The organism is Treponema sp., assembly GCF_051883275.1.
Lineage (GTDB): Bacteria > Spirochaetota > Spirochaetia > Treponematales > Treponemataceae > Treponema_D.
Map to the genome: position 1 here is coordinate 11,269 of NZ_JBJETK010000037.1, position 115,343 is coordinate 126,611.

Annotated in this window: 99 protein-coding genes and 3 tRNA genes (1 of these 102 running past the window's edge); 61 read left to right on the forward strand and 41 right to left on the reverse strand. The window is 43.8% G+C overall.

Features of this window, described 5'->3' with window-relative positions; genetic code table 11:
* The first annotated feature begins 298 nt into the window (after positions 1-298).
* Genes rfbA through rfbB form a run of 3 tightly spaced genes read left to right on the forward strand, consistent with a single transcriptional unit; the run spans position 299 to position 2,897 of the window.
* Positions 299-1,174, forward strand: coding sequence for a glucose-1-phosphate thymidylyltransferase RfbA (gene rfbA / locus ACI4L0_RS05565; RefSeq protein ID WP_439799177.1), 876 nt, complete (start codon positions 299-301; stop codon positions 1,172-1,174).
* Positions 1,174-1,776 carry a dTDP-4-dehydrorhamnose 3,5-epimerase gene (gene rfbC / locus ACI4L0_RS05570; protein ID WP_439799178.1) on the forward strand — a complete coding sequence of 201 codons (603 nt, stop codon included), beginning with the start codon at positions 1,174-1,176 and terminating at the stop codon, positions 1,774-1,776. The genes rfbA and rfbC overlap by 1 nt, the downstream gene beginning before the upstream one ends.
* Entirely contained in the window at positions 1,773-2,897 is a 1,125-nt protein-coding gene (rfbB, locus tag ACI4L0_RS05575) for a dTDP-glucose 4,6-dehydratase (protein WP_439799179.1), read from the forward strand. Before rfbC ends, rfbB begins: the two co-directional genes overlap by 4 nt.
* Positions 2,898-3,065: 168 nt before the next feature.
* On the opposite strand, the gene secA is transcribed toward rfbB, so the two are convergent.
* Positions 3,066-5,807 (reverse strand): preprotein translocase subunit SecA, encoded by a 2,742-nt coding sequence (gene secA, locus ACI4L0_RS05580; RefSeq protein ID WP_439799180.1) that lies wholly within the window; start codon positions 5,805-5,807, stop codon positions 3,066-3,068.
* Between the two features lie 209 nt (positions 5,808-6,016).
* On the opposite strand from secA, the gene ACI4L0_RS05585 reads away from it, so the two are divergent.
* On the forward strand, positions 6,017-7,711 hold the full coding sequence (locus ACI4L0_RS05585; protein WP_439799181.1) for an AMP-binding protein: 1,695 nt from the start codon (positions 6,017-6,019) through the stop codon (positions 7,709-7,711).
* 108 nt (positions 7,712-7,819) lie between these two features.
* Here the strand turns inward: ACI4L0_RS05585 and priA are convergent, their stop codons facing one another.
* From priA to ACI4L0_RS05600, 3 genes are read right to left on the reverse strand one after another with little or no spacing between them, the layout of a single operon-like run.
* Complete coding sequence (priA, locus tag ACI4L0_RS05590) at positions 7,820-9,814, reverse strand: replication restart helicase PriA (protein ID WP_439799182.1); 1,995 nt, start codon at positions 9,812-9,814, stop codon at positions 7,820-7,822.
* Positions 9,789-10,601 (reverse strand): uracil-DNA glycosylase, encoded by an 813-nt coding sequence (locus ACI4L0_RS05595; RefSeq protein WP_439799183.1) that lies wholly within the window; start codon positions 10,599-10,601, stop codon positions 9,789-9,791. The genes priA and ACI4L0_RS05595 overlap by 26 nt, the downstream gene beginning before the upstream one ends.
* Positions 10,591-11,835: a glycosyltransferase gene (locus tag ACI4L0_RS05600; RefSeq protein WP_439799184.1), complete on the reverse strand. Its 1,245-nt coding sequence runs from the start codon at positions 11,833-11,835 to the stop codon at positions 10,591-10,593. Before ACI4L0_RS05600 ends, ACI4L0_RS05595 begins: the two co-directional genes overlap by 11 nt.
* A 60-nt stretch (positions 11,836-11,895) precedes the next feature.
* Between ACI4L0_RS05600 and ACI4L0_RS05605 the strand changes: the two genes are divergently transcribed.
* The 4 genes from ACI4L0_RS05605 to ACI4L0_RS05620 are packed head-to-tail and all read left to right on the forward strand — an operon-like array spanning position 11,896 to position 17,787.
* Positions 11,896-13,590, forward strand: coding sequence for a hypothetical protein (locus ACI4L0_RS05605; RefSeq protein ID WP_439799185.1), 1,695 nt, complete (start codon positions 11,896-11,898; stop codon positions 13,588-13,590).
* A 55-nt stretch (positions 13,591-13,645) separates the two neighbouring features.
* On the forward strand, positions 13,646-15,511 hold the full coding sequence (locus ACI4L0_RS05610; RefSeq protein ID WP_439799186.1) for a hypothetical protein: 1,866 nt from the start codon (positions 13,646-13,648) through the stop codon (positions 15,509-15,511).
* A gap of 18 nt (positions 15,512-15,529) precedes the next feature.
* A complete protein-coding gene (gene thiI, locus ACI4L0_RS05615) occupies positions 15,530-16,759 on the forward strand; it encodes a tRNA uracil 4-sulfurtransferase ThiI (protein WP_439799187.1) in 1,230 nt (409 codons plus the stop codon).
* The gene (locus tag ACI4L0_RS05620) at positions 16,735-17,787 is read left to right on the forward strand and encodes a hypothetical protein (RefSeq protein WP_439799188.1); all 1,053 of its coding nucleotides are present in this window, start codon (positions 16,735-16,737) and stop codon (positions 17,785-17,787) included. Before thiI ends, ACI4L0_RS05620 begins: the two co-directional genes overlap by 25 nt.
* A 39-nt stretch (positions 17,788-17,826) precedes the next feature.
* Here ACI4L0_RS05620 and ACI4L0_RS05625 read toward each other — a convergent pair whose 3' ends face one another.
* From ACI4L0_RS05625 to ACI4L0_RS05640, 4 genes are all read right to left on the reverse strand, one after another.
* Positions 17,827-18,432: a helix-turn-helix domain-containing protein gene (locus ACI4L0_RS05625; protein ID WP_439799189.1), complete on the reverse strand. Its 606-nt coding sequence runs from the start codon at positions 18,430-18,432 to the stop codon at positions 17,827-17,829.
* 219 nt (positions 18,433-18,651) lie between these two features.
* Complete coding sequence (locus tag ACI4L0_RS05630) at positions 18,652-19,221, reverse strand: hypothetical protein (protein ID WP_439799190.1); 570 nt, start codon at positions 19,219-19,221, stop codon at positions 18,652-18,654.
* Between the two features lie 177 nt (positions 19,222-19,398).
* Positions 19,399-21,426, reverse strand: a complete 2,028-nt coding sequence (locus ACI4L0_RS05635) for an ATP-dependent helicase (RefSeq protein ID WP_439799191.1) — start codon at positions 21,424-21,426, stop codon at positions 19,399-19,401.
* A gap of 34 nt (positions 21,427-21,460) precedes the next feature.
* On the reverse strand, positions 21,461-23,281 hold the full coding sequence (locus ACI4L0_RS05640) for a methyl-accepting chemotaxis protein (RefSeq protein WP_439799192.1): 1,821 nt from the start codon (positions 23,279-23,281) through the stop codon (positions 21,461-21,463).
* A gap of 302 nt (positions 23,282-23,583) precedes the next feature.
* Here ACI4L0_RS05640 and ACI4L0_RS05645 point away from each other — a divergent pair, with 302 nt between their 5' ends.
* The 5 genes from ACI4L0_RS05645 to flgE all read left to right on the forward strand — a co-directional run bounded on the left by ACI4L0_RS05645 (position 23,584) and on the right by flgE (position 29,047).
* A complete protein-coding gene (locus ACI4L0_RS05645) occupies positions 23,584-24,873 on the forward strand; it encodes a hexokinase (RefSeq protein ID WP_439799193.1) in 1,290 nt (429 codons plus the stop codon).
* Positions 24,874-25,002: 129 nt separating this feature from the next.
* Positions 25,003-25,629: a periplasmic-type flagellar collar protein FlbB gene (locus ACI4L0_RS05650; RefSeq protein ID WP_439799194.1), complete on the forward strand. Its 627-nt coding sequence runs from the start codon at positions 25,003-25,005 to the stop codon at positions 25,627-25,629.
* Positions 25,630-25,685: 56 nt separating this feature from the next.
* Positions 25,686-27,038 carry a flagellar hook-length control protein FliK gene (locus ACI4L0_RS05655; protein WP_439799195.1) on the forward strand — a complete coding sequence of 451 codons (1,353 nt, stop codon included), beginning with the start codon at positions 25,686-25,688 and terminating at the stop codon, positions 27,036-27,038.
* 86 nt (positions 27,039-27,124) lie between these two features.
* A complete protein-coding gene (flgD, locus tag ACI4L0_RS05660) occupies positions 27,125-27,577 on the forward strand; it encodes a flagellar hook assembly protein FlgD (protein WP_439799196.1) in 453 nt (150 codons plus the stop codon).
* Positions 27,578-27,655: 78 nt separating this feature from the next.
* Positions 27,656-29,047, forward strand: a complete 1,392-nt coding sequence (gene flgE, locus ACI4L0_RS05665; RefSeq protein WP_439799197.1) for a flagellar hook protein FlgE — start codon at positions 27,656-27,658, stop codon at positions 29,045-29,047.
* 309 nt (positions 29,048-29,356) lie between these two features.
* On the opposite strand, the gene ACI4L0_RS05670 is transcribed toward flgE, so the two are convergent.
* On the reverse strand, positions 29,357-30,457 hold the full coding sequence (locus ACI4L0_RS05670) for a cation diffusion facilitator family transporter (RefSeq protein ID WP_439799198.1): 1,101 nt from the start codon (positions 30,455-30,457) through the stop codon (positions 29,357-29,359).
* A 170-nt stretch (positions 30,458-30,627) separates the two neighbouring features.
* Entirely contained in the window at positions 30,628-31,203 is a 576-nt protein-coding gene (locus tag ACI4L0_RS05675) for a TetR/AcrR family transcriptional regulator (protein ID WP_439799199.1), read from the reverse strand.
* Positions 31,204-31,612: 409 nt separating this feature from the next.
* On the opposite strand from ACI4L0_RS05675, the gene ACI4L0_RS05680 reads away from it, so the two are divergent.
* Entirely contained in the window at positions 31,613-31,834 is a 222-nt protein-coding gene (locus ACI4L0_RS05680; protein ID WP_439799200.1) for a DNA-directed RNA polymerase subunit omega, read from the forward strand.
* Positions 31,835-31,857: 23 nt separating this feature from the next.
* Positions 31,858-32,790: a tRNA (adenosine(37)-N6)-dimethylallyltransferase MiaA gene (gene miaA, locus ACI4L0_RS05685; protein WP_439799201.1), complete on the forward strand. Its 933-nt coding sequence runs from the start codon at positions 31,858-31,860 to the stop codon at positions 32,788-32,790.
* On the opposite strand, the gene ACI4L0_RS05690 is transcribed toward miaA, so the two are convergent.
* Both ACI4L0_RS05690 and ACI4L0_RS05695 read right to left on the reverse strand, forming a co-directional pair.
* The gene (locus ACI4L0_RS05690; protein ID WP_439799202.1) at positions 32,771-34,147 is read right to left on the reverse strand and encodes a HAMP domain-containing sensor histidine kinase; all 1,377 of its coding nucleotides are present in this window, start codon (positions 34,145-34,147) and stop codon (positions 32,771-32,773) included. The genes miaA and ACI4L0_RS05690 overlap by 20 nt on opposite strands.
* Positions 34,147-34,845, reverse strand: coding sequence for a response regulator transcription factor (locus ACI4L0_RS05695; RefSeq protein WP_439799203.1), 699 nt, complete (start codon positions 34,843-34,845; stop codon positions 34,147-34,149). The genes ACI4L0_RS05690 and ACI4L0_RS05695 overlap by 1 nt, the downstream gene beginning before the upstream one ends.
* A 149-nt stretch (positions 34,846-34,994) precedes the next feature.
* Here ACI4L0_RS05695 and ACI4L0_RS05700 point away from each other — a divergent pair, with 149 nt between their 5' ends.
* The 18 genes from ACI4L0_RS05700 to ACI4L0_RS05785 all read left to right on the forward strand — a co-directional run bounded on the left by ACI4L0_RS05700 (position 34,995) and on the right by ACI4L0_RS05785 (position 52,786).
* Positions 34,995-35,651: an HD domain-containing protein gene (locus ACI4L0_RS05700; protein WP_439799204.1), complete on the forward strand. Its 657-nt coding sequence runs from the start codon at positions 34,995-34,997 to the stop codon at positions 35,649-35,651.
* A gap of 169 nt (positions 35,652-35,820) precedes the next feature.
* Complete coding sequence (locus tag ACI4L0_RS05705; RefSeq protein ID WP_439799205.1) at positions 35,821-36,012, forward strand: flagellar FlbD family protein; 192 nt, start codon at positions 35,821-35,823, stop codon at positions 36,010-36,012.
* Positions 36,013-36,037: 25 nt separating this feature from the next.
* Positions 36,038-36,820 carry a motility protein A gene (locus ACI4L0_RS05710; protein ID WP_439799206.1) on the forward strand — a complete coding sequence of 261 codons (783 nt, stop codon included), beginning with the start codon at positions 36,038-36,040 and terminating at the stop codon, positions 36,818-36,820.
* A 15-nt stretch (positions 36,821-36,835) separates the two neighbouring features.
* Complete coding sequence (gene motB / locus ACI4L0_RS05715) at positions 36,836-37,558, forward strand: flagellar motor protein MotB (RefSeq protein WP_439799207.1); 723 nt, start codon at positions 36,836-36,838, stop codon at positions 37,556-37,558.
* 184 nt (positions 37,559-37,742) lie between these two features.
* Positions 37,743-38,297, forward strand: a complete 555-nt coding sequence (locus tag ACI4L0_RS05720) for a flagellar basal body-associated FliL family protein (protein ID WP_439799208.1) — start codon at positions 37,743-37,745, stop codon at positions 38,295-38,297.
* A 22-nt stretch (positions 38,298-38,319) separates the two neighbouring features.
* Positions 38,320-39,354 carry a flagellar motor switch protein FliM gene (gene fliM / locus ACI4L0_RS05725; RefSeq protein ID WP_439799209.1) on the forward strand — a complete coding sequence of 345 codons (1,035 nt, stop codon included), beginning with the start codon at positions 38,320-38,322 and terminating at the stop codon, positions 39,352-39,354.
* On the forward strand, positions 39,351-40,571 hold the full coding sequence (gene fliN / locus ACI4L0_RS05730; RefSeq protein WP_439799210.1) for a flagellar motor switch protein FliN: 1,221 nt from the start codon (positions 39,351-39,353) through the stop codon (positions 40,569-40,571). Before fliM ends, fliN begins: the two co-directional genes overlap by 4 nt.
* Before the next feature lie 127 nt (positions 40,572-40,698).
* Positions 40,699-41,361, forward strand: coding sequence for a FliO/MopB family protein (locus ACI4L0_RS05735; RefSeq protein WP_439799211.1), 663 nt, complete (start codon positions 40,699-40,701; stop codon positions 41,359-41,361).
* On the forward strand, positions 41,358-42,206 hold the full coding sequence (gene fliP / locus ACI4L0_RS05740) for a flagellar type III secretion system pore protein FliP (RefSeq protein WP_439799212.1): 849 nt from the start codon (positions 41,358-41,360) through the stop codon (positions 42,204-42,206). The genes ACI4L0_RS05735 and fliP overlap by 4 nt, the downstream gene beginning before the upstream one ends.
* A gap of 182 nt (positions 42,207-42,388) precedes the next feature.
* Positions 42,389-42,658, forward strand: coding sequence for a flagellar biosynthesis protein FliQ (gene fliQ, locus ACI4L0_RS05745; RefSeq protein ID WP_439799213.1), 270 nt, complete (start codon positions 42,389-42,391; stop codon positions 42,656-42,658).
* Between the two features lies 1 nt (position 42,659).
* Positions 42,660-43,481, forward strand: coding sequence for a flagellar biosynthetic protein FliR (gene fliR / locus ACI4L0_RS05750; RefSeq protein ID WP_439799214.1), 822 nt, complete (start codon positions 42,660-42,662; stop codon positions 43,479-43,481).
* Positions 43,481-44,566: an EscU/YscU/HrcU family type III secretion system export apparatus switch protein gene (locus ACI4L0_RS05755; RefSeq protein ID WP_439799292.1), complete on the forward strand. Its 1,086-nt coding sequence runs from the start codon at positions 43,481-43,483 to the stop codon at positions 44,564-44,566. Before fliR ends, ACI4L0_RS05755 begins: the two co-directional genes overlap by 1 nt.
* Positions 44,567-44,830: 264 nt before the next feature.
* Positions 44,831-46,954, forward strand: coding sequence for a flagellar biosynthesis protein FlhA (locus ACI4L0_RS05760; RefSeq protein WP_439799215.1), 2,124 nt, complete (start codon positions 44,831-44,833; stop codon positions 46,952-46,954).
* Positions 46,947-48,284 carry a hypothetical protein gene (locus tag ACI4L0_RS05765; protein WP_439799216.1) on the forward strand — a complete coding sequence of 446 codons (1,338 nt, stop codon included), beginning with the start codon at positions 46,947-46,949 and terminating at the stop codon, positions 48,282-48,284. Before ACI4L0_RS05760 ends, ACI4L0_RS05765 begins: the two co-directional genes overlap by 8 nt.
* A gap of 38 nt (positions 48,285-48,322) precedes the next feature.
* Complete coding sequence (locus ACI4L0_RS05770; protein ID WP_439799217.1) at positions 48,323-49,204, forward strand: MinD/ParA family protein; 882 nt, start codon at positions 48,323-48,325, stop codon at positions 49,202-49,204.
* A 55-nt stretch (positions 49,205-49,259) separates the two neighbouring features.
* Positions 49,260-49,994 (forward strand): hypothetical protein, encoded by a 735-nt coding sequence (locus ACI4L0_RS05775; RefSeq protein ID WP_439799218.1) that lies wholly within the window; start codon positions 49,260-49,262, stop codon positions 49,992-49,994.
* Positions 49,995-50,021: 27 nt separating this feature from the next.
* Positions 50,022-50,810 (forward strand): RNA polymerase sigma factor WhiG, encoded by a 789-nt coding sequence (gene whiG / locus ACI4L0_RS05780; RefSeq protein ID WP_439799219.1) that lies wholly within the window; start codon positions 50,022-50,024, stop codon positions 50,808-50,810.
* Positions 50,811-50,818: 8 nt separating this feature from the next.
* Positions 50,819-52,786 carry a FapA family protein gene (locus tag ACI4L0_RS05785; protein WP_439799220.1) on the forward strand — a complete coding sequence of 656 codons (1,968 nt, stop codon included), beginning with the start codon at positions 50,819-50,821 and terminating at the stop codon, positions 52,784-52,786.
* Between the two features lie 115 nt (positions 52,787-52,901).
* On the opposite strand, the gene ACI4L0_RS05790 is transcribed toward ACI4L0_RS05785, so the two are convergent.
* A complete protein-coding gene (locus ACI4L0_RS05790) occupies positions 52,902-53,918 on the reverse strand; it encodes a glycosyltransferase (protein WP_439799221.1) in 1,017 nt (338 codons plus the stop codon).
* Positions 53,919-54,147: 229 nt separating this feature from the next.
* On the opposite strand from ACI4L0_RS05790, the gene ACI4L0_RS05795 reads away from it, so the two are divergent.
* The gene (locus ACI4L0_RS05795) at positions 54,148-55,176 is read left to right on the forward strand and encodes an NAD-dependent epimerase/dehydratase family protein (protein WP_439799222.1); all 1,029 of its coding nucleotides are present in this window, start codon (positions 54,148-54,150) and stop codon (positions 55,174-55,176) included.
* Positions 55,177-55,580: 404 nt separating this feature from the next.
* On the opposite strand, the gene ACI4L0_RS05800 is transcribed toward ACI4L0_RS05795, so the two are convergent.
* From ACI4L0_RS05800 to ACI4L0_RS05835, 8 genes are all read right to left on the reverse strand, one after another.
* Positions 55,581-56,420, reverse strand: a complete 840-nt coding sequence (locus ACI4L0_RS05800; protein WP_439799223.1) for a TIGR02452 family protein — start codon at positions 56,418-56,420, stop codon at positions 55,581-55,583.
* Between the two features lie 108 nt (positions 56,421-56,528).
* Entirely contained in the window at positions 56,529-57,746 is a 1,218-nt protein-coding gene (locus tag ACI4L0_RS05805) for an acyltransferase family protein (RefSeq protein WP_439799224.1), read from the reverse strand.
* A 124-nt stretch (positions 57,747-57,870) separates the two neighbouring features.
* The gene (gene gap, locus ACI4L0_RS05810; protein ID WP_439799225.1) at positions 57,871-58,899 is read right to left on the reverse strand and encodes a type I glyceraldehyde-3-phosphate dehydrogenase; all 1,029 of its coding nucleotides are present in this window, start codon (positions 58,897-58,899) and stop codon (positions 57,871-57,873) included.
* Positions 58,900-58,949: 50 nt separating this feature from the next.
* On the reverse strand, positions 58,950-59,876 hold the full coding sequence (locus ACI4L0_RS05815) for a TIGR01212 family radical SAM protein (protein ID WP_439799226.1): 927 nt from the start codon (positions 59,874-59,876) through the stop codon (positions 58,950-58,952).
* Positions 59,866-60,618 carry a tRNA1(Val) (adenine(37)-N6)-methyltransferase gene (locus ACI4L0_RS05820; RefSeq protein ID WP_439799227.1) on the reverse strand — a complete coding sequence of 251 codons (753 nt, stop codon included), beginning with the start codon at positions 60,616-60,618 and terminating at the stop codon, positions 59,866-59,868. The genes ACI4L0_RS05815 and ACI4L0_RS05820 overlap by 11 nt, the downstream gene beginning before the upstream one ends.
* A gap of 72 nt (positions 60,619-60,690) precedes the next feature.
* Entirely contained in the window at positions 60,691-63,126 is a 2,436-nt protein-coding gene (locus ACI4L0_RS05825; protein WP_439799228.1) for an AAA family ATPase, read from the reverse strand.
* Between the two features lie 8 nt (positions 63,127-63,134).
* Entirely contained in the window at positions 63,135-64,334 is a 1,200-nt protein-coding gene (locus ACI4L0_RS05830; protein WP_439799229.1) for a hypothetical protein, read from the reverse strand.
* Positions 64,335-64,350: 16 nt separating this feature from the next.
* On the reverse strand, positions 64,351-65,025 hold the full coding sequence (locus ACI4L0_RS05835; RefSeq protein WP_439799230.1) for a TP0733 family outer membrane beta-barrel protein: 675 nt from the start codon (positions 65,023-65,025) through the stop codon (positions 64,351-64,353).
* A gap of 377 nt (positions 65,026-65,402) precedes the next feature.
* Here ACI4L0_RS05835 and folD point away from each other — a divergent pair, with 377 nt between their 5' ends.
* The 6 genes from folD to ACI4L0_RS05865 all read left to right on the forward strand — a co-directional run bounded on the left by folD (position 65,403) and on the right by ACI4L0_RS05865 (position 72,574).
* A complete protein-coding gene (gene folD, locus ACI4L0_RS05840; RefSeq protein WP_439799231.1) occupies positions 65,403-66,284 on the forward strand; it encodes a bifunctional methylenetetrahydrofolate dehydrogenase/methenyltetrahydrofolate cyclohydrolase FolD in 882 nt (293 codons plus the stop codon).
* On the forward strand, positions 66,281-67,066 hold the full coding sequence (gene folE2 / locus ACI4L0_RS05845) for a GTP cyclohydrolase FolE2 (RefSeq protein ID WP_439799232.1): 786 nt from the start codon (positions 66,281-66,283) through the stop codon (positions 67,064-67,066). The genes folD and folE2 overlap by 4 nt, the downstream gene beginning before the upstream one ends.
* Positions 67,067-67,117: 51 nt before the next feature.
* On the forward strand, positions 67,118-68,500 hold the full coding sequence (gene miaB, locus ACI4L0_RS05850) for a tRNA (N6-isopentenyl adenosine(37)-C2)-methylthiotransferase MiaB (RefSeq protein ID WP_439799233.1): 1,383 nt from the start codon (positions 67,118-67,120) through the stop codon (positions 68,498-68,500).
* A 101-nt stretch (positions 68,501-68,601) separates the two neighbouring features.
* Positions 68,602-68,676 (forward strand) — tRNA-Arg (locus ACI4L0_RS05855).
* A 568-nt stretch (positions 68,677-69,244) separates the two neighbouring features.
* Complete coding sequence (locus tag ACI4L0_RS05860; protein WP_439799234.1) at positions 69,245-71,341, forward strand: methyl-accepting chemotaxis protein; 2,097 nt, start codon at positions 69,245-69,247, stop codon at positions 71,339-71,341.
* A 21-nt stretch (positions 71,342-71,362) separates the two neighbouring features.
* Positions 71,363-72,574, forward strand: coding sequence for a sugar ABC transporter substrate-binding protein (locus ACI4L0_RS05865; protein WP_439799235.1), 1,212 nt, complete (start codon positions 71,363-71,365; stop codon positions 72,572-72,574).
* A gap of 55 nt (positions 72,575-72,629) precedes the next feature.
* Here ACI4L0_RS05865 and ACI4L0_RS05870 read toward each other — a convergent pair whose 3' ends face one another.
* Both ACI4L0_RS05870 and recO read right to left on the reverse strand, forming a co-directional pair.
* Positions 72,630-72,779, reverse strand: a complete 150-nt coding sequence (locus ACI4L0_RS05870; protein WP_439799236.1) for a YqaE/Pmp3 family membrane protein — start codon at positions 72,777-72,779, stop codon at positions 72,630-72,632.
* A gap of 143 nt (positions 72,780-72,922) precedes the next feature.
* Positions 72,923-73,696, reverse strand: coding sequence for a DNA repair protein RecO (recO, locus tag ACI4L0_RS05875; RefSeq protein ID WP_439799237.1), 774 nt, complete (start codon positions 73,694-73,696; stop codon positions 72,923-72,925).
* Between the two features lie 83 nt (positions 73,697-73,779).
* On the opposite strand from recO, the gene flgB reads away from it, so the two are divergent.
* The 8 genes from flgB to fliJ all read left to right on the forward strand — a co-directional run bounded on the left by flgB (position 73,780) and on the right by fliJ (position 81,181).
* Positions 73,780-74,199, forward strand: a complete 420-nt coding sequence (gene flgB / locus ACI4L0_RS05880) for a flagellar basal body rod protein FlgB (protein ID WP_439799238.1) — start codon at positions 73,780-73,782, stop codon at positions 74,197-74,199.
* 96 nt (positions 74,200-74,295) lie between these two features.
* A complete protein-coding gene (flgC, locus tag ACI4L0_RS05885; RefSeq protein WP_439799239.1) occupies positions 74,296-74,757 on the forward strand; it encodes a flagellar basal body rod protein FlgC in 462 nt (153 codons plus the stop codon).
* A 78-nt stretch (positions 74,758-74,835) separates the two neighbouring features.
* Complete coding sequence (gene fliE, locus ACI4L0_RS05890) at positions 74,836-75,186, forward strand: flagellar hook-basal body complex protein FliE (RefSeq protein ID WP_439799240.1); 351 nt, start codon at positions 74,836-74,838, stop codon at positions 75,184-75,186.
* Positions 75,187-75,533: 347 nt separating this feature from the next.
* Positions 75,534-77,246 carry a flagellar basal-body MS-ring/collar protein FliF gene (gene fliF / locus ACI4L0_RS05895; protein WP_439799241.1) on the forward strand — a complete coding sequence of 571 codons (1,713 nt, stop codon included), beginning with the start codon at positions 75,534-75,536 and terminating at the stop codon, positions 77,244-77,246.
* A gap of 3 nt (positions 77,247-77,249) precedes the next feature.
* Positions 77,250-78,308: a flagellar motor switch protein FliG gene (gene fliG / locus ACI4L0_RS05900; RefSeq protein WP_439799242.1), complete on the forward strand. Its 1,059-nt coding sequence runs from the start codon at positions 77,250-77,252 to the stop codon at positions 78,306-78,308.
* A 21-nt stretch (positions 78,309-78,329) separates the two neighbouring features.
* The gene (gene fliH / locus ACI4L0_RS05905) at positions 78,330-79,262 is read left to right on the forward strand and encodes a flagellar assembly protein FliH (RefSeq protein ID WP_439799243.1); all 933 of its coding nucleotides are present in this window, start codon (positions 78,330-78,332) and stop codon (positions 79,260-79,262) included.
* Positions 79,263-79,385: 123 nt separating this feature from the next.
* Positions 79,386-80,735 (forward strand): FliI/YscN family ATPase, encoded by a 1,350-nt coding sequence (locus ACI4L0_RS05910; RefSeq protein ID WP_439799244.1) that lies wholly within the window; start codon positions 79,386-79,388, stop codon positions 80,733-80,735.
* A gap of 11 nt (positions 80,736-80,746) precedes the next feature.
* On the forward strand, positions 80,747-81,181 hold the full coding sequence (fliJ, locus tag ACI4L0_RS05915) for a flagellar export protein FliJ (RefSeq protein ID WP_439799245.1): 435 nt from the start codon (positions 80,747-80,749) through the stop codon (positions 81,179-81,181).
* On the opposite strand, the gene ACI4L0_RS05920 is transcribed toward fliJ, so the two are convergent.
* From ACI4L0_RS05920 to ACI4L0_RS05930, 3 genes are all read right to left on the reverse strand, one after another.
* Positions 81,171-82,823, reverse strand: coding sequence for a nucleoside kinase (locus tag ACI4L0_RS05920; protein ID WP_439799246.1), 1,653 nt, complete (start codon positions 82,821-82,823; stop codon positions 81,171-81,173). The genes fliJ and ACI4L0_RS05920 overlap by 11 nt on opposite strands.
* 126 nt (positions 82,824-82,949) lie before the next feature.
* Positions 82,950-83,360: a ParB N-terminal domain-containing protein gene (locus ACI4L0_RS05925; RefSeq protein WP_439799247.1), complete on the reverse strand. Its 411-nt coding sequence runs from the start codon at positions 83,358-83,360 to the stop codon at positions 82,950-82,952.
* Positions 83,361-83,387: 27 nt separating this feature from the next.
* Positions 83,388-85,988: a penicillin-binding protein 1A gene (locus tag ACI4L0_RS05930; protein WP_439799248.1), complete on the reverse strand. Its 2,601-nt coding sequence runs from the start codon at positions 85,986-85,988 to the stop codon at positions 83,388-83,390.
* Between the two features lie 119 nt (positions 85,989-86,107).
* On the opposite strand from ACI4L0_RS05930, the gene ribD reads away from it, so the two are divergent.
* The 5 genes from ribD to ACI4L0_RS05955 all read left to right on the forward strand — a co-directional run bounded on the left by ribD (position 86,108) and on the right by ACI4L0_RS05955 (position 90,230).
* Positions 86,108-87,280 carry a bifunctional diaminohydroxyphosphoribosylaminopyrimidine deaminase/5-amino-6-(5-phosphoribosylamino)uracil reductase RibD gene (gene ribD / locus ACI4L0_RS05935; RefSeq protein ID WP_439799249.1) on the forward strand — a complete coding sequence of 391 codons (1,173 nt, stop codon included), beginning with the start codon at positions 86,108-86,110 and terminating at the stop codon, positions 87,278-87,280.
* On the forward strand, positions 87,265-87,876 hold the full coding sequence (locus ACI4L0_RS05940; RefSeq protein ID WP_439799250.1) for a riboflavin synthase: 612 nt from the start codon (positions 87,265-87,267) through the stop codon (positions 87,874-87,876). Before ribD ends, ACI4L0_RS05940 begins: the two co-directional genes overlap by 16 nt.
* Positions 87,866-89,080: a GTP cyclohydrolase II gene (gene ribA, locus ACI4L0_RS05945; protein ID WP_439799251.1), complete on the forward strand. Its 1,215-nt coding sequence runs from the start codon at positions 87,866-87,868 to the stop codon at positions 89,078-89,080. Before ACI4L0_RS05940 ends, ribA begins: the two co-directional genes overlap by 11 nt.
* Before the next feature lie 94 nt (positions 89,081-89,174).
* Entirely contained in the window at positions 89,175-89,645 is a 471-nt protein-coding gene (gene ribH / locus ACI4L0_RS05950; RefSeq protein WP_439799252.1) for a 6,7-dimethyl-8-ribityllumazine synthase, read from the forward strand.
* 93 nt (positions 89,646-89,738) lie between these two features.
* Complete coding sequence (locus ACI4L0_RS05955; protein WP_439799253.1) at positions 89,739-90,230, forward strand: deoxycytidylate deaminase; 492 nt, start codon at positions 89,739-89,741, stop codon at positions 90,228-90,230.
* A 149-nt stretch (positions 90,231-90,379) separates the two neighbouring features.
* Here the strand turns inward: ACI4L0_RS05955 and ACI4L0_RS05960 are convergent, their stop codons facing one another.
* Genes ACI4L0_RS05960 through ACI4L0_RS05970 form a run of 3 tightly spaced genes read right to left on the reverse strand, consistent with a single transcriptional unit; the run spans position 90,380 to position 94,042 of the window.
* Positions 90,380-91,780 (reverse strand): alpha-amylase family glycosyl hydrolase, encoded by a 1,401-nt coding sequence (locus tag ACI4L0_RS05960; RefSeq protein ID WP_439799254.1) that lies wholly within the window; start codon positions 91,778-91,780, stop codon positions 90,380-90,382.
* 1 nt (position 91,781) lies between these two features.
* Positions 91,782-93,155: an MATE family efflux transporter gene (locus ACI4L0_RS05965; protein WP_439799255.1), complete on the reverse strand. Its 1,374-nt coding sequence runs from the start codon at positions 93,153-93,155 to the stop codon at positions 91,782-91,784.
* Positions 93,156-93,202: 47 nt separating this feature from the next.
* Positions 93,203-94,042, reverse strand: a complete 840-nt coding sequence (locus tag ACI4L0_RS05970; protein ID WP_439799256.1) for a TrmB family transcriptional regulator — start codon at positions 94,040-94,042, stop codon at positions 93,203-93,205.
* A gap of 403 nt (positions 94,043-94,445) precedes the next feature.
* Between ACI4L0_RS05970 and ACI4L0_RS05975 the strand changes: the two genes are divergently transcribed.
* Positions 94,446-95,027, forward strand: coding sequence for a hypothetical protein (locus ACI4L0_RS05975; protein WP_439799257.1), 582 nt, complete (start codon positions 94,446-94,448; stop codon positions 95,025-95,027).
* Here ACI4L0_RS05975 and ACI4L0_RS05980 read toward each other — a convergent pair.
* The 6 genes from ACI4L0_RS05980 to ACI4L0_RS06005 form a co-directional block, all read right to left on the reverse strand.
* Complete coding sequence (locus ACI4L0_RS05980) at positions 94,998-95,162, reverse strand: transposase (protein ID WP_439799293.1); 165 nt, start codon at positions 95,160-95,162, stop codon at positions 94,998-95,000. The genes ACI4L0_RS05975 and ACI4L0_RS05980 overlap by 30 nt on opposite strands.
* A gap of 102 nt (positions 95,163-95,264) precedes the next feature.
* Entirely contained in the window at positions 95,265-95,561 is a 297-nt protein-coding gene (locus ACI4L0_RS05985; RefSeq protein WP_439799258.1) for a hypothetical protein, read from the reverse strand.
* A gap of 159 nt (positions 95,562-95,720) precedes the next feature.
* Entirely contained in the window at positions 95,721-98,012 is a 2,292-nt protein-coding gene (pbpC, locus tag ACI4L0_RS05990) for a penicillin-binding protein 1C (protein WP_439799259.1), read from the reverse strand.
* Positions 97,993-103,548, reverse strand: a complete 5,556-nt coding sequence (locus ACI4L0_RS05995) for an alpha-2-macroglobulin family protein (protein ID WP_439799260.1) — start codon at positions 103,546-103,548, stop codon at positions 97,993-97,995. The genes pbpC and ACI4L0_RS05995 overlap by 20 nt, the downstream gene beginning before the upstream one ends.
* Positions 103,549-103,704: 156 nt before the next feature.
* Positions 103,705-103,777 (reverse strand) — tRNA-Pro (locus ACI4L0_RS06000).
* 29 nt (positions 103,778-103,806) lie between these two features.
* Positions 103,807-103,880, reverse strand: a tRNA-Asp gene (locus ACI4L0_RS06005).
* A 146-nt stretch (positions 103,881-104,026) separates the two neighbouring features.
* On the opposite strand from ACI4L0_RS06005, the gene ACI4L0_RS06010 reads away from it, so the two are divergent.
* From ACI4L0_RS06010 to ACI4L0_RS06025, 4 genes are all read left to right on the forward strand, one after another.
* On the forward strand, positions 104,027-104,371 hold the full coding sequence (locus tag ACI4L0_RS06010; RefSeq protein ID WP_439799261.1) for an FHA domain-containing protein: 345 nt from the start codon (positions 104,027-104,029) through the stop codon (positions 104,369-104,371).
* Between the two features lies 1 nt (position 104,372).
* A complete protein-coding gene (locus ACI4L0_RS06015; protein ID WP_439799262.1) occupies positions 104,373-105,389 on the forward strand; it encodes a metallophosphoesterase in 1,017 nt (338 codons plus the stop codon).
* Between the two features lie 125 nt (positions 105,390-105,514).
* Positions 105,515-107,146, forward strand: a complete 1,632-nt coding sequence (locus tag ACI4L0_RS06020; RefSeq protein WP_439799263.1) for a serine/threonine protein kinase — start codon at positions 105,515-105,517, stop codon at positions 107,144-107,146.
* A 144-nt stretch (positions 107,147-107,290) separates the two neighbouring features.
* Positions 107,291-108,058: a hypothetical protein gene (locus tag ACI4L0_RS06025; protein WP_439799264.1), complete on the forward strand. Its 768-nt coding sequence runs from the start codon at positions 107,291-107,293 to the stop codon at positions 108,056-108,058.
* Here the strand turns inward: ACI4L0_RS06025 and ACI4L0_RS06030 are convergent.
* Both ACI4L0_RS06030 and ACI4L0_RS06035 read right to left on the reverse strand, forming a co-directional pair.
* A complete protein-coding gene (locus tag ACI4L0_RS06030; protein WP_439799265.1) occupies positions 108,032-109,477 on the reverse strand; it encodes a nicotinate phosphoribosyltransferase in 1,446 nt (481 codons plus the stop codon). The two genes, ACI4L0_RS06025 and ACI4L0_RS06030, sit on opposite strands and share 27 nt — an antisense overlap.
* A gap of 116 nt (positions 109,478-109,593) precedes the next feature.
* Positions 109,594-110,418 (reverse strand): SDR family NAD(P)-dependent oxidoreductase, encoded by an 825-nt coding sequence (locus ACI4L0_RS06035; protein ID WP_439799266.1) that lies wholly within the window; start codon positions 110,416-110,418, stop codon positions 109,594-109,596.
* A gap of 200 nt (positions 110,419-110,618) precedes the next feature.
* On the opposite strand from ACI4L0_RS06035, the gene ACI4L0_RS06040 reads away from it, so the two are divergent.
* The 3 genes from ACI4L0_RS06040 (at position 110,619) to ACI4L0_RS06050 (ending at position 113,920) form a co-directional block, all read left to right on the forward strand.
* Positions 110,619-111,710 (forward strand): glycoside hydrolase family 3 N-terminal domain-containing protein, encoded by a 1,092-nt coding sequence (locus tag ACI4L0_RS06040; RefSeq protein ID WP_439799267.1) that lies wholly within the window; start codon positions 110,619-110,621, stop codon positions 111,708-111,710.
* Positions 111,697-112,578, forward strand: a complete 882-nt coding sequence (locus tag ACI4L0_RS06045) for an RsmB/NOP family class I SAM-dependent RNA methyltransferase (RefSeq protein WP_439799268.1) — start codon at positions 111,697-111,699, stop codon at positions 112,576-112,578. Before ACI4L0_RS06040 ends, ACI4L0_RS06045 begins: the two co-directional genes overlap by 14 nt.
* Before the next feature lie 85 nt (positions 112,579-112,663).
* Positions 112,664-113,920, forward strand: a complete 1,257-nt coding sequence (locus ACI4L0_RS06050; RefSeq protein WP_439799269.1) for an HD domain-containing phosphohydrolase — start codon at positions 112,664-112,666, stop codon at positions 113,918-113,920.
* Here ACI4L0_RS06050 and ACI4L0_RS06055 read toward each other — a convergent pair.
* The 4 genes in view from ACI4L0_RS06055 to rplT are tightly spaced (at most 19 nt apart) and all read right to left on the reverse strand, a layout consistent with a single transcriptional unit that may run on beyond the window.
* On the reverse strand, positions 113,913-114,371 hold the full coding sequence (locus ACI4L0_RS06055; protein WP_439799270.1) for a DUF188 domain-containing protein: 459 nt from the start codon (positions 114,369-114,371) through the stop codon (positions 113,913-113,915). The two genes, ACI4L0_RS06050 and ACI4L0_RS06055, sit on opposite strands and share 8 nt — an antisense overlap.
* On the reverse strand, positions 114,368-114,664 hold the full coding sequence (gene zapA, locus ACI4L0_RS06060) for a cell division protein ZapA (protein WP_439799271.1): 297 nt from the start codon (positions 114,662-114,664) through the stop codon (positions 114,368-114,370). The genes ACI4L0_RS06055 and zapA overlap by 4 nt, the downstream gene beginning before the upstream one ends.
* Before the next feature lie 19 nt (positions 114,665-114,683).
* The gene (locus tag ACI4L0_RS06065) at positions 114,684-115,145 is read right to left on the reverse strand and encodes a hypothetical protein (RefSeq protein ID WP_439799272.1); all 462 of its coding nucleotides are present in this window, start codon (positions 115,143-115,145) and stop codon (positions 114,684-114,686) included.
* A gap of 4 nt (positions 115,146-115,149) precedes the next feature.
* Positions 115,150-115,343 carry the 3' portion of a 50S ribosomal protein L20 gene (gene rplT, locus ACI4L0_RS06070; protein WP_439799273.1) on the reverse strand. 166 nt of this gene lie beyond the right edge of the window, so 194 of the gene's 360 nt are visible here — the last part of the coding sequence; its start codon lies beyond the right edge, outside the window; the stop codon is at positions 115,150-115,152.

Below are 115,343 nucleotides of genomic sequence, written 5' to 3' on the forward strand. Positions count from 1 at the left end.
ACACCGCGATTAAGCACACCGCGATTAAGCACACCGCGATTGTTGTATTTGCTGTATTCTTCCTTTTGGTTTTTATTGCCTTCCTGCGTAACGCTATTGCAAACATTGAAAATGACAGCGATGCTATGTCCGTGCTGAAAAAAGCATGGAATGAAGGAAAATAATCCTGCTGTTTTTTTGACAGCAAACTCATACGGGGCTGCCTAAAAAGTATTGTCATGCTAAATTTAGTTCAGCATCTATGCTAAAAATTTTTAGGCAGCCCCGTAAAAAAATTTCACTTTCAGGGAGAAAATGGATGAAGGGAATTATTTTGGCTGGAGGCAGCGGAACAAGGCTGTATCCTATAACAAAGGCTGTTTCAAAGCAGATTCTTCCGCTTTATGATAAACCTATGGTTTATTATCCTCTCAGCTGTCTTATGCTTGCTGGAATCCGTGAAATTCTTGTTATTTCAACTCCGCGCGACCTGCCTTTGTTCAGGGAGCTTTTTGGTGACGGAAGCTGGCTCGGAATGAAATTTGACTACTGTGTCCAGGAGCAGCCCAGGGGTCTTGCGGATGCCTTTATTGTCGGGCGTGATTTTATCGGCGATGATGATGTTGCGCTTGTCCTTGGCGACAATATTTTTTACGGACAGTCGTTTACTGCCACATTGAAGCGCGCCCGGGAAACTGTCGAGTCAGGGAAGGGCAGTGTGATTTTTGGGTACTATGTAAAAGACCCTTCCGCTTATGGTGTTGTTGAATTTGATAGCAGCGGAAAAGTTCTGGGAATTGAGGAAAAGCCTTTGCATCCTAAGTCTAACTATGCGGTTCCGGGACTTTATTTTTATTCGAATGATGTTGTCGATATTGCCGCCAATGTAAAGCCTTCTGCTCGCGGAGAAATTGAAATAACTTCTGTAAACAATGAATTTCTTTCACGGGGAAAACTTAATGTTGAGCTTCTTGGCCGTGGAATGGCATGGCTTGACACAGGTACTTATGACGGGCTTCTTGAAGCTAGCAATTTTATTTCCACAATTCAAAAGCGGCAGGGACTGTATGTCAGCTGTATAGAGGAAATTGCTTTTTGCAACGGCTGGATTTCAAAGGATAATCTGCTGAAACTTGCTTCAGGCTACAAGACTGATTACGGCCGTTATCTTGAATATATTGCCAGAGGAAACTGATGTTTGAGTTTAAAAAGTGTTTTTCCGCTGACGGTGCGGAATTTCCGGGGCTTTACGAAATTCTGCCCAAAGTGTTCGGAGATAGCCGAGGCTATTTTTTAGAAACATACAGTGAACGGGATTTTTTTGATGCCGGACTTAAAATGAAATTTGTGCAGGATAATCAGTCGGCTTCCAGCAGGGGAGTTTTGCGCGGCCTTCATTTTCAGAAAAAACATCCACAGGGAAAACTTGTGCGCGCACTGCATGGAAAAGTTTATGATGTTGCCGTTGACCTGAGAAAAGAATCGCCAGCATTTGGAAAATACTACGGTATTCTCCTTGATTCTGAAAAGCATAACCAGTTTTATATTCCGGAAGGCTTTGCCCACGGTTTTTATGTTGTTTCGGATGCGGCGGTCTTTGCCTACAAATGCACGGATTTTTACCATCCTGAGGACGAAGGCGGTCTGATGTGGAATGATTCTTCCATTGGAATTGACTGGAATGCAGCAGGGGCAGTGGATTGTCCTATTCTGAGCGAAAAGGATAAAAATCATCCTGCTTTTTCCTTTGCCTCGGATTATTTTAATATAGACGGAAAATGGACGGGAATAATATGAGAAAACTTAAAAATATCCTTATAACCGGCGGCGCTGGCTTTATAGGTTCTAATTTTATTCATTATTTGTTCGGGCTTTCCTCTGCGAAGCCTGGTCTTTTTGACGATGCGGATTTTGACGGAACTGTTGTGAATGTTGACTGCTTGACTTATGCAGGAAATCTTGAATCTCTGCGCGATGTTGAAGAAAAGTTCGGTGGCAGCCGCTATTTTTTTGAAAAGGCCGATATATGCAACCGCCAGGAAATTGAGCGGATTCTGCGGCAGTATGACATAGACACTGTTGTTCACTTTGCTGCAGAAAGCCATGTTGACCGCTCCATTTTGGGGCCGGAAGCTTTTGTCCGCACGAATGTTTTGGGAACTTTTACGCTTTTGGATGCCGCCAGGAATTTTTGGATGAATTCCGACGGAACATTCCGTGACGGGGTTCTTTTTCATCATATTTCAACTGATGAAGTTTATGGATCTTTGGGCGAAACTGGTTATTTTACGGAAACAACTCCCTATGATCCGCGCTCTCCCTATTCATCCAGCAAGGCAGGCTCTGACCATATTGCAATGGCATACTTCCATACCTACGGGCTTCCGGTTACACTGAGCAACTGCACAAATAACTATGGTCCGTATCAGTTTCCCGAGAAATTTCTGCCTCTCATGATTAGCAATATCCAGAATGGAAAGCAGCTTCCTGTATATGGAGCCGGTGACAATATCCGCGACTGGATTTATGTTGAGGATCATAACAGGGCTGTCTGGCTGATTCTAAACAAGGGAATTGCAGGACAGAAGTATAATATCGGCGGAGAAAATGAGTGGCAGAATATAAAGTTGCTTCATGAGGTTATTGCTCTGACAGCTGAAAAACTCGGAAAGTCTGTTTCTGATGTTGAAAAAACTATTGTCTATGTAAAAGACCGTCCCGGACACGACAAGCGTTATGCCATTGACTGCTCTAAGATAAAAAAAGAGCTTGGATGGCAGCGGAAGATGTCATTTGAGGAAGGTCTTGATGCCACTATAAGCTGGTATCTGGAAAATAAAGAGTGGGTTGGCCATATTCTGAGCGGCGAATACACAAAGTGGATAGATGCCAATTACGGCTTGAGGCAGCATTTGTAGGCAGATATGCCTTGAATTTCAGGCTGTTCTGGAAAAAAGATTTTCTCCAGAGCAGTTTTTTTTGTCTGAAAGATTTTTAGAGTTGCCCCGAAATTTAAAAGTTCAATTTCGGGGATGCTGGATGCGCCATCTGAAAATACTGGTTTTCAAAAAGCGCAACTGAATGGGCTATGAATTTCTTCCGCAGCAGTTCTTGAATTTCTTTCCGCTTCCACAGGGGCAGGGGTCGTTGCGGCCTACTTTTGGAGTTGACCGTGTTACAGTTACGCTTTGTCCCTGTCTTCCGCTTTTCATTGCGGAATTCTGAGCTGCCTGCTGTGCGCTTCTTGCCATTGACTGCGCTTCCTGATGCTGTGCATTCATCTGGCGGGTATGCTGCTGCTGGGGAACCTGTGTGCCTACTTGGACTTTCACTTTGAAAACTCTGCTTGCAACTGAATCGCGTATGTCATCAAGCGTTTCATCAAAATGATTGAATCCGTCAAGCTTATATTCTGTGAGCGGATTTTTGCTTCCATAAGAGCGCAGGTGAACAGCTTCACGCAGACCGTCAAGATATTCAAGCTGGTCAATCCATTTTTTGTCTATCATCTGGATATACTGATAGCGGATAAACATATTCAGATTCTGCTTGCCTGCCAGCATTTCTTTTTGTGTCAGGTCATTCTGCAGTGCCGCATTTATACCTTCCTCAGTGAGCTGATCATAGGACAGCTGCTGACCGAATAGGCTGTATACTTTGTCTGCAAGCGCGCTTTGTGATGAAGAACGCTCATGCTTGAAATTCTCAATCAGATTTGAAACAGTTTCCCTGGCATTGTTCATAACACGGCTGGAAAGCTCTTCGTCCACAAGAATCGCATCGCGCTGGTCATAAATAAATTTTCTCTGCTGATTAAGGACATCATCGTAATCAAGGAGATTTTTTCTTATTTCAAAGTTTCTTTCCTCAACTTTTTTCTGCGCTTTTTCAATAGAGCGGTTGAGCATAGGATGATTTATAGGCTCTCCAGGCTGCATTCCGATTCTGCTCATGATTGCCTTCATCTTTTCGCCGCCGAACAGTCTCATGAGATCATCATCCATTGAAATATAGAATTTACTTCTTCCCGGATCTCCCTGGCGGCCTGAGCGTCCTCGCAGCTGGTTGTCAATGCGGCGGCTTTCATGGCGCTCTGAGCCTATCACATAAAGACCTCCGAGTTTTTTTACTTCATCGTAGTCTTTCTGCCATTTTTCCTTTTCTATTTTGAGCGCTTCTTCAAACTGCTCTTGTGTGGCTTCTGTGCCGACTTTTTTTCTTGCCCTTGATTCCGGACTTCCGCCGAGCTTTATATCTGTTCCGCGGCCAGCCATGTTTGTTGCGACTGTTACTGCGCCCTTTGCTCCTGCTTCAGCTATGATGAGGGCTTCGCGCGCATGGTTTTTTGCATTCAGAACTTCATGGCGAATTCCCTTCTTGCTGAGAATAGAAGAAAGGTATTCTGATTTTTCCACGGAAATAGTTCCGATCAAAACTGGCTGTCCCTTGCTGTGCGCTTCTTCAACTTCTTTTGCGATTGCAAGCCATTTTTCGCTTTCGTTGAGATAAACTTCGTCATCCTCGTCAATTCTGGCAACCGGCTTGTTTGTTGGAATCACAACAACTTCAAGATTATAAATTTTGTCGAATTCCACGGCTTCTGTTGCTGCGGTTCCCGTCATGCCCGAAAGCTTTTCGTACATTCTGAAGAAATTCTGGAATGTAATTGTTGCAAGCGTTCTGTTGCGCTGGGCGATTTTAAGATGCTCCTTTGCCTCTATGGCCTGGTGCAGTCCGTCGCCGTATCTTCTGCCTTCAAGTATGCGGCCTGTAAATTCATCAACAATCTGAACCTGTCCGTCCTTTACAACGTAGTCAACATCGGGCTGATAAAGTGTATGCGCCCGCAGTGCCTGTGTAAAATAATGGACATACTCGAAATTCTGGTTGTCGAAAACAGTTGTTCCCTCTTCAATAAGCTTGTGGGAAAGAAGAATGTCGTTGATTTTATTCATTCCCTTGTCGGTGAATGACACGCGCTTGCTTTTTTCGTCCAGCTTGTAGTCGCCTTCCATTGCGGCGCGCTGCTCCGGGGTCATTTCAACTTCATCCGGGTAGTCGTTGGTTCTGGGGTCTTTTTTTACTTCCGTGAACATTCCGATGTATTTGTCCACTTCATGGAATTTGAATGTGTCGTCTTCGGCCTGTCCGGAAATGATAAGCGGAGTGCGGGCTTCATCGATGAGGATTGAGTCTATTTCGTCAACAATGCAAAAGTTGAAACCGCGCTGCACTTTGCGGCTGGCATCAATCTGCATATTGTCGCGGAGATAGTCAAATCCGAATTCGTTGTTTGTTCCGTAAGTCAGGTCACAGCTGTATGCGGCCTTTCTTGCGTCATTGTCCATGTTGCTCAGAATACAGCCCACGCTCTGTCCGAGGAATCTGTATATGCGGCCCATCCACTGGCTGTCGCGCTCTGCAAGGTAGTCGTTTACGGTGACAATGTGAACGCCTTTTCCGCTGAGCGAATTCAGGTAGGCGGCGCAGACACACATGAGTGTTTTTCCTTCGCCGGTTTTCATTTCAGTTATTCTGCCTGAATGCAGAACAAGGGAGCCCATGATCTGGCATGGATATGCGCGTTCTCCAAGAACTCTTTTTGCGGCTTCACGGGCCAGGGCAAACGCATCAACAAGAATATCATCGAGGGTTTCGCCCTTTGCAAGGCGTTCCTTTAGAATTTTTGTCTGTTCTGGAAACTGCTCGTCAGAAAAGGCCTGCGCCCAGCTTTCTCTCGCTTCAATTTGCGCAACAACAGGCTTCAATGCCTTTACAGCCCTGTCATTTGCTGAACCAAATATAAATGTCAGTAATTTATCAAACATAATAGGATAATATACAAAATTTTCTATATGTTTGCAACTTTTATAGAGGCTGGGTGTCTATAATAGTATGCATGGAGTTTGTTTTCAGTTGCGGCGGGAAAACGGATGAAGCTTGAATTTTCGTCAGGTGTATTTTCCGCTTGAATTGAATGACATTTTGTAATAAAATGTCATAAAAACTTCTGCGATACTTTTTTATAGAGGGGTATATGGCACTTTATCACGATTTTTTAGTTGAAGACAGGGAATTTTCTTCGTACGAAGATTTGAAGAAAAACTGCCGCTTGAAGGCTCCTGAGAATTTCAATTTTGCCTATGACATTGTTGACCGCTATACAGTTACTGAGCCGGGAAAAAGAGCGCTTGTATGGTGCGATGACAGCGGCGAGGAACATTCGTGGACTTTTGAGCAGATTTCAGCGGATTCAAAGCGCACCGCATATTTTCTTGCTTCCCAGGGAATCAAGAAGGGCGATGCTGTCATGATGATTCTGCGCCGCCGCTATGAATGGTGGTGGGTTATGATGGCTCTTCATAGAATCGGTGCGATTGCGGTTCCTGCCACAGACCAGCTTCTTCAGAAGGACATTGAGTACCGCACAAATGCCGCGGAAATCAAGATGATTATTTCTTACGACAATCCGGCGGTTCAGGCTGAAATTGAAAAGGCTCTTCCAAAGTCCCCGACTGTGAAAAAGCTTGTTACGGTTGGACCGTCGCGCGAGGGTTGGATTGACTTCCATAAAGGTGTCGATGCCTGTGTTCCTGAATTTCCGCGTCCGGTTGGAGATGCTGCGGTTCACAGCGAAGATCCTATGCTTCTTTACTTTACATCAGGAACTTCCGGCTACCCAAAAATGGTTCTGCACAATTTCCTTTATCCTATCGGACATCTTATAACTGCAAAATACTGGCATGGTGTTCAGGACAACGGGCTTCATCTTGCTGTTTCTGAAACCGGCTGGGGAAAGGCTGTGTGGGGCAAGCTTTACGGACAGTGGATATGCGGAAGCGCGGTGTTTGTCTATGATATGCACAGCTTCAAGCCTGATAAGATGCTTCAGAAAATTGCAAAGTACGGAGTGACAACTTTCTGTGCGCCTCCTACAGTCTACCGCTATCTTATAAGGCAGGATCTTTCAAAGTATGATATAAGCACTGTTGTCCGCTTTGCCACAGCAGGAGAAGCTCTGAACGGTGAGGTGTATAACAAATTCATTGAGCAGACTGGAAAAAAGATTTACGAAGGCTATGGACAGACTGAGTCCACGATTATCTGCGGAAACTTTCTTGATGCTGTTGTGCGCCCGGGTTCAATGGGCCGTCCTTCCCCGGTGTATGATGTGTCTGTTGTAAATGCGAGCGGAAAGCCTGTTCCGGCAGGAGAAGTGGGAGAGCTTGTTATTCATCTGGACAATGGCCATCCGTTCGGTCTGCTTTCAGGATACTACCGCGATGTTGCCCTTACCGCGAATGCCTTTGACGGAGGTGTTTACCATACAGGCGACACAGTTTATATGGACGAAGACGGCTATGTCTGGTTTGTGGGAAGAAAAGATGACATCATAAAATCGTCAGGCTTCAGAATCAGTCCGTTTGAAGTTGAGTCTGTGCTTCAGCAGCATCCGGCGGTAATGGAATGTGCTGTTACAGGCGTTCCTGATGAAAAACGCGGACAGGCTGTAAAGGCAACGATTGTCTTGTCCCCGGGTTATACTGCCAGCCCGGAGCTTGAGCATGAGCTTTTTGACTTTGTTAAGCACGAAACTGCGCTTTTCAAGTGTCCGCGCATTATTGAATTTGTCCATGAGCTTCCGAAGACAATCAGCGGAAAAATCCGGCGTGTTGAAATCCGTGAAAAGGATGCCGGTGTTGATGTGGACAAGGTAAAGCAGGAATTCTGACAGAATGGCGCTCTGGAAAATTCACTTTTGTCGGATTTTTAGGAGCGCCGCTGTTAAGCTGTTTTTTGAACTTTTGTCATCTGGGCTGGGAATCTTCCGCGCGGAATTCTACAGCATGCTCACAGGATCTGTGTCTGTTTCAATGTAGACATCCCGCGGAGGCTTGAATCCCCATACCAGTTTTTTTGCCATTTCCTGAAGCGGCCGGATTTGCGTTGAGCGCAGAATAATCTGAAATCGGTGGCTTCCGTTTACCATTTCAAGCGGACATTCCGCAGGCCCGAGTATATCCACATTTTCGCTGCGGCATTTTACAAGTATTGCAAATGCGCTTTCGGCTGCATGCTGTGATGCTTTCTGGTTCTGAGAGCGGAACACAAGCCTTAAAAGCCTTGAGTACGGCGGAAAGTGCAGAATCTTTCTTGAATCAAGCTCGTTTTTATAGAATTCCTCCGGCTGTCCGTTTACAGCGCATCGGATTGCTTCATTTTCAGGACAGTAGCTTTGTACAATAACTTTTCCTCCGGGGAAAAAACGTCCCGCCCGTCCTGCAACCTGGGTTATAAGCGAAAATGTTTTTTCAGCGGCGCGGAAGTCAGGGAGATGCATTGTTGTGTCCGCAAGAATAACGCCGGCAACTTTGAGATTCGGGAAGTTAAGCCCCTTGGCAACCATTTGCGTTCCAAGGAGAATGTCGTAGCTTCCGTTCCTGAACAAGTCTAGTTTTTCCTGAAGCTCTCCCTTGTGGTGAAGTGAATCCGTGTCTATGCGCATGACTTTCGCGTTTGGAAATTTCGCCTTTACTTCGGCCTCTATGTATTCTGTTCCAAATCCTGAGTAGCCTGTGTCAAGCGATCCGCATTTTGGGCATTGCTGTGGCGGCGGAAGGGAATATCCGCAGTAATGGCAGCGCAGACGGTTTTCAGACTTGTGGTATGTCATGGGAACAGAGCAGTTGCGGCATTTCAGCTCATAGCCGCAGCTTGTGCATCTGAAAAAATGAGTAAAGCCCCTTCTGTTCAGAAATAGAATCGCCTGCTTTTTTTCTGAAAGCGCGGTTTTTATTTCCTGCTGAAGCTGCCGTGAAATGCATTTTTCCCTGTCCGGCTCAAGCGCGAGGTTTACGCACTTTATTTCCGGGGCTTCTCCGCCTGCGAGCCTGCGTGTGAGAGAGTGCTTTTCGATTGTTCCGCTCTGCATTGCCAGCCATGATTCAGCGGACGGAGTTGCGGAGCCCATTACAAGCGGAATGGAATTTCTTTTGCACCTGAGCATCGCAATCTGCCTGGCATGGTAGCGCGGTGAAGAGCCTGACTTGTATGAAGAATCGTGCTCCTCATCAATTATTATGAGCCCCAGTTCAGGCATAGGGGCAAAGACTGCGCTTCTTGCACCCACCGCAATCCGGGCTTCCCTGTCAAGTATGCGCTTCCATTCTCTGAGCCGCTGGCTGGGAGTAAGTGCGGAGTGAAGAACCGCGACAGTGCTTCCGAATCTTTTTTGAACCGCCTTTACAACCTGCGGCGTGAGTCCGATTTCCGGCACAAGATAGATAACGCCCTTTCCCTGGCTGATGACTTTTTCCGCCGCGCTTAAAAACACCTCTGTCTTTCCGCTTCCTGTTGTTCCGTAAAGATAATGAAATTTTCCGGCTGAAGAAATGATTCCGTCCGCCGCGCTTTTTTGCTCCGGGCTGAGCTGCTTTTTTTCGAATTCAGTTTCGTCCTCTGAAAATGAAAGGCCTGGAACTTCGGTTTCGCGTTTTCCGGAGGGAATCATGGAAAATACACATTCCCCGATCGGCGAAATATAGTAGCCGCTCATGAATTCTGCGATTTCCCAAAGCTCGCGCGTAAGAACAGGAGTTTTGTCTATGTAGCGGATGGCAGTTCGTATTTTTTCCTCGGAAACAGCGCAGTCAGGCGGAAGCGATTCGTGGACTTTTGATACAAAGCCTGAAGTTTTTCTGTTTCCGAATTTAACTTCTACTCGCAGACCGAACGGATTCTGTATTTGCTCTGTTCCCTCCGGAATTCTGTATGTGAAAGTCTGGTTTATCGGAACGTTTAATACTACGTCAATGTATGCTGGATTGCTGCACATAGAACGGTTCCGCATAGTCCGGTATTTCTTTTATAATTCTTGCCTTGAAGGCTTTGAGGTCTTCCCATGCCGGTCGCTTGAGGCTTTCGTTGCGAAGAAGCGCGCTCGGATGATAGGTTGCAAGCAGGGGAATTGTGCGGGCGCCAAGATTGTAGTCAAACCATTTTCCGCGCAGTGAGTTGATTCCCTGCTCTGTGTTAAGCAGATTCTGAGCCGCAGTCCTTCCCAGCGCAAGAATGTACCTTGGCTTGAGTATGTGAATTTGCGCCTGAAGAAATCCTGAGCAGGCGGCCGCTTCATCCGGCATAGGGGTTCTGTTCATCGGCGGACGGCATTTTACAATATTTGCAATATAGCAGTTTGATGTGCGCCCCAGTGAAATCGCCGCGAGCATTTTGTCCAGAAGCTGTCCAGCCTTGCCGACAAACGGGCGCCCTGTTTTGTCTTCGTCCTCTCCCGGGCCTTCTCCGATTACCATTACAACGGGGGCTTGGATTCCTTCTCCCGGAACTGTGTTTGTCCTTGTGCGGCACAGCATGCAGTTCTGGCATGATGCTATTTTGTCTGCGATTGTTCCGAGTGTTGCGCCCTGTTCTTTTTCTGCGGAAGGCTCGCTCTGATTCGGCTGCGCTGTAGTTTCAGGCGGCGTGGTTTCCTGAATCAGCTCCGGCTCTGTGTCGTCCTCGAATTCCGGGGAAGCTAGAAATTCAGGCGGAGTATATCCGCAGCACCATGATGATACTGTCTTGAGAAAATCGTATGCTGTTTTTTTTTCTTCAGCGGTCACTTGTGTTTTCCTTTTTTGAATGTTGGCTTCTCATGCTGAGTGCATTTTGGTAACATTCGATCAGCCTTGGCGTAAGGGAAGAAATTTTCCATTTGATTCCCCATTCCAGCGCCTGCTCCGATTTTTCCTTGTGCAGTTTTTTGTCCTTTAGAAGAGCCAGGGTTTTCTGTGTGAATTCATCGGTGTCATCCTTCACCATAAAGCCGCCGTTGTCGCCCTGCATTACATCCGCAGTTCCCATTTCCCCGATTGCAACCACAGGAAGCCCCGAAAGCATCGCTTCCACGGTAACAAGCCCCTGGGTTTCCGTCTTGCTTGGAAAAGTAAAGACAGAGGCGAGCCTGTAAAAATAAATCAGGTCGTTTCCTTCTATATATCCTGTGAAGAACACGGAATTTTTCAGCCCGCGCGACTCTGAAATCTGCTTCAGCTCGTCAAGGTAAGGACCGCCACCAACAAAAAGAAGAGCCGCCTTTGGAATTTCCGCCTGCACATTTTTAAGCACGTTGAAAAGAAACGATAGATTTTTTTCCTTTACAATGCGCCCTACAAAAAGCAGAATTTTTTTGCCTTTAAGCCCGGGGAATTTTTTAAAAAGCGTTGAGTATACAAGCTTTGCTTTTTTTTCGTTGTATACGATTTTTGAGTCAGGAATTCCTGTTGGAATGATTTCGACTTTGCGCTTTATTCCGTATCTTTCCACGACTTCTGCAATCTGCTTTGTGGGTGCGATGATAATATCCGCGCGCTTCAGGTAAAAGCGGACAAGCTCCATTCCGATTTTTTTCAGCCCCCTTGTGGGCAGAAAGTGAATGTAGTTTGAAAGGTAGTCTTCCCAGAGCGTGTGGAATGTGAACACAAAGGGAACGTGCCTGTGCCTGCTGTAGATTATTCCAAAATATCCAATGGTCCACTCTGAATTTATATGAATCACATCAGGGGCGAATTCATCCATGGATTTTTTTATGAAATTCCATTTGTCCAGGCGGGCCATTCTGTCTTCCCGGGAAAATGCAATCCAGGCGGACGGAATTCTAAGAATTTTGAACGGCGACTTTTCGTCATTTGATTTTTCATCAAAGAAAGAGCTTTTTTGCTGCTCCTCTGTATATTCCAGACAGACAACGCAGACTTCATGTCCGAGCTTGCAAAGACCTTCCGCAAAAGAGTGGACAGAAACCGACACTCCGTTTATTCGCGGAAAATATGCATCTGTAAACATTGCGATTTTCATATTCTGCCAATTTTATCCTATACTTGTACTTTCTGCAACAATCAAGTAAAATTGCGGTCTATGAAAATAACGACTCCATTGAAAAAAGTGCTCATGGCAGTTCTTTTTTTTATGCCTCTGGCTTCTTCCTTTGCGCGTGGAAAAAACGAGCTTGTGCAGAGCGGACACTGGATTTATGATGCGCTGACCGCAGTTGCGCTGGAGCAGGGCAGGCTTGATTTTACAGACCGTTCTCCGCTGAGTGTAGGGGAAATTCTTTTTTTTCTTGACGAAGCTGATTACTCTTGCCTGAGTTCTGCTGGAAAAATTCAGTATGATAGAATAAAAAAGTATTGCGCCCAGGAGTCGTTTTGCTTCGGGCCTGATATAATCCGGCTTGGCTTTGAAATGGAGCTTAACACAGAGGCTTATTACAAGCAGAATGATGATCTGGACTGGAACTATGACCGCTACAGCAAGGGCGATTTTTTGTATGTTCCTGTCAAGATTGAAGGCGCGGATTATTTTACGATGTTTTTTGATGCAAAGCTTGCATTGAACAAGAACACAAAAGAAGACGATGATAATTTTTTGAGCATTCCGATTTCAGCAGATGAGATTGACATAAATTTTCCTGACACGGCGTATTTCAGCACAAGCCATAATCTGGGGGACACCGCTGCCTTTACTTTTCAGGCTGGAAGAGGAGCCTCTGACTTTACACGTTCGCTGACGGGAAGCATTGTGCAGAGCCGGTATTTTACAGGCTCAAGCTATATGGAGCTTGGATTCTACACCAGAAATTTCAGGTATTCCATGAATGTTGACCAGTTCAATGTGGACAAGTATCTTTATTCGCATGAATTGAATTTCAGGTTTTTCAAAAAGCTTCAGTTTACTGCCAGGGAATCTCTGCTTGTGTATGCGCCTATGGAGCTTCGCTATTTGAATCCATGGACAGTTTATCACGGCTTTGCTGCATGGCGCGACTATGGGCATAACGAAAGCAACACCTGCGATTACCTTGCGCTGAAGCTTGCCTATACACCGGTGAAATATCTTCGCCTCTACGGGGAATTTGCAATGACACAGTATCAGACTCCGTACGAAACTTCAAATTTTGAGGATGACACTACACCGAACGGAATTTCATTTCAGGGCGGAGTTGAGTCGTTTATTCCGTTCAACGAAGGATATTTTCATCTGTGGCTTGAAGGAACTTACGCTGACACATACATGTACATAAAGGAAAGTCCTGACTGGAGCATGGTTCGCAATTACAGGGAAAATCTCGGCGACACAAAATATGTTTTTTATGAATGGCTTGGAACTCCGTTCGGGCCTGACACTGTTTCGGGCAAGCTCAGCATTGAATACGAAAAGCCTGCGAAGTGGTCGCTCGGTGCCTCTTATCTTCTGAAGGTCTGCGGGCTGAATTCAGGCAGAAAGGTTTTTGAGAACATCGACTGGCATGAGGGAGATGAATATGTGATCGATGAAAGCGAGGCCGGAAAGGAAAACAGAAAAGACTGGACTTTCCCGGATTCAGACTCACAGGGCAGGGAAGAAGCGGATAAGCGGCAAAACCGTTCTGCTCCTTCCGGCACTAATGAATATGTAAATGTTGTTTCTATCCGCGGAACTTTCAGTCCTGCTGAAAATATAACATTTGTTTTGCAGCCGTCATATTCTTTTGTTATTAATTATGCAAATGAAAGCGGAAGAAATGAAACTGGCTTTGAAGTCGCTTTCGCTGCAAATATAAAAATTTTGTGAGCTTCGGAAAATTAATTTTTTGAGGCTTCTGTTTATAATCAGGGGGAACTTGTAAATGTTTTTTAAAAAATATTTTATCGCAGCTGTTTTTTTTATTTCCGGGGCTTTTTGTTTTTCCCAGGTTTCTGTTGATCCGACAGATGAATTTTATAAATATGCCGTTATCTGGGAAAACCGCGGAATTGTTTCCTATGTTCCGCCCACGCGTCCTTATCCGCTTGCAAATGTAAAGTCGATTCTGGAAGAGGCGATTGAAAACGGAACTGAAAAAGACAAGAAAATCGCTTCCTGCATATATGAGCGGATCATGGGCAAGCCGTATTCAGTGTGCGTTGAAACTGATTTTTTTGTAAAGCACACAATGGAAGAAAAGGAAGATGAAAGCACTGAGTCTGACACTTCCAAGATGATTTCTTTTTATCCGGCTATTAAAGGCGACTTTGGCTTTAAGGACGATTTTGTTTCCCTGGGATATAGTGCAGGCTTTTCTGTTCTGAATGCGACTGACACGGACTTTATGCCTCTGTATTCAAATTCCATGCACGACAGTATTTTTGACGCCACTGAAGTCGGGCCTATAGATATGTATCTTGATGTGAATACAGTTGTTGCGCTGGGATATAAGAATCTGTTTGTCCAGGGAGGTGTCTACAGAACAGGCTATTCCGCTTTTTTAAATGAAGGTCTTACTCTGAATGACACAAGCTACCATTCGGGAAACATAGCCTTTACATATATGAACGACAAGCTTTCCTACACGCAGAAAATTTCCATGATTGGTGCAACCTCTTCCTATGACGGTGATTTGTCAACCTTGTCACCTGATAAGATTATAGCCTTCCATGCAATCGGCTATGAAATGTTCGATTTCCTGAAAGTTTCATTTTATGAAACTGCTGTATACGGAAAACGCCTTGATCTTTCCTATGCATTGCCGGTGCCTTATATGGTTGCACAGGGAGTCGGCGGCGCATCAGACAATCTTGCAATGGGACTTTTGGTTGATATAAAGCCTGCTCCCGGTGTCCTGTGGCAGACTGATATTATGTGCGATGATTTCCCTGCGGAGGATTTTTTCAAGCTGGATTTTGATTCAAAGTATCGCCTTGCTGTAAAAACCGGACTTATCTATACTCCTGCGGAATCTTTCCTTGACCGGCTTGATTTTAACTACACTTTTATAACTCCCTACACTTACAGCCACTGGCAGTACGACAGCGACAGTGTTGCAAGCATTACGTCTTCAACTATAAATTACCAGAACTGCACAAACTCAGGAATTCCGATAGGCTCGCAGTATGAGCCGAATTCTGACGCCGTGAAATTTTCAGTGGACCTCAGACCGTTCGAGCGTCTTACTCTGAGCATTGGTACTGTTTATTCCCGCCACGGAAATGTCTGCGAGTCGCTTGATACAGATGAAGCTATGACTTATCTTTTGGCTGATGAAAATGTGTATTCCACAACAGGCTCTCTTTACACTCATTCTATTTTTGCGGCGAACGACTCAAACTCCGGCAATCACGTTTCTTCTGCCTGGGATGCCATGAACTGGCTCAATCAGGAGCATGTCCAGTTTACGATTCAGTCTTCTTTGAATGCAAGATATGATTTTCCTGCCACAAAAAAAGGAAAGCGCGTGTCCCTGTTCGGCGGCGTGACTATGGAATACATCCACAATGACGGCGTGGGAAGAAACATCTTCCCTGGCGGAAGGCTTGAAGGTTATGAGCCTGTGTACGAAAATCAGGAAGAGCAAAAAGGCGATATTGTCGGATTCAAAACACCTGACGGCGATGTCTTTAAGCTTGATTCCCCTGAGGCTGAAGAGATTGTAAACAGATTCAAGAATGAATGGGTGTCTCAGCTGAGAAATACAATGAATTTGTATTTCAATGTGGGCGTGAGCATCCGCTTTTAATATAAGAAGTCTTGCTGTATGAAAACTGAAATTGATACTGATTTTTACACGGAAACATACCTTGGAAAACTTGGAGAGCTTACACTCAAGGGCGGAAACATCAAGGTGTTTGAAAATCAGCTGCTGTGCAATATCCGACTTGCTCTGGAAACTGTAGATGCAAAAGCCAGATTGCAGTCCGGGCGGCTTTATGTGCACTGCGCAAAAAATTCCTGCGGCGCTGTGGAGTATGCGCTTGACCATTTGATTGGAATTACAGGCTGGGCAAAAGTTCAGGCTGTGGAAAAAAATATCGAGGCTATAAGGCAGGCTGTGAGAAGGGAAGGCGAAGCGGCAAAGGAAAACGGCGCCCGTACTTTTAAAATCGATGCCCGCCGTGAAGACAAAAGCTTTCCGCTCAATTCGTATCAGATTGCCGCTGAAACTGCCGGTGTTCTTTTTGATGATGGAACTCTCGCAGTTGATGTTCATAAGCCGGATGTCTGTATCAGCATTGAAGTCCGCGAAAAATGCTATGTGTATTGCTCCCAGAAAAAAACATGCAGAGGGCTTCCTGTCGGTGTGAGCGGCAAGGGGCTTTTGCTTCTTTCAGGCGGAATTGACAGTCCTGTTGCAGGCTATAGAATGATGCGGCGCGGAATGAAAGTTGAGTGTGTCTATTTTCATTCATATCCTTACACATCAGAAGAGGCTCAGCAAAAAGTCCAGACACTTGCGCAGATTATCTCACAGTACGGAGTTGACACTCATTTAAATGTGATTTCATTTACAGAAGTCCAGATGAGAATAAAGCAGAAAGCGCCCGAAGCTTATTCAACATTGATGCTGCGCCTTTGCATGATGAAGGCCGCCAATATGCTTGCTGAGCGCATAAACGCCGACTGCATAATCACCGGCGAAAGCCTTGGCCAGGTTGCCAGCCAGACTATTGAAAATCTTGCTGTCACAGAAAGCTTTGCAGAAAAGCCTTTGCTTCGTCCTCTGGTCGGGCTTGATAAGGAAGAAATTATGGACACGGCGAATTTCATAGGAACCTATGAAACTTCGATACTTCCTTATGAAGACTGCTGCGTGCTTTTTAGCCCGAAGCATCCGGTTCTGCGTGCTTCCGTGTCTGATTCAGCTGAAATATATGCTTCCATGGAAATTGATTCTCTTGTTCAAAAGGCTTTTGATGAGCGGAAAATTTTCCGATACTCAATAAGGGATGTTGTCGGAGAAAAATGGGCTGCAAAAGAAAACTGCTGACTTTTATTTTTATAGCTTTCTCGCTGCGATGTTTTTCGCAGGATGTGCCGGAACTTTTGAAAGGCGTATGGAAAAATTCTTCGCGCTATGTTGTCTTTGATTCAGGTTATGTTTCTGCAAAAGGCGGAGCTGTTCCCCACATTGTTCTGAGGGCTTTTTATGCATGGTACGATGACCGCGAGGCGGAAAGCAGCCTTTATTCTGAAAGCAATCCGCGTGACTTGAATAATACCACGGCTCGCAGGGCGCAGGAGATAAGTGTCCGCTATGTTCCGATTGCGGATTCCGTTTTTTCCGGAAATGAAAATTCTTGCGGCGCATGGAATCTTGAAGTTTTATATCCCGGTGAAAAAGAGCCTGTTATTATTCCTGTTGCGGTTATCGATGAAAAACTTTATCTGCGCTTTTTGGTGAAATTGAAACGCCCGGATTTTTCTGATGACGGTGAAAATGCGGTGTCCGGATTTTGGCAGGATTTCGGGAATGTTTCGGGCTTTACAGTCAGTCCTCCTGTTTCAAGCAGGGAGCTTGTGTCGTATTATGTTTCGGATTCAGCGGCCTATAAAATACGCTACTGGAAAACTGACATGGAATATGACAGCGGCGCAAAGGCTTTTTTTTATGACGGTGAAGAGCAGTGCTGGGTTCCGAGGCATCTTTTTGTTGCAGGCTCTACATTTACTTGTGTCACGGGAAAGAGAACTAAAATTCGGAATGTGGCAAAACTTGATTCCTTTGATGAATCGCTCACTCTGAATTCCGCCCCTGAATCTATGCAGCCTGGAAGCGAAAGTTCTGGCTCTGTTTTTCAGGCGTTCAGTTCTGCGACAATATGTGCGCTTGGAGAACCGTATCTTACACTTGAAAAGGGAAAATCTCTTGAAGAAATTCTTGCTGAAGATTCAAAGAAACATCCTCCTGAGCCGCAGCCGCTTTTTCCTCCGCATGGAATTCTTGACTTTGACTGGAGCATAATCGAAGATCCCCCTAAGGACTGGAACAGAAGAATGTTGGATTTGGGAAAGTAAAAATCCCGCCGGTAAAATTCAGGCGGGCTAAAAAAGTTTTTACTCGGTTTCTATTTCCACTGCAAGCCCGCAGGTGCAGCCGGCCATGATGCGCATTTTGTGTCCGCCGTTTATTTTCTTTATGCGCGAAAACGCTTCCTGCTCCGGATAAAGCCGCTGAATGTGCAGTGTTGAGTCTGACAAGGCCGCCGCAAAGGCTAGGTGATTTTCCTTTGTCATGGAATGTCCGGATGCAAGGCAGATTTCATCTTCGTCTTCTGTGAGATGCGGCAAATGCTCCTTGTCTGCTTCTGCGGCAGGAATTTTTTTCAGCGCAGTGAGCGTTTTTCCGCAGCAGGAAATTTTTGCATCGCCTGTTTGGATAACTACATTTTTGCAGCTCGGGCAGATAAAGAACCTTGTGTTCCTTATGTTTGCTCCTGAAATTTCTGTTGTTTTTATTTTTCCTGAAAGCAGTGTTTCAGCCGGAATTCCCAAGATTTCTGAGATTCTTGAAACTGATGTTATGTCAGGCGTTCCTTCTCCGCGCTCCCATTTTGACACAGCTTTGTCGCTCACAAAAATCATGTCCGCGAATTCCTTCTGCGTAAGATTTTTTTCTGTTCTCAGCTGTCTGATAATTTTTCCAGTATCTTCCGGTGTCATTTTTCTTCTCCGTAACAGCAATTTAAAATTGCAGATTTTATTTTGTGATTTAGCACATTCACAATGAACTGGGAATGTACATTTATCATTGAAAATATAACATCAGAAAAGAAAAATAAAAACCGACGGAGCGTAGAATACTGACTGCCCTAAAAAAAGGCAGCCTGTTTTGGGGAAGTCTGAAAAACTGAAGTTTTAAAAATTTTCTTTACAGGAAAATCACTGTCGTTTTACAAACTGTATAAAATCCAGATTCATTCCTACATCTCCTGTCTTATGCTCTGAATTAGCCTGAATTGTTATAAGTATTGTGCGCGGCTCGTCGATTGTAAAATAAATCGGCGCTCTTGTTGTAAGCTCCCATGTTCCAAGCGGCGGATTGCTTGGATATACACGGTACGGCGTATTGTCTATGTAAACATAAAATGCGCTGTGCTCTGTGTCCGTTGCTTTTTCCTTCAAAAGACATTCATACGTGCCTGCTGGAAATTTCACTTTCAGTTTTGCTGTTGCAGCTTCATCAAGAAGGCGCGCCGCAAACTGTCCGCTTGCATCCTTGTCCTGCACTACAAGAAAATGATGAAGGAGCATAGACTCAACTTCATATTTAATTCCAATTCCGGAATATTCGATAACAGGAAGCTGGGTCAAAAGCGGCGGCGGTGTCTGCCTGTCTTCAACCTTGAGAAATTCAGAACTCTTGGGTGAGCTTGCGCATGAAAAAAACAGCATCACTGCAGAAAGCAGCGCAGAATATAAAAATAGTTTTTTTAGGGAATTTGTTTTCATGCCTGTATTGTACCATAAGAGCTTTGTGTTTGCAAATATGATAGGTGAATCTTGAAAAATTCATTCCCCCCCCCCGGATATTTGCAAAAAACTCTTTGCCTTCAAATTCTCCAGAGGAGCTTTATCAGAACCTGATTTTCTTCAATCATAAAATGCTGTAGCATCGTATGACAAAATTTAAATTTTGGGAACTCTTGGCTTTGCCATGTTTTTCAGCATGTTCTGCAAAAGTTCGTGGGCGGTTTCAGAGTCTACTTCCTTTGATGGCTTGTGGTATTCCACCAGGTTTTTGGGAATTTCGTCAAGAAAGCGGCTTGGCTCGCACTCGATTGTGGCTGACATTTTTCTTCTGTGGCTGCACGATGAAATCAGGAGTCTGTCCTGCGCTCTGGTCACTGCGACGTAGAAAAGCCTTCGCTCTTCTTCCACAGCGGCATCTCCGCCGTCTTCAAGCGCATGGGAGTGCGGCATAAGTCCTTCTTCCGCGCCGGCAATGAAAACCACGGGAAACTCAAGCCCCTTGCTGGCATGGATTGTCATGAGGTTCACTTTTCCTTTGTCCTGCTCATCGTCCATGTTGTCCCGTGAAATTAAAGTGATTCTGTTCAGGTATGCGTACAGGCTTGTGTCTTCGTAGTTCGGATTGTTTTCCCATTGCTCCATGCTTTTTATAAGGCTTTCGATGTTCATGTATTTGAAGCGTGCGGCTTTTTCACTCTTGGGATTTTCGCTGATGAGATAGTCAAAATAGTTGATTTCTTCTACCAGAGCGCGCACTTTTTTTGCAAGGCCTTTTCCGGAAAGCATGCTCTTTGCGTTTTCGATTATATTGATAAATGACTCAAGGTCGCCCTTTGTCTTTTCCATCAGGGGACACTCGTTTTCAGGTGCGCCGAGAATTGCCTTTGCCGATTCCCAGAGCGAAAAATTCATTCTGGTTGCAACGCCGCTTATTGTTTCGATTGCCGCCTTTCCGAGTCCGCGACGCGGTGTATTTATGATGCGCAGAAGATTTATGTCATCATCATGATTCGCGATTAGCCTGAGATAGCTGATGATGTCTTTTATTTCCTTGCGCTCAAAAAAACTTGTGCCGCCGCTGACAGTGTAGGGGATGTTGTTTTCAAGAAACGCTTCTTCGATTGCTCGGCTCTGTGTGTTCGCGCGGATTAAAACGCCAAAGTCATCGTAGTTTCTTTTTTCGTCCGCGCTGATTCCAAGAATTCCCTCTGCGATAAAATCCGCCTCGGCCGCTTCATTTTCAGGCGAATAAAGCTCAATCGGTTTGCCGCTGCCGTTTCCGCTCCAAAGCTCCTTGTCCTTTCTGTTTGTATTATGCTTTATGACTCCGTTTGCCGCTGCCAGAATAGTTCCTGTGGAGCGGTAGTTTTGCTCAAGGCGGATTTCTGTTACATCCGGAAAATCCTTTTCAAAGTTGATTATATTCTGAAAGTCCGCTCCTCTCCAGCTGTAGATGCTCTGGTCGTCATCGCCCACAACGGCAATGTTTCTTCCGGCAAGAAGATGCATCATTTCGTACTGCTGATGGCTTGTGTCCTGGAATTCATCAACCATTATATATCTGAATCTGTTCTTGTATGACTCAAGAACTTCAGGATATTCCCTGAACAGTTTTATGGGAAGCACAATCAAATCGTCAAAGTCAACTGAATTAAAAAGCTTCAGCCCTGAAAGATATTCCTCGTAAAGTGCTCTGTACATATCGCTTTCAGAATTCCATGTTTTCCGGCCTGTCTTTATGTCACTGAACAGCGCGCTGATTTTGTAAAGATCCATTGCATCCGCCGTGAAGTGAAGCTCCCTTCCACATTCCTTGATAAGAGCCTTTTTGTCGGTTTCATCATAGATTGAAAAATTTTCACGGTAGCCGAGCCTTGTTATTTCCTGCCGGAGTATTCGCACTCCGAATGCATGGAAAGTGCTTACAGTGAGATTGTTGAGTTTTTTTCCGGTAAGCTCCTTTATGCGCTCTTCCATTTCCTTTGCGGCCTTGTTTGTGAATGTAAGCGCAAGAATCTGGCTTTGCGGAATTCCCTTTTCGAGCATATTGGCTATTCTGTAGGTGATTACGCGGGTTTTTCCCGAGCCTGCTCCGGCGATTATAAGAATAGGACCTTCTATTGTAGAAACAGCTTTGTACTGCTCAGGATTAAGCTTGCTTTTGAGGTCGTTTTCAAGAGACATATTTTTTTCCTTTTTTGGGACAAAATGACGGAGATTATTCTGTCTTGTAGCTGTCCACGATTTTCTTTACAGAATCAGAAAGCGAAAGATTTTCTTCTGAACTGCTGCTGACTTTTTCAGCGAACACTTTCATCTGCTCAAGGTTTTCCGAAGCTGTGCTTGAGCTTTTTAGAATCTCGTTGGCTTTTTCCTGGAGAATTGCAATCTGCTCCTCAAGAATTGAATTCCGTGTTTTCAGCTGGCTTGATGAAAGTGAAATCGCCTCGGAGGCTTCCTTCAGAATTTCCATCATGCTGCTTATTTTGCCTGACTCTGAATTCTGCTCGTTGATTTTTTCGCAGACGGTTTGAATTGATGTGTTCATGCTTTTTATATTCGCCTCAAGCTCGTCGAATGACTTTGATGAATTCGAAGAAACCTGAACCATTGCGTTTACCGCCTGCTCGATGTTTTCAACAAGATCCTTTATTGATGTTGTCTGCACCGCGGAATTTGTTGCCAGAGTTCTGATTTCGTTTGCGACAACGCTGAATCCTTTGCCTGACTCTCCGGCGTGGGCGGCTTCAATGGCTGCGTTCATTGCTAGAAGATTTGTCCTTGCAGAAATTTCAGAAATGACACGGTTTGCCTCAAAGAGCTTTTTGGCAAGCTCCTGTATGTTGCCGATTTTCTCTGAAACTTCGGTCTGGCATTTTTTTTCTTCCTGTGATTTTTTTACGATGTTTTCATATTCAGTGTTGATTCCTGTGATTTTGATGTTTATGTCGGCGATGTTCTTTGTTATCTGCACAACCGCATCGGATGAATTCTGAATCGCTTCCATCTGGTTCTGGGCTTTTTCATTCAGCTGAAGAACTTCCTCCACTACATTTTCTATTGTGCCTGTGGCTTCCATGGTCATGTCGGTCTGTTTTTTTGCCCTGGAGAAAATATCCTGGATTGATGAGTTTGCCGCCTGTATAAGGCTTGAAGTTTCTTTTGTCTGTGTCAGAAGCATGTTTGAATTTCCGCTCAGCCTTGAAACAGAAACTTTTTCAGTTGCAATCATTTTCTGAAGGTTTTCTATGATTCTGTTGCATGCCCTGGAAATTTCAGTTAGCTCGTTGTCGCCCTTTTCATTTATGCGCGCAGTAAGATCCTGCTCTCCCGTGGCTATCATGTTCATTCTATATGAAACCGAGCCGAGCTTCTTGAAGAATTTTGAAATCCAGATATAAAGCAGCAGTATAAAGACAATGAAAAGCCCCAGGCTGCTGAACACCATTGCGAATTCGCTTCGCCTTACAATCCTGATGATTTTCTGCGCTTCAAAATCACATGCCACAAATCCTATTGCCTCATTGTCCTTGATAATCGGAGCATAGGCGGTTATCATCCAGCCCCATCCTTCCTGCTTCTGGAATTTGGAAACAACAATCTCCTTTGTTTCCATTACAAGCTTTGGATATTCTCCGTAGCTGCTTAAATCCTCCACAGTTCCAAGCGGAGAAAAATTTTCCGTGTCGCTGGGCAGCGTGCTTCCGTCCACAATGTACATAAAATTGTTTCCGCCTTTTGGAACCATTGTGTACAGGAATTTGCACTGTGTCTGCGATTTGATTAACCTCAGCTCCTGAAACAGCTCCTTATAGTACGGATGGTTTTCATCCAGAGATTCCGCCACCTCAGAAAAAAGATCCGCGTCTATTTTGTATGCGGTTCTCTTTATTACATCTTCTCCCTGCGATGCGAAAACTGAAAGCGCAGTTGACTTTATGTTTTGCACTGTAAGGAACATAACTATGCTTGAAATAAGGATGATAAAAAATGATATGAATATAACGAATCTGAATTTGTATGAATGGATGAATTTCATAAAAAACTCCTGTGGAAACACTGAAAGTAAAAATTCTTCGGTTTCCGGAAAATCTCTTTCAGGGAAACCTCGCGCCCTATTATAAATTATAATTCTATTTTTGAACATAGAAATCTGTCTGATAATAGCCGGTCTTTGAAAATACGGTGCTTTAAGCCGTGCCGTTGCAGCAGGTGAAGCTCGCAGGAAGTTTCAAAAAGTCTTTGAAAATGAGTTTTTAGAGGTTCACAATCCTTTGTTTTCTGTGATATACTAAATGAGCCGTTTTTTGGCGTATTATTTTAACATAAAAGGAGTTCGTTATGAACCAGAAGGTCGCTGCTTTTTTGGGCAGGCATAATTTCAATATTCATCAGGACATGAATCCTGTTATTGAAGCCATGCTTTTTGATATGCATGAAGGCTTGTGTGGACGTCCTTCCGGTGAGGACATGATAAAAAATTACAAGACTCTTCCTACAACAACTGCGGCAGGAAAGAGTGTTATCGTGATTGATGCCGGCGGAACAAATTTCCGGTCATGCCTTGTTACTTTTGATTCGAATGGAAATCCTTCTATTGATTTTATGGAAAAAACATCGATGCCGGGCATTGAGCGCGAGCTTTCCAAAAAGGAATTTTTTGACCAGATTGCGCAGAACCTTGAGCACTTGAAGGACAAGTCTGCCAACATAGGATTCTGCTTTTCGTACCCTGTGGAAATGCAGGAAGACGGCGACGGTGTCCTTATCAATTTTTCAAAGGAAGTAAAGGCTCCCGATGTGGAAGGATGCCATATTGCCAAGGAACTTGAAAAATCCCTGAAATCCCACGGCTGGAAAAATGACCTTCGCATTTCAATGCTCAATGACACTGTTTCTGCTCTGCTCGCCGGCGCCGCTGACCCGGATGAGGGAATGAGATATTCTTCATACATTGGATTTATTCTTGGAACGGGCTTGAATTCAGCCTATATACAAAAGACCAGTCCTGAATACAAGAATATGAAAACCCAGATTATAAACTGCGAGTCAGGAAAATTCGACAAGATTTCAAGAAGCGATTTCGACATTGCCCTTGATAAAAAAAGCACCAAGCCCGGCACCGGCATAATGGAAAAGCTTTGTTCCGGGGCATACATGGGCCCTCTTTCATTTGAAGCTATAACCGCCGCAGGAAAGGAAAATCTGTTTTCTGAAAAGCTTTCAAAGGAGCTTTCGTCTCTGGATTCTCTTACACAGATTGAAATGGATTCCTTCCTGCATGCTCCGTATTCCACAAAGTCAAAGCTTGGCTCTATCATGGCACGTTCCGCAAAGGACGATGACTACGATATTCTTTTCCAGCTTCTGGATGCTCTTGTGGAGCGCAGTGCGAGACTTGCGGCAGCTATTTTGTCAGCGTGCGTAATAAAAAGCGGAGAAGGAAAAACTGCGGATCGCCCGGTCTGCATACTCTGCAATGGAACTTCTTTCTTTAAGACATACAAGGTTCGCCAGCGCGTAATAGGATATCTTGAAGAGCTTTTGGTCAAGGAGCGCGGACTCTTCTTTGATGCCATCAGCCGTGAAAATGATATAACCCTGGGAACTGCCATCGGCGGACTTCTGTAGGACTTTGAATTTTCCCCTGCGTTTCTTCTGAAAAAAATTCGGCAGGGGAAATTTACGCTCTTGTTTTTGCAGGATGCGTTTTTTCTTCTTTTTTTTCCTGAAAATTCCGATAATTGCATGGAGTGCTATATGTCAAATGCTAAAGTTTTAGGAAAATCAATACTTCTCATTATTCTTATTGTCGTCATGGTGCTTTTTGGGCTTCTTTGGTTTGACTATCTCGGTATAATCCAGACAAAGCGGACTTTTGCGCCCCTGTTCAAGCTTATGGGGCTTGCTCCCCAGACTTCTGTTTCGGCCTCGAAGGAGCTTGTGGAGGCGGATCTTGACAATGACCGTTTTGCAAAAAGACTTGAGGCTCTTGATATCCGTTCCCAGGAGCTTGCGAAAAGGGAAGCTGAAGTGGCGGAGCGTGAAAATGCGAATGCCCAGATTGCCCAGGAGCTGGAGGACAAGGAAAAATCCCAGTCAGAGCGCGAAAAAACATTTAATAATTTAGTGAAAAAGTACGATGATAGAAGTGTAAACATCGAGCAGATTGTTGCGAATTTGAACGGTATGCCGCCGAAAAGCGCGGTTGAAATTCTTGTTGAAATGGATGACCAGGATGTCATTGATGTCCTCAGGCGCGCAGACGAGATAGCCGCCGCTTCCGGAGAAGCTTCTACAGTCGCATACTGGCTTTCCTTGATGCCAAGCGAGCGCGCTGCTGAAATTTCACGCAAGATGGCAAACAAGCCGGCTTCAATAAATTAACAGCAATGCCTGGCAACAGGGCGGCTTCACGGTGTTTATAGCTTTGGAGGTTGCCCATGCAGGCGTTGAACTTACAGATTGTAAATCCGAAGCAGGAACAGGATGTTTCTGTGAAAAAAATTTCCGCTGAAAAAACACAGGGGAGCGGCTCTTCATTCAGGGAAATGCTGGCGTCTGCTTCCGCAAAGGAAAGCGCAGAGCCTTCTGTAAAGCAAGTGGAAGAAAAATCCTCTGTAAAGCCGCAGAAAACTGATTTTGAAATTCAAGACGAAAAATATTCCACGGAGCTTCCGCCTGAGGCAGCCTTTTCATTTTTGACAGCGGCGGCTCCAGATACATTCAGCTTTTCCCCGGACAATGAAAATTCTTTTTATGATATGGCTTTGCAAATGCAGGTTTCTGACGAGGATATGGAATTCCTTGGCTCGGATGACAATGCGCTTTTTGCAGACGGAATAAATTTTGAGCAAGCACAGATTGCCTTTTTTCCTCCGGAGGAAGCACAGGAGCTTCAGGCTGCTCAGAATCTTTCAGTTGAATCTCCGCTGGAATTTCTTGACGACATGGCGGAATCTGTAAAGCCTGAGGTTCAGGAAGCCGCTTTCGTTCAGCTTCCGCAGGAAATTATTGCCGCCGCTGAAAATTTGTCCGTGCCTGAGCAGACTGCATTTTCCGCGGATGACAAAAACAAGAATCCCGGGTTTTTTAAGATGAATCTCGGCACGCAGGAAAAAAATTCTTCGGCGGAAGCTCCTTCATTGTTTGAAGGTCTTTTTACAGTGACAGATGAGCGCACTGTGGAACAGAAGATTGCGGATTTCAAGTCTGAGCTGGAGTCAGGCTACCAGCAGCAGGACAACAGTTTGAATCTTTCGCTTACACTTTCGGAAAATGCGCGGCAGGATATTCTTTCTACAAACGGACAGACAGCTGGCGCTACAGGCTCTACATTTCAGCAGATGCTTTCCCAGCAGATACAGTTCAATGCTCCGGATTTCGCCAGGGCAGGAAGCATAGTTCTGCATGACAATAATTCAGGCTCTATAAACATGGTTTTGAAGCCTGAAAATTTAGGAAATGTTAAAATAAATCTTCATCTTTCCGATAATGTTATTACGGGGCAAATTACCGTAAACAGCAAAGAAGCTTTTGAAGCTTTCAAACAGAATATGGAAACTTTAAGGCAGGCTTTTCAAAACAGCGGATTTGAAAATGCAGCTTTAAGTCTAAGTTATGCCGACACTTCTTCCGGCTCATTTGCGCAGGGAGAACGGCAGCAAAGCGGAGAACAGTTCTTTTCAAACAAAGTTTACGGAGAGTATGCTTCATCCGCTGAAATTTCAGCTTCTGCGCCGCAGGTTGGAAGCTACAGCACGGACAGTGACAGAAAGGTCAGTGTGGTTGCATAGTTTTTGCAGTGCTGTCTTGGCTTGCGTTGCGGGCTTTTCCGGGGCTTTTCCGGGGAATATGATTTACTATTTTTACGGGAGAAAAAATGCAGGTAGTAGGTGAGTTGAATACAAGGCTTAGCGATCAGGAAATGGCAAAGCTTAATATGCAGGTGGATTCTTTCAATAAATCGATTACGATTGAAGGAAGAAAAGTGCAGCGGGATTTGGGCAAGGATGATTTTCTAAAGCTTTTGATTACGCAGCTTTCAAACCAGGATCCTACTTCTCCCATGGAAAATACTGAATTTATCGCTCAGATGGCGCAGTTCAGCTCGCTTGAGCAGATGACAAACATGAATCAGGAATTCGCCAAGATGAATTCAATGCTGGTTTCTTCCCAGGCTGTCAGCACAATTGGAAAGACTGTGGACATTTCCCTGGGCGGCACAACTACAACAGGCGTGGTTGAGGCTGTAACATACGGCGAGAATCCTCAGATTCGCGTTAACAATATGTACTACGATATGAAGCAAATCTCCGCAGTTTACGGAGAATGAGTTCGGTTGGGGAACTCATATAAGGTGCCTGGGAAAATTAATTGCCGGGCGCGCTAAAAATCATAAGAGGGTAAATTTATGATGAGATCACTTTATGCAGGTGTTTCGGGCCTGCAAAATCACCAGACAAGAATGGATGTAATTGGAAACAATATTTCCAATGTGAACACTTACGGCTTTAAAAAAGGCCGCGCAACTTTTCAGGACATGATAAGCCAGCAGCTTAACGGAGCTGCGCGTCCAACAGAGGAAGTCGGAGGCGTGAACCCCAAGGAAGTCGGACTTGGAATGAGCGTTGCCACAATCGACACTATTTTTACACAGGGAAATCTTCAGACAACGGGAAATACAACTGATATCGCAATCCAGGGAAACGGATTTTTTGTTTTGAAAAACGGAGATGAAACTTTCTATTCCCGCGCCGGTGTTTTTGGAACGGACTCAAATGGAACTCTTGTGAATCCTGCAAATGGTCTGCGTGTCCAGGGATGGATGGCCGAAGATGTGAATGGCCGCCAGATTGTCAGGACTTCAGCAACTCCGACTGACCTTGTGATTCCTGTTGGCCAGAAGGATCCGCCTAAGGCAACTGAAAATGTGCGCTATTTCTGCAACCTGAACAAGAACACACCGGAGATTCCTGAAAATCCTACTGCGGATCAGGTTATTGAAGGAACATGGCAGACTGAAATCGATATTTATGATACATACGGAAATCCCCATCAGGTTCAGATGAATTTTTCAAAGGTTCCGGGAAATCCCAACCAGTGGACAGTTACAGTGAACGTTGACCCGGACAATGCGGAATTTACACAGACAAGAATCGGATTCGGAACAACAGATGGCGTTGAGAATACTTATACATTGAATTTTGACAACACAGGAAAGCTTCAGTCTGTTATTGACAGCGCAGGGAACCAGTCAAACCCTGAGGGCGAGATTGTTCTTCAGGCGTCTTATGCTGTGGCTGATTCAAATGCGGATGCAGACGGAAATCCTTACCGCCATACTTTCAATCTTAACCTTGGCACAATCGGCTCTATGGAAAATACAATCACCCAGGCGGCTTCAAAGTCAACAACCAAGGCGAATTTTCAGGATGGCTACAAGCTTGGATATCTTGACAATTTCAGGATTGACCAGTCCGGCATTATTACAGGAGTTTATTCAAACGGCTCTGTGCGCACAATCGGACAGGTTGCAATGGCGAGCTTTACAAACCAGGGCGGCCTGGAAAAGAAGGGCGACAACACCTATGTTGAATCCATAAACTCAGGAATGGCGAACATCGGAGAAAGCAGAACCCAGGGAAAAGGTACTCTTATTTCCGGCGCTCTTGAAATGTCGAATGTTGACCTTACAGAGCAGCTTACTGATATGATTGTAACACAGCGCGGATTTGAGTCGAATGCAAAGACAATCCAGACAGGGGACTCCATGCTTGAAACAGTCCTTGGATTGAAGCGCTAATTTTGAAAACCTCTGAAAGCTTAGTTTTTTGGAGGTGAAGCATAGTTGAATATTGAGATTCCGGAATTTTTCTGGAACAGACTCTGATTCATAACCCAACCTTGCCGGACAGATGAACCCTCGTTTGTCCGGCCTTTTATTTAAAGTTTAATTCAAGCTTTAAAAACGGCGAAGTCAAGGCTTTAAGCGTTGGCATGACTTTATACGACGTATTTTGTTTTATTGCAAAACCCTTCCGGTAGTTTGTGTGCATATAAAGTCACATTGTAAAATTTTCTATATGCAATTCCTGATGCAAACCAGATTATATCATGCGAAGAATATTCTTGGATAAAGGCTTCTATCTACTATTAATTTGATTGTATATGAAAATGATTCCCCCTCCAGCTTTTTTTGTGCCTCCTGATAAATCTTCCTTTCCTGCTTGCTATACTTGAATGGAATCGCAATGTATAGAACAACCTGCAATCTATGGGCACCCTCATTGATGCGCGTACTGTCAGTAATAATCAGTTTTTCATTTATTTCTTTTATTTTCCGGCAGACAATATCCTTAATCCGGCTCTGCTCTGAAAGACTTGCCGGAACTTCCGGCTCGATGGTTGCAACGTATCCAAATTCCTTGTATATGTCGCTTTTTAAATCTGCGATTAGCAATAAAAATCTTCCCTTGTCTGCATTACATTTTGTCCTGACAGTCAAAAATGCACCGTACCGTTCATATCCATAATCCAGTAACTGTAAATCAACGACTTCGTCAATCATTTCCCTGTCATATGCGAGGACATAACTTTTTAGCCGCTCCGACAGGGAGTCGTCCGCCACTTCGCCCAGAACGCGCCGGGATATTTCTGTAAATGATTTCAGTCCGTTACGAATGATGAATAACGAAACGAGTAATCCGCACCAGCCGTCAATATGCAGATGCATCAGGGAATCAACTAGAAATGAAACTGTAACAACCGCTGTGGAAACTGCATCGCTGATACAATCTGCGGCCGCCGCTTTATATGCGGATGAATTATTTTCTTTGCTCTTTTTTGTGTTAAAGAAAAACAGAAAGAGCTTTATGCCGATAGAAACTACCATTACCAAAAGAATAAAGAGATTAAATTTCGGCTCAGATGGGTTCTTGATTGCAAAAACAGAATCGTGGAGGGATTCCCAGCCGACCAGAATAATGGAGATTGAAACGACAATTCCGACAAGCCATTCAATTCGTCCGTGACCATTTTTATGACGCGTGCCGCCAAGCGTGGAGGCAGCTTTTACTCCCAAAACCGTCATCAGCGATGTTACTGCGTCTGACAGATTATTCGCCGCATCAGCAGAAATCGAAGCCAGACCGCTGATGCTTCCGCATATATATTTGAAAACTCCAAGACATAAATTCAATATAATCGGCAGCATATTTTTACCCCTTTTACTCCTTGTTTTTTCCTTTGGTGTTTAATAATGCACTCCCCGTGTCATCATTTAAAAAATCAATTTTTTTCTTCATCTTTTATCTCCTTGAATGAATTTCATTCATTTATTATTGAAAAATTTATGGAGCGTATCTGCTCCACATTTTTTTGTCTTTACAGTTCCAGTAACTTATACCAGGCCAGACGCGTTTTTTCCATACGTTCTTCGTCTGTCAGTCCTTTTGTTAAACACATACCGACCCAGCCGTATATTCCTATGATAGCGGCACTGTCCGTATCTTCTACTGTGATTTCGCCGTTTTCCTTTGCCTTTCGCAAATGCTCCTGCACATAAGGAATAATCTTCTTTGTAACTTTTAGAAAAAGTTCGTCGTGCATCCTTTGACTGTTCTCCGAGTGAAAAAGCTTGTACAGTCCCTGATCTTCCTTTTCGGCATCCGTCAAATATTCCATACGACTTGTGATGCTGTCGACCAGTTCTCTTATGGGTATATCAAAGCTTATTTTACGCAGATTTTCCTGCACGATTAGATTGGCATACTTCTCTAACGCAGCATCATAAATTTCTTCTTTCGATGAATAATATCGATAACACAATCCCTGGGAAATATTCAGTTCTTTTGCAATATCCGTGATGGTAGTCTTGTCATAGCCTTTTCTGGCAAACACTCTGATTGCACCATCTAGGATTTCCTTTTTACGGACATCTGGTTCTTTTACCGTTCTCATAATGACTTCCCTTGCTTTCATTGGATTGTATTAAGAATAAAGAAAGTTGTCAATGAATAACATTCATTCATCAGGCGGTTAAACTGCGATTTCCGTTCATATATTTTCGTATATTTTCCGTTTGCATTCTTGTGATGTGAAAAAAGCGGAACGGCGTTTACAGGAGTTGTTACAGGACTTGAATAAATATTCGGCTTTACTTTATTAAAACCAGATGTTTTTTTTATGAGGAATCTTTGGCATTTTTGCTGCATGTTTGACTATGCCTTTGTTTTGTGCTATAGTAATAAAACTTTTTAGAGATTTTGCGAGTTTTAAGCTGTTGTAATGAATGGCTGAAAATATCGCATTTTTAGAGTTATCTCGAAAGCTTCAGTTTTTCGGGATTTCTTTTATAAAGGGGTAAACGATGATTTTTCCACTTGAAGAACTTGCTAAATTTAAAGGCGGAATGTATGCCATCACTGTTGCAGCGAGCCGCCGTGCTTATCAGCTTGCAAAGCTTGCCATGATACAGGATCCTGCTGTTTCTGAACTTGTAGAGGACAACGACGGCAAAGTCGTAAGTCTTGCAGCGCGCCAGCTTTTTTCAGGCGATGTCAAGTATGCTATCGAGGCTCCATCTCATTAATTTTTGATTTTGGCATTGATATTTTGATACCAGTAATTGTTGTTTTTGCACCGACTGCATGCGGAAAAACTGCTTTAGCTGAAGAATTATTCGGCAGAAGCAGTTCTTTTGTTTTTAAAGGAATGGCGGAAGCTATAAGCGCGGACAGCCAGGCTGTCTACAGAGGGCTTGATATTGGAACTGCCAAGCCCACTCAGGAAGAGCGGCGGGAGCTTCCATTTCATCTTATTGATGTCTGCGATCCGTTTGTTCAGTTCGGGCTGGGGAATTTTCTTGAGGCTGCTGATTCCCTTTGCGCTCAAATCTGGGCTGGAAAAAAAGTGCCGCTTGTCATAGGCGGAACGGGTTTTTACATCCGGAATTTTCTGCTCGGTCCTCCGTCCACCCCGGAAAGCCGCCCGGAAGTCAGAGCGGACATTCAGCATAGGCTTTCTTCGCTTGGAAAGGAAAAACTGTATGCCGAGCTTTGCCGCATTGATCCTGTTTCCGCAGAAAAAATCAACGTAAATGATGAGTACCGTATCTGCCGCGCGCTTGAAATTTTTTACTCATGCGGAAAGCCGCTCAGTTCGTTTGAGATTCCATCTGAGCTTAGAAGCCAGTACGATTTTTGCACACTGATTTTAAACAGGAACAGAAAGGAGCTTTACGAGCGCATTGATTCACGGGTGGAAAAAATGTTTGCCGATGGACTTGCGGATGAAGTTGAGCAGCTGAAGTGCAGGGGGCTTACGAAGGATTCGCCTGCAATGAAAGCAATCGGGTACAAGGAATTTTTTTATGAAAACTTTTCTCTTGAAGAAGTGAAGCAGAAAATAAAATCCGATAGCCACCGTTATGCAAAAAAGCAGTATACCTTTATGCGCGGAATTCCGGGCGCGCTGGTTATTGATGCCGATGACAGGGAAGCAATAAAAAAAATTATCTCGGAATTTCTCAGCACAAGGTTATTGTAAAAGTTGTTCCGCTGCCGGGCTTTGACTTTACATCGATATTCCATCCGTGGCTGTCTATGATTGCCTTGACCACCGAAAGTCCTATTCCCATTCCGTTTTCCCGCCGTGAATTTGACGCCCTGAAAAAAAGCTCAAATACTTTTTCCAGATCCTTTTCCGGAATTCCAACGCCCGTGTCTGATATTGAAATTTCTATTTTACCAAGCGAATTTTTTCTTGCGGAAAGAAAAATCGAATCTCCGTCGCCTGTGTAGCGCAGAGCGTTTCCGTAGATATTTTCAAGCGCCCTTGAAAACAGATTTTTGTCCATGAGAACGGTCTGGTTTTCAATGTCTATGGAGTATGAAACATTGCGCTTGTATAGTTCCGCTGTGCACTCCATGTTTGCGGAAAAGTCCAGCAGAAAGGATTTCAGCTCAACCGGTCTCAGGGTTTTCTTCCATTCGATGTTGTTCATTTTTATGTAATTAATAAGATCATTTATCATAGACTCAAGCTGGCCGGCCTTTGTGTTTATTATTGAAACTGATTTTTTTATGTCGTCAACGCTTTTTACAACTCCATCGGAAACGGCCTCCGAGTAGCCCTTTATAAGCGCAACCGGTGTTCTCAGGTCGTGGCTGATTCCCATGATAAACCGCGAGCGGCGCTCCATGTTTTCCTTCAGTGCTTTTCTCATGCGCTCAAGGTCTTCTGTGAGCTGTAGAATTTCATTTGAATTTCTTCTGCCTGAAATTTCAATCCGAGTTTCAAGCTCTCCGTTTGCGATTTTCCGGGTTGCCTTTTGTATTATTTCGATTGAATTGGAAACTGACTTTGCAATTAGAATTATGAACGTTATTGACATCACCTCGAACATCAGCACGAAAATAAAAACGTGCATCATGAATCTTGGAATCCGCTTCATTGAATTTTTAGGTCCGGAATCAAATCTGTTTACAATAAATCCCTTGTTCCTGTGTGTGCCGTATTCAGAAATTTTTTCCGCCTGGTCAAGAAAAAAAGACTGGATCTGATAATTGCATGAATCATTCGATGCCTGAAGAAAATCAAAAAGCTCCTTTGGGTTGCTGAAGCTTTCCTTGCCCAAATCAGAAATTGTAGAAAAAGCAATTTTTGAATTGCAGAAAATCAAGAACTGAATTTCAGGCGGAATTTTGCTGATGTAGCTCTGGATTTTGTTCCAGTCATTTTCAGAAAGACCTGCGATGTTTTTTTGCCTCGCTTCCTCGTATTTTTTTTTCAGTGCGATATGCGGGGAGCTGTAGTGCCTGTAAATCGGAAAAAGAATCATGCACAGTGTGGGAATCACTATGATGCCTGTGATTAAAAGTGAAATCTGTTTTTTTATTTTCATTAAACGCTGTCCATGCAGAGCTGGTATCCCATGCCGAAAACTGTCTTTATGTATTTGGGATTGGCAGGATTGTCCTCTATTTTTTTTCTGAGCCGCTGTACATAGACTCCCACAGCTGTCATGTCGCCGAACTGGTTTTTCCACACTGCGCTGAAAATCTGCTCGGGAGATGCAGGCTGGCTGCTGTTTTTTACAAGGTATTCAAGAACTGCGTATTCCTTGGTTGAAAGCGGAATTTTTTCTGTTCCTTTTTTTAAAATGCAGCTGTTGCAGAAAACAGTATACGGGCCGAACTGTATTGTTTCTTCAACTGAAGCCTGGGTTGCGCACAGCCTGGAAAGCTTTGCCTGAACTCTTGCCACCAGCACTTTTGGACTGAACGGCTTGGTTACAAATTCGTCTGCTCCAAATCCAAGCCCTGCGATTATATCTTCGTCCGCATCCCGTGCCGAGACAATTATTACCGGAACAGAAGCCTTGTAGTTTTTACGGAATGTTTTCAGAAAATCAAAGCCGCTCATTCCGGGAAGATTCAGATCCAGAATTATCAGAGCCGGATCATAGCCTTCGTCAAGCTTTTCAAGAGCCTTTTCTGCTGTGTCAAGAGCCAGCGGTTCAAATTCCGCTTTTTCCAGGTACATGCATATAAGCTCTGCCATTTCCGGAACATCTTCGACCACAAGTATCTTTGTTTTCATGACTGAAATTTACAATTATTCAGCGTGAAGTTCAAGAATTTAACAGCCCTCTAACAAATAATTATCAGAAGCGAACTGCCTGCTTTTTAACATTTTTGTAATCGGGATGTAACACTTTTCAAATAATTGTTTTCTATAAAATATAGACTATGACTGCGGATATTATAAAAAAGAACAAAGAGATAAACGCTTTTATTGAAAAGGGCAATGAAATTCTTGCCAAGCTCGGCTTTACAGACCATGGCGCGGGACACTGCACCCTTGTTTCTGAGCGCGCCGGGTTTATTATGCAGAAATTCGGGGAAGCAGAAAATGCCGTGGAGCTTGCAAAAATAGCAGGGTATATGCACGATATCGGAAATGCCGTGAACAGGCGGCATCATGCGGAATACGGCTCGCTTCTTGCAAATGAAATTCTGCGCGGCCTTGACATTTCCGCCGAAGACAGAATTGAAATTGTTTCCTGCATTGCAAACCATGACGAGTCCACAGGTGGCGCTTTTGACAGAATTTCCGCTGCGCTTATAATTGCAGATAAAACCGATGTCCGCCGGAACCGGGTTGGGGTAAAGGACAGGTCTGCTTTTGATATTCATGACCGCGTGAATTTTGCAGTTGAAAACGCCGCGCTTAAAGTGAGCCTTGAAAAAAAGCAGATTTCATTGAATCTCCAGATAGATGAGTCTATATGCACAATGTGCGACTATTTTGATATTTTTCTTGGAAGAATGCTTATGTGCAGAAAGGCTGCTGAATTTTTTGACTGCCGCTTCAAGCTCATGGCAAACGGCAGCAAGGTTCTGTAGTTTTGACATTCTGAATTTTTCCTTTAGCCCTGTTCCTTTGCATTTTTAGAGCTGGCTCAGAAAACTTCGGATTTTCGAGCTTTCCTTCTAATATTCTATCTTGCTTTTTAAGTCAAAAATGGTCTAAAATACTTGACGATTCACATTTTACAGTTCATTATAGTATATTATGATTGAAGTAACGCGTCTAAATGGAAAAAAATATTGGGTTAATCCGCATCAGATTGAATCAATGGAGCAGAATCCTGATGTTACGCTTGCGCTTCTTTCTGGTAAAAAAATTGTTGTAAAAGAATCTCCGGACGAAATCATAGAAAGAATTGTTATATATAGAAAAAAAATAGGAATGCAGGAACTTTGATTTCTTGCGGAATCGGGAGGAAAAAATGGATTTGGCTACTCTGATAGGATTCTTTGGAGGCCTTGCAATGATGGCCGTTGGTGTTTTTACATCCGGTGGATCCGTTATGGGCATTATAGATATTCCGTCTGTTTTTGTAACTATCGGTGGTTCTTATTTTTCTTTGTGGATTTGTGCTCCTATGAACCAGGCTATAGGAATTTTCGGCATTATAGGAAGGGCTTTTAAAACTATTGACTATGGAGAGCAGAATACAGTCCGTAATATGGTCAGTCTGAGTGAAAAAGCCCGCCGCGAGGGAATTCTTGCCTTGGAGGAAGGTCTTGATGACATTGAGGATCCGTTCCTGAAGGAAGGCCTGCGTCTTATGGTTGACGGAAACGACGGAAGCGCGATCCGCTCTATCATGGAAAATGAAATGGCGCAGGTTGAAAGCCGCCACATGTCATGGATAAATGTTATCATTCAGTGGGCAGGTTTTGCTCCGGGCTTTGGAATGATGGGAACGGTTATCGGTCTTATTGGTATGTTGAGAAACCTTGAAGACAAAAGCGCTCTTGGTCCTAACATGGCTGTTGCTCTTATTACAACACTTTATGGTGCTATGCTTGCAAACTGGCTCTTCGGACCTTTGTCCCAGAAACTGATAATGCAGAATAACAATGAAATGAATGTAAAGGAAATGGTTTTGGAGGGAATACTTTCAATTCAGGCTGGAGACAATCCTCGTATATTGGGGCAGAAGCTTCTAACCTATTTGGATCCTAAATCCCGCAAGGCGATTGAATCAGAAATTTTGAAAGACTAGTCCGGGAGTTTTTCAATGGCAAAAAAAGAAAAGAAAGAACCAGAAAAACCGTCAACCGCGTGGCAGGGAACCTACGGAGATATGATTACTCTCATGCTCTGCTTTTTCGTTATGCTTTATGATCCTTCTGAGTCAGATGCTGTGCAGATGGCAGCTCTTCAGGCTTCTCTTTCAAATAATAATCCAGGCGGCGGAATTTCAGTCAGCCCGGGAAGCTTGGCTAATCTGGGAAATGTCGTAAGTTCTCTTCCGTCTATAGAAAAAGGCCGCGCATTGGGGCCCGCCATGAAAAAGGCAGTTTCCAGTTTTGCGCCGGAAGTGAAATCAAACAAGATTACAATAACAAGCGATGAGCGTGGTCTGGTTATTTCGCTTGCTTCTGATGCATTTTTTGAAACGGGAAGCGCAGAGCTGAATATAGAAGAAAGCAGGGGCGCTCTGCTCAGCCTGTCTAAGTTTTTTAATGCTCCTGAAGTTGCCGGAAGAAGATGGCGGATTGAAGGTCATACAGATAACCGTCCTGTTCCGGCTGATGGAATATATCCAAGCAACTGGGAGCTTTCTGCGGCCCGCGCGGCGAATGTCCTGCATTACCTTGCGGATTTCGGAGTTGATGAGCAGCAGTTTTCAATCGCAGGCTATGCAGATACACGTCCTAAGCTGAGCAACGATACTGCGGAAGGCCGGGCATATAACAGGCGCGTTGATGTTATTGTCCTTGATGACGGGCATTTTTAGCGGCAAAAAAAATTTAAGGGGTGGGGAATAACAGATTAATCGCTTCAGATTCAAGTGTTAATCAGCGTTCCTTAATTTCTTCTAAGATAAAATTTAAAAAAACCGATATATGTATTGAGGGAGCCTCGGAAAACTTCAGTTTTAGAGATTTCCTTGATAAGATTTTGAAATTCGGGAGGACTTTATGGCAGACGAAAACAATGCAGATGATTTGAGCGAGGATTCTGGCGTAGAACTTTCAGCAGGCAAGAAAAGCGGAATGAAAGGCGCTGTGACTCAGCTCTTGAAATTCATTTTGATAGGTGTTGCTGCTGTAATTTTCATTGTTACTATTGTTGTTGTTACAACTGCTATTCTGAATAAAGGCGGAAAGACACCTTCGCAGTCTATCCCGATCAGCGAGGAGTATACTGTAAAAAGGGAGCCTTATGACTGGTATACTTCCCTGGATCAAATCCGCACAACAACGGATGACCCTGTTCCTGCCAGTGTAAGCGTAACAATCGCGCTGGGATATAAAAAGGAAGACAAGGCTGCTTCAACGGAAATAACAGAGAGGCGTATTGAAATTATAGACTTTTTAAGAAGATTTTTTTCTGAGCAGACGGTCGAAGATTTACGTCCGCAGAATGAGGAAGTTCTGAGACAGCAGATCCGCGACCAGATAAACGATGATATTTTGAGCAATTCAAGAATCCGTGATGTCCGTTTTACAGGAAAGGATGTGGTTCAGCAGTAAGCTGGAAAAGGTGGAATGAGACATGAATGAAGTTCTGTCACAAGATGAAATTGATCAGCTCCTTCAGGCAATAAGCACTGGCGAAAGCGAGACAGATGAATTTAAGCCGGTAACCGATACCAGGCGTATAAAAATCTACGACTTCCGCCGGCCTGATAAATTTTCAAAGGAGCAGATACGCACGGTCTCCAATATGCACGAGACATTTTCGCGTCTTACTACTACAAGCCTTTCTGCACAGCTTCGTACTTTGGTTCATGTCCATGTTGCGTCTGTAGATCAGCTTACGTATGAGGAGTTTATCCGTTCCATTCCAACGCCTACAACTCTGGCCGTTATAAATATGGATCCGCTGAAGGGAAACGCAGTTCTTGAGATAGCTCCTGAAATCACGTTTATTATAATTGACCGCCTTTTTGGTGGCTCCGGCGATACCGGCGGAAAAGTTAACCGTGATCTTACAGATATAGAGCAGTCTGTAATGGAAGGAATTATTGTGCGCATACTTGCCAATATGCGTGAGGCATGGACACAGGTTCTTGACTTGCGCCCGCGTCTTCAGCAGATTGAAACAAATCCGCAGTTTGCCCAGATTGTTCCGCCGAGCGAAATGGTTATTCTTGTTACCCTGGAAATAAAAATCGGCGAGGAAGCAGGCATGATGAATATCTGTATTCCTTATATTACGATTGAGCCGATTGTTTCAAAGCTTTCTTCGTCTTTCTGGTTCAGTTCAGTCAGAAGAAGCTCTACAACTCAGTATCTGGGAACTCTGAAAGAAAAGCTTGCTGATGTTGAAATGGAGCTGGTTGCGGATATTGGCTCTATAAGTGTTCCTATTAGAGATGTTCTAAACCTTAGAACAGGGGATGTTATAAGGCTTAATACAATAAAAGTGGGAGAGCCGCTTACATTGAGCGTGGGCAGCAAGAAGAAATTCTACTGCCAGCCTGGCGTTGTCGGGAAAAAGATTGCTGTTCAGATTATTGAAAAAATCGATGAGCAGGAAACTGAAAATTTTGAAGAATTAACACCAGAAGGAGATGATACCCTATGAGTGAAGGATCTATATCACAAGAAGAAATCGATGCATTGTTGTCTGGCGTAGATGTCGGGGGCCTTGGTTCTGGCGGTTCATTTAATTCCGCTCCTGAGGTTGAAATCGATATTCCTACACTTCAGACTTTTGCTGGAACAATAAAAGACAAGCTTGCTGAAGTTATAAAGAACATGACTGAAAAGGATGCTGTTCCAGAAGCTCCTTCCGTTGAATCGCTGGGAAGAGATCAGCTTCTTGCAAAGCTTCCGGAGGAAGTTGTTGCTGTTATGGCTGATTTTTCTTCAGCTCTCAGCGGCGACCATTTGTTTCTTATGTCTCCGGAATTTGCAACAAAGCTTGTCGGCTATATAAACAAAGAGGAAAATCCTACGCTTGATGACATGGGGCTTTCAGTTATTTCGGAAGTAGTGTCTTCTCATTCAGGCGCGGAGATAACCGAGCTTAGCAAAGGCGGCAAGCTTCCGGGGCTGGCGACAAATCCTCCTGAGGCTATAAAAGAGCCAAAGGCGATGATACGTATGCCGCAGGGAACATTTGCCTGCTTTACCTATCCTGTTACTATTGACGGCGAGCATTATACTATATGGGAAGCTGTCGGCGGTTCCGCAGCTGATGGAATGGCACAGGCGCTTGGCGGCGGTTCAAAGCCAGCTGCTCAGTCTGCTATGTCCAGCGGCTCTGGAATGGAAAATGCTTCTTCCATGGGAGGAGGGGCGGCTCAGATGTTTACCCCTTCAGCCGGATTCACTCAGCAGCCTATGATGGGCGGCATGCAGATGGGTGCGGGCATGGGAATGCAGCAGCCTATGATGGGAGGTATGCAGATGGGTGGAAACATGATGGGAATGCAGATGCAGCCTCAGGGACAGATGATGGGAATGCAGATGCAGCCGCCTCCAAATGTTCAGTCTTTGCAGTTCCCGAATTTCTCCCAGTCAGTTGCTGGCGGCGAGCAGGGAAACATCAACCTGATCATGGACGTTTACATGGAAATGACGGTTGAGCTCGGCCGCACCAAGAAAACCATAAAAGATATTCTGGGGCTGGGAGAAGGAACAATCATAGAGCTTGAAAAGCTTGCAGGTGAGCCTGTTGATATTTTGGTGAACCACAAGCCGATTGCAAAAGGCGAGGTTGTTGTTATTGACGAGAATTTCGGTGTTCGTGTAACAGAAATTCTTCCGTCGCTTGAGCATGTGGCTTCTTCAATTTAAAAACTGCTTTAATTATAGCGGCCTTTGAAAAACTGATGTTTTTGGAGGCTGCTTGAGTTTCATATAAAAGGTATCCGGCGGAATTTCGGTGGGGATAACGAAAATGCCGGCTGCCTGGGGTGGGAAAATGAATTTTAAAATAAAAAAAATACTTGTCCTTTTTTTTGTATGCTGCGGACTTGCCTTTGCCAGCGAGTCTTCCGGCGATGAAATTTCTGAATCTGCGCAAAACGAAAACAATGTAGTTTCCATGAATTTTATGGAAAATTCTGATTCCGCGGAGCAGGTGAATCCTGTTCAGTCTTCCTATAAAAGTCCAAGCGGAATTGGAATTTTTGTGCGCATGATTCTTGTTCTTGGAATTGTGGTAGCGGCAATTTACTTTATGTTCAAGTTTATGCGCCGCTCAATGGTTTCCGGCGATTTTGCAGCCGAGGACGATGTGTTTCTGCGCAGGGTTTCGACTGTGAGCCTCGGGGAAGGAAAATCCGTTCAGATTGTAACCCTTTGGAACAGGGCTTTTATCCTTGGAGTTTCTGAAAATTCTGTTTCGCTTATAAAGGAAATCGAAGACAAAAATCTTATAGACGCGATGAATCAGTATTCTGACATGAACAGCAAGGTAAAAAAGCCCCGGACGTTCGAGGAAATCCTTCAGCTTTTTATGCCTTCAAAAAAGGAAGAATCCGCCGAGCAGAACGAAGCTCCGAAAAAATCTGCCTATGACAGCAATACAATGAATCTTATAAATTCACTGAAAGAAAAAATGATAGGCGGAAATGAAAAATGAAATTCTCTTTTTTGTTTAAAAGATATTTTGCCAAGCCCGCCGCTGTGCTTTTTATAAGCTGCCTCTGCCTTTTTCCGCTGTCGTCGCAAAGCCGTTTTCCCGAAGGCTCTTCCAGCGGAAACACAGAAATGGGAAACCGTATCACCGGGCTTGATTTTCCGAATCTGACTTTTTCCGCGACTGCTCCGAGAACAGGAAACGAGGTTGCCTTCAGCGTGCAGCTTCTTTTGCTTCTTACGCTTTTGACTTTGGCTCCGAGCATTTTTATACTGATGACCTGCTTTCTGCGCTTTTCGATTGTGCTTGACTTTATCAAGAGGGCGCTTTCGCTGCAGCAGGTTCCTCCGACTGCGGTGCTTAATGGAATTGCGCTTTTTATGACGATTTTCTGCATGTGGCCCACATTCCGCCAGATTTACACAGATTCTTTCCAGCCGCTTTCGAACAATGAGATTACCTTGACTGAGGCTGCTGAAAAGGCTGAGGCTCCAATAAGGCTTTTTATGTACCGTCAGATGGGAAACGACAGCAGCAACGTAAAGAACATCAAGACATTTATGAAAATGGCAGGGCTTGAGCCTCCCAGAAGACCCGCGGATGTTCCGACTTATGTTTTGATTCCTGCTTATATTTTGCATGAGCTTACAGTCGCATTTAAAATTGGAATTCTGCTTTACATTCCGTTTATTGTAATTGACATGGTTGTTGCAAGCATTCTTATGAGCATGGGAATGATGATGCTTCCGCCTGTGCAGATTTCAATGCCCTTTAAGCTTATGCTGTTTGTGCTTGTTGACGGCTGGCATCTTCTGACACAGCGGCTTTTTGAAAGTGTTTTGCGGTGAAATGTGCAGGCGGTGTCTGTCACTTGGTTTTGAAAATTCTATGCTCCTGTCTTGCGCTGAAATGCGGGGCTTGGGGCGCTTTTACAGCTGCCTCGAAATTTTTTTCCGAGGTTTCCTTTTGGCATTCTTGAAAAATCGCCGCAGATGAGCGTTCGGGGTGCCGAAGATATTCCGGAGGATGTATGTCGCTGAACATTATTAATGGATTGATGCGCGAGGGAATCTTGCAGGTTTTTATGATGTGCATTCCAGTGCTTGGAGCTGCCCTTGTGATTGGACTTATTGTGGCTATTTTTCAGGCAACGACTTCCATTCAGGAGCAGACGCTTACTTTTCTGCCGAAATTTCTTTCAATTCTTTTGGTGCTTGCTTTGTTCGGCGGATTTATGATGGATTCGCTTGCTTCTTATTTTCAAAAAATTTTATCTATGATTCCAAAGATGGCGGATTAGGATGTTTGAGAAAATTGTTTCGGGAGCTCCGGTTTTTCTCTTTGTGGCAGTGCGCTGTTTTGCCACGATAATGACTCTTCCGCTTTTTTCTTCAAGAACAATTCCCCGCATGGCTAAAGTTGCCCTTGCCGGCTATATGGCTTTTTTTATTTTTCCGCAGATTTCAGTTAGTGAAGGAATTTTTTCTTCGTATGGAAAATATATTTCACCGGACGGAAACTTTACGCTTGAGTATGTCTTGCTTCTTTTGGGTGAAGGCCTGATTGGCGTGATTCTAGGTTTTTTTGTGCAGATTATCTTTGCCTCATTCAGCACGGCCGGCCAGTTTTTTGCGTTCCAGATGGGGCTCAGCGCGAGCGAAGTCTACGATTCCCTCAGCCAGGTTGAAAATCCGCTCATGGGGCAGTTTTTTAATTTTATGGCGATGCTTGTTTTTCTGCATAACAACTGGTTTCATAAACTTCTTCTGGAGGGAATGAATGAAAGCTTCAAGGTGATAAACGCGCTTTCGATTGTTGACAATTCGCTTTTTCTGGCGGAGTTTATGATGAAGTCCCTTTCGCTTCTGTTCAAGGATGCGCTTATTATCGCCCTGCCCATAATGGCTTCGCTTTTTCTGGTGAATGTCACGGTGGGAATTCTTGCAAAGGCGGCTCCCCAGATGAATCTTCTTTCGGAAGCCTTTCCTATTTTGATTCTGACAGCCTATTATCTGATTTTTGTGCTTATTCCGCAGTTCAATGAATTTTTTGCGTCCTGCTTCAGCAATGGAATCAAGGATCTTGAGGTGCTTTTCAAGGGGCTTAAAGGAGGCGGGCTGTGATGGATTTGCAGTGGTTCGCCGCAGAGGACGAAGGAAGAACAGAGGAAGCCTCCCAGCTTAAACTTCAGAAAGCCAGAAAGGAAGGCCGTGTTGCAAAGAGCCAGGAGCTTAACGGCGCTGTGGTTTTTCTTTTTGTTACTTTTATGCTTATCGTGCTTGCTCCGTGGTTCTATAAAAAAATCTGCACAATGATGATTTTTTACTTCAGCAATGTGACTTCTTCAGGGATAAGCGATTTCAGGCTTTTTTATGTGTTTGTTACGAATCTGCTGTCTATTCTTCTTCCGCTGTCGATTTCCGGAATTTTTGCAGGCGTGATAATAAATCTGGTGCAGAACAGGGGCTTTATATTCACCACAAAGACAATAGAGCCTAAGTTTTCAAAGATTGTGCCGAAATTCGGCGAATATTTCAGAAAGACGCTTTTTTCCATGATGGGGCTTTTCAATATCGCAAAGTCGATTGTAAAGCTTGCCATTATTTTGGTTGTCGCCTTTTTCTTTATAAGGTCTGACTTGGCCACCACGCTGATGTTCCTGAAAGCCGGCGGTGTTGACCTTGCCTTGTCTGCTGTGGGCGGAATGGTTGCCAAGCTGCTTGTGGTTTCCGCGCTCATACTGATTGCGATTGCCGTGGTTGACTACGTGATGCAGCGCAGGGAATTCAAGGAGCAGATGAAAATGACCAAGAAGGAAGTAAAGGAGGAATTCAAGGAAAGCGAGGGAGACCCTGAGTTCAAGGGGCGGCTTGAATCTGCCCAGAAGGAGATGCTTTCCCACAATATGCCCAAGGCTGTAAGAGAGTCAGATGTTGTTATAACAAACCCGACTCATTATGCGGTTTCCCTCCAGTGGAAGCAGAATGAGCAGGATGCCCCGATGGTCACTGCCAAGGGAACTGATAATACCGCCCAGACCATAAAGCGAATTGCGGCGGAGAACGATGTTCCTGTTATAGAAAACCGCTCGCTCGCCAGAGGACTTTATGCGGAAACTGAAGTCGGGGATATAATTCCTTCGTCCTACCTGCGCGCCATTGCCGCTGTTTATGTTCAGGTTGGATATATGAACAAAGAAAAGCATTAATAAAGAAGAAAATAGAAAAAAGTCAAAAAAAATTTTTTTCCGTTTTCAAAAAAGCTTTTTTAGTGTAAAATATAAAGCTATATTGCTATAAAAGTGCGGATTAACAATTTAAAGTTAAACACCGCTTGCGTAAATCCTTTGAAAACTTCAGTTTTTGAAGTTTTAGAAAGATTTTTTAGCTAGGGGGAGTATTGAATAATTTGAATGTGATTGCTCATCGCATTTTATAATTATCTTTACTAAAAAAATAGGGTGGGGACTTATATGCCAGAAAAGCAAATTCAAAGGAGCAGTGTTTTAAAATTTGTTTTTGATAATATATTAGCCGTTGGAATTATTATAGGGCTTTCTTTTTTATTTATTCCTGTTCCTGTGGTTCTTATTGACATTGCAATGTGTGTAAACCTTGCGCTGTCCTTTGTGATACTTTTGTCTGTTATATATATGAAGCGTGCCGCGGATTTTACAGCATTTCCGCGTGTTGTTCTTCTGTCCACGGTTTTCGGCCTTGCCATAAATGTTTCGTCTACAAGGAATATTCTCTTGAACCCTGTTAAAGATTCCGGCCACATGGCGGGGCAGAGCGAAATGGTGCAGGCTTTTTCGAATATTGTCGCGGGAAGCAATGTGCTTATCGGCTTTATAATTTTCATTATTCTGATTATTGTCCAGGTTCTTGTTATTACAAAGGGTGCGGACCGTGTTTCAGAAGTTACAGCGCGCTTTACTCTGGATGCCATGAATAACAAGATGTTCACTATACAGAACCAGATGAACAGCGGCGCCATTACAGAAGAGGAAGGCGAATTTAAAATTGCCCAGCTCAGGCAGGAAATCGATTTTTATTCAGCCATGGACGGTTCTTCGAAATTTGTCAGCGGAAATGTGAAGGCTGGAATTTTTATTACTTGTGTGAACCTGATCGGCGGAATTATAACAGGCATGATGGGCGGTAGTTCGCTTCAAAACGCATTGAACAGCTATGCCTGCCTTACAATCGGCGACGGTCTTATGTCACAGCTTCCGTCCCTGCTGCTTTCTTTTTCAACGGGACTTTTGATTACCACAAGCAATGAGGGTGAACTGCTTTCTGACCAGCTTAAAGTTCAGTTTTCCCAGAATGGCTCTATTTATATTATTGTCGGCTCGGCTCTGATTTTGATGGGGCTTGTGTTTCATAATGGAGCCAGTGCCATTCTTCTTCCGATGGGAATTTTGTTTTGCTTTGTCGGCGCTAGGCTTTCCAGGACGAATGCAAGAAATGCTGAAAAAAAAGCCGAGTCAGAGGAGCAGCAGAAAAAATCTTCACAGAAGGGAAGCGGGCCGGAGGAAATTTCTCCTGTGGTCAAGCCGGACGAGCTTTCTCTTGAAATCGGCTATGCGCTTATTCCGCTTGTTGATGATGAAAAAGGCGCGGAGCTTATGTCTCGTGTAAAGCGTATCCGGCGCGAGGTTGCGCTTGATCTTGGTCTTGTTATTCCTCCGATTCATATCATGGATCAGGTTGAGCTGAATTCAGAAACGTATTCTTTCAAGATAAATGGAATTGAAGCCGGCCGTGGTCGCCTGAAGCTGGGACATTTTATGTGCCTGAATACTGGAAATGTTCCAAAGGACAGGGAGCTGGTTGGAGAAAAAACAAAGGATCCTGCTTTTGGAATGGATGCAATCTGGCTTCCTGACTCAAAGCGCATTGAAGCGGAAAAAGCCGGGTATGCGGTGATTGATGCGCCTACAATAATTACAACCCACCTTACGGAGCTTATCAGGCGCAATGCCGCAAAAATCCTCAGCCGCCAGAGTGTCAGCGCAATTCTTGAGGAGATTAAAAAGACAAATCCTGTTGTTGTTGATGAAGTTACAACAGGCGAGCACCGCTTTACTTACGGCGAAATTGAATCTGTGCTTAAAAATCTCCTTTCGGAGCAGGTCAGCATCCGGAATATGGTTATTATCCTTGAAACCCTTGGCGATTACGGAAGAATTACCCACGATTCATGGGCGCTCACTGAAAAAGTCCGTGAAGCTCTCGGCGCGCAGATATGCCAGCAGTATGTGGATGAAAACAAGGTTTTGCACGTGCTGAATCTTTCCCAGAGCCTTGCGCAGAAACTTCTTGAGCACAGGGCGGATATGCCGGGAAAAGGTCCTGTTGTTGCCTTTGACCCTGTTGATGCGCGAAATTATATTTCCGCAATGAGCAGTGCGGTTGCTGCGGTGCGCGAAAGAAATTACCTTCCGCTGATTATGTGCCCTTCCGAGGTGCGCAGGCTTGTCAAGTCTTCCACGGAGCTTGAAATGCCTGGAATAATAGTGTTGTCTATAAATGAAGTGATGGCTGCTTCTGCAAATATAAAAGTTGAATCTCTTGGAGAAATAAATGGCTGAAACCGCGCTTAATAATAATGTCCTTAGTATCACAGGTCGTAACCGCGAAGAATGTATGGACAATCTTTATAAAAAATACGGCACTAATTTTCAGGTGATCAGCTGTAAGCATGCATTGACACCTGGTTTCCTGGGCTTTTTTCAGAGGGAAAAAATTGTCTTGAGGTATCAGATTACTAATTCTTCTCTTGAGCAGGGACTTGCAAAAAAGCCTTCTTCTCCTTTTCCGGGGTATGTCGCTTCTTTGCCGGAACCGACTTCCGCGCCCAATCTTTCTGGATATTCATCTTCAGCTACCTCGTTTATAAAGCAGCGCGACGAGATTTTGCAGAGGCAGAATCCGTCTGTTACAAACAATCTTCAGATTGGTCAGCTTACAAAGCAGTTTGACCTGCTTAAGTCCCAGATGCAGGAAAAACTGGATGAAATCGCCCACGCTGTTTCCGAGGAAAAGGATCATCCTTCAATTATCAAAATGCAGGAAATCCTTGAGGAAAATGAATTCACAAAGTCATATATAAAAAAAATCTGCACAAGAATGAAAAATGAATTCAGCCTGGAAAAACTGGATGACTTTGATTATGTCCAGACCTGTGTCGCTGACTGGATCGGCGAAAGCATTCCGATTGCCCGGGAAGAAAAAAAATCTGCGCCCCATGTTATTATAATTGTCGGGCCTACCGGCGTTGGAAAAACGACTACTGTCGCAAAGATGAGTTCCCGTATTTCCATCGATTATAAAAAGAATCGGGAGAAATACAAATATCCTCCGCGTATCCGCATGATTACAACCGATACAATGCGTGTGGCTGCGATTGAACAGCTGAAACGATGGGCGGAAATTATCAATGTGGAGGTTGACAAGGCTGAAACTTCCGAAGACTTGAAAACTCTCTGCGACAGCTATGTTTCAAATTCGGATTATATTTTTATTGATACAAGCGGATACAGTCCGAATGATTATGAAAATATTGCAAAGATGCGGACAATTTTAAATGTAAAAAATCTGAATGAAAATGTTTATCTTGCAATCACTGCGGGTGTAAGCTCAAAGGATTTGGAGAATATAATCAGGAATTATGAGGCGTTTGATTTTAAAAGCGTTATTGTCACAAAGTGCGATGAAACAACAGCTTTCGGCCGTGTAATCAGTGTACTTGCGGAAAAGAGCAAGCCTGTTTCATGGATAACAACAGGCCAGGATGTTTTGAATACAATTCAGCGCGCGGAGCCTAAATGGTTCCTGAAAAATCTTGCGGGATTTAAAATCGACGAAGAACATATTGAAAAAAAGTTTGGAAATGCCGATAAAGAATTAGGGAAATTCTGAATATTTTAAATGTTATTTAGGGCAACAGGAGAATATAAATGGAAGAACAGGCAAAAGAGTTGCGCGCTCTCATGAATGAAGAAAGGTTTGCTAAGCCGGCATCTCCGCATAAAACAAGAATAATTGCTATAACCAGCGGAAAGGGTGGAGTCGGCAAAACTAATATTGCAGTGAACATGGCTATAGCTTATTCACAGATTGGCAAGAAGGTTATACTTATAGATGGCGACTTGGGAATGGCGAATGTAAATGTTCTTTTGAGCGTAGTTCCGCAGTACAATCTTATGCATGTGATAAACCACAAGAAAACCATGAACGAGATAATTCTTGATACAGAATTCGGCTTTAAGTTTATTGCCGGCGCGAATGGTTTTTCAAAAATTGCCAATCTTTCAAATGATGAGCTTGATTATTTTGCCAAGGAATTTTCTTCGCTGTCCAATGCTGACATTATCATTATAGATACGGGAGCCGGAATTTCAAACAATGTGCTTCAGTTCCTTGCGGCGGCAGATGAAGTGTATGTTGTTACCACTCCGGAGCCTACTGCGATTACAGATGCCTATGGAATTATAAAAATCATAACAACAGAGCTTCTTCACAGGCAGATATACCTAAAGCTTCTTGTGAACAGAGTTCATTCTTCTGATGAAGGAAAGCGCATTTCCGATCTGATAATAAATATTGTAGCTCAGTTTTTAAATTACAAGGTGGAATATATTGGCTTTGTTTATGATGACCCTGTTGTCCAGGCCTCCGTTATCCGCCAGAAGCCGTTTATGATTATAAATCCTACATCAAAGCCGGCGGTTTGCCTTAAGCATATTGTAGGGCGCATTGAAAAAACGGATATTCCATCTGATGCAGGAGTTTCAAATTTCCTTAAGAAGTTTCTGGGGGGCAAGAAAAATAAATCTTGACCTTAGAGTTGTTTTGCCTTAATCTATAGGGTATAATAAATTGGGAGGAAAGGACATGTTCAATGTAAAAAATGTAGCTTCATTTTCCGGCTTTGGATTTGTTCTGTCTTTCCTTATAAGCATTGTTTTTACCGGGCGTTTTTTTGTCGCTTCCTTTAGAGCCTTGATTTTTGCTCTGCTTTTTGGTGTTTTGGCGCTTGTGGCGGATTTTTTGAACAGGCGTTTTCTTGTTGTTGAAACCCTCTCTGACACGAGCGATGAAACGGGGAAAAAAAATGCTCCAAAGGCTGGCTCTGTTGTAAATATTACAATAGATGATGAAAATTTGACAGAAGATGACGGCGCTCCGATTTTTGATGTGGCTTCAAACAGGGGCTATTTTTACGGGGGCGAAAAAAAAGAGCTGAATTCTGCTTCTTCGGATTCAGTGCAGGAAGATTCTTCTGCCGGTGAAACAATGAAGGCTGCTGCGGAAAATGCTCCGGCTGAATTTTCAGAAAACACTGAGAATGCTTCTGTGGCTGAGCAGCCTGATGCAGGTGAAAAAACTTCTGAGATTTCCGCGGAAAAGGCCGTTAATGCCCAGGAAATAGATTCTTTGCCTGATATCGGCGCTTTTTCTGACGACTCTGAGGGCGACATCAATGTTATAAGTGACTCTGAATTTGCACAGGCAAATTCGAATGAAAAGCTTCCTTCTCCGCCTTCAGATGGAAAGACTTCTGTGAATCAGGATACTAAGACGATTGCAAGCGCAATAAGGACTTTGCTGAAAAGAGATGAAATGTAAATAGGGATAAAAAAGGGTGTGGGATACATGGTAAATCAAATTTTAGAAGAGAATGAAGAAGCCGAGCTTTGGCATGAGTATAAAAAAACAAAATCTGTCGCAATAAGGGATCGTTTAATCCGCCAGTATATGCCGCTTGTAAAGTGGGTTGCAGGCCGTGTTTCAACAGGAATGCCTGACAGTGTTGAATTTGATGATCTTGTTGGCTTCGGTCAGTTCGGGCTTTTGGATGCTATAAATAAATTTGACATAGACAAGGGCGTAAAATTCAAGACCTATGCCACAACCAGAATCCGCGGCGCAATTTTTGATGAGCTCAGGGAACTTGACTGGGTTCCGCGCTCAGTCCGCCAGAAATCAAGGGAAATAGAAGACACAATTATTGAGCTTGAGTCAAAGCTGGGGCGCACTGCATCTGATGCGGAAATTGCCAAGGCAATGAATATGACCGAAAGTGAATATCAGACCGCTGTCATGAAAGTGAGCGGAACGAGTGTTCTATCCCTGAACGATGTGTGGTATTCGGGCGATGAAAGCGAGCATGTTTCAATCGGCGACAGCATAGAGGCTCCAAACAGCTTGAATCCTGATGTGATTGTTGAGCGCGAGGAAATCCGCAGGGTTATAATACAGGCTATAAATGAACTTCCTAAAAACGAAAAAATGGTTATAGTTCTTTATTATCATGAGGATTTGTCTTTTAAGGAAATAGGGCAGGTTCTCAATGTAAGCGAAAGCCGCATAAGCCAGCTCCATTCAAAGGCAAATCTTCGTCTGCGCGCAAAGCTTACAAGTGTCCGGAAAGGAATTTTTTAAGGAATTTTATGGTAACGCTTGATAAACTTAGGCTGGAGATGGAAAAACAGCTCGCTTTTGATAAAAATATCCATACCGTGGAAGTCCGTGCGGATACTCTGGATGAATGTCTTGACGATGCTTCTGTTCAGCTTGGCTCCAAGAAAAACAATCTTGAATACGAGGTTATTGAAAAAGGCTGCCAGGGAATCGCAGGGCTTATGAAAAAGCCGTGGAGAATCCGTGTCTACGAGAATCCAAGCATAATCCGCAAGAAAAAGGCAATGGAGGCAGCTTCCCTTGGCGGAACTCAGTCCGACACAGGCGTTCTGGAAAATGAAAAAGTTGACGGAATGTTCTATGTGCATAGATTCGGCTCGCATATATTTGTAAAAGTTACATTGCCAAAGGGAAATGGAAGCCCAATAGAAGCTTCCGATCTTTTAAATGAAGCCCGCCGTCCTGATAATATTTCGCTTGATGAAAAGCTTTTGAAAAAACTGGCCTCCGAGGGAACTGAAGATAAATATGTGGATGTCGGACAGTTTACCCATGTGCCTGCCTGCGATGCTGTAATGGCAGTTGACATCTCAAAGGATGAAATGCAGGTTACTATCACAGTTTCGCCTCCGTCATCAGGCGGTTCTGAAATTTCTGCGGAAAATATAAAGAGCGCATTGAAGACTCAGGGTGTTTGCGCAGGAATCGATGAGGAAAAAATAAATTCCTTTGTTGACACTCCTGTTTACAATATTCCTTATCTTGTTGCGGCCGCTGTTCTTCCTGTGAACGGAACAGATGCCTACATTGAATACAATTTTAAAACTGACAAGACAAAGCTCAGGCTTAAGGAAACTGCAAATGGACAGGTTGACTTCAAGGAGCTGAATCTTATTGAGAATGTTGTTGCCGGCCAGCCTCTTGCCAAGAAAATTCTTCCGCAGCGTGGAAAAGTTGGAAAGACTGTTTTTGGTCGATGTCTTGAAGCCAAAAACGGAAAAGACATACCTATTCCGCTTGGCCAGAATACACGGCTCGATAAGGACGGACGCACAATCGTAGCGGAAAAGAACGGAAATGTAATTTTAGTCGGCGATAAGATTACGGTTGAGGAAGTATATGAAGTTCCAGGCGTTAATATCAAGTCTGGAAATATTAGATATATGGGAACTGTTGTCTGCCGTGGAAATGTTGAGGATGGATTTAATATAAAGGCTGACGGAAATATTGAAATTTACGGCTCCGTAGGAAACTGCCGCATTGAGGCGGGAGGCGACATTGTTATTTCCCAGGGTGTGATGGGACGCGATGAGGGTGAAATAATCACGAGCAAATCCGTCTGGGCGCGCTTCCTTCAGAATGTAAAGGTTACCGCAGAGGAATATGTTGTTGTGAATGATAATATCATGAACAGCAATGTCACTGCGATGAAAAAAATTCTTTTAAAGGGAAAAAGGGCTTCTATTATCGGAGGTCACCTTTTTGCCACTGAGGAAATTACGGCTAAGAACATCGGTTCTTCCGGCGGCGGAATCGAAACAATTCTTGAGGTTGGATTTGATCCCAAGGCTAAGCTTCGGCTTCAGGAACTTCAGGAATTGCAGTCGAATGTGGTGAAGCAGCTTGAGGAAGTCGACCTTAATATTTCTACACTGGAAAACCAGAAAAAAGTCAGGCGTTCTCTTCCAAAGGAAAAAGAGGAAACCCTTGCGAACCTTAGAACCCAGCGTGTCGAGCTGATGGATTCAAGTGAAAAAATGTCCGCTGAAATAAATGAAATCAATGCGCACAACAGGGAGCTGAAAGTTGTCGGCTGTGTCAATGCCAGCGGAACTGTTTATCCCGGCGCAAAAATTCTTGTCCGCGATGAAATCGATGAGGTTCGCAGTGAATGTAAGGCGGTTACCTTTTACTTTGACAGCGGCTTTGTAAAGCGCAAGAAATATGAGCCTGCTCAGGATGCGGAGGAAGTTGAAAAGCCTGATGGATTTAAATAAGGAAAAACCGAAGATCTGAAGTTTTTTTAGTTTTTCCATAAGGCTTTTTGGAACTGAATTTTCTGCAAAAACACTGAATAGACCGGATGTGGCTATTCAGTGCCGGCAGCAATTTTTATATATTATTTTGATTCTTGCGCGCTGTATTTTTCAGTTTTTTTCCGAGTGTCCTGATAAATGACATTGTGTTTTCCATGAATGTAAACAGCCATGGAAGTTTTGCCTTTATATCTGCAAGCGTGAAAACTAGCGGACTTTGCATTATGCTTACAATCCTGCTGTCATTTATAAGATGCACCTTGTTGAACTGGAATTTCGCCTCATTTATCATTGTCTTTATGCTGTCCGGAATATCTTCTGAATTCCTTACTTTGAGCTGGATTGATTTGTCCGCGAGCTTGTAATACGGCACATAGTTTTTTCCGCTGAATTCACTGGAATAGTAGTGGATGATTTTAGCGGTCTTGAGAAAGGCGAGTCCTCCGTGGCTTGGCTGGCAGTTCCATTCTCCGCTGAGAAGCTTCATTTTAAGCCCTGTTCTGAAATTGGCTTCATTCAATGCGCTCTGGTCGTGAAGATCATGTTTTTTGTATGCTGAAAATTTCCATGCTTCATTCCATTCCTTGAAAAGCTTTCTTCCTTCCTCTGAATTTCTACAGAAAATCACGCCGCCGTTTATATTGCATCCAGCTTCCTTTGTTCCCTTGAATCCGAGCTTTTTGTCGCGCGCCAGAAAATATTTTCTGTGTATATGCTCTGCAAGCATCACGTGTCCATCAAGAACTCCGGCTGTGGTGTACGGACAGTTTTCTATTGAAGAAAGATCATCCGCAATGATTGTGTCGCAGTCGATATACAAAAAGTCATCGCTGATGTACTTAGGAATTGAGGTTTTTATAAGGCGTGAGCGTTCGGCTTTTCCGGTTTTTAGGTCGAATGAAACCGGGATTATTTTTGTGGCGTATTTTTTTATCGCCTCGCGCTTCCCCGTAAATGTGCCGAAGGTTTTGTTGTCAGTCAGAATTGTGATGTTCGCTTTTGGGGTAAGGTTCCAGAGTGAATACACAGACATGAGCGCCTGCTCGTAATACAAATCATTTTCATCTGAAACCAGAACATAAACATAAGTCATAAACGCTCCTTTGCGCTGCTGTCTTGTGGCGTTTCAAAAACTAAAACAGCAAGAAATGATTGATTGCTCAAGTGCTAATCAGCATTTTGCAAGCTGCCCTATTATTGCATAAAAAATGTTTCAGGTGAACTATAGGAAAGCTTTAAAAGTTATTTTTAATGATTTTTTAAGAGCACCTGCGGAATTCTTGGGATATACTTTTTTTCTAAAAGAAAGTATAATGTTTTTCATGAAAAAAATTTCACTTGAAAATAAAACTGTTTTAGTTACAGGAGCTGCGGGATTTATAGGAAGCTTTCTGTGTAAGAATCTTCTTGAAACTGTTTCCGGCATAAAAATTGTGGGTATCGACTGCATAACGGATTACTATGATGTTTCTCTCAAGCAGAAACGTCTTGATATGATTTCTTCGCTTGGCGGAGAGTTTACTTTTGTAAAGGGCGATATTGCTGACAGAACTCTGCTTGATACTCTGTTTGAGCAGCACAAGCCTTCTGTGGTAGTGAACCTTGCTGCGCAGGCTGGCGTGAGGTATTCAATAGACAATCCTGATGCCTATATTCATTCGAATATTATCGGGTTCTATAATATTCTTGAATGTTGCAGAAAAAATGCTGTTGAGCATCTGGTTTTTGCATCTTCAAGTAGTGTCTATGGCTCAAATAAAAAAGTTCCCTATTCAACTGATGACAAGGTTGACAATCCTGTGAGTCTTTATGCTGCCACAAAGAAAAGCAATGAACTTTTTGCCCATGCATATTCAAAACTGTATTCAATTCCCTGCACTGGCTTGCGCTTTTTTACAGTTTACGGTCCGATGGGACGTCCTGATATGGCTTATTTTAAGTTCACGGAAAAACTTGTGAAAGGAGAGTCCATTCAGATTTATAATAATGGCGATATGTATCGGGATTTTACCTACATTGATGATATTGTGAAAGGTGTTTCTGCTGTTATGCGAAAAGTTCCTGATTCCACTGAAGATGGAGCGCTTTATAAAATATATAATATTGGCAACAGCCGTCCTGAAAGTCTTATGCATTTTGTGGAGACATTGGAAAACTGTCTTATAAAGGAAAACATTATTTCTGCTCCTGGTAAAAAGGAACTTTTGCCTATGCAGCCGGGAGATGTTTATCAGACTTATGCCGATGTTTCAGACCTTGAAAATGATTTTGGCTTTAAGCCTGAAACGTCTTTGGCTGATGGGCTTGCTAAATTTGCTGAATGGTATAAAACGTATAAAGAAAAGCGCTGAGCTGAATAAGGCATGTGTGATAATTTTCTCTGAATTTTCTTGCTTGTTGTGGCAGGTTGTTTTCGCAGAATGACGCCACCGGTTTTGATGTTTTTGATTTATTTTTTTGTATCAACATAAAAATGAAGTCAATGACTTGGAAATAAGGCGGTTCAAAAAGATGAAATGACTTAACTGAATTTTATGCGATTTCTGAAATTGCCTTGATGTTGTTGCTTAGGAAAAACTCTTGGCTATAGACAAATTTATAAACAGATTTTGAATCAACAGGAGAACTTTTTTTCAATTATAATAGGAATTTGTTTTTCAAATATGAATGAACAATTTTTCTTGTTGAAAGTTTATTATATTTGTTTATATTTTTTAGTTTTAGCATAGAAAGAAGTATCAGGGAATGAAAAAAATCACCGCTCGGAAAAATATTTTTTGAACGCCCTGTAGTTTTCGGTTTCGTATTCTGCGCACCATACGGCAAATTCTACGGTTTTAAAAGAATATGCGTATTCGGTCAGGATTTTGCGGGCGGTTCTGGCGACCAGTTCGGGCGGGTTTCTGAATGCGCCGCAACCGAATGCACCGAGAATGAGAACGTCATCACAGTTTGCGGCTGCCACAGAGGCGATTTTGCGGAAGCGGCTTTCTAAAAGTGCGGAAAGTTCGTCGTCCGAAATTTCCTGAGTGTCAGAATCTTCAAAAAGGCACGGAGCGGCGCAGGTGATTACGTCGACATCGAACCATTCGGATTCGTCCATCAGTTCAGCGTAAATTTCGTCTGTTTTAAAAACCTTTACGCCCGGAGAAAAAATTATGTCGTCCGTTCCGAGCGGATTGTCGTCTTGACAGTGCTTGTTGTAAAAATTGTCAATCATAGTTTGGGTTGTAAGCGAATCGTACAAAGTTGAACTTCGGCAAAGACATTCTTCCTGCGTTTTTGACACACACACGGTTCCGCCTGGAGAAAAACTGTTTGCAAAATTCAGAACGCAGGTTTTTATCCCTTTTCGTGCATAGTCTGCCGCCGCCTTGAACGTGCGTTTTTTAGAAAGAAAAATATCGGCACTTTCTGAAAACCTGTTTTTTTTAAACGAAATTTCCTCTTGCGCCAGGTACAGTTTTTCGTTTTTGCGTGTTTCGGCACAGGCGCCGGCTAAAACCTGATGTTCGGAATACATCTTTTGCGTGTCGGAAAAGATTTCTTTTAAGGTTTTTCTTTCGTTCAAAAAGTTTGCTTTTGTTCCGTTCATTGTGTTCTCCGATAAAAAATCAATAAGAGCATAAACTTCGGGCTTAAGTTTTTAAGCACATTTGCAATGTAACAAGAAATACAGTCATCAATGTTTGCAGCAAATTCATCAGCATCTCTTTATTTTTTCTGCAATCTTCACGTTTATCGTTCTGTATATAATTGCCGAGCACAACACAGTCACGACGACAACGAGAGCATAAAGCGCAATGTTCAGATTTTCAGAAGAAATGACAGGCTCATTTTCAGATTCAATCAGATATGCCCAGCTGAACAAAACCATCTCCTGCATAAGATAAACTTCAAGGCTTATTTTTCCAAAAAAATTATAGAACCTGTTTTTGACATAAAATTTTCTCATCAAAATTATTATAAGAAGAACTACAGAAAGAACCTGAAAATTCTGCGCAACGTAACAGATTAATTTTTTTGCAGTTCCGAGTTCTCCTGCAAATTCCGTCCAGTAGCCAACCTTCCATAAACAGTAAAATCCTGCGGCATTAAAAATTGAACAGAGCAAAACTTCAGTCAGTAATTTAAGCGGATATTTTTTTTCAACCCATTGCATAAACTGTTTTTCATATTTTGCAACGGCAAGTCCGAGCACAAAGCAGATCGTAGAATTGACCCACCACTCGCCTTCAAACAATAATGCGCACGGCTTTTTCCACCAGGGGACAGAAGCAAAAACGCCGGGATTTTTCCACCAGCCTGTTTCTCCTGCATACCAGGGAAAATGTTTTAACACGATGAAGAGCGCGCCCTGCACTAAAGTTATCAAAGTAAAAATTAAAATTGAATGTTTCTGTGCCTTTTCATTTTTGTAAATAAAATAGAACGATACGTACATAATCAAAATTACGTAAACATACCAGCTCTGCGAATTTATCAGGGCAAGTCCTGTCAGTTTGCAAATCCATTCGCTCAATGCAAAAGCCGGTTTCGTAATTACATAATAAACTGCATAAACTGCAAGCATCACATAATACGAACATACAATCGGAAGCACCCTTCGCTTTAAAAATCCTTTTAAATAATCAGGCTTTGTTGAAAAACTTTTATACAGTCCATAGCCCGAAGTAAAGAAAAAAACGCCGACAAACAGAAAACCGATTTCCGCAAAAAATGAAAGCGTGCCCGTTTCCAAAAATGCCTGCTTTTGTGAAATGTGGTGGAACAAAACAAAAATTGCCATTACGCCTTTTAAAGAAGTCATCGCATCTAAAGAAAGCGAGTCAGTCCTGAACTGTCCGCGCGGAGCAGTTTGAATTCCAATTAAAAAAGAAACGAAGAAAACTGCGTAAACAAAAACTGAAATATAATTCATATTATCCTCTGGTTGTGAATAATTGAATATTATATCAGATTTTTTTATATAAACAAGAACACCAGTTATTTTAAAACAAAAAAGGACTCCGTAAAAGGAGCCCTTTTAAATCAGTCAAATTGACTTAGCAGTTTTCTGCAAAGTATTTGATTGTTCTTACCATCTGTGATGTGTAAGAGTTTTCGTTGTCATACCAAGAAACAACCTGTACCTGATATGTGTCATCGTCGATTTTTGAAACCATAGTCTGTGTTGCATCGAACAAAGAACCGAATTTCATACCGATAACGTCAGAAGAAACGATTTCGTCTTCGTTGTAACCGAAGCTTTCTGTTGCAGCAGCTTTCATTGCAGCATTGATTCCTTCTTTTGTTACGTCTTTGCCTTTCACAACAGCAGTAAGGATTGTTGTAGATCCTGTAGGTGTTGGAACACGCTGAGCAGAACCGATGAGTTTTCCGTTCAATTCAGGAATTACAAGACCGATAGCCTTTGCAGCACCTGTTGAGTTTGGAACGATGTTCTGAGCACCTGCACGTGAACGGCGGAGGTCACCCTTGCGCTGCGGACCGTCAAGAATCATCTGGTCACCTGTGTAAGCGTGGATTGTAGACATAATTCCGCTCTGAATTGGAGCATAATCATTAAGAGCTTTAGCCATTGGAGCAAGACAGTTTGTTGTACAAGAAGCAGCAGAAATGATGTTGTCGTTCTTTGTAAGAGTTGTGTGGTTTACATTGTAAACGATTGTAGGAAGGTCGTTTCCTGCAGGAGCAGAAATAACAACTTTCTTAGCACCAGCTGTAATGTGAGCTGCAGCTTTGTCTTTTGCTGTATAGAAACCTGTACATTCAAGAACAACGTCTACATTATATTTTGCCCAAGGGCAGTTAGCAGCATCTTTTTCTGCAGAAATTTTGATTTCTTTTCCATCAACAATGATAGAATCTTCTGTAGCAGATACAGTGTGTTTTCCTTCACCGATACGACCGCAGAAACCACCCTGTGCTGTATCATACTTCAAAAGATGAGCAAGCATTTTTGGGCTTGTCAAATCGTTGATAGCTACAACTTCGTAACCATCAGCTTCAAACATCTGGCGGAATGCCAAACGACCAATACGACCGAAACCGTTGATAGCAACTTTTACCATGGTAAGTTAACTCCTTGAATAAATAATTCTATATAAATATTTTATTCTTATTAATCTTTATTGTCAATAAAGCTGTCTATGTTCTTCTTTAATGTATTTAAAACAGTTTTCTTGTCTGCGGACCAGAGCGGGGCAATCAGTATTTTTTTAGGACCGTCGCCTGTTATTCTGTGCACAACCATTTCGCTGGGAAGAATTTCAAGACATTCGCAGATAAATTTGCAGTATTCATCCAGCTCAAAAAGCGGAAACGGATTTTCCCGGTATTCCTGCGCAAGCTTTGTTCCTTCGAGAATGTGCAGGAGCTGAAGTTTTATTCCGTTTGCTGGAGGATTCAGGCTTGCCACATATTTCACCGTCTGCTTCATGAGTTCCTTGGTTTCTCCCGGAAGTCCTAGAATCAGATGCACAATTACTTCAAGTCCGGATGATTTCAGCCTGAAAAAGCAGTCTTCGAATTCCTTCAGCGTGTAGCACCTGTTTATTCTTGCCGCGGTTTTTTCGTGCATGGTCTGAAGTCCAAGCTCAATCCACACAGGCTTTATGCTGTTCAGTGCGCAGAGTTTTTCCAGCATTGAAGGTGAAATGCAGTCAGGCCGTGTTCCGATTGAAAGTGCCGCTATCTCAGTCTTTTTTATGGCATCTGAAAAAATGCTGATGAGTTTTTCTTCTGTGATTCCGTTTCCCGTGTAGGTGTTTGTGTATGACTGGAAATATGCAATGTACTTCCGCTCTTCCTCCTGAATTTTCCTTGGGAATTTTCGGTCAACCATTTTCTTTGCCTGCTCAATCTGAATTTCCACCGGAGCCGGCTGAGATGCAAAATCCCCCGAGCCGCCCTGCGAGCAAAACGTGCAGCCTCCGTGGCCCTTTGTTCCGTCGCGGTTGGGGCAGGTGCATCCAGTGGAAAGCGAAAGCTTGTAAACCTTGCACCCGAATTTTTCCCTGAGGTATGAGTTGAGTGTTCTATATTTCATTTTCGTCTGTGCTTCTTCCGTAAATTCTATTCACCTGGCTTGTGTAGGTTCCGTCCGGATTGTAGATTACAAGCGGATTTTCTGTCCTGAGGTAGGGTCTTGCGCATTTTTCAGATTCGAGCATTACCATGGAAGCTTCTTTCTGGGCTGTTGGAAATACGAGCTGCATTCTTTTTGGAGCGAGGCTGTGCTTTTGGAGCAGCATAAAAATCTGGGGAATGCGGAACGGCTTATGGATTATAAAAAATTTTCCGTGCGGCTTCAGCAGGCAGGAAGCGGCGTTTATTATGTCCTCAAGGCTGCATAAAATTTCGTGGCGCGCTATAGACAGGCTTTTGGTGCGGTTTGTGTTTCCGCCTGAAACTTCGATGTACGGAGGATTTGAAACTACGATATCGAATCTGTTTTTTCCAAGAAGTGCAGGGGAAGCTTTTATGTCGGCGCAGTGAATTCTGATTTTTTCGTTTAGCCCGTTCAGCCTCATTGTTCTTTCCGCCATGTCCGCGGCTTTTTTCTGGATTTCTATGCAGTCGAATTCAAGTCCGGGATTCTGCGATGTCATTAGAAGGGGAATTATGCCGTTTCCGCTTCCGAGGTCGCACGCTCTCAGTTTTCCTTTTGTTCCTGCAAATGCGGAAAGCAAAACCGCGTCTATTCCAAAGCGGAATTCCTTTTTGCCCTGAATGAGGCGCAGGTTTCCTGTGTGAAGCTCTTCAAGTGTTTCGTCATCGTTAAGATTCATTTTGCCCTGCTGAATTTTTTAACCGCTGAATAATCAGAATTGGAATATTCAAAGTTCGCATTTTTTCAATTCCTAATGTGCGCTGGCCTGGGTTGTTTCCCCGGGAGCTTCTATTATAAACAGCGCGTTTTTTGTTTTCCAGCTGAAAATATTTTTTTCCGAAGCCTGAAGAAAAAGCTCCTTTATTTTTTTGAAGTCATCCTGCCCGAGCCGGTTTTCCATAAATTTTCCGTACGAAGAATTTTCTGCGCTGAACCACTTGTCGGTTTCCTGCGGGCTGACCTTTCTTTTTTCCGTGATGACAGAAGTTTTGTACAGGCATGAAAAACCGTTGCGCTCAAAGACAGATTTCACGGTTTCTTCATTCCATGAAAAAAGTGGATTTGCCTGGCTTCCAAAAAATTCAGTTTCCGCCTGTTCCGAGGATTTTAAAAGTTTTTTTATTTCCCCTGATGGAATTTTTTCTGCAAAAAGTGTTTCCTCGATGAGCTTTGTCAGGTGCTGGCCTGCGCACGGAATTCTTTGGGAAACTACAATTCTTGCTGATTTTTCAAAAAATGGAAAAAGCTCCTTTGTGCCGTTCTGAACTTCGTCGATGCCGAATGAAATGTCCCGCTTTATTTTTTCACTGCCAAAAAATCCGCTGCTCACAGAAGCGCAGAAGTCTTCGATGTCGGACTGTGTGGAAAAAATGTCCCGGGCAAAAAAACGGTCGAATTCAATGTCTCCGAACGAAAGTACGGATTCCCGTAGCGAATTCTGCTTCAGGCACAGCTTGGGCTGGTCAAGGTCTTCGAGTGTGGCCGCATAGCGCAAAAGGGATTCCATTCCTGCCTGCGTTCTGCATATTCCGCAGACTATGCCTTCCGGAGTTTTGCGTATAAGGTCAAACAGCAGGAGCGCATCATCAGCATTGGCAACAAGGCACCTGTGGAATCTTAAAATGCCGGCGGCCTCTGTCATTGCGTTTCTTATTCCAAGGAGTGTCTGGGCGCGGTTTGTTTCAAGTCTTGCTCTCCAGAGGGCTTCTCCTTTTTTTAGCGCAGCGTTCTTTGCAGGATTTTCCGCGGTGAAAGTCAGGTTTTCTCCTGTTTTTTTTAGACCGTGGAAATGTCCGGCTTCTTTCCACCAGTCTGAGATTGCATTTACTGCTTCTGTTTCGTCCGGCTGGCTGTCTTCAAGAATAGAGGCAATCTGGGCTTCGCGCCGTGAAAGAATGTCTTTTCTGATGGCGGCTTCGTAGCCCTGTGTGGACGGCGTGTAGAATACTTTTCCAACAAGAGAGTCCGGGAGATATTGCTGGGCAATCCAGTGGTCTTTGTAGGCATGGGGATAAAGATAGCCTGCTCCGTGTCCGAATCCTTCCGCATCCCTTGAGGCATCACGCAGATGGTTTGGAACATCGGCATCTTCTTTTTCCACTGATGAAAGAGCATCAAAAAAAGCCATTGCTGAATTTGATTTTGGCGCAGTGGCAAGATACAGAGCCGCATGGGTGAGAAAATATCTGCCTTCCGGAAGCCCCACGCGGTCAAAGGCTGCGGCGCAGCTTTCAACTATTGAAACTGCATTGGGGTCTGCAAGGCCTGTATCTTCGCATGCTGAAATCAGCATCCGCCTGAAAATAAAATGGGGATCTTCTCCGGCCTTTACCATTCTTGCAAGCCAGTAGCAGGCGGCATCAGGATCTCGTCCGCGCAGGCTTTTTATAAACGCCGATATTATATCGTAGTGGTAGTCGCCGTCACGGTCATAGAGCACAACTTTTTTCTGTATGGATTCCTCGCATGCTTCACGCGAAATATAAATTGTGCTTCCCTGGCTTGGCGGCCATTTTTCTGGTGTTGTTTCGACTGCAAGCTCCAGCGCATTTAAAAGGCTTCTGGCATCTCCATTTGCTGTTTCAATAAGATGCTCCAGCGCGCCTTGTTCAAATTCCACTTTCCATTTTCCGTAGCCGCGCTCTGTGTCAGACAAAGCCTGATGTGCGGCTTTTAGAAGGTCGGTTTTTGTGAGCGGCTTGAGCTGAAAAACTCTGCTGCGGGACACAAGAGCCTTGTTCACTTCAAAAAAGGGATTTTCTGTTGTTGCGCCTATAAGAATAAAAGTTCCGTTTTCAACCCAGGGAAGAAGAGCATCCTGCTGGCTTTTGTTCCAGCGGTGAACTTCGTCTACAAAAAGAATTGTCTTGCGCTTGTAGAGATTTTTCTGGGTTTCCGCGTCCGAGATTGACTTTCTGATGTCCGCAACGCCTGTAAGCACCGCATTCAGCGTTATAAAGTTGGAGCTTGTGTGATTGGCGACTACTCGCGCAAGGGTTGTTTTTCCTGTGCCGGGAGGGCCGTAGAAAATTACGGATGTCAGCTGATCCGCCGCAATCGCCCTTCGAAGAAGCCTTCCCTTGCCGACAATATGCTCCTGTCCGATATACTCATCGAGTGTCCTCGGTCTCATTCTTGCCGCAAGAGGCTCATGCGCTCCGCCTGCACTAGAAAAAAGCTCGTCCATTTAACCGGCTAGTCTCCGTCGCGGTTCCATTCGTTTTCTGAAGGGTACCAGGCATAAAGTCCTGTGTCGTCCCATGAATCGGAGCTTGAGCGGATTGAACCATATATTGTAGAGGATGCGTATTCATCTGTTCCGATTTCAGGATTTGAAGAGCCTTCCTGCCTGCCAGGATCCAGAATAAATACCATAAACACATATTCAGAGATGACAGATTCTCCGTTGCTCGGCATTTTAGGATAGCGGTCTGTTGGCTTTCCGCTGCTGTCGATTGAAGCTCTTGCAAGACCGCTTGATGTTCCAAGAAGAATATAATCTTTTGCAGCTGCCATGGAAAGAATTCCGCCTTTGTCAGGGTCAACGGCAGTTTCTTCATTGCTTGCATTACGATAGTAAAGCTTTGAATCGCGGTCTACGTTATTGCTGCTTGTTCTTGTCTTTGAATAATAAAGATAGTTGCTGTTTGATGTCATTGCATAATACGGAGAAAAATATGTTTTTCCATTAAAATAGCAGGCGGAAATTATATTCTGAGCATTGGTGTCGTCAATTACCTGATAGTTGTCGCTATCGTTGGTTGGGTCTATTTTATTTAGCGTAGTTCCATCAAGTTTATATATTCCGTATAAAGAAGTGTTTGTTCGTATTCGTGCGAATGCGCTTCTGTTGACAAGATTTACTGTGCTGCTTTCTGGAGAAAAATATTTGTTGTCAAACAGAATTTTTACGTTTCCATAATCATTGGCTGCGTTTTCCGGAAGCGGAACTTCTTTCCAATCAAGCCCCTGGCTTGGATCTGAGTCTGTTGCATACAGAGTTGCCTTTGAAGGCTCATTTTCTCCGTCGTCGTTTTCTTTCCATGTATATGTGAGCGCATACAGGTAGTTGCTGTCAGACGCCAAAAAATATGTAGTGGCAGGAATATCGTTGTCGCCTTTTTCGCCCGGTGTGGAAGTTGTTTTTATCCATTGTCCGTTTGTTTTTCCTGTTACATAAGACGGCTGGTTTGTCTTGTAGTAAATTTTTCCGTTGCAGGTAAGAAGATAGTTCTTGTAATGAACCATTGAATGGATGTCGCCCCGCAGACCGCTTGAGTTGAGCTTTACTTCGTTGTTGATTGCCCCGTATATATCATCATGGCAGGCTGTAAGTGCAAGTGAGGCTGAAAAGGCTGCCGCAAGAAAAATGCTGTTTATAATTCCTTTTTTCATCTGTTTTTCCTTTCAGTTAAAAGTGGTATCGCGCTGCTACACTGAGCGTAAGAAACTGTCCCGCGAAATTTTCAGCATCATCATTGTACCAGGCGGAAAACTGCGGCATGAGCAGATAAGAAGCTTCAGCTCCGAGCGACCAGCTTTCTGTGAGCCTGAACATTGTTCCTGCCTCCGGCTTCAGGACAAATCCCGGAAAATAGTTTTTTCCTCCGAACGATTCCCATGCAAAGCCGATTCCGAGCGTGAGCGGAAATTCAAATCTTCCTGCAACCGGCTGATAAGTGAGCGAAGTTATAAACGGCACATAGTTGAAGACATGGTTGCCTATGGAAACGTTGAACCCGAAGCTTATGTCAAAGCCGAGCGCAACTTTGGAGGTAAGAAAATAATGGTAGCCGATTGTTCCCATTCCGCCTATTTTAAGCTGTCCGTCTCCGTGGATCGCTGACTGAATGTCAGGAAAATTAATAGGAACGGAAACACCGATTGCAAGCTTTATATACTGGTCGCCAGGAAGGTTCATGCCCAGGTCAAAAGTGATGTCGTCCTCGATGTATTCATCTCCGTCATCAGTGTTGTCTTCTTCCTTTGCTGTCTGCGAGAATATTGTCTTTGGAAGGGAAGCCTGTGCGGCAGAAAAATAAATCCCTATAATTCCTACGCAGAAGAGCGTAATCAAACGTTTCATACAATTTCCTTAGTTCTCATTTTTTATTGTCAAACCGGATAGTCACATTAGTATTATCCAGTGTCCTAATAAAACCTGAAGTTTTTTAGGTTCCCATATTCTTCTATGGCAATTTATTCTGTTTTTCTATATTATGCTTAGGGAAGTTCAGATTAACGCTTGAGGTGGTCAGCTTTGCAACTGAATCCTTGAGCAATATCGGAAGTATATCCGCTTTTCATGATTTTATCAATCTGGCAGGCTGGATAAAATCTGACCGCGCTTGCGTTTTTGATTTCCCTGAGGATAACATCGAATTTAAAGTTATCTTGAAAAGACTTCGGCTCTTCGGGGTTTCCTCTAGGAATTAAAGAAAAAATATAAAAGGAAGGTTACAGATGGAAGCTACAATTATAGACGGAAAGGAAATCGCAGCCCGGGTAAAGGCTGATGTGGCGGACAGTGTCAGCACTCTGAAAAAGCGCGGTGTTGTTCCCTGTCTTGCCGTGATTCTTGTGGGAAACAATCCTGCGAGTGTGAGCTATGTCAGCGGAAAGCGAAAGGCTCTCTGTGAAGCCGGAATGGAGGACAGAAGCATAGAGCTTCCTGAAAGCACAACGGAGCAGGAGCTTTTGGGCATAATCGAAAAGCTTAACAATGACAGCAGCGTGCACGGAATTCTTGTGCAGCTTCCACTTCCTCCGCATATCAGCGAAAAGGCGGTTACAGATGCGATAAGCCCCGCAAAGGATGTGGACGGCTTTCATCCTGTGAATGTCGGAAAGCTTGTTTCAGGCGAAAAGGGATTTCTTCCCTGCACTCCGAACGGAATCACAGTGCTGCTCAAAAAGACCGGAATTGAAACAGACGGAAAAAATGTTGTTGTTGTCGGAAGAAGCAACATTGTGGGAAAGCCAATGGCGCTTCTTATGCTCAGGAAGGAATTCAATGCGACAGTTACAATCTGCCACACAGGCACAAAAAATCTTGCGGACTTTACACGGCGCGCGGATATTCTGATTGTGGCTTCCGGCCGTCCGAACACAGTCACTGCGGACATGATAAAGCCCGGTGCCGCTGTAATCGATGTGGGCGTAAACAGAATTCCTGATTCATCACGGAAAAGCGGATTCAGGCTATGCGGCGATGTTGACTTTGAGGGCGCAAAAAAAGTTGCCGGCTTTATAACTCCTGTTCCGGGCGGAGTCGGGCCTATGACAATCGCTATGCTGATTTTCAACACATTGGAAAGCGCACGGCAGACGCTTGGCGGAAAATGATTGATATACAGAATTCACAGGATACACGGGAGATTCCGCTTCAGAAGGTCGGCGTTACAGACTTGAGCTATCCCGTGCAGGTGCTTGACAAGACTGAAGGAACGCAGTGCACGTGCGCCGATGTAAATCTTTTTGTGAACCTTCCGCATAACTACAAGGGAACCCACATGTCCCGGTTTATAGAAATTTTCCACCGCCACCGCAGAAACCTCGGAATGCGCCAGTTTCTTTCAATGCTGGAGGAAATCAGGGCGAGCCTTGATGCAGAGCGCGCGTTCGGCTCCATGGAGTTTCCGTTTTTTATGAAGAAGAATGCCCCTGTTAGCGGCGCGGAAAGCATAATGAGCTATCGCTGTACCTACGAGGGCGAAGTGTCGGGCGGCGGCCAGAATTTCACTTTGAAAATTGAAGTGCCGGTTACAACTCTGTGTCCCTGCTCAAAGGCAATCAGCAGCTACGGAGCGCACAACCAGCGCGGCATTGTCACTGTAAAGCTCAGGAATTCCAGCCTGTTCTGGATTGAAGATGTCATTGAGGCAGTTGAAGGCAGCGCGAGCAGCGGACTGTACAGCATTCTGAAACGCCCGGATGAAAAATTTGTAACGGAGCATGCCTACGATAATCCGCGTTTTGTGGAGGACGTTGTGCGCGAAGTGTATCTGGCTTTAAGAAATTTCAGCAAGAGCGAAAAGCCCTTTGCCTGGTTTCAGGTGGAATGTAAGAATTTTGAGAGCATTCACAACCACAATGCCTATGCCTGCGCGGAATTCAGCGGAAGTTAAAGTTCCGGGGCTGTGCTTGCGGCCGTGCTTTGTATTCTCTATAATATAGAAATGACTTATTTTTTTGAAACTTACGGCTGCGAGATGAACATAGCGGAAAGCGCTTCCGTTGAGCAGATTTTGATTTCGCGCGGATGGAAGAAGGCTGAGTCTGTTCAGCTTGCGGACATGGTCGTGATAAATACATGCTCTGTGCGCGGCTCTGCGGAGGAGCGGATTTTCGGGCGGCTGGGATTTTTTTCAGGCCTGAAGAAAGTCCGTATGTGCGCTCCCGATGCCAAGAGGCGGAGCATGGAGATTGCGGCGGAATATGCGGAAAAAAACGGCCCTGTTCCCCTTACGCTGGTTGTAATGGGCTGCATGGCGGAGCGGCTTTTAAAGTCACTTCAGAAGCAGTGGCCCTGTGTTGACTATGTAGTTGGAACTTTTGCAAAAAATAAATTCGGCGAAATAATTCAGGCTGTGGAGGAAGGCCGCCGCTATATTCAGACTGACGAAGAGCCTGTTTATGTGTTTGCTGAAACTTCCTATGAAGAGGGGGCTTTTTCCACCTTTGTTCCGATTATGCACGGATGCAACAATTTCTGCTCGTACTGTATTGTTCCCTATGTGCGCGGCAGGGAAGTGAGCCGTCCGCTTGACCAGATTCTGCATGAACTTGATGTTCTGGGTGCTCGCGGTGTAAAGGAAATCACTCTGCTTGGCCAGAATGTGAATTCATACAATGATGGAAGCGGAGAAAATTTCCCCTCGCTGCTTGAAAAAATATGCCGCCATCTGGACAAGACCGGCTCCTGCATTGAATGGATTCGCTTTGAGTCCAGCAACCCCAAGGATTTTTCAGACGAGCTTATAGAAACAATCGCCCGGGAAAGCCGGGTGTGCAGGGGGCTTCACATTGCTGTCCAGCACGGCTCTGATGCAATTCTCAAGGCGATGAACCGCAAATACACACGGAGCCAGTATCTTTCGCTGGTGGAAAAAATCCGCGCCCGTATTCCCGATGTTCAGCTTACAACCGACATTATGCTTGGGTTCCCCGGGGAAACTGACGAGGATTTTGAGCAGGTCGCTTCGCTTATGCGGCAGGTTGAATTTGAAAGCGCCTTTATGTACTACTATAATCCGCGCGAAGGAACGCCGGCTGCCCGTATGGAAAATCAGATTCCGCTTGAGGTAAAAAAAGAGCGGCTTCAGCGGATAATAGACATTCAGCTTGGAATAACCAGGAAAGTAATGGAGCACCAGGTGGGAAAAACTGTGCGTGTGCTTGCGGATATTGTGAGCCGTGACAATGCCAGGGAGCTTTTGGGAAAAACCGGGCAGAACGAGCGTGTGGCATTTGAATCTCCTGCTTCGCTCATCGGAAAATTTGCGCAGGTCCGCATAGACAGTCTGAACGGAAACACTTTCCGGGGCACTCTTGAGTCTTGAGCCGCATGAAAAAATTTCAGGAATTTCTATTGATGAACCTTGAGTTTTTGTTGTTTTTCCCTTGAAGAAAAAATAAAAATGGTGTAAACTATTTTTCATTCGGCGCTTTAGCTCAGCTGGATTAGAGCATCTGCCTTCTAAGCAGAGGGTCGACGGTTCGAGCCCGCCAAGCGTCACTAGTCCGTTCCTTGTGTGGAGCGGGCTTTTTTTTGTGCCCGCCGTAAACTTTGAATTTCGCCTGTAATCTGGCTAAAACATTAGCTAACTATGTATGAATAATCTGGAAAAGTTTTTTTGAAGAAGTTTATTTAGAATCGATAGTTTTAGATTTCTTTCTATGCCTTATTATTATAGCATAATAGGAAATTTTGATTTCGTAATACCACCGGAAAATTCTATCTCTTTTCTAACAAAACTGATTTCAAATTTAAATTTTAATGGCCAATTAGCCTAAATCAGCAGTTTTTACGGACATAGCCTAAATATTATGCTTGCAGCGGGCAATTCGTTTGGACAAAGATTGCTGTATGTGTTATTATTTTTTTAGGTGACTTTAAAAATGAAATTTTTATAAGGAAAATGTTAATTCCTGTAAAAATTGAAAATGTTTTTAGCGGTTCCTTTTTTCAGTTCAGCTTTTCAGAGAGTTTTTCTTTTTATGGAAGCACTGACTAATCCTGTTGTGAATCATTCAGTGCGGCCATAATATATATCTGTCAATATGGGAGCAGTATGGGAGACTTTATGGAATTATGTTCAAATCGCAGGAGCAGCCTTGCTCTGAAAATCGTTGTGCGCATTTCGCTTCTTGTGGTGCTTACGTGTTCTACGCTTACAGCCGTTGTTCTTTATTTTTACAGGACGTCGCAGGAGCAGCAGGTTACAAATACAATGGAGCGGAGCGGCAAGGACGCCGGAAAGCTTGTTGACATGAAAATCGAAGGCCTTATAAGCCAGGTTGAAACAGTTGCCCAGCGCGATGATGTCCGCAGCATGAATTGGAATGTTCAGCGTCCGGTGCTTGAGGCTGAGGCCAGGCGGATGGGATTTTCGCGCTTTCAGGTGAGCGACACGACCGGGCAGTTCAATCTGACATCCGGAGGCTCTATGAATGCCGGCGGTGAAAAGTATTTCAAGTATGCGATTTCCGGAAAGGCTGTTGTTTCCGATGTCCTTTACGATTCTGTGAGCGACGGGCTTGTTATTGTTGTGAGCAGTCCGATCTATAATTCCAGCAATGCGATTGTGGGAGTTCTTGCCGCGGTAACTTCAGCGGAAAGCCTGAATACAATTACGTCCGCCGTTGATTTGGACTATTCGGGCGGCTGTTTTATCATCAATGCCGCAGGTGAAAAAATGTCGGGCGTGGACTATTCGGGCAAAAAAAAGCTTGAAAATGATCTGCGGAATCCCGAGGCTCGCAAGGGCGGTTCAATGGAAGAGCTGGTGCGCCTTGAAAAACGCATGATTCAGGGGAAGCCAGGGCTTGCAGTTTACCGTCAATCTGGCAGCGACTGGTATCTTTCGTATATGCCGATAAACAACGGTGTTTGGTATCTCGGTGTTATACAGAATAAAAATCAGGCGATGGCGGTTATTCAGAATATGCTTTTCAGAATGACCGGATTTGCCCTTGTGTTTATTGCGGTCGGAATTGCAAGCGGAATTCTTCTTGCCCGCAGCCTTGCGCCCCTTAAGTCAGTGAGTGAAAAAATTACTGAGATTGCTTCAGGAAAAGCTGACTTGACCAAGCGGATAGACTTCCGTTCAAATGATGAAATCGGCGGCGTTGTAGAAGGCTTCAATACATTTTCCGCAAAGCTTCAGGACATTATGCGCGTTATGAAGCAGTCCAAGGATGTTCTTGTCGGTGTCGGTCAGAATTTGGGCAACAGCACGCATGACACTGTTTCTTCTGTTACTCAGATTCTTGCAAACATTGAAAGTGTGGGGAACAGCATTTCCGCGCAGTCAATGAGCGTTGACCAGACGGCAAGCGCAGTGAACGAGATTATTTCAAACATCGGGTCGATAAAGCAGATGGTGGAAGTTCAGGCGCGCGGTGTTGCAGATGCTTCCGCCGCAGTTGAGCAGATGATCGGGAACATTGCCTCTGTGAACAATTCAATGGAAAAAATGACGGAAGCGTTCAAGGAGCTTGAAGACCGCGCTGTTGACGGCGTTAACAAGCAGGATGATGTGAGCGCGCGCATAGATTTAATTGAAAAGGAATCCCAGATGCTCCAGGATGCGAACCTTGCCATTGCAAACATCGCAGACCAGACGAATCTTCTTGCCATGAATGCGGCGATTGAAGCGGCTCATGCAGGCGATGCAGGAAAAGGCTTCAGTGTTGTTGCAGATGAAATCCGCAAGCTTTCTGAAACATCTACAAGCCAGTCAAAGACAATCGGCGAGCAGCTTCAGAAAATTCAGGATTCCATAAAAGGAATTGTTGTTTCTTCCGCGGAATCAAAGATTGCGTTTACGGCTGTTTCTGACAGGATAAAATCCACTGATTCTCTTGTGAGGGAAGTTGCAACGGCGATGCGTGAGCAGAAGGAAGGTTCTGCGCAGATAAATGTTGTTCTTCACGACATGAATGACAGCACCGCTGAGGTAAGGGACGCATTTGTGGAAATGTCCGCAGGAAGCCAGGCGATTCTGGAGGAAGTTCAGAGTCTTCAGAATGCAACGCTTAGCATGAAGGACGGAATGGATGAAATGAAAATCGGCGCGCGGAAAATAAATGAAACAAGTTCTCTTTTGTCGGAGATTTCTGCGCAGATGAAAGATTCCATTAATGATATCGGCTGCCAGGTAGACCAGTTTAAGGTGTAGCCGTTCAATTCGGGGGTTATGATGAAAATAAAAAAATATGCTGTATTATTTTTTGGTTCCGCTCTGATTCTTTTTTCCGGATGCGAAAAAAAATCCGGCTCTGTTCCCAGGCGCTTCAACAAGCACCAGATTTCGCTTACAGTCTGGGAATCTCTTGACGGTCCGGATGTTTTTATAAAGCAGGCTGCGCAAAAATATTCAGAGCTTCATCCGAACATCGAAGTGAATTTTGTGAACGTTGAGCCGAATATTTCTGTGGCGCAGCTTAAAGAGGATGCTCCCAAGGGTGTGGGGCCGGACTTGTTCACCGGGGCGCACGATAATCTTGGTGTTCTTGTTTCAGGCGGTTTTATTCTTCCCACTGAAAATCCTGAGGATGTAAAAAAGCAGGTTCTGGGGTCGTGCTCGCGTGCTCTTACGTATAATGGAAAAATGTACGGCTACCCTGTGAGCGCGGAAACATATTCTTTGTTCTATAATAGAAGTCTTATTTCAGACAGCGAAGTTCCGTCTTCCTGGGAAAAGCTTGCTGAATGGGTGGAAAATTTCAATGCGCACAATCCGGGTAAACTGGGTTTTGTGATGGACGTTGCAAACGCATACTACACGTTTATTTTTACGACTTCAAATGACAACCGGCTGTTCGGGCAGTTTGGAACAGAAGCTTCCCGCTCAAATCTTAATACTCCCGATTCAGTCCACGGCATGAAATTCTTTCAGTCGCTTCGTTCTGTTGTGGGACTTCCGTCTTCAGAGATGACTACGGCAAAAGCGGATGCGGCTTTTCAGGCTGGAAATGCGGCGCTTCACATAACAGGTCCGTGGAACATAAAGAATTTTTCTGATGCGGGCGTGCAGTTCGGAGTTGCATCTCTTCCTTCGCTTCCGGGGGAATCCGAGCCCAGCGCTTCGTTCAGCGGAACCCGCGCTGTTTTTGTAAGCGCATTTTCTGATCACCCGGAAGAGGCGGCGGACTTTGCGCGTTTCCTTATAACTCCTGAAATGCAGCAGCTTCGGTTTAAGCTGACAGGCGCAATGCCTTCCATAAATACAAATGTAAACAGCCAGTATATCGCCGGTTTCCTTAAGCAGCTTGAGTACGCGTTCCCGATGCCTTCCGTTCCGGAAATGGGACAGTATTGGACAGTAATGAACAGCGCTTCCGCCAGAATTTGGGACGGCGCATCAGTCGAGCAGGAACTGAACAGGGCTGATATGCAGATAAGCAGGTAGTTTTGTGCGCATGGCACTTCTAGAGATTCAGTTAAAATGACTTTGGAAGTGCCTGCTATTTATTATTGAATATAATAGCCGCAATGACACCTGGAATCCATCCAGCCGCTGTAAGTAGCAGCGTTAAAAGCACTGCGCCGCAGCCTTTGTCAAGAACAGCCAGCGGTGGAAATATAATGCACAGCAAACCTCTCAAAATCCCCATTTTTCCCTCCGGTAATGATTTTGTGTGTGAGCGCCCTGTAAACAGTTTTCAGGACTTGTTCATTCAGTGTAAAGAATTTTTTTCTGGTTTACAAGACGGCATCTGGCGCTGTTTTTTTTCAGGCGGAAAAAAGCTGCCTTGGACTACAGTATTCCGATTCCGCTTTTTAGCGTTTCAAGCTGAATTCCGCACGATTTTTCTATCAGATTATAAAGAAGCCTTTTCATGTTATACACTGATTCAGCTGGAATCAGCAGGCTGCGCACTTGCCCCGGGGAAAGCTCATTGATTGCAGTCAGATAGGTGAGCGAGTCAAGGTCGGATGCGAATGGGGTTGAATTTCCTTTTTCCGTGGAAAATGCAATGCAGTCCGCGCAGACAAAGCCGTTTTGGTTTTCTATATAGGCTGCGTTCTGCTCATGGGTCAGAAGCTGTGTTCCGCAGACGGCGCATGTTCTTGTTTCAGGCTGAAGCCCCAGGAGCGCAAGGTATCTCCACAGGAATCTGAGAATTCCAAGGTGAATTTCATTTCCTTCAACTGAATCGATTCCGTCAAGAAATGCGCACAGCAGCAGAAATGCTTTTTCCGGGTCGCCGGCGCATTTTGTTTTTAGGACAATTTCACAGGCAAGGGAAGCGGCCCAGGATTTCAGGAGGCTTGTTCTGAATGAAAGGTGGCAGCTCTGAACATCGAAGTCTGTTATTTTTGTTGAATGTCGCGCTTCGTCCGCATAGATGTAAAGAATTCCTGTGTAGAAAGGCTGGACAAGCGATTTCAGGCGGCTCTTGGCTCCTCCGTAGAGCATTGCAGTGAAAATTCCGTTTTCCGCGGAAACTGCTTTGACGAGCCTGTTGTCCTCTCCTGATTTTTTCAGCGAAAGAATTACTGATTTCATTCTTCTGTTTCGTTCTGACATGCAGATATAATAGCAGTGGCTGGAACGATGCGCAAGCCGACATTTTTGCTAAACTTTTCTTTGGGGATGCCGATGTACAGAGTATGAATAGTTTTTCAAATTCCGTAGATTTGCTTCACCGCGCACTTGATGTAGAAAGCCTCCGCTATCAGGTTACCGCTGATAATATCGCTAAATGTGAAGTTCCGAATTACAAGAAGCAGTCCGTGAACTTTGAAAGCGAGCTGAAGGCTGCGTTTGCAAGCAGGGACAATGAGCACAACTCATTCCGCATGGCCACAACCGATGCAAGGCATATCCAGAGCGAAGTTCCGCGTGACTGGCGCGATGTTGAACCAAGGCGCGTGAGGGACTATACTACTTCCGCAAAGGCAAACGGAAACAATGTGGATGCTGAGCAGGAGGCAATGAATATTGTTCAGATTCAGATGCAGTACAGGCTTTTGACGCAGCTTATGAATTTTGAATTTTCGCAGGTCAAGACTGCCATGAAGTCTATATAGTGCAGCTGGAAAATTGAAGCGCCGGCAGTCGCTTTCTGTTGGTTTCAGTTTTTTGAATTTTCCTTTTAAAAAGGTTATTGAGTTTTGGAGAAAAGTATGGGATTATTTACTAGTATAAACATAGCGGCAACGGGAATGAGCGTAGAAAGACTTCGCACTGATGTTATTTCTAATAACATTGCCAATGCAACTACAACGAGAACCCAGGAAGGCGGCGCTTACCGCAGACAGAGTGTTATTGTGGAGCCTATAGACTCCAAGAATCCTACATGGCGTTTTCCGTTTGTGGACTCGGATATGGACAACGGTCCCGGAAAAGGTGTACGGGTGCGCGAGATTGTAAAGGACACAGAGCAGGGCAGAATGGTGTACGATCCCACTCATCCTGATGCGATAAAATCCGGCCCGAATCAGGGATATGTTGAATATCCAAATGTGAATATTGTAAACGAAATGGTGAGCATGATAAGTGCAAACAGAGCTTATGAGGCTAACAGTTCTGTTATTCAGGGAAGCAAGGAAATGTTTGCTTCTGCCCTGGAAATCGCAGGCCGCTAGAAACGCGCTGATTGATGCTTGAATGAGCCTTTAGGGCTTTGGCTTTAGAGGCAGCTTTGAAAATAAACGGGAGGAATTATGAATTTTTCTTTTGGATCGCTGGAGCTTAACAGGACAAATCCTGCTCATATCGGAACATCTGCTATCGGTTCTGTTGACAGTGTTTTAAGGAAAAATGAAAATCTCTCTGTTTCAGATACAGACAGAAAAGAGTCGTTCAAGGCGTATCTTCTTGAGGCCGCCAGCGAGATGAACCGCCAGCAGATTGAAGTTTCGGCTATGCAGGAAAAAGTCATAACAGACCCCGACAGTGTTGATATCCATGATGTTACAACTGCAATGGCAAAGGCCCAAATGTCCATGGAGCTTGCCCAGACTGTCATAGACCGCCTTGTAAAGGGCTGGACAGAGCTTTCGCAGAATAGATAAGGCGAATCCCTGAAAAGTCGTTTTTAATGATTTTTTAGAGTTTTGTTGTCAAATTTAGGAATTTATGCTATACTGTGTCATCTTTTTATGCAGGTTATGCAAGTGGGATGGCATAAAGCAGAAGATATTGGGGGCTTCAAAAAAGGGGCGCCTTTAGGGAAGAAATAGTTAATGCTATAAGCGGTTGCCCGGGCTTCCCTGCTGTTTTTTTGTATTTCTTTGAAATACTTCAAAATAGCGCATATTATTGTTAACACTGAATAGTCTACATTCGGATATTCGGTGTTTTCTTGAAAAATGCGGTGCTATAAACCGCTTAATACTGAATTCGTTCATGGGAGGGGAATATGAACGAATGGTTTAAAAAGAAAACAGAAACCATTAAGGAAAAGTGGACAAAGTGGACGATCCTTCAAAAAGCCATTGTGATAGGCATTGTTGTGGTTGCAGTGGTATCAGTTGTTTTGATGGCGTCCGTATCTTCTCGTCCTTCAACAGTGCGGCTTTTTAACGCTCCGGTTAATGATGAAAAGTCACGCGAGCAAATTCTTTCACGTCTTGATCAGGACAACATAAAAGCCTACGTTTCAGCGGACAATTATATTTCAGTTGAAAACAGTGATATTGCGGCAAGATACAGAAGCCGGCTTATTGCTGAAGGCTATGCTCCGTCCAAATTCGATGCATATTCGCTTTTTGATGTTCAAAAATGGTCGCGCACTGATTTTGATGACAAGGTGAACTGGAAACGCTCAATGGAAAGCGAAGTGAAGCATCACCTGGAAGCCCTTGAAGGAATTCGGAGAGCGGAAGTTGTGCTCAGTATTCCTGACGAGGCTCTTTTTTCTGACAATCAGGCTCCTACAACGGCAAGTGTTATTCTGTATGAGATGGGAAACAGCGGAATTCTTTCAAGCAAAAAAACTGTCCGCGGAATTCAGAATCTTATCAAGACATCTGTTGAAGGGCTCCGTGATGAAGATATTGTGATCATGGACGGCAATACAAAGGAGCAGGTGAATGATTTTTCCGGCATGGAGGATGCTGACCGCAATGCGCTTATAAAAACCGGAATGAAAGCCATAAGGCAGAAAGAAGCGGAGATTATGGCAGACGTCCTTAATGGACTTCAGGTAACATTTTCTGCGAACCGTGTAAAGGTTGCCAATGTAAAAATAGACATGGATATGTCAAAGGAAAGCGGCACTGTCAAGGAATACAGCGGTATTACAATCCGCCCGGACAATCCGAATACTCCATACGATGACTCTGAAGTTGTAAACAGCCTTGTTCTCTCAGAGGAAACTGTGAACAAGTCCTTTACAGGAACAGGCTATAATCCTGAAGGACCTGCGGGGCCTGACGGACAAAATCCTCCTGTTTACAGCGATATGTCTAATGTTATCGGAAAATCCACGGAAGACGGTGCAAAGCGCAATTATGCCCTTAATGAGAAGGTTTATGATTTTGAAAAAATTCCGGGCGGAATTTATGACAGGATTACAGTTGCTGTCAACATTGATGGCAGATGGGAAAAAGTCAGAGATGAAAAGGGAAATGAAATCTTTGAAAATGGACATATAAAAAGAAATTACATCAAGCTTTCTGATGAGGAGCTTGCACGGGCAAAAAGGCTGGTTGAAGCTGCTGTTGGGTATAACAAGGCTCGTGGCGATGTTGTTGTTGTTGAAAATATTCCGTTTGACAGATCTGAAGAGCATGCGGCGGAAGATGCAAAGCGGGCGGCTGAGCTTAGGAGGCAGAGTGTTATTACATTCAGTCTTATCGGAATCGCTGTGGTTCTGGTTGCATTTATTGCATTCCGTATTATCAGCCGCGAAATTGAACGCCGCCGCCGTCTTGCCGAGGAAGCAAGAATCCGTCAGCAGGAAGAAGAAAGACAGCGTGCTCTTCTTGAAGCTTCACAGCAGGGCATGGAAGTTACAATGTCTGTTGAGGAGCGCAAGCGGGCGGAGCTTCTGGAAAATGCACTTGCAATGGCAAAAGAGCATCCGGAAGATGTTGCAATGCTTATCCGCACTTGGCTTATGGAGGAATAGTTTATGGCAGAAGAACTTGTTGATGGCAAAAAAAGCAAGAAAAAAGGCGGTGTCAAGGACTACAAGAATCTTACCGGCCGCCAGAAAGCCGCTATATTCCTCGTTGCGCTCGGAAGCGATGTTGCTTCGGATGTAATGAAGCATTTGCGCGAAGATGAGGTTGAAACTCTCACATTTGAGATTGCCCGTCTTGATACAATAGATGCGGATTTTAAAGACCAGGTTCTTGAGGAATTCCAGGAGCTGATGCAGGCTCAGAATTTCATTACTACCGGTGGTATTGATTTTGCCCGTGAGCTTCTTGAAAAATCACTCGGAAGCCAGAAGGCTATTGATATTATAAACAGGCTTACCAGTTCTCTTCAGGTGCGTCCGTTTGATTTTATCCGCCGCACAGACCCGGCTCATCTTTTGAACTTTGTGCAGCAGGAATATCCGCAGACAATCTCATTGATTCTGGCTTACCTTGAGCCTCAGAAAGCCGCCACAATTCTGCAGAATCTGCCCGCGGAAATTCAGCCTGAGGTTTCCAAGCGACTTGCAACTATGGATCGAACCAGCCCTGAGGTTCTGCGTGAAGTTGAGCGCGTTCTTGAGAAAAAGCTTTCAACTTTGTCCAGCGAAGACTATACCGCAGCAGGTGGTGTTGATGCCATCGTTGAAATCCTTAACAACGTTGACCGCTCTTCTGAAAAGGCGATTATTGAAACTCTTGAAGAGGATGACCCGGAGCTTGCAGAGGAAATCAAGAAGAGAATGTTTGTTTTCGAAGATATTGTTATGCTTGATGACCGCGCAATCCAGAAAGTTCTCCGCGAGGTTGACACCCAGGAGCTTGCAAAGGCCCTCAAGTCTGTTGATACGGAAGTTCAGGACAAGATTTTCCGCAATATGTCAAAGAGAGCTGCCTCAATGCTTAAAGAGGATATGGAATATATGGGTCCTGTCCGCTTGAAGGATGTTGAGGAAAGCCAGCAGAAAATTGTTAGCGTAATCCGCCGTCTTGAGGATTCCGGAGAGATTGTCATTGCCCGTTCAAGCGATGATGAGATGGTTGTCTGATTTTGACTGGAGGCATTTAGCATGGCGCAGACTGTATTCAGAGCTATGGAGGTCAACAATACAAAGGGTGAGGTTGTCCTTCAGTTTACAAAGAATTTTGCTCCTCCTGTGGAAGAAAAGAAAGAGGAGATTCCCGAATATACAGGGCCGACTGCTGACGATCTGAGAAAGGAAGCGGAAGCCTTTAAGCTTCAGTGGGAAGACGAAAAGGCGCGGATGCTTGAAAAGGCTCAGGCGGATGCCGACCAGATTGTAAAGAATGCCGAGGATGCCGCTTTTGCCCAGGTAAAGCACCAGAGCGACCAGGCGGCTGTGATAAAGGCACAGGCGCAGAAAGAAGCCCAGGATATAATCGAAAAGGCACAGGCAGAAGCCGACACTATCATTGCCTCCGCAAAAAACGAGGAAAAATCCATCTTTGAAAAGTCAAGGGAAGACGGATTCAAGCAGGGGCATGAGGAAGGCTATAAAGCCGGAAATGAAGAGGCGCAGCGGCTTGTTGAGCGTATTCATAAAATGATTGAGGCTGTTCACCAGAAGCGTCAGGAAATTCTTGACAATACAGAGCAGCAGATTGTAAATCTTGTGATTTTGATAGCGCGGAAAGTTGTAAAGATTATGAGCGAAAATCAGAAGAGCGTTATCATGTCGAATGTGCTTCAGGCTCTGAAGAAAGTGAAAGGCTCCGGTGCTGTTACGCTGCGGGTGAATCTTGCGGATGTAAAGCTTACAACAGAGCATATAAAGGATTTTATACATCAGGTTGAAAATATAAAAAGCATTGCTGTTGTTGAAGACAGTTCTGTTGAAAAAGGCGGATGTATTGTTGAAACTGATTTCGGTGCTATTGATGCCCGCATTTCAAGCCAGCTCAATGAGCTTGAAAATCAGATTCTCGGCATTTCGCCTATAAAAACAGTCGGAAAGTCTGAAGTTATCAATCCGGACAGCTGAGGAAGCCTTGGAAAATCCGGTTTCAGTGTTTTTAGGCTTCTACAGGTTTTAAGTCTTTAAATGCCACGGCTTAAAACATCACATTTTTCGAGGTTTTACAAACCCTGGATTCCGCGCTCTGAAATGGAAAATTTTTTTGACAAATATATTCACAGTATAGAAAGAATTGAGCCGATAAAATACACCGGCTTTGTTACCAGTGTAAAAGGTCTGATGATAGAAAGCAAGGGACCGCGCTCCGTGATTGGTGAAATTTGCACCATTCATATTCCGAGCCTTGAAACAAGCGTGCTTGCGGAAGTTGTCGGTTTGAAGGAAAATTCCGTCCGCCTTATGGCTTATGGAGAAACCCGGGGCATTGAGGTTGGCTGCGAAGTTGTGGCTTCAGGCCATGTTCTTGAAGTGCCTGTCGGAAATTCTCTGCTTGGACGCGTTATCGATGCAACCGGCAAGCCCTATGACGGAAAGGGTGAAATCCTGCCTGAGGCGTACTATCCGGCTCTTGCTTCTCCGCCAAATCCCATGGAGCGCAAGCCTGTTGACAGGCGGATTGTTACAGGAGTGCGCGCTATAGACGGCCTGCTTGCTGTTGGAAAAGGTCAGCGCCTGGGAATTTTTGCAGGCTCCGGAGTGGGAAAGTCAACTCTTCTTTCTATGATTGCAAGAAATACAAATGCCGACATAAATGTAATTGCGCTCATTGGCGAGCGCGGCCGTGAAGTGATGGATTTTATAAGGCGCGATCTTGGAGAAGAAGGCTTGAAGCGTTCAGTTCTTGTTGTTGCCACAAGCGACCAGCCTTCTATTTCGCGTCTTAGGGCGGCTTATGTTGCCACGGCTGTTGCCGAGTATTTCCGGGATCAGGGCAAGGATGTTATGCTCATGTTTGACAGTGTAACAAGATTTGCACATGCCCAGCGTGAAATTGGGCTTGCTACAGGAGAGCCTCCGGCGCAGCGTGGATATCCGCCGAGTGTTTTTGATATGCTCCCAAAGCTGCTTGAGCGCACAGGAACAAACAGCAAAGGCTCGATTACGGCTTTTTATACTGTTCTTGTTGACGGAGATGATATGGATGAGCCGATTGCAGACAAGGTGCGCGGAACTCTTGACGGACACATAATTCTTCAGCGTTCACTTGCAGCCCGCCAGCATTATCCTGCAATAGACATGCTCACGAGCATCAGCCGTCTTTCCAAGCGTGTTTCTGGAAAATGCACAAAGGAAGCCGTTCAGCGTGTTCGCCGCTGGATTTCACTTTATTCAGAGCAGGAGGAAATGATAAATGCCGGTGTTTATCAAAAAGGCTCTTCCGCTGAAATTGACGAAGCCATCGACAAGCATCAGGCTGTTGAAAATTTTCTCTGCCAGGAGGAAAACTGCCGCCTTTCAATCGACGACACTCTGAAGTTGCTTTCCGAGCTGAGCGGAATTGAAATTCCTGAGGCTGAATACGCAGAATCTCCTGCCTGATTTTAACGGCCATGAAAAAGTTCGTTTTTTCCATGCAGAAAATTCTTGATCTCAGGCTGTTTGAGCAGCATCAGGCTGAGCTGGAGCTTGGAAAGGCAAATGCTGAAGTTTCCCGTATTCAGGGGGAGCTTGACTCCATCGCAAAAAGAAAAATTTCCACGATAAAAAAATTCGATACAGATACGGATATTATTGTTCAGGCTGAAATAGAGTCGTTTTTTTTTATGCTTGAGCAGAAAAAGGAAAAGTTTCTGAAAGACCTGGCAGCTGCCCAGATGGCTGCCGATGAAAAACGGGAAATTGTCCGCCAGGCCATGCAGAAAGTAAAGGTTCTTGAGAAACTGAAGGAAGGAAAATTTCTTCAGTGGAAAAAAGAATTCCAAAAAGAAGAGGAGCTGGCGGCTGATGATATTGTAACCGCCAGACAAAATCCGGTCAGTACTTGAATGCGCTTCCTCCGATAAATTCCCTTATGATAGACTGCGACGGCACAGATGTGGCAGGAATTGTTGAAAAGCAGCTCATGAACTGAAGAAGCCTGCTTGCCTCTGCGTATTCCTTCTGCAGCGGATTTACACAGCGCAGGAGTGGCTCCGCGTAAACTTTTAGAACCGGAATCTCGTAGTCAAGCGCGGTGTTCAGCATGGCATCTGCATTGTTCTGAAACGGGAATATATGAAGCTCTTCGCCTTTCTGCACATTTTCCCACATTGCGATTGTATCGGCGGCACTTTTTCCACGGTAGCGCGAATCCCTTACAATTCTTCTTATAAGCCGGTTGTCGCTGGTTGAAATTCTGTTGTGGTCATCAAGGTTGAGCTGTGTCAGCGCGGAAATGTAAATCTTGAATTTTTTATCCGCGGGAACAAGAGGAGTGAGCTTGTCGTTCAGACCGTGGATTCCTTCCATGACAAGAATGTCGCCTTCCTCAAGTGTCATCGTGTCGCCCTTGAAATAGCTTCTGCCGGCATGGAAGTCATAGGACGGAAGCTGAATCTGCTTGCCTGAGAATAAATCCACAAGATTTTTGTTCAAAAGCTCTATGTTCAGGGCTTCAAGACATTCATAGTCGTAGTTTCCGTTTTCGTCCTTTGGAGTCTGCTCGCGTCCGACATAATAGCTGTCAAGGCTTATTGTCTTGGGCTTGTATCCGATTGCCTCCAGCTGAAGAGCCAGCTTTTTGCTTGTTGTTGTTTTTCCCGACGATGAAGGGCCTGCGATAAGAACGACTTTTACTGTTTTTCTCTTGAGAATGCAGTCGGCTATATCCGCGATTCTCTTTGTCTGAAGTGTTTCTGCGATGTTTATAAAATCAGCCGCTTTTCTGTCATGGATAAGCTGGTTCAGGCTTGCTGCCGATGTTACGTTGAGCCTTTTTCCCCACAGCTTGTAGTTCCGGTATATTTCAAAAAGCTTCGGCTGGTCGACAAATTCAGTGAGCTTTTCAGGCTGTCCTTTTTTGGGGAATCGAAGAAGAAATCCGTCGCTGTATGGCTTCAGGTCGAAAACATTCAGGATTTTGGTTGTTCCCACGAGCGGGCCGAAATACAAATCTGAAAAGTTTCCGATGCTGTTTATCTGTATTTTTGACGGGCAGCGGTAATTCAGCTGCTTGCGAGTTTCTGTCAGCCCCAGGGATTCAAAAAGAGAGCAGGCTTCCTCGTAGGAAATAAACGATGATTCAATGACGAGATTTTCATCTATTATGCGCTCCATTTCAGCTTTCAGCGCGGTGATATTTTCCTGAGTGAGGGGAGAGCCGGTTTCAAGCGTGTAGTAGTAGCCGTAGCCAAGGCTGTGTCCGACAAGAAGCCTTTTTCCCGGGAACAGTCTGTGCGCCGCTGCCGCAAGAACAAAGCACAGCGATCTTCTGTAGATTGCGCAGCCTTCCTTTGAGTCGGAAAAAACAGGCTCTATGTGCGAAGTTATTCCAATGGGGCTGTCGAGGGAACAGATTTCGTTGTTTACTTTTACGGCGACTATGGTTTTGTTTTCTGATTTGAATTTTTCAAGAAAGAGAACAGGCCGGATTTCGTTTTCTGTTTCTATAAATGAATTATCTGGAAATGTGATTTTTATTTTTTTCATGTTTGTGCCTCCAAAATGCAGTCTTTTACTAAATCAAGCGACTTTAAATTATAAGGTACAATTTGGTTTTATGCAAAGAGAAAAGTCTGCAAAATGCTGCATTGCGGATTTACGAAAATGCAAATTTTATTTTTTGAACAGCGAGCGAATCCATTCTGCCAGAGAAATAAAGCAATTCGCAATGAATCTTAGTATGCGCATAATCAGCGGCGGATTTCTGAGCCTCTCAAGTTTCTTGTATCCTTCCAAAAGCTCTTCGTCTGTAAATTCCTTTCTCTGGTTGTTTTCCTCAAGCTCCATTTCAAGCTGGCGGACAGAATCCACGGTTGAGTCCAGAATGTTGGCGTTTATTCTTTCCCAGCCGAGCATTTTAGCTGCTTCAAGTCTCCGCTCTCCTGCTACAAGCTCGTAGTTTGAATTCAGAGTAATAGGATTCATAAGACCGTACATCCTTATGCTTTCTTTGAGCGCGGTCAAGTCTCCCAAATCCTTCCTTACTCTTTTCTTTATTTTAATATCTTCAATCTTTACAAGCATTTTTTTAAAATAGGCAATCTTTGTTTTTTAGTCAAGAAGCCAGTTTGAAAAATCATCGGAATTTTCACGCCGCTGTGTGTTTTCGTATTCAGGGGCGCTCTTTTCTCTTTCCGAAGAATGTTTGCCGCTGCTCAGGAAGCTCAAGTCTACTGTCAGCGGTGTGTCGTCCACGGTTTCATCAAAGCTGTATCCTGATCTTAGCCGTGCTTTTTTCAGGCGCACAGTTCCGAGTGTTCTTCCCGAGTCATCGGTGTGCTTTACGCACGGCTCTGTGGGTTCTGTGCCAGGATAATAGTATGCCGTGATTCTGTTTCCGCCACATTCAGGTGTCAGCAGTCCGCCGCTTCTTGTGCAGACTTCAGCCTGAACAAGATTTTCAGGAATTTTATCAAAGAAAGGCTTGTATGATTTTCCCTGGTTTGCGGCATTCATGTAGTCGCCCCATGCAACGCCGGCCAGAGTGGAGCCTGTGATTCTCAAGCCGAGCGACTGTCCCGGTTTGTCGAAGCCGAACCAGAATACAGCGGTGTAATACGGCGTAAATCCTGCCGCCCATGCATCAGCCCAGTTCTGCGTAGTTCCTGTTTTTCCTGCCACAGGCATCTGGAATGTTTTTCCGTTGGAATTTACAAATGTGAATTTGTTTCCTTTTCCCTTGTTTTTTCCTGTTACCCAATAGGTGGAATCCCAGTCAGCGCCGTATCTGAGTGTTCCGCTGTTGACGGTATTTTTCATTATTTCCTGCATTATAAATGCTGTTTCTTCGGATATAATCTGTCTTGAAGCTCCGCGCGCTTTCTGGCTGTTCGCATAGTCTTTTCCCGGGGAAAGAATTTCGTTGCCGTTTTTGTCTTCTATTGAAAGGATTGCGATCGGCTTGACTTCCTTGCCTCTGTTGGCGATTGTAGCGTATGCCTTGGCGATTTCAATAGGACGAACAGAGCAGACACCAAGACCGAACGGATAAAGCGGCACAAAATTTCTTTCCGCAAATTCATTCTGCGGAATTCCAAGCAGCGAAGAAGTTCTTTTTATTGCGGCGTCAAATCCGATTGTGTCAAGAACTTTTATTGAAGGAACATTCATGGAGTGGGCGAGCGCATACCAGAATTCAACATCTCCTTCCCATTCGCCCTTGAAGTCCTGCGGAATATATGGAGTTCCGTCTTCGTTATGGAAAACCTGCGGCGTGTCGCTTATTATTGTTGTCATTGTGAATTTCTGGCTTTCAATGGCTTCGGCGTAATACAGCGGCTTGAATGTGGATCCTGGCTGAAGCTTTGCCTGAACCGCGCGGATAAACTGGTTGGAGTTGTCGTACTTTGAGCCGCCAACGAGGGCATCTATGTAGCCCGTGGAATTTTCAATAGCTATCATTGTGCCTTCGATTGTCGTTTTTTCAGCCTTCTGCTGGATAAGGGAATTTCCGCGGTTGACGATTTCTGTTTTAAGGGTATCAATTCCGCAGATCATGGACATTACGTCAATCATCGGATTTATTTTGTCGCGGTACTGGCTCATTGCGGCGGCCTGGTTTCTCTGCTGTCCGAGCTTTAAGTCCGGCAGGTTGAATACAAGGCTCAAAAGTTCCGTGAGCGGAATATACTTGCTGAGCGCTGACCTTTCATGGGAATTCATTGTTTTCTGGTAAATTCTGTTGGCGGCATAGATGTAGTCCTGCATTATCTGTTCCGCCGCTTTCTGGTGCGAAAGATTCAGTGTTGTATTGACCGTAAAGCCGCTTGTGTAGATGTCTTCTGCGCCGTAAATCATTTGGCTCAGGCTTCTTCTTACATATTCGCTGAACCATGGAGCTTCGTCATTCTGCATTGCGTGCGCTGAAGTGTTTGTCCTTGTATAGTCAAAGCCCGCCCAGTAGTTGTCGAAGCTGTCGTCTGCTTCCTCTCTGGAAATGTAGCCCAAGTCCACCATGGCTTCAAGCACATCCTTCTGGCGCGCCATTGCCCTGTTTGGGTGGTTGAAAGGATTGTAAAATGAAGGGTTTGAAAGCTGTATAACAAGAATTGCGGATTCTGCCGGCGTGATTTCTGTGGCGGCGTGCCCAAAGTAATATTTGCTTGCCGCATTTACACCGTATGTTCCCCCTCCGAAAAAAATCTTGTTCAGGTAAATCTCAAGAATTTCATCCTTGGAATATCTCCGCTCCATCTGAATTGCCCACCAAAGCTCTTTCAGCTTGCGTTTGGGAGAATATTGCTGGCGGTCGCAGTACAAGGTTCCTGCAATCTGCTGTGTGAGTGTAGAGCCTCCTCCGAGTGATTTTCTGGTGAGAACTCCAACAACTGCCCTGAATATTGCCTTTACACTGAAGCCGTGGTGGCTGTAAAAAATTCTGTCTTCCCTTGTAAGAAGCGCATCAATCATGTGCTGCGGAAGATTCTTGAGTGCGATTATTTCGCGCCGTTCATCGCTTGCAAATTCGGTTATAAGTTCCCCGTTTATATCTAAAAGCTTGGTTGGAAGCGCAGTCTTGAAGTCTGTGAAATTTTCAGTGTTTATTGTATTCCTTGTGGCGGCAAGTCCCGCGCCTAGAAGCGAGCCGAACAAAATCGAAAAAAAAAGCATGGCTCCGCTCAGAATAATCGGCATATTACAACGTTTTTTCATGGTAATATAATAGATAAAAAAAGTTGTATTGTCAAATGAGGTGGCACGTTTTGTCTTTTGCGCGCTTGGATTCTTCAGTTCCCTTGACAATGTTTTTAGTTTGATATAAAACTTTTGTCATGGAAGCCTTTTCATTTGAAGAGCATGAATTTGTTCCGCAGGAAAATTTTATGAGGCGCGCTATTGAGCTTGCTCTCCGCGGCGGCGGAAAAGTTCATCCCAATCCTCTTGTGGGTGCTGTGATTGAAAAAAACGGCAGAATAATAGCGGAAGGTTTTCATCATGAATACGGCGCGCTTCATGCGGAGCGGGATGCGCTTAAAAATGCCCGTGAGAAAAATTCTGATGTCAGCGGGGCTGTGCTTTATGTTACGCTTGAGCCGTGCTGTCATACCGGAAAGCAGCCTCCATGCACGCAGGCTGTTATAGATGCAGGAATAAAAACCGTTGTGATTGGAAGCCGCGACCCTAATCCGCTTGTAAAGGGAAAAGGGGGGTCGCAGCTTGAAGAGGCCGGAATCCATGTTGTCAGGGATTTTTTGAAATTCGAATGTGATGCGCTCAATGAAATTTTTTTTCATTTTATAACGCACCGCCGTCCGTTTGTTGTGGCAAAATATGCACAGAGCGCAGACGGAAAAACATCGCTGTCCACCGGAGAAAGCAAATGGATTACAGGACAAAAATCCAGGGATTACGTGCATTATCTTAGGGGAACAATGGCGGCCGTTATGTGCGGAATTCAGACAGTGCTGAAGGATGATCCGCTTTTAAACTGCCGTATTCAGGGCGAAGGAATAAAGCAGCCGCTCAGGGTTGTTCTGGATTCCGACTTGAAAATTCCGCTTGAAAGCAGGCTTGTAAAATCTGCTCGCGAATTTCCGCTTTTGGTTTTTACCTGTTCGGATTCAGAAAAAAAATCTGAGCTTGAGGCAATGGGAGTTTCTGTTGTAAAGGCCGGAAAGAAAGATTCGCACATAGACCTTATGGATGTTCTGAAAAAACTCGGCGAACTTTCTGTTGACAGTGTGCTTGTTGAATCTGGCGGTTTTTTGAATGCCGGGCTTTTCTTTTACGGCGCGGAAAAAAAGTGCCTTGTGAACAAAGTGCTGTGCTTTGTGGCTCCCAAAATTCTGGGCGGAGTTGACGGAATCGTACATTCCGCTGTTCAGGGGCTTGAGTGTGATTCCCTTGCATCCTGCGTGGCTCTTTCCCTGAAGAATGTGCGTGCTTTTTCAGATGATGTTCTTCTTGAATATTCTGTGGAGGAAAAACTGTGTTTACAGGAATAGTTGAAGGTCTTGGAACTGTAAAAAATATTTTGCGCTCAGGACATTCGTTTTCAATAGAAATTCAGGCTCCGTTTTTTGAAGGGCTTGTGCTTGGGGAAAGCATTGCCGTTAATGGCGTCTGTCTGACTGTTGCTGAATTTTCCGGGAATGTTTTTACTGCTGATGTTACACCTGAAACTTTTTCCAGAACATCGCTTAAAAACCTGCGCACCGGAAGCTGTGTGAATCTTGAGCGCGCTATGAAAGCGGACGGAAGGTTCGGCGGCCATATTGTTTCCGGGCATATCGACGGCACTGGAAGAATTCTTTCCTGCGCAAAAGAAGAAAATGCCGTGAACGTTCAGTTTTCAATGGAAAAAAAACTCGGCGAATTCATGGTGGAAAAAGGCTCGCTCGCGGTTGACGGAATAAGCCTTACGGTCGCTTCGGTGAAGTGGAGCGGCTCGACCTGCGTTGTGACTGCGGCTGTGATTCCTCATACCTGGAGCAGCACAGTTCTCAGCAGAAAAAGACCCGGTGATATTGTGAACATTGAATGTGATATTGTGGGAAAATATATACGGCATTTTACTTTGGAGGTGAAAAATGAAGGCTGAAAAAATTGCATGCATGGAAAAAGCCCTGGATGATTTGAGGAAGGGAAAACTTATAATGGTAACGGACGACGAGTCCCGTGAAAACGAAGGAGATTTAATCTGCGCCGCAAGATTTGCCACCGGTGAAAATATAAATTTCATGGCGCGGAATGCATGCGGGCTTATCTGTATGCCGGTGAGCGCGGAAATTGCACACAAGTACAATTTTTATCCGATGACGTTTCAAAATCAGGACAACCACGAAACAGCCTTTACAGTTTCGATTGACCATGTTTCCACTTCAACAGGAATCAGCGCGTTTGAAAGAAGCGTTACAGCGATGGCTCTTGTGGATTCAAATACACGTGCGGAAGATTTCAGGCGGCCTGGACACATGTTTCCTCTGGTGGCAAAAAGCAGGGGAGTTTTTGAGCGGCAGGGGCACACAGAAGCGACTGTTGATTTGTGTCGTCTTGCCGGTCTTGAGCCTGCCGGTCTTTGCTGCGAGATTATGAGCGCGGACGGAAATATGGCGCGTCGCCCGGAGCTTGAGGAAAAAGCAAGAGAGTGGGGGCTTACACTTATTACAATCGCTGACCTTATTGAATACAGAAAAACCAAAGAGCGTTTTGTGGAGCGTGTTGCGGAGGCTGCTCTTCCTACAAAGTACGGGGATTTCAGGCTGTACGGATTTTTGGACACAATCACCGGTGAGCATCACGAAGCTCTTGTCATGGGCGATGTTTCGGACGGAAAAAGCGTTTTGTGCCGTGTCCACAGCGAATGTCTGACCGGCGATACTTTCGGCTCAAGAAAATGTGACTGCGGAGAACAGCTTGACCTTGCAATGAAAAAAATTGCAGAGGAAGGCCGCGGAGTTTTGGTTTATCTTTCGCAGGAAGGTCGTGGAATAGGAATTCTCAACAAGATAAAAGCCTACAGTCTTCAGGACAAAGGAATGGATACTGTGGATGCAAATATTGCCCTGGGGCTTCCTGAGGATGCAAGGGATTATTCATGCGGAATTCAGATTCTTAAAAATCTTGGAATTTCAAAGCTCCAGCTCATGACAAACAATCCGCAGAAAATAAATGCCATGAACTGCCGTGAAAATGGAATCGAAATCACAGAAAGAATTCCTCTTGAAATTCCTGTCCAGAAGTACGATGAATTTTACCTGAAGACAAAGGCAAAGCGGATGGGGCATCTGCTTACAAATGTTTAGAGCGGATTCACATTTTTTAGTTTGATTTTTTTAATTGAATGAGCAGACTGTGCGGATTTCGCCTCTGCGGAATTTCAATACTATGGAGGTTAAAATGAAAATTATTGAGGGAAAAGTTGTAGCGGAAAGCGGAAAAAAAATCAAAGTCGGTATTGTTGCCGCAAGATTCAATGAGTTTATTGTGTCCAAGCTGGTTGCCGGTGCAAGGGATGGTCTTGTGCGCCATGATGTGAATGATGATGACATAACATTGTGCTGGGTTCCAGGGGCGTTTGAAATTCCTGTTGTTGCTGAAAAAATGGCGGAGAGCGGACAGTATGATGCAGTTATCTGTCTTGGAGCTGTAATCCGTGGAGCAACAAGCCACTATGATTATGTGTGCGCTGAAGTTTCAAAGGGAATTGCCCAGGCCAGCTTAAAGAGCGGAATTCCTGTTATGTTCGGAGTTCTTACCACAGACACCATTGACCAGGCGATTGAGCGCGCCGGAACAAAAGCCGGAAACAAGGGATATGACTGTGCGCTTGGAGCGATTGAAATGGTGAATCTTTTAAGGCAGATGTAACTTTTGCCGGGATTTTCAGCTTTATAAAAAAGTTGATTTTTTGACTTGCTTTGAAAACTTTTGTTTTCGGGTTTCCGATAGGATTTATTTGAAATGGAAGAACAAAAATATATACGGCCTACATGGGATGAATATTTTATGGAGGTTGCCCGTACAATCGCAAAGCGGGCCACCTGTGACCGTGGAAGAAGCGGCTGTGTTATTGCAAAGGAGAACCAGATTCTTGTTACAGGCTATGTCGGAAGTCCTGCGGGGCTTGCGCATTGTGATGAGGCCGGACATCTCATGAGGAAAATGATTCATGCGGATGGCTCTATAACCCAGCACTGTGTCAGGACTGTTCATGCCGAGCAGAATGCTATTTGCCAGGCTGCAAAAAGAGGCATTGCAATAGACGGCGCAACAGTATACTGCAAGATGACTCCATGCCGAACATGCGCCATGCTTATCATAAACTGCGGAATAAAAAGGGTAGTGTGCGAAAAGCATTATCATGATGAAAGCGACTCAATGAAAATGTTCAGCGAGGCCGGAATAAAAATCGAACATCTTGAAGATAGTGTTCAGACCTACGCCGATATGTAATTATTTTTTGCCGCTCAAGAATCATACAGGGAAGTGATTAAAATTTGAAATGATGATTTATCGCTTCCCTGCATATTCTGCCCTTATGCATTTTTTTTTGAAATCCGAATTTTTTTAGTAGATTAAATTTCAACTTTCAGAAATTAAATCTAGTAGACAACGCATATTGACTGTGGCTTTATTTTTCCTGTGAGCACGGAATTCTTGCACTTGAATTTTATTTTGTTTGCTTTGTCTATGTAAGTTCCGTTTTTAAGATTTATCCTGAGCTCTACAGTCGACGGCTTGGAGTTCAGGTTTATGATTACGCATCCTTTTTCTCCGCGCTTTATAATCAGAACTCCTGAATTTTCTCCGTTGATAAATTCTTCATTTTCACCGGCCATTGCAGTTCTGAATTTGTTTACCTCTGAAACTTCAGGACTGAAGAACTCGCTGTTTCCGCTTTCACCGATTTTTGACTGTCCCGGAAACTGTGTCGCTTCTTTTCCTTTTGGCCTGCTGAAAAAAAGCGGCGTGCCTTCTTTTCTTGAGGTTATCACTGCCCATCCTGCCCGTAAAAGAAAATTTGAAAGCGCGGATGATTCGCCTTCATTTGCGTATGTGTCATGGCTTTCGATCCAGGTGACAACTTCAGGAGCTGCTGCGTTCTGAAAATTTCTGATTCCCTTTGCATTGAGCTTTCCGTTTTTCAGCGCGCTTCTTAAAAGTTTTCCATAGTTGCTTGCTGTTACAGGAAAAAATTTTCCGTAGGCATCTTCCCGTGAAGCTCCTTCCTGAAGCACTTCTCCGTAAAGGAAAATATTTTCTGCGTTTGCCAGCGATTTTCCGTTGACACTCTTTTTTCCTGTGAAAACCGGCCAGAAGTCATTTTCTGCTGCGGTTGAGTCTACTGGATCATCTGGAAGCGCAATGTGCTTTGCAGTGTCGAATCTGAAGCCGTCTGCACCGCATTTGATAAGATCATTTACGTAATTCAGAAAATATTCCTGAAAAAGCGGATTTTCTGTATTCACATCCGGAAGACCTCCCAGCATTGCGCTTGTGACTTCACGCCTGTTGCTCATGCTCCGGATTGTGTGGTCGGAGTTTGCATGATACATTTTTTCCATGCCGCCCACGGCTTTTATAAAATCCTGGGAAATTGCATCCTTGTGGGTTGTTGTGTGGTTTGGAACAACGTCAACAATAACTGAAATGTTATAGCTTTTTGCCTTTGCGCACATTCTTATGAAATCATCCCTTGTTCCAAGCTGATAGTTTCCTATTTTCCAGTCTGTGGGCTGATAGTGATAATACCATTTGCCGCTGTTTCTGCTCATAATCTCAAGCCCGCCGTTGTCTCCTTTGAAACATTCGTTTGCAGGAGATGTCTGAATCGCTGTGAATCCCGCTCTTGAAATCAGCTCAATGTTTTCTTCGATTGTCTTGAACGACCAGCACCAGCAGTGAAGGATTGTTCCCTGTTTTATCTGTTCTTTGTTCTGCGCAGTCATAGAAGTTGCTCCTATTATAAATAGTGTTACAGCTGCCAAAAATTTTCTAATCATATTATTTTTCCTCCAGTGTTTTTGTTTCTTGCTGTGTCAGGCTGCTCATCCATTTCTTGCTTTTGATTCTTTCAAGTCCGATTGCAAGCCTTATAATTTCCTCTACAGAAAGCAGTGCGTAGACTTTTGTGATTTCAAGTTTTAAAACCACAGCGCCTATAAGTCCCAACGGAAGTCCTATTCCGTATGTTCCGATTGTATCAAGAAACAGTGTGAATTTTGTTTTTCCGCCGCTCCTTAAAATTCCGCTTCCTATAATCATGTTGGAAACTTTTATCCATAGATAAAATGCGAATATCATTAAAAGAGTGTTCGCATATTTTCTGACTTGAGGCTCCACATTGAAAAATCCAGTATAAACAGGCGCAAGAGATGCAATAAGAAGTCCGATTAAAATGCATCCCGGAATGGAGATTTTTATGAATTTCCATGAAAGCCTGTATGCGCTTTTAAAGTTATTTGAGCCAAGCTCATTTCCTATTAGAATTCCTGTTGCTGCTGAAAGTCCGCTGAAAAATCCTGTTGTTAACCCTTGCACTGGAAAGGTTAACGTAATAGCGGCAAGCTCGGATGTTCCCATGTGTCCGTATATTGCGCTGTAGCCTGCATCTCCCACTGCCCATAAAAGTTCTGTGCATACAGCTGGAAGGGCTGTTATAAAGAACTTTTTCAGAAATGAAATTTCATTCTTGCAGTGCAAGGCGGCCTTTAGTTGTGCCGGATGTTTTTTTATTGCCATGAATACAATGAGTATAATACATTCTATGTATGTTGAAATCACCGTGGCGATTGAAGCGCCGATAGCACCGAGGGCAGGAAATCCCATCAAGCCAAAAATCAAGAATGCATTTAGCGTTGTGTTTATTGCTACCGCCGCAAGTCCTGCTGCAAGTGTGATATTTGCAAAACCTGTGCTTCGGAGCATTGCGGAAGCGCAGATAACGGCCGCAAGTGCGCAGTAGCTCAGAGAATTTATTCTGAGATAATCTTTGCCTATTTCAATAACTTTTGCATCCTTTGTAAAAAACGAAAGTATCAGTTCCGGTGTGAACAGTGAAAAAACAAAGAACAATCCGCATACTCCCAGCGCGGAAATAAGGGAAATCCGCATTATGTTTGCGTGCTTGTTGGAATCCTTTGCGCCTTCATACTGAGAAGCAAAAATTGAACTTGCAGAAGCGATTCCCCCCAGCGCAAAAATCATTATAAAACTAGGACGCCCTGCAAGACTTACTGCGGCAACCGTTTTTGTTCCAAGTCTTCCAATCATAATCTGGTCAACCATTCCAAGAAGCGACTGTATTAGATTCTGAAGTGAAATAGGAACTGCCAATGTGAGCATGTCTTTTAAGAAACTGTTTTTTTCTGTTTTCATTTTATACTCCAAACATAATTAGAATGTATTGAACTTCCTGAAATATCCTATATACCTTTTTCCATCAGGGTTCCAATGCGGATATCCTTTGTTATGATATCACGCTTGAATTTTTTTCTGAGCCTCTGAAGATAAATATCAAAGTGAATGTGCTCAGAAACAAGATTTACAATAAGCCTGTTGTCGCTTGTCATTCCAAGAAAATCATTTTCCCCGTCTGGAAGTTTTTTTATTTTATGATGCGGTCTGTGCGGAAAAAAGATTGCCCTGTCATTGCTTCCCACAACGCAGTGCGCCATGTCTGAAACAAGAAGAATTCTCTGCTCCGGACAGCAGTCAGTTCCGTCATATCCGCAGAAGAATTCCAAGGGAATTGAAAGGGTGTCAAGATTCTGCCAGCTGAATAAAACAATTCTGACTTTGCGTTTGGCAGCGGATAAAAGCTCATCTTTGAAAAAATCAAGCGGCATGGAGCAGTTAAAGACAATTTCTTTTTTTGCTTCTGAAATAAGATTATTTACAATAGAGATAAGTTTTGTCTTTCCCTCTATATTTACAAACCGCTCTTGAATTGATATAGGAGCGGCCAGCGTTTTTAGCATTTCCTTTGCCTTTGCCGCATTTGAGGATTGCTTTTTCAAGATCCCGTCAATTAAAATGTCCGGCGGAACAGCCTGGTACTCGGCAATTTCTCCGGGAATACTTTTTATATATTCCTTTGACAATAAGTTTTCCAGTGCAGAGTACACAGAAGGACGCGGTGCATTTAGTTTTTTTGCAAGCTGATATCCGCCCATTTTTTCTTCTGGAACAAGAGCGCAGTATACAAGCGTTTCCATTTTTGAAAATCCGAGTGCGCCCAGGGTTTCAATGATATTATCTGTCATACCATTTTCCTGTTGATTAAGTTTTAGTAGTAAAAGTTTTACTACTAAAAACATAGCACTTCTTTTTTTCTGTGTCAACAAAATAATTAAAAGACGGGATTAAAAAACATCGGAATTATCCCCTCACACACTTAAAGCGTAAAGACATTCTGGCCGTCACCATCCAAATTTTCTGCTTCATTTCTTTTTCGGAACTGAAATGAGCTTTTCCCCATAAATCCTTGTGTTTGGTTTTATCTTGTTCTGTTTTTATGACTTGTTTATAGAATTGAATTAGAAACAAAAATAAACCGCTTTGCGCGGTTCTTATTCAAGCCACCACCTTTGGTAGTGGTAAATGACTGAAGATAAATTTGAAGACCTTGATGTTTTGTCTTAATATTTAAATTGCAGGAAACTAGAAATGACAGAAGAAGTAAAATTTGTTGACCAATATATGTCGGAGCCGGAAAAAAGATTTAAAGAGTCATTAGAAAAAGCAGATATTCAAGTTTTAGATGATTTTCTTGAAAAGAATAAAAGCATAAAACAAATTCTTGACACACCTGCTAAAGAGTTAATGAATACAGAATACAAATACTTAATTTCAAGTATTAATCCAAAAAAAGAAAATGTTACTTTGTATGCTCTTATTTGTTCCGCCATGATGTCCATAGTGTTGGCAATAAAATCATTCTTTTATATAGACGTAAAAACAAAGGAATTAAAAGGCACTCTTATTTGTTCTGGACCTGAGATAGTTGATATCAAAATGTTTTCTTTCGACATTGACCATCCAAATGTTGCACTTGCGCGGGATTTATCAAATCTTATTCCAGAATTAAAAGAAAAATACACTTGTATAAAATGGGATGCTTTGAAAGAAAATCCGGCTAATAAAGCCTATCAAAAAATTGCAAGGGAAAATGGTGGAAGTTTCACATCTTATAAAGACCGAGAATCGGGGGAAGAATTTTTACAATATATTGTGCCAGGAATTAACTAAAATACTTTGCATCAACAGCTTATCAAATGAATCAACAAACCTGTTGTTCTGTCTGAAATAATATTCGTTTACATAACTTTGCAAATACTTAGTCGAAACATGGTGATGGCTTCCGATTGTTGACCTTTTTAGAATTGCCTAGAAGTTTTTGATTTCGTTTGTATGTAGTTCTTTCCCAGAAGAAAATTCGCCTAAACTTTATGTTTTTCAATAGCAGATTGAATGCTATTTGCAATATTAATGAAACACACGATATTCACCTAGTGCGTTTTCATAATAGTCCTTTGCACTTTCAAAGTCCCTAAGAGCTGTCCTCAGTTTTTCCTCTGGTATGTCAAATCTTGAAATAGGTTCATCAGAAAACTTCATAAAAATTGCACAATCATCATAGCCATTATTATTTCTTTTTAAGCCACCAGTGCTAAAACTGGGATTCTTTTTAAGTTCGCAAAGTACAAAGAAATCTTTTTCTTGCTCGGGTGTTATTAAATCTGTCGCTTCTTTATAAATCTCTTCCTTATTTGGTATCTTCATACTCTCATTCCCCATTTCGGTTTAAGTATTATAATCTTCCATAATTTTACCCTGCAAAGTTTATGCTGCTTGAATGTCATTGTTCATAAGAGTGTAGTGCGTTTTTTTGAAATGTCAAATAAATTTCAAGTGTTTGAAAAGATAATTCCGAAAAAAAAATTAATCTGGATTTTCGATAAAAAATATTCTTTCCTGTGAATATCCGTTTTTGTCTGTGACTGTAAGGCGGTGCTTTCCATATTCCGGGGTAACTGAAACTGTGTGGAGAAATTTTGTCTGCGCTGTGAATTTTCCGTCCAGATCCCAGTATAAAATATCATCAGGATTTTTTGGTGCCGCCTGAAAAACTGTGCTTCCCTTTTTTGCATCAATTTCAGTTGGAATTATTATATGGGAATTGTTTTCTGGAAACACAATCTGAAAAGAGACTTCGCTGTCCTGTGTGTGCCATGAAACAAATTTCGGAAGCCTCTTGTAATTTAAGCTTGTCTTTGTGTACCAGTATTCAACGTAGGGCGGAAGAACAAAATATTTTTTCAAAAGCGGAAGCTGGCCTTTGTAGATTCCAGTTAAATCTTCCGCGGTGGCCTGAAATTTTCCATCGGGAGTGAATGAGTAGACTTTGCAATATGGACAGATGCTGCTCATAGGGGCAGTGCGGGGTTTTAATGAGTGCTCTGTTTCTTCGCAGTTTTCGGAGGCGATGAATCCTGATTTCTTGCAGACTGTTACAGGCTCTAAATTCCAGTTGGGAGCTTCGCAGAATGATGTCTGCGGCAGAGAAGAAAAAAGTGTGAACATCAGAGGTGCTGCTGTTGATGCACTTGTAAGATTTTTGTTTCCGCGCCCGTTGGAATTTCCAACCCAGACTCCAACTGTGAATTCCCTTGTTGTCCCGATGCACCATGCATCTCTATAGCCTGTGCTTGTTCCTGTCTTCCATGCGATTTTTTTCTGCGAGCCGAATTTCTGCCATTGAGATTCCTCTTCAGGTCTTGTTCCCATTGACAGAGCCTCCAGTGTCTGGTAGCAGCTTCCGGACGAAAACGGATTTTGCGCTTCCATTCCTTCCGCCTTTTTCATCAGAGAAGCATAGGCTGAGGTAATTTGAATCAGCGTAGTTTCGCCTCCGCCTAGAATCAGCGGCAGTCCGTAATAGTCCGCGTCCTTGGTGAATGTTGTAAGCCCGCACTGTCTGAGCACTTCAAGAAAAGGAGTGATTCCGAATTTTCTGAGTTCCCTTATAGCTGGAATATTCAATGATCGTGAAAGCGCCTGGCTTGCAGGAATCGCTCCTGTGTATTTTGGAATATTATTTTCAGGCATGTAGTTTCCGATTCTTGTGGGAACATCTATCACAAGCTGATTTGAAAGTAACATTCCGCTGTCGAGCATTGCCGCAAAAAGGAACGGCTTTAAAAGACTTCCTGTGCTTCTCTGCGCCTGAATCATATCAACATCGGCATTTTCTGTGTTCCGTCCGTTCATGCCGGTGTTTCCTATGTACGCCAGAATTTTTCCGGTGGATGTTTCTATGACTATTGCGGAAGCGTTGCTGATTCCAAGCTTTGAAAAATTTTCTGAAAAACGCTCTGTTGTTTCCGCTGTGTTTTTTTGAATTCTATTGTCGAGGTCTGTAAAAAATTTGCTCTGCCCGGGGTTCTGCTTTTTTAAGAATTCAAGATAGTGCGGTGCGAAGGCCGGCAGCTTGTATGGCTTTCCCGGAATTTTTTCCTGAAGAGAAAGCTCAAGTGTTTCCGCGGAAATTTTTTTTGTTTCATAGAGCTTTGCAAGCAGCCTGTTGCGCTTTTGAAGCAGAATGGAAGAATTTTTTCCGGGCGACACAAGAGATGGCTGGTTGGGAAGCACTGCCAGAGTTGCACATTCAGCCCATGTGAGTGATTCAGGCGGAACATTGAAATACCTCCACGCCGCGGCTTCAATTCCCACAACATTTCCGCCGAACGGAGCATTGGCTGCATAAAGCTCAAGAATTGTTTTTTTTGTGAACCGTGCTTCAAGAAGGATGGCAATGGCTGCTTCCTTTGCCTTTTGAAAATATGTGCGCTTTCTGTTTCCCTGAAGAAGCCTGGCTGTCTGCATTGTGATTGTTGAGCCGCCTGAAACAATTCTTCCTTTTTTTATATTCTGAAAAACTGCCCGTGCAAGCGCAGGGTAATCTATGCCTGAATGAAAATAAAATCTCCTGTCTTCAAAAGCTAAAATGCAGGCTTCGAATTTCGGCGGAACAGCTCCCTTTTCAAATCTCCACTGACCGTCATCGGCAGCAGATGCGCCTGTCAGAATTCCATCTCTGTCATACACTGCCACCGAGTACGGAGATTTTACCGCGAGAAGTTTTCCTGATAGAATCCATGCGGCTGTGTACAAAAACAGTCCGGCAAGAATTCCAGCAGGAAAAATAAATTTTTTATTTAGATGAAACTGCATAGACTCCGGGAACAATGGCTCCTATTGAGTTGTCATACATTGCCTCTGCGCTCACGGCAGGAATGAAATATTCACCCTCAAAGACTACGGTTGCAAGAATCGAGAATTTTTTTGTTTGCCCTGGCTCAAGGTCAAAGTAGGTGCAGACAAGATTGTCGCGTATATCCTGATATGTAAAATCATCTTTTCCCATTTCCGTGCCAAGGGAAATTCTGTCGTTTGATATTTCCCAGCATGTTGGAATTGGAACCGCAAGAGCCATGTTCTTTATTTCTTTTTCCATATCTGAGTCAACAGAAATATTCATGAGAATGCTATCCCCTGTTTTTGTGGAAGCTGGATTTATTTTCTTTCCGCTTTCATCTGTGTATTTTATTTTCAGTCTTATGCCGTCATTCCGCGCAGTTTCATTTCCCGCCTTTGAATTTCCCGAGACTGTTAGAACTGCAAAAATGTCCTTGCTTCCTTTGTTTGTAATGCTGAGCAACTGAGTGTTTCCTTCGTAAAAATCAAGTTCCCTGATGTCTGAAATTTTTTCGATGGAGCATGAAGCTGTTTTTCCATTGCGCTCTATTGAATAATTTTCCTGCTCATTTTTCTGAGTTGAAGTGTAGTACGGCAAAAGCGCAAGGAGCGACCACGCAGTTTCCTGTGTGCTCAGCCACTCTTCGGAATCCAGAGTACCTGAAACTGTTTTTGCCTGCTTCAGTGCTGCTGAAGTGTTTTTTGACAGAACTGCGGCAAAAAGTTTCATTGCCTCTTCCCGGTGCGATGAGCTGAAATTTCCTCCTGTCATTCTGAAGAATTCTGAATTGCGGTCTGCTTTCCGCCGTATTTTTTCCGCATGGGCTGTATTGCCGCTAAGCGAGTAGGCGCACGAAAGAAGAAGCTGGGCTGTATTTGACATTTCATTGAAACTGTCAAGCCTGTTCATTGCTCCGATATTTGAGCGGCCTGCAAGCGCCAGAACAAAAACTGCATAAGCGTGAATTTCTTTTTCCTCTCTTGAATTTCCGTTCCAGAATGAAGCTTTTTCATCCAGATAATCCATGAGCGATTTGTACATCTGCGCCGGAACTGTATAGCCGTTTTTCTTTGCCTCCGAAAGGAAGTGTGCCGCATAGCAGGTTCCCCATTCATTTATTTGCTCTCCGCCCTGCCAGTAACTAAACCCTCCGTTGGGTTTTTGATACAAAGAATAACGCTTTATTACAGATTTTATATTTTCCTTCGCTTGTTCAATCTGCTGTTCGTTCAGCTTTGCAAATGAAGGCAGGTACAGCTGCGGAAAAGCTCCTGATGTAATCTGCTCAATGCAGCCGTGCGGATAATTTAAAAGATATGAAAGTCTGCTTTCAAGATTCAAAGATGGAATAGTGGAAACTTCAAGGCTGAGTTTTCCTGTTCCTTTTTCAAGCGGACTTTCCACTTCAATCTTTTCAGTTTTTCCAGGCTTTATGATGACAGTTTTTCTGTATGCCGCAGGAATTCCGCGCGAAAGAATTTTTACACTTTCCTTGTTGTGTGCGCTGCCTGATTTTGAATTTGCAGAAACTTCAAAAACGGCGTCTCCTGGCTCATTGGTTTTCAGAGTGAATCTCTCTGTGATATTTCCCATTGCCGGTATTTTTACAGTTCTGGTTTCTGCAAGGCTTGCTGCCCCTGAAACTTTCACGGCTATGTCCGCAGCGGTGTCGTTTTCTGTTCCGTTGAAAACTACTACCGGAAGTGAAATTTTTTCATCAGCTCCGAGTGTGCGCGGAATGACAGGCTGAACCATCAGAGAAGACTTTACCTTTACGGATTTTTCTGAACTTCCGCAAGAAAAAATTCCAGGGGAATCATTGTTTCCTGCTACTGCCATTATTTTTACAGCGCCAATATACTGCGGCATCTTGAATGACAAAGCCTTTTTTTCTCCCTGCGAAATTGTGTACGGCCCGAAATATTTTACAACAGGAGCAAAGCGGTTGGAGTTGTTCATTGCGTTTGTGTTGATTTCATCTCCGCCTCCTACTGCAAGAATTGTTTCGAGCTTTCCAGAATAGGCGTTTATGACATACGAGTATATGTCCCAGTTTTCCAGCTGTGAAGCTTCCTTTTTGTAGAATTCAGAATGAATATCCGGAACATGGAAATTGGTAAGTCCTAAAAGACCTTCGTCAACAACAGCGACTGTATACGTCATCGGTCTTCCATTTTTTTCTGCTATTGAAATAACTGTTTCCTTTCCAGGAGTGAAAGTGTCTGCGCATGAAATTACAGGCTCCAGCACAGTTTTTGGATTTTCAACCATAAGAGGAACTATTCCATAGAGCCGCACAGGAAGGCTGTTTGCCGTTTGCAGGTGCTGCTGAAGAAGCGTTATGTGAACATAGCAGTTGGGCGCCATGGTTTCTTCAATTTTGGTTTTATATACTGTTGTGCCCTCTTCTGTTTCAATCCATTCCTGCTTTAAGATTGTGCCGTTCTTTTCAATGGTGGCAAGGGCGCGCTGACTTTTTCCGGATGCAAAAGTAATGCTTGCTGTTTCTCCCGGAATATAGGATTTTTTATCTGCGGAAAGGGAAACCATCGATGCGCTTCCGTTTTCTCCTTCGACCGCGCGGCTTGCCCAGCCAGGCCAGTCTATGTATACAATTTTTCCTGCGCTGTGGCTGCATTGGGCTGACCTGTTGTCTTCTGCCACAACAAGGTATCTTCCCCATGAAGGGTAGTTCACTTCAAATGTAAAGCTTCCTTTTCCATTTTTAATATCACATTCTCCGGAAGCTATTTTGCTGTATGACGATCTGCCTGTGAATCCTGCTTCGGAGTAGGCGTCTTTTTCCCACCACCATTTCCAGTTTATTTTATAAATGCTGTATGAAATTTTAGCTTCATTTACGGGATTTCCGTTTTCATCAACAAGAACAATGTCGGCGGTGTGCTGCTTGTCGGTCAAAAGCATATTCCTTGCGGCATCCCCCTTTGGAAGCTTCAGTCCCACATAGCGCTTGTAAGGCGAAAAAGTAAAGCTTGTGTATTCGGTTGAAAATGCTCCTGACGGCTCAAAAATACGCGAAGTCATATTCGCTTTCAGCAATCCCGGAAGATCCCAGCCGGCATCAAGATCCACATTGAAATTTGCCTTGGAATTTGAGTCGAGTGTTCCTTCCCAGATTTTTTCGCGCCTGGATTCAACTGTGTTCCTTGGGTTTGTGAAAGTGTAATTTTCGTAGCCTTTAAATCCTGCATCCTGCTTTGAGAACATCACTGAAACATCAGCCTTGTATCCGGCCGCGGATGCTCCGTGAAGCCATTCGCCTTCCATTCTGAATTCATTTTTCCCTGACGAAAGAATTTTTCCAGATGCCGGCATGAGCTTTACAGAAAGCTTGTTCGGAACAATGGATTCAACCCTGAGCGGTTTTGTCCACTCGTTTCCTCCTATTTTTATTTTTGCCGTGTAGACTCCGGTTTCTCCGTCCTCCTGTGTCTTTGTATCGATAGGATAAAAACCGTTCTTGTGGTTCTGAAGAATTTTTGTTTCAACTGTTTTTCCTCTTGGGTTTATAAGTTCGAACGTAACAGGAATATCCTCGGGAAGAGTTTTGCCGCTGTCCTGAAGCACAAAAGTCAGGAACATATTATCTCCCGGCCGCCAGATTCCGCGCTCTCCGTATATGAAACCCTTCAGACCGTCTGCGGATTTTATTCCGCCTGTTTCAAAATGGCTTATGCTGAGAGTTGTTCCGCCTGAAAGCTTGAGATATGAAGTCTGGTCTGCCGCTGTCGCCGTGATAAAAACCGCATCCTGGCAGTCAAACACTGCGTTTCCGTTTGAGTCTGTTTTTGCCGAACCCAGGCTCTTTCCTATAAAATTGAAAATCTCCACCCTGATGTTTTTGTATGGCTGAGCGGTTCTTATATCCGCGGCGGTCACAAAAATTTTTCCGCTGGTTTCTTTTTTTGCCATAAGGCCGATGTCTGAAACAATGATATTCCTTTTTATTGTGTTCTTAGGATTGTATAATTCCATGTAGAACGCAGGGTGGCACGGATCGTCATCGTAGTTCCAGAAAGTTCTCCTTGTTTCATAATCCATGTTGTTCAGGTAGTCCCAGTAACTGTTTTCCTCTGTCTGCTCTTCGAATGTGTCCCTGGGCATTTCTATATTGGAAAAATCAGGATGCTGCTTCGGGCAGACATATTTTATGTCACGCTTTCTGAATGAAATACGAATCTGGAACATTCCGCCCGGATATTTTTTTGTCAGCTCCGAAATATCAATTCCGCGCGGAACATAGCAGTTCTGCATTGAGCTGTTCCACGGCAGTGAAACACGCTTTTCCCACACAGGCTCTCCGACTCTGTACATTTCTTTTTTTTCATCAAGATTGTTGACCTGAAGAAACTGAATCATGTTGTGGTCTGGAATTCTAAAAGCCTGGATTAAAAGTCCGTCCAGATTTCTTGTCATCACTGAAAGCACTGTTCCCTGCGAGGTCGGAAGGATATTCCCCGAATTCGTAAATTTAACAGACGGAAGCTCCCAGTGCTCAGCGATGGATATGCTGGAAGTTGAGGCGAGCAGAATTCCGCTTTCGCTTTTTAAGCCGCTTGCGATTTTCAGGGAGCTGATGTTTTCAAAGCCTGTGTCGCTGAATATTGTCAGAATATTTTTCTTTACGGTTGCGTTTGTGAATTTTACAAGATTTTCCTGCTCATCGAACGCCTTTATAAATCCAAGCAGATTCTGCGATGTGCTTATGAACTGCGAAAAGCTTACTGTTATTGAATTTTTGCGGGAAGTGTTTATGTCGATTATATCAAAAATTCCGGATGCGGGAATTGTAAATTTCTTGCTGTCTTTTGCCTGTGCACCCTTTGAGCTGAGCACTCCTGTTTTTTTTCCGTTCCATTCCACAAGAAGTGTCTGCTGCTTGTCGGAAGGTCTGATTCCTGTGATTGAAAAACTGTGCGAAGTGCTTTTTCCCGCAGTTAACCAGCTTACGTCAAGTTTTCTGGATTTGAATGATTCCCTGACTGAAGCCTTCAGTGCTGATGAAACTTTTTTTTCTTCTACAGGAATGTCTGTTTCAAAAACTCCTGAAAGACTGTAGTTTCCATCGTCGTCAAGCATGATTTCATTGAAGCCTACTTTAAAAGAAGAATCCGTTGTGATGAATTCCCTTGTGAAAATTCCATTTTTGTTTTTTGACGGAAAAAGCTTTGAAAAATCTGCTTTCAGTGTTATTTTGGAATTCGCCTTGTAAGGCTTTTCAGGGCAGAATGAAACTGTCCGCTTGTCCTCTGAAAATTTCCATTCGCCCTTTTGCCTTGGTGAAAGCGAGAATGCATTTTCAATATTGCACTCTGGCTCGCATGCAAAACGGAGCGAAATGTCCGACATTCTTCCGATAAATGTCGGTGAAATTTCTTCTATTAAAATCTCATCCTCTGCTGTTATTGAATTCTGGTTTTCCTTTTTGCAGCCTGAAAAAAATATACAGGCCGATGCTAAAATTACAAAATATAATTTAAAATTCTTCATGCAAAAAAGAATATAAAATTTAAATATATTTTTCTATATATAGGGGGGGGAAGCAAAAAAAAATCAGTTTTGTAAAAATATTTTACTACATATTTGTTTTGCTGTTTTGAAAATACAGGATTTGATAAATTGATTAAAAAAGGCTGGATAAAAAAGTCGGGCAACCGGGATTCGAACCCGGGACCTCTAACTCCCGAAGCTAGCGCGCTACCAGCTGCGCTATTGCCCGAATAAAAACGCTCCTAAAGAACGGTGCAACGGGATGTACGGGACTCGAACCCGTGGTCTCCGGCGTGACAGGCCAGCGCGATAACCAGCTTCGCTAACACCCCATGTGTTGCTAGAATATAGCATAAAAACATTTTTGCTGTCAATAGAATTTTTTTTTATTATTCGAATTTTTCTGTGCTAAAGAATTTCCAGAACTTCCCTTTAAATAAAAACTTGAAAATTTAAAAAAGTGTTTTATAATGAATGCATGGCAGATAAGACTATTATAAATTCAAGTCCTTTGGGACAGCATTTAGACAAAATTGCAGAGTCACAGCAGGTTTCGTATCTTGTGTTCAACAAGAAAAAAATTCAAATTACTGCAAAAATAACTATGGGGCGTGAAGCTGATAATGATATTGTCATTGATTCAAAGCTTGCAAGCCGCCATCATTGCATTATTCAAAAAATCCGTGATGCATATTTTTTAAGTGATCTTGGAAGCACTAACGGAACTTTTTTGAATGGGCGCAGAATTCCGCCGGATAAGTATGTCAAGCTCAACGCCGGAGACAAGCTTACGATTGGTTCTTCAAATCTTATAATGGGCTAGAATGTTTTCCGAAGAAGAACTGGCATCTTTTTATTCTCATCTGAACTGCATAAACAGCTCCCAGGCATTTCCTGCGGAAGATGAATTGCAGCGTTTTCTTGATAACTCACTGTGCGTGCTGGAAAATGAAGATTCCAGTTACAGGCCGCTTGGTTCTGACTGCAAGCCCGGCGGTCTTCTTGATTTTTCCGCTTCAGATATTCCTGTTGTCATTGTTCCCGATATTCATGCCCGCGCTGAATTTATTCTGCGGATTCTGGATTTTAAAATTGACGGCAGAACAGTTCTTCAGCTTCTTAACGAAAAAAAAATATACATGGTCTGTGTTGGCGATGCCTTCCATTCAGAGAGCCGCGGATATGAAAGGTGGCTTGAGGCATATAAAGACTGGTCGATGAATGTTTATGCGGGCCAGGCAATGCAGCAGGAAATGCTCGAGAATATTTTTACGCTTATGATAATCATGGAGCTGAAAAACGCATTCACGGCCAATTTTCATTTTTTAAAAGGAAACCATGAAAATATCCTGAACGAAACCTGCCACGGAAATTTTTCTTTCAGAAAATTTGTTCAGGAAGGAATCATGTGTTGTGATTTTATACGCCAGGTATACGGTGATGTTGTGCTTCATCTGATAAGCCTGTGGGAAAAAGCCCTGCCTGTATGCGCAGTGTTTTCTGATTTCGGTGTGAGCCATGCCGAGCCTGCGTTTGCGTTTTCAAGAAATCAGATTATTGACTATCATAAAAATGATGATGTTGTCATTGGGCTGACATGGACTGCGAACGATGAGGCGGAAGAGCAGAGCGTGCAGAAACTGATGGAGAATCTGAACCCTTCGGCAAAAAAAAGCGGCGTTATATGGTTTGGCGGACATCGTCCTGTGAAGGATGGAAAATTTTTTTTGCGCCAGAACGGAAGGTATCTTCAGCTTCATAATCCGGATGAAATGAATATTGCCGTTGCAGTTCCCGGGAAAATATTTGATCCCGTGGCTGATATAAAAAGTGTTTTATAAAACATCGCATTTTTAGGTTGTCCCGGAAATTTCAGTTTTTCGGGCTGCCTTGTTTTATTCGTGCGGAGGATTTAATGCCCCGGTGTTTTGCTGGGGTTATAGATTTGTTTTTGTGGGAGAAGCAAATGGAAAGTGAAACAATCGGAAAATATAAGAACTGCACAAAGATTGCTGCAGGCGGAATGGGAGCGGTGTATCTTGCAACTCATCCAGAGCTGAAGCGCAAGGTCGTTATAAAAAAACTCACTATGAAAAATGGCGGAGCTGCAATCAGGGAGCGCTTCAAAAGAGAGGCGAGAATTCTCAGCGAGCTGTCCAGCCCCTATGTGGTCAGAATGTTTGACTATTTTACAGAAGGCAGATCCAACTATATTGTTCTTGAGTTTGTAGATGGAATGTCGCTTGACAAGCTGATTGAAAAGCAGATTTCCCTTCCGCCTGAACTTTCGCTTCTGATTTTTTTAGATGCCTGTCTTGGACTGAAAAATGCACATTCCAAGGATATTGTTCATCGCGATATAAAACCGGGGAATATTCTTATTTCCAAGAGGGCAGAAGTCAAACTTGCGGATTTTGGAATTGCCAGCAATGAAGAGCCTGAAGTTGAGGAGCAGAAAGCATCTTCGGATTCAGACAGAACTATCGTTGCTGCAAAGAACAGCGCGATAACACAGGCCGGCTCTACGCTTGGAACTCCTGCCTATATGTCGCCTGAGCAGCTTGTGGATTCAAGCACTGTAGATGCGCGCGCAGACATATATTCTATGGGCGTGATGCTCTACGAGATGGTTACAGGCTCAAAGCCCTATGCAGGAGATATGGCGCCTGAAACTATCGCGAAGATAAAAAAAGGAAAGTATATTCCTCCGCAGAAAATTGTAAAAAATCTTCCTCATGTTGTAATAACATTGATAAGGAAGATGATGCGCCCAGAGCCTGAAAAACGGTACAAGAGCCTTGATCCTGTTATTGCAAAAATCCGCCGCTATCTTAAAAATTATGATACCCATGCAATCCGGGTTACACTTGCACAGGCTGTGATTTCTCCAAAGACTGTTTCGTTTCCTGCCTATATTCCAAGAAACTATAAGGCAAAGAGGTTTGCGCTTGGTGCTTTTGCGGCCTGTGCGCTTGCGGGCTTGTTCTGCTATGCATGGAATTCGGGAGTTATTCACAGAACAATTCTTAGGAACTGGTATACTCCTGTTTCGCTTTCCATGGTCATGCCTTCAACAGCAAGCGTGAATGCCGACCTTCCAGCCCGCGCATTTTTCTTTGTGAATGACAATGACGGAATTCCTGAAGTTCCAAATACAAGGCGCATTTTTTATTCAGCGAAAAATTCTTCGGGTGGAAAAAATCTTGAGTATAAAACAAAGACAGTGTTCCTTCGCCCGGGTGACTACAGAATAAAGATTGCAGAAGGCCCGTATGTCTGGTGGAAAAGCATTTCCGTGGGCAAAGAGAGCGTCCTCATGAACCTGGATTTTCTGAAAAATGCAAGCAGAAACATTGCAGTTCATCTTTCCGCCGTTGACTCTGAAACAGGAAAAGATTTGACAGGCTCTTCTCAGTTCAGAATCCAGATCGGCTCAAAATGGACGGATGTTTCCAAGGTTGATTTTTCCAAGCTAAAAACGGGAACTGTTTATAAATTCCTTATGAGGCATGAAGGATATTATGACGAGTATTTCAGTCTGCTTGTAGACTGGTATCAGGATGAAATATTTATAAATGGAAGCATGAGGAGGAAGTAAAAAACAGCGCATTTTTTACTGCTTCTGAAAACACTGAATGTGCGGATGTGCTTATTTAGAGTTATCTTGAAAGCCGCCGGTTTTTCAGTGTTTAAAGAAAATTATAAAAAAACAGAAAAAATTGTTTTTTAGTGGGAGTTTTTTATGGGGGATGTTTTTATGCTTGCACGCCCTGACATTCTCAAGGTGTGCAGGGAATTTGCTGTTTACATCGAAAAATTGGGATGTAAGGTGACAGTTTTTACAAGTCCGGCAAAGTTTTATCTGGCTGTAAGGCTTTCAGGAAAAGGCACGCTGGACTATGTTCTGATTGATGTCCGGGTCTTTCAGATTGATGTTTTCAATCCGTACAAGGAAATGGCGCTTATGCCCAATCCTGTTCCTGTTGTTGTTTTCAATGATCCTTATCCTGCGCCTGACAGCATGGCGTCCTATTGGATTACAAAAAACAATTTCTATCTTGTTCCGCTGATTGATTCGGAAAGCATTGAAAAATTATATCCTGTCTTTAAGCTGCTGGAGACATTTTTGAACAGCAGTGAATTCAACAAGTATATAAGCGTAATAAACAGGCCTGAAGTTTTTATGAGCGAAAAGGAGCGCTTTCTGCATTTGGACATGGAGAAATTCAGGCTGGCGCACAAAATTTCTCCGAGCCGCTTCAAGGTTTTCAAGTATTTTTATGAGCACCTTGGAAAAGAAATTTCAGAGCGCGAGCTTATATGCCTTCTTTTTGGAAACTATATTCCAGAAAAAAAAGCTGTCCTGCTGTCTTACATCTGTGATTTGCGCCGGGCATTCAGAAACGAAACTTCAATGAAAATCCGCATAGACAGAGAATTCAAGGGACATTATGCAATGAGAATTTCTCTGCCTGCGGAAAATTCAGCGGATATTGGCTTTTATGAATGAAAGTTTCAGATCCTTGAGTTTTTCGGTCATTGAAACTTTATAGATGTGCGGATTCAAAATTCTCTTGAATGATGGATCCAGCGTTTCAATTTCCTCCATCATTCGCTTTCTGCTTGCCTTGAGCTGCTCGCTGTCGGACAGGCGGGGTTCTGTTCTTTTGCCGTTTTCCATGCGCTTTTTTAGCATAGGCTTTATGCTGGACGCGGTAAAGGAGAACTGGCGGTAGTCCACCATTGGATGGAAATATCTGTACTCGGTTCCGGGATTCAGGGTTTCACCGTCGAGTGCCAGAATGTCCGCGCGCGCCATTCCGCTGTCATCGTAAAGGCGGAACACATTCTTGACGCCGGGGTTTGTGTTTTTTGAAGGATTGTCGCTGAATTTCATTGTGGGAACAAAACTGTCTCCGTTTTTCTTTGCGGCGAGCTTGTAAACTCCTGTGAAGCTTGATTCAGTTCCGCCTGTAACCATGTGCGTTCCGACTCCCCAGCTTGAAATCGGGGCATTCTGCTGGACAAGTGTTTCTATGATTTCCTCTGTAAGATCATTTGAAACGCAGATATATGCCTGCGGAAATCCAGCCTTGTCCAATTCCTTTCGCACCTCTGCTGTCAGGTATGACATATCCCCGGAATCAAGGCGCACTCCGAAGTTGTATCCTTTTTCAACAAGCTTTGCTCCTGCCTTTATTGCATTTTTTATGCCGCTTTTCAGTGTATCGTATGTATCAATCAGAAAAATTGTTTTTGTCGGATAAAGCTCTGCGTAGGCTTCAAACGCCTCTAGCTCGCTCGGAAAAGACATCACCCATGAATGAGCCATAGTTCCCATTACCGGGATTCCGTAAAGTTTGCCTGCCAGCGTATTGCTTGTGCCGGAAGCTCCTCCGATGTACGAAGCCCGTGTTGCGCTCATTCCGCCGTCCGGTCCCTGCGCTCTTCTAAGCCCGAACTCCATGACGTTTCCCTTTCTGCTTGAAAGCCAGACTCTGGCTGTTTTTGTTGCGATAAGGCTTTGAAAATTGCAAAGATTCAGAACAAGGCCTTCTATTATCTGCGCTTCAATCAGATTTGCATGGATTCTTACAATCGGTTCCTGCGGAAAAATAATCGAGCCTTCCTCAAATGAATATAAATCCCCGGAAAAAGAAAAATCCTTGAGGTACTGCAAAAAGCCTTCTTCAAAAATTCCCTGCTCCCTGAGATATGCTATGTCGTCTTCATTGAATGAAAAAGCCTCGAGACTGTCCAGCAGCGGCTCTATTCCCGCAAAAACGCTGAATCCTCCGTTGAAAGGCTGTCTGCGGAAAAACATATCGAATACAACCTGGTGGTTCATATTCTGTTTCCAATACCCCTGCGCCATTGTCAGCTCGTAAAAGTCTGTAAAAAGCGCGCTCCTGCTGAATGTTGAATGCATAATCGTCCTCCAAGAAAAAGAGTTGGTTTTGGACGGTTTTTTTAGAGTGGACAGACAGCATCTGCTGAACACAACCTGCGTCCTTCTTTTTAGAATATCATTTTGCGTTTTGAAATTCAATTACTGGGGCGCTTGCAGAATTTGTATGTTGCCCATGCGCCGAAGTAGCGGCCTATAAATCTGCTTGCTGCTGCCTGGAATTTCCATTTGAAGAATTTCATGGAATAAAGCTTTCCTTTTCGGGAGCATTTGAGTGCGTCGGCCACAGTTTTTTCCGGGGAAAGACCGTGCCTGACTTTTTTTCTTGCTCCATTTGAAGCCACGTCTGCGAATTCCGTGCTTACAGGACCAGGACAAAGCGCCGTAACTTTTATGCCGCGGTGCCTGATTTCCGCCGCAAGCGCAACTGAAAAACTCAGAACATAGCTTTTGCATGCGCCGTAAACTGCAAAGTTCCCAAGCGGAAGAAATGAAGCGAGGCTTGCCACGTTTATAATTCTGGAGCCGCTTTGCATGTATGGAAGTGCAAATCCTGTTATTCCCGTCAAAGATGTGCAGTCAAGGTCTATCATCTGCATTTCCCTGACAGTGTCTGTAGCCGTGAATTCACCGTATGTTCCAAAGCCCGCGTTGTTTACAAGAACATTTATTTTCAGCCCGTCGTGATTTTCTTTTTCAAGCAGCTCTTTTATTTTCAGTGCGCCCTCAATTCCCGATATGTCAAGCTGAAAAACTTTTATTTCTGGAAATTTCAAATTTCTTCGGGAAGCCTCTGCGTCAATCTGGGTTTTCAGTTCTTCCAGACGATCCTTCCGCCGTGCGATAATCCAAAGCTCGTCGCTTGCAAGTTTTTCAAATTCCGCGCTTTCCCTGGCAAGGAGCTTTGCAAACCAAAGGCCCATTCCGCTTGAAGCACCTGTGACAATGCTGATTTTTTTCATGCGGAAATTATAGCATTTTTTTTGTGCAGCTCCAAGACAGAAAGGTATCAGAATTTTTTCTGTGATGTATAGAGGAATTGTGTGCTTGTGAAAAATCTGTTGAACTCTGTTTTTCTGCAATAGGAATCAGCTTAAAAAATTCATTGAAAATAAGTTCTTGGAGGTTCCATTTAATCAAAACCTGAATTATAATCTTCGCTATGAAAAAAAATATCTTGAAATTCATTTTGCCTATTTTTATTTTTCATGCGGCCTATGCGGATTTTTCAGCTGAAGAAATTCTTGGCCGTCTTTCTGAGATAGACAGGATTTCACAGATTTTTTTGGTGAACGTGGAAGGCAGCGAAAATTTTCATCCTGTGGAATTTCTTGAAGACGGAAGCCCTGTGGTTCCGGGCGGAATTATTTTGTTTTCCTATAACATTGCGGATTCCCCTGACAAACTAAAAAAATACATTGATTCTATAAATTGTTTTTATGCGGAAAATTTCCGGCCGCTTCCTTTTATTGCGGTTGATCAGGAGGGCGGAGAAGTATGCCGGCTGCGTGGAATTGTTTCAAGTCTTCCGTCTGAAAAAAATGTCTGCAAAAATTATTCGCCCTATGAAGCTGAAAAACTTTATGCGGCTCAGGCATCTCAAATGAAGGCGCTTGGAATCAGCATGAATCTTGCTCCCGTTGCTGAAGCTGAAACGGACTCAAACAGAATTTTTTTGGGAACAAGAACTTTCGGAGCTGCGCCTGAAGCTGTTGTTTACAGCATGCTTTGCATAAAGGCCTACGAGGAAAATGGCATTGCCTCTGTTGCCAAGCATTTCCCCGGAAATGCGAATTCCGATCCGCATACTGGCGCTGTTGAAATCGACCTTTCTGCCGCTGAGGTTTTTAGAAATTTTATTTTTCCGTTTGCCATGATTCTGCGCTCTGAGCCTTCATGTGTTTTAGTGAGTCATGCAAAAATAAATTCCCTTGATGAAAATCCTGTGTGCACAAGCAGTTTCTGGATAAAGGAGATGCTTCAAAAGCAGCTTGGATTTTCGGGGCTTGTTATAAGCGATGATATTTTTATGGGCGCGCTTTCCGGGTCTGCTCCTGAGTTTATTGCGGCTCAGGCGATAAAATGCGGCGTTGATGTTATAATGCTCAGTGAAAAAAAATTTCTTCCGATTGCACAGTCGCTTTTGCATCTGGCGGAAACTGACAGGGAGTTTGCGGTTCGGCTTTATGAGGCTGAAAAAAAAGTTCTGGAGTTTAAATTGAAAAAGGGGATAATAAAAAGTGGGGCAGAGTAAATCTCAGAAAATTATAGGGCAGGATGCATTCGAGCTTTTTTATTCCGGGGTTTTCAATGCGCGCTGGGAAAAACTGAGGGCTTCGCTTTTTCAGGAGCCTGTTTATGCTGAGCTGTCCTACAAAAATTGTGAAAGCTATTTTTTGGATCCTGCAAGCATTGTTGCCGCCTTGTGCCTTCCTGTGGAAAATTCAAAGCGGATTCTTGACTTGTGCGCGGCTCCCGGCGGAAAAACCCTTGTACTGGCTGGCTTGAAGGGCGAGGATTCCGTGCTTTTTTCAAACGAAAAATCTCCTTCCAGAAAAGCCCGCCTTTTAAAAGTTGTAAGTTCATCTCTTCCTTCTGAAATTTCATGCGGTGTAAAAGTCAGTTTGAGCGACGGGGCTTGCTGGTGCAGGCATGAAACCGAATGTTACGGAAGCATACTTCTGGATGCTCCCTGCTCAAGCGAGCGGCATGTTTTAAATGACAGCAAATATCTTTCCCAGTGGACTCCTTCAAGAATTCGCACTGTTTCCATGGAGCAGTGGGCTTTGCTTTCATGCGCATTCCGTCTGCTGGAAAAAGGCGGCTATCTTTTGTATGCAACCTGCGCTTTGTGTCCGCAGGAAAATGACATGGCTCTTTTTAAGCTGAAAAAGAAATTTCAGGATGCGCGGCTTGTTCCTGCTGATGAAGTCCGTGATATTTTCCTTGCAAACGTAAAAGCTGAAAAGGCCGAGATTGCCTGTCCCGCAGGTCATTCCCTCGAGGAATTTTTTTCGCTCGCTGAAAAAACAGAAGTCGGATTTCACTTGCTGCCTGACAAGGCAATGGGTGCGGGCCCTCTTTACTTTTCATTGATTCAAAAAACCCCGGACGTTTCTTGAATGATTTTGTTTTATCCGTTTAATTGAATTTTATTTTGAATTCTCTTATAATTCAATAAGTGGAAAAAAGTAAAGGTCTTGTGGTATGTCTAAGCATGAAAAAAAACAGAATCTGATAACAGAGATAGAGGAGCAGCTCAAGGAAATCCGTGATGTCGATATTCTTCTGGAGAATATTTTGTCCGGCGCCAGGAAAATTGTTAATGCTGATGCCGGCTCTATTTATGAATATGACAGAAAGGAAAACAAGCTGTGGATTCGCTATAGTCAAAACGATACAATGCAGAGCCGTCTTGCTCCCGGTGAAAAGCTTTCTTATACTTCCTTCTATCTTGTTCCTACAAACCAGTCGATTTCTGGCTACTGTGTTCTTTCTAAAAAACTTCTGAATATTCCGGATGTGTATAATCTGCCGGAATTTCTTGATGAGGAAAAAAAGGAAAGGCGGCTTTTTGAGTTTAATTCTGCGAACGATGAAAAAAACGGCTACCATACACAGTCCATGATTACTATTCCGCTGATAATGGCGAATGGAAAAGTCATTGGAATTCTTCAGATTATAAATGCAAAGGACGAGAACGGAGTTGTTGTTCCGTTTGACAAGGATTCGGAATTCTATATTTCGCAGTTTGCATCAAAGGCCGGTGCGATTTATGAATATGCCTATCTTACAAGGCTCAATGTGGACAGGCTTGTAAAGACTGCCGGCTTCCGCGACCCAAAGGAAACTGGCGCGCATGTTGAAAGAGTTTCCCGTTTTTCGCTTGAAATATATGACCGCTATGCCGCTAATAAAAAAATTCCAGAAAAGGAGCGCAGCAAGTTTCGTGATAATCTAAGGCTGGCCGCCAGATGCCATGATGTAGGAAAGGTTGCGATTCCAGATGAAATTCTAAAAAAGCAGGGAATTCTTGATGACGACGAGCGCGACATTATGAAGGGGCACACCTGTGTCGGCGCGCAGATTTTTACTCCTGTGGAAAATGACTTTGATATAATGGCGCGCGATGTTTGCCTTCATCATCATGACCGCTGGGACGGAGGAAACAAGGGCTATCCCGGCAACTTTGACTACATGGATTATATTCCCGCTACAAGAATGCCCCATGAAATAGAACAGGCGCTCAAGGAAAACGGAATTCCTCTTGCGGCAAGGATTGTCTCGCTTGCAGATGTCTATGATGCGCTCAGGCACAAAAGATGCTACAAGGCGGAATGGAGCGTCGATGATACTTTCAATGAAATTTTAAAGCAGAGAGGTCGCCAGTTTGACCCTGAATTGGTTGATGCCTTTATGCAGATAAAAGACCGTCTGGAAGCCATAAACCAGGCAATCAGCTGAAAGTTTCCGGGCTGTCAAGCAGTTCAGTTAGAGTTTTTTTGAAGCTTGAAAGGTCGCTTTTGCCGTAGCATTTTCCCTTGCCTCCGGTTGAAACGCCGAGGCTTTTCATTTGCAGGCTCAGTGCTCTTTCTTCAAGCATGTAGTCAAGTTTTTTTTCTGTAAAAACAGTTCCCTTGTCGTTCATCACCGTGATGCCGCGTTTTAGAATTCTTTCAGCCAAAAGAAGATCCCTTGTAATCACTATGTCGCCAATGGCTGCGTTTTCAGCTATGAAGTTGTCCGCTGAGTCTTTTTCCTTGGGGCATATCTGCATTTTAAATAGGCTGCTTTTGAATGGAGCCTGAATATCCTTATTCGCCGCAAAGACAACTTTTGTTCCTTTTTTTTCCGCGGCTCTTAAAGTGAATTCCCTTGCGTTTTTTTCGCATGAATCCGCATCCACAAAAATCATTCAAGCGCCCCGCTGATTTTTTCTATTATATTTCTTGTAATCTGTTCTGCTTTTTTTTCAGTTTCTGTCTGATGGAGAAGGGAAGCTGTTTTCTGCTTTTCTTTGTAAAGCTCATCCACGAGCGCAATTCCTGAAAGAATACTTATCTTGATTGGATCTTTTACTCCTGAAGAGTGCGCTATCGATTCTGTGATTTCCCTGTAATAGGACAAAAGCTTTGCAAGATATGCGTCGTCCTCGGAGGCTTGCGCGGAAAATGATGCTCCAAGCAGTTCAATCTGAAGCTTTCCCAATCAGAATTCTCCCCGGGGATTAGAAAATATCAAACTGGCCATTTAAATCTGTCTGTGGCTCAGAAGAAGTTTGATTTTCCGGTATTTCTGTTTTTTCCTGCTGAAAAATCTGCGGCTCTGAAACTTGCTCCGGTTCTTCAGCTTGCTGGACTTCAGCCGGTTTTTCTTCCTGCGTTACATTGTTCTGCGTGGTCTGAAGTTCTGCGGAAGTGATGTCCTGACTCCCGAGAAGCGCATCTTCTATGGAGTCAAGACGTGTCAATGTTTTTAAAATGCTTTCCTCGATCTTGGACTGCGTTGTTTCCATTGTAGAAACCAGCTCCGTTTTCTCGGAGAACGCTTTTGTAAGCTCTGCGCATTTACTACGCAAAGCATCATTTTCCGATTTCAGCTGCGAAACAGTATCATTGAGTGTACTGATTTTTTCAACAGCGGCTTCTACTTTTTCCTGCAATAACAGAACCTGATCGAGTGTAATCATTTTTTTATGCCTTTACAGCGTTTTTTGCAACTTCAACAACAGCCTTGAATGCAACAGGATCTTCAATAGCCATATTGCTCAATGCCTTGCGGTTGAGTGTAACACCAGCCTTTAAAAGACCGTTGATAAAGCGGCTGTATGTCATTCCTTCTGCGCGGACTGCGGCGTTGATACGAGCAATCCAAAGACTTCTGTAAT

Bases quoted from the DNA above. Each gene is read 5' to 3' on its own strand.
- rfbA (WP_439799177.1), top strand. From the start codon at position 299: ATGAAGGGAATTATTTTGGCTGGAGGCAGCGGAACAAGGCTGTATCCT.
- rfbC (WP_439799178.1), top strand. From the start codon at position 1,174: ATGTTTGAGTTTAAAAAGTGTTTTTCCGCTGACGGTGCGGAATTTCCG.
- rfbB (WP_439799179.1), top strand. From the start codon at position 1,773: ATGAGAAAACTTAAAAATATCCTTATAACCGGCGGCGCTGGCTTTATA.
- secA (WP_439799180.1), bottom strand. From the start codon at position 5,807: ATGTTTGATAAATTACTGACATTTATATTTGGTTCAGCAAATGACAGG.
- ACI4L0_RS05585 (WP_439799181.1), top strand. From the start codon at position 6,017: ATGGCACTTTATCACGATTTTTTAGTTGAAGACAGGGAATTTTCTTCG.
- priA (WP_439799182.1), bottom strand. From the start codon at position 9,814: ATGTGCAGCAATCCAGCATACATTGACGTAGTATTAAACGTTCCGATA.
- ACI4L0_RS05600 (WP_439799184.1), bottom strand. From the start codon at position 11,835: ATGAAAATCGCAATGTTTACAGATGCATATTTTCCGCGAATAAACGGA.
- ACI4L0_RS05605 (WP_439799185.1), top strand. From the start codon at position 11,896: ATGAAAATAACGACTCCATTGAAAAAAGTGCTCATGGCAGTTCTTTTT.
- ACI4L0_RS05610 (WP_439799186.1), top strand. From the start codon at position 13,646: ATGTTTTTTAAAAAATATTTTATCGCAGCTGTTTTTTTTATTTCCGGG.
- thiI (WP_439799187.1), top strand. From the start codon at position 15,530: ATGAAAACTGAAATTGATACTGATTTTTACACGGAAACATACCTTGGA.
- ACI4L0_RS05620 (WP_439799188.1), top strand. From the start codon at position 16,735: ATGGGCTGCAAAAGAAAACTGCTGACTTTTATTTTTATAGCTTTCTCG.
- ACI4L0_RS05625 (WP_439799189.1), bottom strand. From the start codon at position 18,432: ATGACACCGGAAGATACTGGAAAAATTATCAGACAGCTGAGAACAGAA.
- ACI4L0_RS05630 (WP_439799190.1), bottom strand. From the start codon at position 19,221: ATGAAAACAAATTCCCTAAAAAAACTATTTTTATATTCTGCGCTGCTT.
- ACI4L0_RS05635 (WP_439799191.1), bottom strand. From the start codon at position 21,426: ATGTCTCTTGAAAACGACCTCAAAAGCAAGCTTAATCCTGAGCAGTAC.
- ACI4L0_RS05640 (WP_439799192.1), bottom strand. From the start codon at position 23,281: ATGAAATTCATCCATTCATACAAATTCAGATTCGTTATATTCATATCA.
- ACI4L0_RS05645 (WP_439799193.1), top strand. From the start codon at position 23,584: ATGAACCAGAAGGTCGCTGCTTTTTTGGGCAGGCATAATTTCAATATT.
- ACI4L0_RS05650 (WP_439799194.1), top strand. From the start codon at position 25,003: ATGTCAAATGCTAAAGTTTTAGGAAAATCAATACTTCTCATTATTCTT.
- ACI4L0_RS05655 (WP_439799195.1), top strand. From the start codon at position 25,686: ATGCAGGCGTTGAACTTACAGATTGTAAATCCGAAGCAGGAACAGGAT.
- flgD (WP_439799196.1), top strand. From the start codon at position 27,125: ATGCAGGTAGTAGGTGAGTTGAATACAAGGCTTAGCGATCAGGAAATG.
- flgE (WP_439799197.1), top strand. From the start codon at position 27,656: ATGATGAGATCACTTTATGCAGGTGTTTCGGGCCTGCAAAATCACCAG.
- ACI4L0_RS05670 (WP_439799198.1), bottom strand. From the start codon at position 30,457: ATGCTGCCGATTATATTGAATTTATGTCTTGGAGTTTTCAAATATATA.
- ACI4L0_RS05675 (WP_439799199.1), bottom strand. From the start codon at position 31,203: ATGAGAACGGTAAAAGAACCAGATGTCCGTAAAAAGGAAATCCTAGAT.
- ACI4L0_RS05680 (WP_439799200.1), top strand. From the start codon at position 31,613: ATGATTTTTCCACTTGAAGAACTTGCTAAATTTAAAGGCGGAATGTAT.
- ACI4L0_RS05690 (WP_439799202.1), bottom strand. From the start codon at position 34,147: ATGAAAATAAAAAAACAGATTTCACTTTTAATCACAGGCATCATAGTG.
- ACI4L0_RS05695 (WP_439799203.1), bottom strand. From the start codon at position 34,845: ATGAAAACAAAGATACTTGTGGTCGAAGATGTTCCGGAAATGGCAGAG.
- ACI4L0_RS05700 (WP_439799204.1), top strand. From the start codon at position 34,995: ATGACTGCGGATATTATAAAAAAGAACAAAGAGATAAACGCTTTTATT.
- ACI4L0_RS05705 (WP_439799205.1), top strand. From the start codon at position 35,821: ATGATTGAAGTAACGCGTCTAAATGGAAAAAAATATTGGGTTAATCCG.
- ACI4L0_RS05710 (WP_439799206.1), top strand. From the start codon at position 36,038: ATGGATTTGGCTACTCTGATAGGATTCTTTGGAGGCCTTGCAATGATG.
- motB (WP_439799207.1), top strand. From the start codon at position 36,836: ATGGCAAAAAAAGAAAAGAAAGAACCAGAAAAACCGTCAACCGCGTGG.
- ACI4L0_RS05720 (WP_439799208.1), top strand. From the start codon at position 37,743: ATGGCAGACGAAAACAATGCAGATGATTTGAGCGAGGATTCTGGCGTA.
- fliM (WP_439799209.1), top strand. From the start codon at position 38,320: ATGAATGAAGTTCTGTCACAAGATGAAATTGATCAGCTCCTTCAGGCA.
- fliN (WP_439799210.1), top strand. From the start codon at position 39,351: ATGAGTGAAGGATCTATATCACAAGAAGAAATCGATGCATTGTTGTCT.
- ACI4L0_RS05735 (WP_439799211.1), top strand. From the start codon at position 40,699: ATGAATTTTAAAATAAAAAAAATACTTGTCCTTTTTTTTGTATGCTGC.
- fliP (WP_439799212.1), top strand. From the start codon at position 41,358: ATGAAATTCTCTTTTTTGTTTAAAAGATATTTTGCCAAGCCCGCCGCT.
- fliQ (WP_439799213.1), top strand. From the start codon at position 42,389: ATGTCGCTGAACATTATTAATGGATTGATGCGCGAGGGAATCTTGCAG.
- fliR (WP_439799214.1), top strand. From the start codon at position 42,660: ATGTTTGAGAAAATTGTTTCGGGAGCTCCGGTTTTTCTCTTTGTGGCA.
- ACI4L0_RS05755 (WP_439799292.1), top strand. From the start codon at position 43,481: ATGGATTTGCAGTGGTTCGCCGCAGAGGACGAAGGAAGAACAGAGGAA.
- ACI4L0_RS05760 (WP_439799215.1), top strand. From the start codon at position 44,831: ATGCCAGAAAAGCAAATTCAAAGGAGCAGTGTTTTAAAATTTGTTTTT.
- ACI4L0_RS05765 (WP_439799216.1), top strand. From the start codon at position 46,947: ATGGCTGAAACCGCGCTTAATAATAATGTCCTTAGTATCACAGGTCGT.
- ACI4L0_RS05770 (WP_439799217.1), top strand. From the start codon at position 48,323: ATGGAAGAACAGGCAAAAGAGTTGCGCGCTCTCATGAATGAAGAAAGG.
- ACI4L0_RS05775 (WP_439799218.1), top strand. From the start codon at position 49,260: ATGTTCAATGTAAAAAATGTAGCTTCATTTTCCGGCTTTGGATTTGTT.
- whiG (WP_439799219.1), top strand. From the start codon at position 50,022: ATGGTAAATCAAATTTTAGAAGAGAATGAAGAAGCCGAGCTTTGGCAT.
- ACI4L0_RS05785 (WP_439799220.1), top strand. From the start codon at position 50,819: ATGGTAACGCTTGATAAACTTAGGCTGGAGATGGAAAAACAGCTCGCT.
- ACI4L0_RS05790 (WP_439799221.1), bottom strand. From the start codon at position 53,918: ATGACTTATGTTTATGTTCTGGTTTCAGATGAAAATGATTTGTATTAC.
- ACI4L0_RS05795 (WP_439799222.1), top strand. From the start codon at position 54,148: ATGAAAAAAATTTCACTTGAAAATAAAACTGTTTTAGTTACAGGAGCT.
- ACI4L0_RS05800 (WP_439799223.1), bottom strand. From the start codon at position 56,420: ATGAACGGAACAAAAGCAAACTTTTTGAACGAAAGAAAAACCTTAAAA.
- ACI4L0_RS05805 (WP_439799224.1), bottom strand. From the start codon at position 57,746: ATGAATTATATTTCAGTTTTTGTTTACGCAGTTTTCTTCGTTTCTTTT.
- gap (WP_439799225.1), bottom strand. From the start codon at position 58,899: ATGGTAAAAGTTGCTATCAACGGTTTCGGTCGTATTGGTCGTTTGGCA.
- ACI4L0_RS05815 (WP_439799226.1), bottom strand. From the start codon at position 59,876: ATGAAATATAGAACACTCAACTCATACCTCAGGGAAAAATTCGGGTGC.
- ACI4L0_RS05820 (WP_439799227.1), bottom strand. From the start codon at position 60,618: ATGAATCTTAACGATGACGAAACACTTGAAGAGCTTCACACAGGAAAC.
- ACI4L0_RS05825 (WP_439799228.1), bottom strand. From the start codon at position 63,126: ATGGACGAGCTTTTTTCTAGTGCAGGCGGAGCGCATGAGCCTCTTGCG.
- ACI4L0_RS05830 (WP_439799229.1), bottom strand. From the start codon at position 64,334: ATGAAAAAAGGAATTATAAACAGCATTTTTCTTGCGGCAGCCTTTTCA.
- ACI4L0_RS05835 (WP_439799230.1), bottom strand. From the start codon at position 65,025: ATGAAACGTTTGATTACGCTCTTCTGCGTAGGAATTATAGGGATTTAT.
- folD (WP_439799231.1), top strand. From the start codon at position 65,403: ATGGAAGCTACAATTATAGACGGAAAGGAAATCGCAGCCCGGGTAAAG.
- folE2 (WP_439799232.1), top strand. From the start codon at position 66,281: ATGATTGATATACAGAATTCACAGGATACACGGGAGATTCCGCTTCAG.
- miaB (WP_439799233.1), top strand. From the start codon at position 67,118: ATGACTTATTTTTTTGAAACTTACGGCTGCGAGATGAACATAGCGGAA.
- ACI4L0_RS05860 (WP_439799234.1), top strand. From the start codon at position 69,245: ATGGAATTATGTTCAAATCGCAGGAGCAGCCTTGCTCTGAAAATCGTT.
- ACI4L0_RS05865 (WP_439799235.1), top strand. From the start codon at position 71,363: ATGAAAATAAAAAAATATGCTGTATTATTTTTTGGTTCCGCTCTGATT.
- ACI4L0_RS05870 (WP_439799236.1), bottom strand. From the start codon at position 72,779: ATGGGGATTTTGAGAGGTTTGCTGTGCATTATATTTCCACCGCTGGCT.
- recO (WP_439799237.1), bottom strand. From the start codon at position 73,696: ATGTCAGAACGAAACAGAAGAATGAAATCAGTAATTCTTTCGCTGAAA.
- flgB (WP_439799238.1), top strand. From the start codon at position 73,780: ATGAATAGTTTTTCAAATTCCGTAGATTTGCTTCACCGCGCACTTGAT.
- flgC (WP_439799239.1), top strand. From the start codon at position 74,296: ATGGGATTATTTACTAGTATAAACATAGCGGCAACGGGAATGAGCGTA.
- fliE (WP_439799240.1), top strand. From the start codon at position 74,836: ATGAATTTTTCTTTTGGATCGCTGGAGCTTAACAGGACAAATCCTGCT.
- fliF (WP_439799241.1), top strand. From the start codon at position 75,534: ATGAACGAATGGTTTAAAAAGAAAACAGAAACCATTAAGGAAAAGTGG.
- fliG (WP_439799242.1), top strand. From the start codon at position 77,250: ATGGCAGAAGAACTTGTTGATGGCAAAAAAAGCAAGAAAAAAGGCGGT.
- fliH (WP_439799243.1), top strand. From the start codon at position 78,330: ATGGCGCAGACTGTATTCAGAGCTATGGAGGTCAACAATACAAAGGGT.
- ACI4L0_RS05910 (WP_439799244.1), top strand. From the start codon at position 79,386: ATGGAAAATTTTTTTGACAAATATATTCACAGTATAGAAAGAATTGAG.
- fliJ (WP_439799245.1), top strand. From the start codon at position 80,747: ATGAAAAAGTTCGTTTTTTCCATGCAGAAAATTCTTGATCTCAGGCTG.
- ACI4L0_RS05920 (WP_439799246.1), bottom strand. From the start codon at position 82,823: ATGAAAAAAATAAAAATCACATTTCCAGATAATTCATTTATAGAAACA.
- ACI4L0_RS05925 (WP_439799247.1), bottom strand. From the start codon at position 83,360: ATGCTTGTAAAGATTGAAGATATTAAAATAAAGAAAAGAGTAAGGAAG.
- ACI4L0_RS05930 (WP_439799248.1), bottom strand. From the start codon at position 85,988: ATGAAAAAACGTTGTAATATGCCGATTATTCTGAGCGGAGCCATGCTT.
- ribD (WP_439799249.1), top strand. From the start codon at position 86,108: ATGGAAGCCTTTTCATTTGAAGAGCATGAATTTGTTCCGCAGGAAAAT.
- ribA (WP_439799251.1), top strand. From the start codon at position 87,866: ATGAAGGCTGAAAAAATTGCATGCATGGAAAAAGCCCTGGATGATTTG.
- ribH (WP_439799252.1), top strand. From the start codon at position 89,175: ATGAAAATTATTGAGGGAAAAGTTGTAGCGGAAAGCGGAAAAAAAATC.
- ACI4L0_RS05955 (WP_439799253.1), top strand. From the start codon at position 89,739: ATGGAAGAACAAAAATATATACGGCCTACATGGGATGAATATTTTATG.
- ACI4L0_RS05960 (WP_439799254.1), bottom strand. From the start codon at position 91,780: ATGATTAGAAAATTTTTGGCAGCTGTAACACTATTTATAATAGGAGCA.
- ACI4L0_RS05965 (WP_439799255.1), bottom strand. From the start codon at position 93,155: ATGAAAACAGAAAAAAACAGTTTCTTAAAAGACATGCTCACATTGGCA.
- ACI4L0_RS05970 (WP_439799256.1), bottom strand. From the start codon at position 94,042: ATGACAGATAATATCATTGAAACCCTGGGCGCACTCGGATTTTCAAAA.
- ACI4L0_RS05975 (WP_439799257.1), top strand. From the start codon at position 94,446: ATGACAGAAGAAGTAAAATTTGTTGACCAATATATGTCGGAGCCGGAA.
- ACI4L0_RS05985 (WP_439799258.1), bottom strand. From the start codon at position 95,561: ATGAAGATACCAAATAAGGAAGAGATTTATAAAGAAGCGACAGATTTA.
- pbpC (WP_439799259.1), bottom strand. From the start codon at position 98,012: ATGCAGTTTCATCTAAATAAAAAATTTATTTTTCCTGCTGGAATTCTT.
- ACI4L0_RS05995 (WP_439799260.1), bottom strand. From the start codon at position 103,548: ATGAAGAATTTTAAATTATATTTTGTAATTTTAGCATCGGCCTGTATA.
- ACI4L0_RS06010 (WP_439799261.1), top strand. From the start codon at position 104,027: ATGGCAGATAAGACTATTATAAATTCAAGTCCTTTGGGACAGCATTTA.
- ACI4L0_RS06015 (WP_439799262.1), top strand. From the start codon at position 104,373: ATGTTTTCCGAAGAAGAACTGGCATCTTTTTATTCTCATCTGAACTGC.
- ACI4L0_RS06020 (WP_439799263.1), top strand. From the start codon at position 105,515: ATGGAAAGTGAAACAATCGGAAAATATAAGAACTGCACAAAGATTGCT.
- ACI4L0_RS06025 (WP_439799264.1), top strand. From the start codon at position 107,291: ATGGGGGATGTTTTTATGCTTGCACGCCCTGACATTCTCAAGGTGTGC.
- ACI4L0_RS06030 (WP_439799265.1), bottom strand. From the start codon at position 109,477: ATGCATTCAACATTCAGCAGGAGCGCGCTTTTTACAGACTTTTACGAG.
- ACI4L0_RS06035 (WP_439799266.1), bottom strand. From the start codon at position 110,418: ATGAAAAAAATCAGCATTGTCACAGGTGCTTCAAGCGGAATGGGCCTT.
- ACI4L0_RS06040 (WP_439799267.1), top strand. From the start codon at position 110,619: ATGAAAAAAAATATCTTGAAATTCATTTTGCCTATTTTTATTTTTCAT.
- ACI4L0_RS06050 (WP_439799269.1), top strand. From the start codon at position 112,664: ATGTCTAAGCATGAAAAAAAACAGAATCTGATAACAGAGATAGAGGAG.
- ACI4L0_RS06055 (WP_439799270.1), bottom strand. From the start codon at position 114,371: ATGATTTTTGTGGATGCGGATTCATGCGAAAAAAACGCAAGGGAATTC.
- ACI4L0_RS06065 (WP_439799272.1), bottom strand. From the start codon at position 115,145: ATGATTACACTCGATCAGGTTCTGTTATTGCAGGAAAAAGTAGAAGCC.